Genomic DNA, 113,920 nt, shown 5'->3' on the forward strand with positions numbered 1-113,920 from the left:
GTTCGCTAATGGCTGAGGTGCGCCAAGAAAGCCGCTGCTCTGTACCGGCGCGCCCATGTTGTCACCGCCCTGCAGCGTGCTGTTACTGATGGCTTCTACGTTTTGGGCAGGGGGTTCAGCGTTTGCGGCGCTGCCGCCATTCATCACCGCGCCCCCACTCAGGTCCGGACGGGCAGGCAGTGAGTAGCTCTGTTTGGCTACCACAGTTCCGATGGTGCCTGGGCCAGAGAGCGTACCGTCGGGAGCCACCTTGATATAGTCGACCCGCACCCGTGAATTATTGGAAATGTTCAGTCGGTCACCGGCTGCCCGCGACAGGTCGATAATGCGTCCTGGCGTGTAAGGGCCGCGATCGTTAACGCGCACCACAATCTGACGACCGTTCGCGATATTGGTTACGCGCACATAGCTCGGGAGCGGCAGAGTAGGGTGGGCGGCCGTCAGCGCATCGGGATCGTAGGCTTCGCCGGTAGCGGTGCGGTTGCCCTGCGCCTCTTCGCCGTACCAGGTGGCCAGGCCGACTTCGCTGTAGTTCGACGGATCTTTGATGATGCGATAGTTTTTGCCGTTAACGCTGTAATCCTGGCTGGTGCCCGGATTGATCGGCTCATAACGAGGCTCAACGCCTGGAATCTCTACTACCGGCCCATTGTAAGCCGGTTGCGGCGGCGCCGTATTTTGGGGTTCGGGCGTGGTACAGGCCGCCAGAACCAGTGATGCCAGTGCAACGCCAAGCCATTCCTTACGCATCTGCAGCCTCTTAGACACTTTTAGATAACATTTTTCGGTGAGTGTGGATCGACATCACAATGCCGAATCCCGCCATAAGCACGATAAGCGCGGAGCCGCCATAACTGACCAGCGGCAGCGGCACGCCAACTACCGGTAAGATACCACTAACCATGCCAATGTTAACGAAAACATAAACGAATAAAATCAGCATTAAACCGCCCGCCATGACGCGGCCAAAGGTGGTCTGCGCGCGGGCTGCTACCACCAGTCCCCGCATGATCAGCAGAAGATAGAGGGCCAGCAGCAGCAGTACGCCGACCAGCCCTAACTCTTCGGCCAGAACCGCGAAGATAAAGTCAGTATGACGTTCCGGCAAAAACTCCAGCTGAGACTGGGTGCCCTGCAGCCAGCCCTTGCCGCGCAGTCCGCCCGACCCGATGGCGATTTTCGACTGGATAATGTGATAACCCGCGCCCAGCGGATCCGTTTCCGGGTCGAGCAGCATCATGACGCGGTCACGCTGATAGTCGTGCATCAGGAAGAACCACAGAATCGGGATAAACGCGGCGACCAACAGTACCGCCACGCTAATCAGTTTCCAGCTCATCCCTGAGAGGAACAGCACAAACAGGCCTGAGGCGGCAATCAGAATCGAGGTGCCGAGATCGGGCTGTGCGGCCACCAGCAGGGTAGGCAGGAAGATCAGAATCAGTGCAATACCGGTATTTTTCAGCGTCGGCGGACAGACATCGCGATTAATAAAGCGCGCCACCATCAGTGGCACCGCGATTTTGGCAATCTCAGAAGGCTGAAAGCGAACAAAGCCAAGATCGAGCCAGCGCTGTGCGCCTTTACTGATCTGACCAAAAGCATCCACCGCCACCAGCAGAATGACGCAGACAATATAGAGATAGGGTGCCCAGCCTTCATAAACGCGCGGCGGCACCTGCGCCAGCACAATCATGATGACCAGACCCATCGCGATCTGACCGAGTTTACGCTCCATCATGCCGGGATCCTGTCCGCTGGCACTCCAGATCACCACGGCGCTGTAAGTCAGCAGCGCGAGAATGATCAGCATAAACATCGGATCGATGTGGATGCGCATCCAGATCGATCGTTTCTGCGGACTATCTTGCATCGACATGTTTATTCACCTTCATAACCGGGCGGCACAGGGGCGGCGTCCGGCAGAACTGTATTGTTATCACCCAACATAATGTGATCCAGAATCTGGCGCATCACGGTGCCGACAGCCGGACCGGCGCCACCGTTCTCCAGAATGATGGTCACAGCCACCCGAGGTTTGTCATAAGGGGCAAACGCGGTCATTAATTTATGGTCGCGTAATCGTTCAGCAATTCTATGGGCGTTATAGGTTTCGTTCTCTTTCAGGCCAAAAACCTGTGCCGTACCGGATTTGGCGGCGATTTTATAAGGGGCATCAGCAAAGCTTTTGTGCGCGGTGCCGTTGGGGCGATTCGCCACGCCGTACATGCCATCTTTGGCGATTTCCCAGTAGCCGGAATGGATATCACCAATCGGGGCCCCAGGCGGCTGGCGATAGGGCACCAGAGTTCGGCCTTCGCGGGTGGCGCGCAGCATGTGTGGCACCTTGACGACGCCATCGTTGATCAGAATCATCATCGCTTTGTTCATCTGAAGCGGGGTCGCCGTCCAGTAACCCTGGCCGATTCCCACCGGAATGGTGTCACCCTGATACCACGGCTTTTTAAAGCGCTTCTGCTTCCACTCGCGGGTCGGCATGTTACCGGCGCTCTCCTGCGGTAAGTCAATGCCGGTACGGCTGCCGTAACCAAATTTATTCATCCATTCTGACAGGCGGTCAATACCCATGTCGTAGGCGACCTGATAGAAGAAGGTATCGGCAGACTCCTCCAGCGCTTTGGTAACGTTAAGACGACCATGACCCCACTTTTTCCAGTCGCGGAAGCGCTTCTCTGAACCGGGAAGCTGCCACCAGCCAGGATCAAACAGGCTGGTATTACGGTTAATCACGCCAGCACTCAGCGCAGAAACTGCTACATAGGGTTTAACCGTCGAGGCCGGTGGATAAGCCGCCTGAATTGCACGGTTATAGAGAGGGCGATTTTCATCTTCCAGCAGGCCGCGATAATCCTTGCTGGAAATACCGTCGACAAATAAGTTTGCATCGTAACTGGGTGTGGAGACCATGGCGAGAATTTCGCCGGTGCGCGGATCGCTGACGACAACAGCGGCGCGACTGCCCGCCAGCAGGGTCTCGACATACTGCTGCAGTTTGAGATCGATAGTCAGATAGATATCACGGCCTGCCTGAGGTGACTCCTCATGCAGCTGGCGAATGACACGGCCACGGTTGTTGACCTCAACCTCTTCAAAGCCCGTTTTGCCATGCAGCAGACTTTCGTAATACGCTTCGATGCCCAGCTTGCCGATATCGTGCGTCGCGGCGTAGTTAGGCCATATGCCTTCTTTGTCGAGGCGTGCAACGTCACGATCGTTAATTTTTGAGACGTAACCGACCACATGCGTTAGCGTGGCACCGTAGGGGTAGTAGCGGCGCTGATAACCTTTAACTTCCACGCCGGGAAAGCGGTACTGATTGACCGCAAAGCGTGCCACCTGAACTTCATTCAGACCGGTTTTAACCGGAATGGAGGTAAAGCGACGCGAGCGTTTTCGCTCTTTCTGGAAGTTTTCCAGGTCTTCGTCCGTCAGCTCAAGCACCGGGCGTAAGTTTTCCAGCGTCTGCTGCAGGTTATCGACTTTCTCCGGCACCAGTTCTGCCTGATAGATGGTGCGGTTCAGTGCGAGCGGCGTGCCGGTGCGATCGTAAATAATGCCGCGGCTGGGTGCGACAGGCACCAGTTTAATGCGGTTCTGATTGGAGCGGGTGCTGTAATCATCGAAGCGAAGAATCTGCAGGTGGTATAGGTTAACCACCAGGATTGAAGAGAGCAGTAAGATACCGACGAAGGCGATGAACGCCCGACGGACAAAGAGTTTCTGTTCGGCGCTGTAATCGCGAAAGGCGTTGCTTTGTAATTTCATCCGCTACTTGTCATGTCTGATGTGGGCTGATCGGTCATTCACGATGATAAGGATGATTAGTCGTTATACTCCAGGCCCGATACAGACTTTCGGCCACCAGCACGCGCACCAGCGGATGAGGCAACGTCAATGCTGACAGTGACCAGCTCTGCTCTGCCGCCGCTTTACAGGCGGGGGCCAGGCCTTCAGGCCCGCCGATCAGCAGGCTGACATCGCGACCATCCAGCTTCCAGCGTTCAAGCTGCTGCGCCAGCTGCGGGGTTTCCCACGGTTGACCCGGAATATCCAGCGTGACGATGCGATTGCCTTTGCCGACCGCCGCTAACATCGCTTCACCCTCTTTTTCAAGGATGCGTTTGATATCAGCATTTTTGCCGCGTTTACCTGCGGTCACTTCGGTCAGCTCAAACGGCATATCTTTCGGGAAGCGGCGCAAATACTCCATGAAACCGGTCTGCACCCAGTCGGGCATTTTTGTGCCGACGGCAACAAGTTGCAGTTTCACCGATTAGCTCCAGAGTTTTTCCAGCTCATACAGCTGGCGACTCTCTTCCTGCATCACATGCACGATGACATCACCCAGATCAACCACAACCCAGTCTGCCGCGCTTTTACCTTCAATGCCTAATGGCATCAGGCCTGCTAAACGGGACTCCTGCTCAACGTGTTCTGCGATCGACGTCACATGACGCGTGGAGGTGCCGGTGCAGATGATCATGAAATCGGTGATGCTGGATTTGCCCTGAACGTCGATGGTGACAATGTCCTGGCCTTTGAGATCATCAATCTTATCAATAACGAACTCTTGGAGTGCTTTACCTTGCAAAAGGTTCCCCTTGGAATCTGGTGGTATCGGGCCGGCTGTAAGCCCGGAGAGTGCAGCCAAAAATTTAAGCGGCGCAGTATAGCATGCCCGGATCAGTCGCGATATAAGCCTTCGCGGTCGATATAGTCGATCACCGCCGCAGGCAACAGGTCGTCGCAGGGCTGGTTCTGATGGCGACGGCGGCGAATTTCGGTCGCCGAAATGTCATAGAGTGGGGTTTCCGCCAGCCAGATATGGCCTGCGGGCTGCTGATGCAGCTGCCGGATATCCTGAGCGAGATGCTGATTAAGCCAGTGCTGCATCTCCGGCGAGTCGAACCGGGTCGCATAGCCGGGACGCTGGCATACCAGCAGATGGCAGAGTGACAACAGATCCTGCCAGCGATGCCATTTCGATAAGCTCAGCAGGGAATCCTGACCGATGATAAAAGCCAGCGGCTGCGCTGCACCGCGTTCGGCGCGCCAGGCTTCCAGGGTGGTTACGGTCCAGGAGGGCGTGTCGCGTTCCAGCTCCCGGGTATCAATCTCAAACAGCGGTAAGTCACGGATAGCACAGCGCAGCATAGCAACCCGCTGGGTCGCGCTGGCTTCCGGTTGTGGACGATGCGGTGGCACATTGTTGGGCAGCAGCGTCACACGCTGTAAGCTGGTCTGTTGAGCCAGTGCTTCGACCGGGCGCAGATGGCCAAAATGAATCGGATCGAAGGTGCCACCAAACAGCGCGTGTAACTCAGACATGGGCAAAACTCGTCGGAAAAGCACGACTGCTGAGCAGCAGCGTCAGGGTCTGTAACTGCGGCCATACCGGCTGCCCATAATCCTGCTTCAGGGTGATCTCAATCTGACTGAGCAGATGAATCGCGCGTTGAAGACGCGTGGCGTCCAGGCGTTGCAGTGCGTCAGTGAACAGCGCGCGGCGGTTCTGCCAGATACGCTGTTGATCCATCAGCGTACGCAACGGCTGCTGCGCCTGATGGCGATGCAGATGCAGCAGCGTCAGCAGATCGCGCTGTAGCGTACGCAGCAGAATCACGACTTCGCTCTCTTCTTTCTCCAGCTGATGCAGGATGTGCAGCGCGCGACGGCTCTTACCCGCCAGCAGAGCATCGACCCAGTGGAACGGTGTGAAGTGAGCCGCATCGCTGACCGCCTCTTCAACCCGGGGCAGGGTCAGCTTGCCGTCAGGCCACTGCAGCGAGAGACGCTCCAGCGCCTGGGCCAGCGCCAGCAGATTGCCTTCATAGCAGTAACACAACAGCTGCACGGCCGCGTCATCGACCGAGAGTTTCAGCGCCTGAGCCCGATTCGCGACCCAGCGTGGCAGTTGTGCCTGTTCGGGCGTCTGGCAGGGCACGAAAACTGCGGAGGCGGACAGGGCTTTAAACCATGCACTGTTTTCCTGCGCGCGGGTCAGCTTTGGCATCCGGCAGATCAGCAGAATATCGGCATGCAGCAGCTGCGACAGCTTAACCAACTGCTCGGCCATTGCGGCATTGGGGCCATTCTCGGGGAATTGCAGCGTCATCGTCTGACGCTGGGCAAACAGACTCAGTGACTGGCAACTGACAAACAGGCTCTCCCAGTCGGTCTGGGCGTCCAGCGTAAAACTAAAATGTTCTTCAAATTGCTGCGCGGTTGCGGCGGCACGGATGGCATCCGCACTCTCCTGCAACAGCAGCGGTTCGTTTCCGGCTAACAGATAACAGGCGCGCAGCCCCTCACGGAGCTGCGCGCTGAGTTGCTCAGGATAAATCCTGATCATTGCAGGCTGGTAGCAGAGGAAGAGGGTGCTTCCTGTGAACCCTGACCCGGAACCGGAATCACTGACGCCGGTAAGGTCTCTTTATTGTTGATCTGTGCAGCATGCACGGTCAGCAGCTTACGTACCAGCTGTTCGGCAGCACGCTGACGCATCTCCTGCGTAATCAGATCCTGCTCGGCATCTTTTGCCAGCGCAGCATTCGGGTTATCGAAGAATGAACGATAAACCGTGGTGCTGATTGGGTAGATTCCTTTGCCCGGCAACAGGACCTGCGCCGTCAGCGTCATGACCAGCTGATACTCAGCAGAGGTGCCGCTGATAAAGACCGATGCGGTGTTACGTCCCGACACTTCAGGACCCAGACGCAGCGTCGGAATATCGGTGCGCTTCTGTTTAGTGTCTTCAACAATAGTGACATCGTTGATACGCAGTTGCTGGCGCACAGTACGCGCCAGCGGTCCATAAGGATCGCCGGTTGAAACAATCAGGGTTTTCAGTTCGCTGGGCACCTGTGTGGTGCCGCGCGGATGAAAACCGCAGCCAGCGGTGATAACCACCGCCAGCATGACAAACAGCCTGATAATCGGATGTCGCACAGTTCCTCCTGAACTTAACCTACGACCAGGTTAAGCAGTTTGCCCGGTACATAAATGACTTTACGGATAGTCACGCCGTCCAGATACTTCGCCACCAGATGCTCCTGAGCCGCGCGTGCCTGAACCTGTTCCTGCGTGGCCTCGGCGGGTACGGTAATTTTGCCACGCACTTTACCGTTCACCTGCACCACGACCAGCAGTGAATCTTCAACCATAGCGGCTTCATCAGCCACCGGCCAGCTCGCTTCATCGATGGTGCCTTCGCCACCCAGCGTCTGCCACAGAACATAGCAGGCGTGCGGGGTAAACGGATAGAGAAGACGGACGATAGCCAGCAGTGCTTCCTGCATCAGAGCGCGATCCTGCTCGCTTTCCTGCGGGGCACGCGCCAATTTGTTCATCAGCTCCATAATCGCTGCAATGGCGGTGTTAAAAGTCTGACGACGGCCAATATCATCCGCCACTTTGGCGATGGTTTTGTGCAGGTCACGACGCAGCGATTTCTGCTCGTCATTCAGGCTATCCACATCCAGCGCCACGGTCGCACCCTGTGAGGTGTGCTCGTAGACCAGCTTCCAGACACGCTTCAGGAAGCGGTTCGCTCCTTCAACGCCCGATTCCTGCCACTCCAGCGTCATATCGGCCGGTGAAGCAAACATCATGAACAGACGCACGGTATCCGCGCCGTAACGCTCAACCATCAGCTGTGGGTCGATGCCATTGTTTTTCGACTTCGACATTTTACTCATGCCCGCGTAAATCACCTCGCGGCCCTGCGTATCGGTGGCTTTTACAATGCGGCCTTTCTCATCACGCTCAACCTCAACGTCAACCGGTGAAACCCAGTTACGCTCGCCGTTGTTACCGAGATAGTAGAAGGCATCAGCCAGCACCATGCCCTGGCACAGCAGACGTTTGGCTGGTTCATTCGAGTTGACCAGGCCCGCGTCACGCAGCAGCTTGTGGAAGAAGCGGAAATACATCAGGTGCATGATGGCGTGTTCAATACCCCCCACATACTGATCGACCGGCAGCCAGTAGTTTGCGGCGGCCGGATCCAGCATGCCTTCCTTGTAGCTGGCGCAGGTATAGCGCGCGTAGTACCAGGAGGACTCCATGAAGGTGTCAAAGGTGTCGGTTTCACGCAGAGCAGGCTGGCCATTTACGGTGGTCTTCGCCCACTCCGGATCCGCTTTGATCGGGCTGGTAATGCCATCCATTACCACATCTTCCGGCAGGATCACCGGCAGCTGGTCTTCAGGTGTCGGCATTACGGTGCCATCTTCCAGCGTGACCATTGGGATCGGTGCACCCCAGTAACGCTGACGGGAAACACCCCAGTCGCGCAGACGGTAGTTCACTTTACGAACGCCCACGCCTTTTGCCGCCAGAGAATCTGCAATGGCGGTAAACCCTGCGGCGTGATCCAGACCGTTGAACTCACCTGAATTAAACAGCGCGCCTTTGTCGGTCATTGCCGCAGCGCTGACGTCAGGAATAGAGCCATCCAGGTTGAGTACTACCGGCTTGATCGCCAGATCGTATTTAGTGGCAAATTCCCAGTCGCGCTGGTCGTGCGCCGGGACCGCCATGACGGCACCGGTGCCATATTCCATCAGCACGAAGTTAGCGACCCAGACCGGGAGAAGCTCGCCGGTCAGCGGATGAATAACAGACAGGCCGGTCGCCATGCCTTTCTTCTCCATGGTCGCCATATCGGCTTCGGCCACTTTGGTATTGCGGCATTCAGCGATAAAGTCAGCCAGTGCCGGGTTATTCACCGACGCCTGGGTTGCCAGCGGATGACCCGCCGCAACGGCAACATAGGTTGCGCCGATAAAGGTATCCGGGCGGGTGGTATAGACGGTAACTTTCTCTTCGCTGCCAGCAACGTCGAAAGTGATTTCGACGCCTTCAGAACGGCCAATCCAGTTACGCTGCATGGTTTTGACCTGCTCAGGCCACTCTTCCAGCGTATCCAGATCGTTCAGCAGCTCTTCCGCATAATCGGTGATTTTGATAAACCACTGAGGGATCTCTTTGCGCTCAACTTTGGTGTCACAGCGCCAGCAGCAGCCATCGATCACCTGCTCGTTCGCCAGCACCGTCTGATCGTTCGGACACCAGTTGACGGCAGAGGTCTTTTTATAGACCAGACCTTTTTCATACAGTTTGGTGAAGAACCACTGTTCCCAGCGATAGTACTCTGGCTGGCAGGTCGCCAGTTCACGACTCCAGTCATAGCCAAAGCCCAGCAATTTAAGCTGGTTTTTCATGTAGGCGATGTTGTCGTATGTCCAGGGGGCCGGTGCGGTGTTATTTTTAACCGCAGCGCCTTCCGCAGGCAGGCCGAAAGCATCCCAGCCAATCGGCTGTAGTACGTTTTTGCCGAGCATACGCTGATAACGCGCGATTACGTCGCCGATGGTGTAGTTACGAACGTGGCCCATATGCAGGCGGCCAGAAGGATAGGGCAACATGGAGAGGCAATAGTATTTCTCTTTACCTTCCTGCTCAGTCACTTTAAACGTTTCGTTTTCATCCCAGTGTTGCTGCACACGGGATTCAATCTCTTCCGGGCGGTATTGCTCTTGCATGGCTGCCTGTGGTCCTTTATGAATAACATTTTTCGGGCTCTACGATCCGCATAGCATACCCATAAGGCCGCGTATCAACAACACTTCCCACTTTTGCTGGCACGATTTCTGCTGAAAGCGACAGCCTCTTCACCCTTTTGTAATTCACTGTACAGACGACACGGCAAAAGTCGCATTGCGACTAAACTTAATTCAGCGAGGGTCTGCATAAAGGAGAATAAAATGAATAAAGTAGCTCAGGAATATCGCGAGTCGTTAGCCGTACTGACCGAACGTCTCCGTCAGGGCGATCGGAACCTTGATGAGCTGATTGCCGGGCGACGCAGCCAGTTACGGGTTCGCGATGATATGACGGAAGAAGAGATTGATCAGGCGCTTAGCTCAGTGCGCCGTGATTTAGGCGAATTTGCACGCAGTTATACCGATGTGGAGGAGCCGCTGGCGGATTCACTGTTTATGCGCATTATTCGCGAGAGCGTCTGGAAAGAGCTGGCGGATATCACCGATAAAAGTCAGCTGGAGTGGCGCGAAGTTTTTCAGGATCTGCATCATCACGGTGTATATCAGAGCGGCGAAGTGGTGGGGCTGGGCAATCTGGTATGTGAGAAGTGTCAGTTTACCCGGGCGATCTATACGCCGGAAACCCTGTCGCGCTGTCCGGAATGCGGCAATGACCAGTTTCAGCGTCAGCCTTTTGAACCCTGATAATAAAATCTGTGCGGGCCACTCTGCGTGACCCGCACAGGTTGTTTAGTGCAGAATTTTAGCGAGGAAATCTTTCGCGCGGTCAGACTGTGGATTATTAAAGAAGTCATCTTTGTTGGTGTCTTCGATAATTTTCCCTTCATCCATGAAGATTACACGATTGGCGACTTTACGGGCGAAGCCCATCTCGTGTGTCACCACCATCATCGTCATCCCCTCCTGTGCCAGTTCAACCATCACATCCAGCACTTCGTTGATCATCTCCGGATCCAGCGCGGACGTTGGTTCATCAAACAGCATCGCGATGGGGTCCATGCAGAGCGCACGCGCAATGGCTACACGCTGCTGCTGCCCGCCAGAGAGCTGGCCAGGGAACTTGTCGGCATGGGCTGAGAGACCCACACGCTTCAGCAGCTTCAGTCCTTTATCGCGGGCTGCTGCCTTGTCACGCTTCAGCACTTTCACCTGCGCCAGCACCAGATTGTTGATAATGCTCAGATGCGGGAACAGCTCGAAGTGCTGGAACACCATACCGACCTGACTGCGAAGCTGCGCAAGGTTGGTTTTTTTGTTGTTCACCTCGGTGCCGTTGACCGCAATCACACCCTGCTGAACCGGCTCGAGTCCGTTCACCGTTTTGATCAGCGTTGATTTACCGGAGCCGGACGGCCCGCAGACCACCACTACCTCACCGGTTTTGACCTCGGTTGAGCAGTCGGTCAGCACCTGAAAGTGACCATACCACTTAGAAACATTTTTCAGGCTAATCATTTAAACCGTCCTTTTTCTTTTCAGATAGCTGACCAACAGCGATGCGCTCAGGCTGATAACGAAGTAGACCAGACCTGCAAACAGAACCATTTCAACCTGGGTGCCGTCGCGCTCACCAATGGTGGACGCGGTACGGAAGAAGTCCGCCAGGCTTAAGACATAGACCAGCGAGGTATCCTGGAACAGTACGATACCCTGCGTCAGTAACAGCGGAACCATGGCGCGGAACGCCTGCGGCAGGATGATCAGGCGCATTGCCTGCCACTGTGTCATACCCAGCGCCAGCGCGGCATTGCCCTGTCCACGCGAAATACTGATGATGCCGGCACGAATGATTTCGGAGTAGTAGGCCGCTTCAAACAGCGAAAAGGCAACCATGGCGGAAATCAGCCGGATATCGGTTTTCGGCGACAGGCCCAGGACCTGCTGCAGGAAACTCGGCACCACCAGATAGAACCACAGCAGCACCATGACCAGCGGCACCGAACGGAACAGGTTGACGTAGATTTTGGCGAACCAGCTGACGGGCTTAAAGCTCGACAGACGCATCACCGCCAGCAGGGTTCCCCACAAAATACCGAAAACCACGGCAGTAATGGTGATCTTGAAGGTAATCACTAAGCCGTTAAGCAGGTAGGGCAGGCTGGGTGTAATCGAACTCCAGTCAAAGTCGTACATTACTTGCCTCCCGCATTGCCTGGCAGCCGGACTTTGCGCTCGACCAGACTCATCAACAGCATAATCACCAGGTTAATCGCGACATAGGCCAGCGTAATGGCGGTAAAGGATTCATAGGCGTGAGCAGAATAGTCGAGCAGTTTGCCCGCCTGCGCCGCCATATCGACCAGACCGATGGTGGAGGCGATAGCGGAGTTCTTTACCAGGTTCAGCATTTCCGAGGTCATCGGCGGAACAATCACACGATACGCATTCGGCAGCAGGACATAGCGATAGGTCTGCGGCAGGGTTAATCCCATCGCCAGACCGGCATTTTTCTGTCCTGTCGGCAGTGACTGAATGGCTGCGCGCACCTGCTCGCAGACGCGGGCGGCGGTAAAAAGGCCAAGACAGATCATTGAAGAGAGGAAGAACTGAATGTTGGGGTCCAGCTCAGACTTAAACCACATGCCGAGCTTTTCGCCCACCAGTTCGGGCGCCACCAGATACCAGAAGAAGAACTGGACGATCAGCGGGATGTTACGAAACAGTTCCACATAGCAGGTGCCAATGGTCGACAGCAGGCGATTAGGCACGGTGCGCAGAATGCCGAAAAATGAACCCACGCAGAAGGCGATAATCCAGGCGCAGCAGGAGACGGCTATCGTCACCTGAAAACCGGACCACAGCCAGCCGAGGTAGGTTGTGTTACCGAACGGGGCCTGTTCGAGGAAAATGCCCCAGTTCCAATCGATACCCATAACGAGCTCCGGAAAAAAAGGGTAGCTAAGCTACCCTGAAGATTGATGAACGGCGTTTTATTTCCTGACTCAGGGGAACGACCCGTGTCAGTCTGTCTGTCCATGCCGCGGTTTCAGCAATCGAGAGGGCAGCCAGGCTGCCCTTGTTATACCCGCCGTCTTTCAGGCTGCATTTTTGTTGGCCAGGTTCACTCATCCAAATGACTTACCTGAGTAAGCTCACCGGGATGCATTCTCTTGCCGTCTCAATGCAATCTGAGATCCATTGGGTATTTTTTTGTTAATTCAGTGCTTTGTCATTTGGCGTTTTGAACAGGGCTTTCATGTCATCAGAGAGTTCAAAGTTCATGTTCAGATTCTTTGGCGGAATCGGCTGTTTAAACCAGGTATCGAACCATTTTTCTGCCTGGCCAGAGGTCTGGGCTTTAGCAATAGTTTCATCGACCAGCGCTTTAAACTGTGGATCATCTTTACGCAGCATGCAGCCATAGGCCTCTTTTGACTGCGGCGTACCTAAGATTTCCCAGTTATCTGGCTTTTTAGCTTTGGCGCGTTCGCCAGCCAGCAGAGCATCATCCATCATGAAAGCCACGGCACGACCGGTTTCCAGCGTACGGAAAGAGTCACCGTGATCTTTGGCGCTGATGATGCGCATATCCAGTTTCTGTTCGTCGTTGAGTTTATGAAGCAGCACTTCAGAGGTGGTTCCTGAAGTCACCACCACCGTTTTGCCTTTCAGATCAGCGAAATCTTTGATCGGGCCATCTTTCTTAACCAGCAGACGGGTGCCGATGACAAAAATGGTGTCAGAGAACGCGGCCTGTTTCTGGCGCTCAAGGTTGTTGGTGGTAGAGCCACACTCATAATCGTAGGTGCCGTTTTGCAGCAGCGGAATACGGTTTTGTGAGGTGATCGGGATCATTTTGACCTGCAAATCCGGCTTGTTCAGCTTCGCTTTGATGGCTTCCACGATGGCGTTTGAGTAAGCCTGTGAATAGCCGACGACTTTTTGCTGGTTGTCATAGTAAGAAAAGGGAACTGATGATTCGCGATGCCCGACCACAATGACGCCGTTGTCATTGATCTTCTTCAGGGTGCCGCTGAGATCTTCCGCCTGGGCCGCTCCCGCCGCTGCGCTGATCAGCAGAAGAGATAATGCCACTTTGCGTAGTTGCATGTTCCAACTCCTTCGTATGAAAAAGGCCCAGGCTGATACCTGTGCTGATTATGATGTTGTGTCTGTTTTTTGCTGCGTTTCTGCTCATTCTGCGGGCTAAATGGGCGCAGAAGAGTCACTAACATAGCGGATTGTTAACGCAATGAAACAAAAAAGTTTCTTTTTTGCGAGGCAATCCGCACCAAAAAAAGGCAAATATCTTGCTCTGCGCATTAACGGTGCAGCAGAGGCGACTGTTTTGGTGCAAACGGCCAGGCATCAGCGCCTGTAATCCGCCTGTCGGCGAAAAACAGTGAAACATTCTGCAATCATCGTGCCAGAAAGCGGTGCATGGTGAGAAAGGCAGCAGAGTATGTGGTCAGGGGAGTGAGATATACCGGAGAGCGAGCAAAGAAAAAAGGCGAAGCCTGCGCTTCGCCTTGAAGGATCGGATAGGTTACCGGCGTCGACGCAGCAGAGCTATCATTGCCGCCAGTAGCGTCAGTGACCAGACTGGCCAGATGCCCGCCCGCGCATACGGGGTTTCCCCCTGTGTCGGCGTGACTTTGCTGGTCAGCACGTCGCGGGTAAACTGCGGCAGCATCGCCTCCACATCACCACTGGCATTTACTACTGCCGTCACGCCGTTGTTGGTGCTGCGCAACAGCGGACGTCCCAGCTCCAGCGCCCGCATTCTCGCCATCTGGAAGTGCTGCCACGGTCCGATAGAGTGACCAAACCAGGCATCGTTCGAAACGGTCAGCAGGAAACTGGTGTCGGGATGGAAGTTAGCCCGCACCTGCTCACCGAGCACGATCTCATAACAGATGGCGCTGGTCAGGTTATAGCCTGCGACGCTGAGTTGCGGCTGGAGATAGTTGCCACGGCTGAAAGCCGACATCGGCAGATCAAAGAACGGGGCCAGCGGACGCAGCAGGTCGGCCAGCGGCACAAATTCGCCAAACGGCACCAGATGATTCTTCTGGTAACGATTGCCGCTGAAGTAGTTATAAGGCGTTTTGCCGCCCAGCACGATCACGGTGTTGTAGTCGTGATAACGATTCTGCTCCAGTCGGGAGTCCACGATACCGGTGACCAGTGAGCTGCCACGTTCACGCAGTTCATCATCCAGCGAACGCAGGAACGGCTGCTGATTACTTTCCAGATCGGTAATTGCCGATTCTGGCCAGATAATGATTGGCGCCTTACCCATCAGCGGCTGGCTCAGACCGTTATAGATGCGCAGAGTAGTGAGCAGTTGCTGAGGATCCCACTTCATCGACTGCGGGATGTTTCCCTGAACCAGCGCCACTTCTACGGCACGCTCTGGCATTGGCTGAACCCACTGGATGTAGCGCAGTGGCCACGGCAGGGCCAGCAGCAGCAACGCCGCCACCAGACTTCTGACGTTGCGCTGCTGCAGAGCATAAGCCAGCAGGCCAGCAATGACCATCAGCAGGAAGGTCAGGGTCTCGACACCCGCCAGCGGAGCCAGCCCTTTTAACGGTCCGTCAATCTGGCTGTAACCAAACTGCAGCCACGGGAAGCCAGTCAGCACCCAGCCGCGCAGGAACTCGGTCATCTGCCACAATGCCGGTGCCGCCAGCGCCAGGCGCCATAGCGTCGTGCATGGCCAGAGTCGATTGAGTACACCGGCAAACAGCGCCGGGTAAACCGCCAGATACGCCGCCAGCAGCGCCACGATAAAGACATTGACCGGACCAGGCATGCCGCCAAAGGTGGCAACACTGACATAGACCCAGTTAATACCGCTGCCGAACAGACCTACTCCCCACACAAAGCCGATCGCAGTGGCCTGCGGGCTTGAGCGGTTCAGGGTCAGCAACTGTAAGCCGCACAGCGAGAGCAGAGCGGCAGGCCAGAAATCGTAAGGAGAGAAGGCGAGGGTACCCAGTGCACCCGTTATTAAAGCCAGCAGCAGGCGAACCCGCTGGCGCGGGTAGAGTGAGGCTAAAGCCATAGACTTATTCGTCTTCCAGTTGGGGTTGTGGCGAATTTTCCGGGATAGTCACGTGAACCTGGATGATGCGGCGGCTGTCCGCCATCGCCACCTTGAACTGGTAACCTTCAATCTCAATGCTTTCACCACGTGCGGGGAGATGGCCGAAGCCCTGCATGACCAGACCACCAATGGTATCGACTTCATCATCACTGAACTGCGTGCCAAACACCTCATTGAAATCTTCAATGGCGGTCAGTGCGCGCACCGTGAAGGTGTGGCGATTGAGCTGACGGATATCACGATCTTCTTCATCATCATACTCATCTTCAATCTCACCTACGATCAGCTCAAGAATATCTTCGATTGTGACCAGACCGGAGACACCACCAAACTCATCAATAACAATCGCCATGTGATAACGCTGGGAACGGAACTCTTTCAGCATCCGGTCGACACGCTTACTTTCAGGCACCACCACCGCAGGACGCAGCACTTTCTCGATACTGAACGGCTCTGATTCACTGCTCATAAACGGCAGCAGGTCTTTCGCCATCAGAATCCCTTCCACATGATCTTTGTCTTCGCTGATCACCGGGAAGCGGGAGTGCGCGGAGTCGATAATGACATCCAGACACTCTTCGAGGCTCTGATTACGTTTCAGGGTGATCATTTGCGAGCGCGGGATCATGATGTCACGCACGCGCTGCTCCGCAATATCCAGAACCCCTTCAAGCATGTCGCGGGTGTCCTGGTCAATCAGCTCTTTATTATTCGAGTCGCGGATCAGCTCCAGTAGCTCATCACGGTTTTTAGGTTCACCGTGAAAGAGTTGGTTGATTAACAGGGAGAAAAATCCCTTTTTACTACTGGGTGCATCGCTGTTTTGAGAATGGTCGTCGCTCATGGCGGTTTTTAAAGATCTCTCTGGTGAGGAATAGGTGCTGTCAGCAAACCGTGCTGACAGCCGGATAGCCTGAATTCAGGATTCAGGCGTCTTCTTTCTCCGAAATGTACGGATCAGGATACCCAAGAGCAAGCATTATCTCGGTCTCCAGTCCTTCCATCTCGTCAGCTTCGTCGTCTTCAATATGGTCGTAACCCAGCAGGTGGAGCGTACCGTGTACCACCATGTGTGCCCAGTGGGCTTCAACGCTTTTTCCCTGTTCTGCGGCTTCCTGCTCAACCACCTGACGGCAGATGATCAGATCGCCCAGCAGTGGCAGCTCAATGCCCGGCGGCGCTTCAAACGGGAAGGACAGGACATTCGTCGGCTTATCTTTGCCACGATAAGTCAGATTAAGCTCATGACTTTCCGCTTCGTCAACCAGACGTACTGTGACTTCGCTTTCGGGCTGGAAAGGGGTAACAGCCGCTGAGAGCCAGCGGTGAAACTGGCTTTCATCAGGCAAATCAGCGGTGTTATCACAGGCGACCTGCAGGTCGAGAATCACCTGGCTCATTTGCTCTCCTGCGTGGCATTCTGTGCCGCCAGCGCTTCACGTTTACGCTCTTCAGCCTGCTGGTCACGGCGGGTCTGATCGGCGGCTTCCCAGGCTTCATAAGCGGTGACAATGCGGGCAACGACCGGATGGCGCACCACATCTTCGCTGTGGAAGAAGTTAAAGCTGATTTCTTCCACGTCTGCCAGCACCTCAATGGCATGGCGCAGGCCCGACTTGACGTGACGCGGCAGGTCAATCTGGGTAACGTCACCGGTAATCACCGCTTTGGAGTTGAAGCCAATGCGCGTCAGGAACATCTTCATCTGCTCGATGGTGGTGTTCTGACTCTCATCAAGAATGATAAACGCATCGTTCAGCGTTCGACCGCGCATATAGGCCAGTGGGGCAACCTCAATAACGTTGCGCTCCATCAGCTTTTCAACGCGCTCGAAGCCGAGCATTTCAAACAGCGCATCGTAGAGCGGACGCAGATAAGGGTCGACTTTCTGACTCAGGTCGCCTGGCAGGAAGCCGAGCTTTTCACCCGCTTCGACGGCAGGGCGGGTCAGCATGATGCGGCGAATCTCCTGACGCTCCAATGCATCCACGGCCGCAGCCACCGCCAGATAGGTTTTACCGGTACCGGCCGGGCCGACACCAAAGGTAATGTCGTGGTCGAGCACATTCGCGATGTACTGCGCCTGGTTTGGCGTACGCGGTTTGATGACACCACGCTTGGTCTTGATATTGACCGCTTTACCGTATTCCGGCACGCTTTCGGCGGTTTGCTCCAGTACCCGGCTCTCTTTGATCGCCAGGTGAATCTGGTCTGGCTCGATATCCGGGATCTCGCCACGCATTGGCGCGGTATCGACATACAGGGTCTTCAGAATATCTGCGGCGGCATTGACGCAAAGTGGGCGTCCTGACAGCTTAAAGACGTTGTCGCGACGATTGATCTCAATGCCCAGACGACGCTCAAGCTGTTTTACATTATCGTCGAAAGGCCCACACAGGCTCATCAGACGACGGTTATCAGCCGGTTCAAGGGCGATTTCACGAGTTTCGATATTCAAACGAATCCTTTGGGTCACTCAGGGCCAGTTATGGGATGTGTCTGACGCACCGTCGGGCTTAACCGGATGCACCATAACGAAATTATTTATGCCGTAACGCCTGGGCGCAAGCTTAAGGAGAGATATTTGGGCGACACTTTCAGAAACCAAGTGTCGTGGCGTGAAATTGGCGGCAACGCAATGCGCGCTGCCGCACAATATAGCAGGTATCACGGCTGGAACAGACCCACGCCGATGTCGTTTTCTTTGCGGGTACGGGCAATCACGGATGCCGGGCTTTGCGCCATACGCAGGCCCATCTCTTCTTCAGTACGCACCAGCCTGCCGCGCAGCGAGTTGGTGTAGACATCAACAATTTCAACATCCACAAAGCGGCCAATCATCTCAGGCGTGCCTTCAAAATTGACTACGCGGTTATTTTCGGTGCGGCCAGAGACTTCCATGACGTTCTTGCGGGAGATGCCTTCCACCAGTATACGCTGCACGGTGCCGAGCATGCGGCGACTGATCGCCTGCGCCTGCTGGTTAATGCGGTCCTGCAGGATCCACAGACGCTGCTTTTTCTCCTCTTCACTGACATCATCCGGCAGGTCAGCAGCGGGCGTGCCGGGACGGGCAGAGTAGACAAAGCTGAAGCTGACGTCGAAATTGATGTCTGCGATGAGCTTCATGGTCTGCTCGAAATCCTGCTGGGTTTCACCCGGGAAGCCGATGATGAAGTCAGAGCTGATCTCAATATCCGGGCGCGCCGCGCGCAGCTTGCGGATAATCGCCTTATACTCCAGTGCGGTATGCGCGCGCTTCATCAGCGTCAGAATACGGTCTGCACCACTCTGAACCGGCAGATGCAGGAAACTCACCAGCTCCGGGGTATCGCGATAGACATCAATGATGTCATCAGTGAACTCAATCGGGTGGCTGGTGGTGAATCGAATGCGGTCGATGCCGTCGATAGCGGCGACCAGGCGCAGCAGCTCAGCAAAGGTACAGATCTCACCATCAAAGGTGGCACCACGATAAGCGTTGACGTTCTGACCCAACAGGTTAACTTCACGCACGCCCTGCGCCGCCAGCTGGGCGATCTCCAGCAGAATATCATCGCTGGGACGGCTCACTTCCTCACCACGGGTGTAAGGCACCACGCAGAAAGTACAATATTTGTTGCAGCCTTCCATAATGGAGACAAAGGCTGTCGGACCTTCTGCACGCGGTTCCGGCAGACGGTCAAATTTCTCAATTTCCGGAAAGCTGATGTCGACTACCGGGCTTTTGGTGCCGCGCACGGTGTTGATCATCTCCGGCAGGCGGTGCAGTGTCTGCGGACCAAACACAATATCCACGCAGGGAGCACGCTGACGAATATGATCGCCTTCCTGCGACGCCACACAGCCACCCACGCCGATAATCACATCCGGGTTGCGCTCTTTGAGTTTTCTCCAGCGTCCCAGCAGATGAAACACCTTCTCCTGCGCTTTCTCACGAATGGAGCAGGTGTTAAGCAGCAGAATATCTGCCTCTTCAGGGACCTCGGTCAGCGTATAGCCGTGCGTACTATTCAGCAGATCAGACATCTTGGATGAATCATACTCATTCATCTGACATCCCCAGGTTTTGATATGCAGTTTTTTTGTCATCGCGCTAGCCATTGATTCAGTGCAGTGAAGTGAGGGGCGCGTATTGTAATGCTTTGATGCTGTGGTGACCAGCCTGAGGGCTTTTCTGCCAGCCATCGGGTTTTCCGGTACACTTTGCTCTATTCAGACCCGCAATGCGCAGGCTGGCAGGAATAAGAGAGGGAGTTAAGCAATGCAGGATAATCAGTTTGATGTCGTGATTGTCGGCGGTGGCATGGTCGGTGCTGCGTTGGCCTGTGGACTGACACAGCACCATTTTCGCGTGGCGGTGATTGAGCGTGCCGAACCCGCGCCGTTTGATGCCGACAGCGATCCCGATCTGCGAATTTCAGCAATCGGATCTTCCTCGGTGGCGTTGCTGAAGCAGCTCAATGTCTGGCCGCGGGTCGAAGCGATGCGCAGTGCGCCCTATCGCAGGCTGGAAACCTGGGAGTGGCAGACCGCGCAGGTGAGTTTTGATGCTGCCTCGCTGGGCTTGCCTGAACTGGGCTTTATGGTCGAGAACAGCGTGCTTCAGCGGGCATTATGGGAGGAGATGCAGTCGCTGGGCGTGACCTGCTATTGCCCGGCCACGCTGGAAAACCTGCAGCCAGAAAATGGCGGCTGGCGCGTCGACCTTAACGACGGCATGGCCTTGCATACCCGGCTGGTGATTGGTGCAGATGGCGCAAACTCGCAGGTGCGGCAGATGGCCGGAATCGGGATTCATGGCTGGAGCTATGCGCAGTCCTGCCTGCTGATAAGCGTGACCTGCGAACATCCGGCAGGGGATGCGACCTGGCAGCACTTTACACCTCAGGGACCACGAGCCTTTTTACCGCTGTATGGCAACCGGGCCTCGCTGGTCTGGTATGACGCGCCCGCAAGAGTGCGTCAGCTTCAGGCGATGCCGATTGCCCAGCTGGAAAAAGAGATTGCCAGCCACTTCCCGGCGCGGTTGGGACGGTTTAAAGCCCATGCGGCGGGTGGCTTCCCGCTGGTGCGACGTCATGCTTCACGTTATGTCCTGCCTGGGCTGGCGCTGGTCGGTGATGCGGCGCATACCATTAATCCGCTGGCCGGGCAGGGCGTGAATCTGGGGTATCGCGATAGTGATGCGTTGATAGATGTACTGGTGAGCGCACGCGGTGCTGCGGAGGACTGGGCCTCAGAGCGGGTATTACAGCGCTATCACCGGCAGCGTCGCAAAGACAATCTGCTGATGCAGGGCGGGATGGATCTCTTTTATTTTGCCTTCAGCAATCAGCTGGCACCGCTGCGGTTTGCGCGAAATCTTGGACTGATTGCTGCCGAACATTCTGGCGTACTGAAGCGGCAGGTATTGCGTTACGCGCTGGGGCTATAGCCGCTTACGTGTTCAGGCTCGCCGCAGGGCGGGCCTGTAATCAGGATGGTGGAGAAGGGATAAAAACAACAAAGCCCGCAAAAGCGGGCCTGGTTGTGCAATTTGGCTGGGGTGCAGGGATTCGAACCCCGGAATGCTGGTATCAGAAACCAGTGCCTTACCGCTTGGCGACACCCCAATAATGGGCTTTTCAAATTGTCTTTGTATGGCTGGGGTGCAGGGATTCGAACCCCGGAATGCTGGTATCAGAAACCAGTGCCTTACCGCTTGGCGACACCCCAATTATATGGTGGCTACGACGGGAATCGAACCTGTGACCCCAGCATTATGAGTGCTGTGCTCTAACCAGCTGAGCTACGTAGCCAAATTGTACTGCATTTCAATGATGGCTGGGATACCTGGATTCGAACCAGGGAATGCCGGTATCAAAAACCGGTGCCTTACCGCTTGGCGATATCCCATTCGTCCGTTCTCAGCATACAAGAATCATCGAAATTGGCTGGGATACCTGGATTCGAACCAGGGAATGCCGGTATCAAAAACCGGTGCCTTACCGCTTGGCGATATCCCATCCACGCTGCCGAATAATGAAATGGTGCGGGAGGCGAGACTTGAACTCGCACACCTTGCGGCGCCAGAACCTAAATCTGGTGCGTCTACCAATTTCGCCACTCCCGCAAAAAAAGATGGTGGCTACGACGGGAATCGAACCTGTGACCCCAGCATTATGAGTGCTGTGCTCTAACCAGCTGAGCTACGTAGCCATCTTTTTTTCGCGTTACCTTCATCGGCGTTGCGGGGCGCATTATGCGGAGTTGACCAGACAGCGTCAACAAGTTTTTTACCGTTTTTTGCCAGATAATCGCTGTTTGACTGGCTTATAACCAGCCTGGCGGTTTATTCGGCAATTTTTCAGTGAATACAACGCTCATCGTAAAAAAATGGGCCATAACAGGCCCATTCCGGTGGCTTTCTGTCAGGTTATTTATAGGCTGACTGATGCACACCCACGGCACGTCCGGAAGGATCGTCCATGTTTTTAAACGCTTCATCCCACTCAATCGCTTTGGCGGAAGAACAGGCAACGGATGGACCGCCAGGCACACACTCTGCCGCACTCGCTAACGGGAACAGCTCTTCGAAGATCTCACGATAGAGATAAGCTTCTTTCGAACCCGGCGTGTTGAACGGGAAGCGGAAATGGGCGGTTGCCAGCTGCTGGTCGCTGATTTGCTTCGCGGCCACTTCCTTGAGTGAGTCGATCCAGCTGTAACCCACACCATCAGAGAACTGCTCTTTCTGACGCCACGCTACGCTCTCTGGCAGGTAAGAGGAGAAACATTCACGCAGAATGTGTTTCTCCATTTTACCGTTGCTGCCACACATTTTGTCGGCAGGGTTGATACGCATTGCCACATCCAGGAATTTTTTATCCAGGAAGGGTACGCGGGCTTCAACGCCCCAGGCGGACATCGCTTTGTTGGCACGAGCGCAGTCGAACATATGCAGCGCCTGCAGTTTACGCACGTTTTCTTCGTGGAACTCTTTGGCGTTTGGCGCTTTATGGAAGTAGAGATAGCCGCCAAAGACTTCGTCTGCACCTTCGCCTGACAGCACCATCTTAATGCCCATTGCTTTGATTTTACGCGACATTAAGTACATCGGCGTAGAGGCGCGAATGGTAGTGACGTCATAGGTTTCAATGTGATAAATCACATCGCGAATCGCATCCAGACCTTCCTGCACGGTGAAATGAATTTCGTGGTGCACGGTGCCCAGATGTTCAGCGACAGATTTTGCTGCTTTTAAATCAGGTGAACCTTCCAGCCCGACCGCAAAGGAGTGTAGCTGCGGCCACCACGCATCACTTTTATCCTGATCTTCAACCCGTTTCGCCGCAAAACGCTTGGTCACGGCTGAAATGATGGAGGAGTCCAGACCGCCTGACAGCAGCACGCCATAAGGGACGTCTGACATCAGGTGGCTTTTCACGGACTCTTCAAGCGCATGTTTCAGGCCTGCCGCATCAGTGGTGTTGTGTTCAACGTTTTTGTATTCCATCCAGTCACGCTGCCAGTAACGACGGATTTCGCCATCGGTGCTGGAGAGATAGCTTCCCGGCGGGAACTCTTTGATCGAACGACACGCCGGTACCAGCGCTTTCATTTCTGACGCAACAAACAGGTTGCCGTGTTCATCGTTACCCATATAAAGCGGGATGATGCCGATATGGTCGCGGCCAATCAGATACGATTTCTTAACGCTGTCATAGAGGATAAAGGCGAACATGCCTTCCAGCTCATCAAGGAAATCGACACCTTTCTCCTGATAGAGCGCCAGAATCACTTCACAGTCAGAACCGGTCTGAAATTCATAGCGTTCGCTGAGCTCAGCGCGCAGCGCCTGATGGTTGTAAATTTCGCCGTTAACGGCCAGTACGTGGGTGTGATCGGCGTTGTACAGGGGCTGTGCGCCGTTGTTAACGTCAACAATTGAGAGGCGTTCATGCGCCAGAATAGCCTTGTCATCTGCATAGACGCCTGACCAGTCCGGGCCGCGATGACGCATTAGGCGCGAACATTCCAGCGCTTTCTTGCGCAGCTCAACAGGATCGGTTTTCAGATCCAGCACACCAAAAATTGAACACATAACTGACTCCTGATCTCACCCTACGGCGATGTTATCTTTTGCGTTTGTCCGGCAGCCTGACGCTGCGTGATAGATAAGAAAATGCGCTATTTGGTGCATTCAATGCAAGAGGAATCGTGATTTACTGATAAAAATATTGCTCACATGGCAATAAAATTAAATAAACGATATTTTTAACGTTGTTTTGTTGTTGGATCGGCAATGAAATGGTGTTTGTGAGTAAAAAATAGACAGTGAAAGTAGGCGGGAATATGCAAAAAAAGGGGGGACGCATCACAGATTAACCGGATGCGTCATAAGAAAAATGAATCAGAACAGATCAATATCGGCAACAGAAGGGTAGATCCAGTCCGGACGGAACGGCATGGCATCGATATCACTCAGCGTCGAGACGCCTGACAGCACCAGTACTGTCTCCAGACCTGCCTGGAAACCGGCGAGAATATCGGTTCGCAGGTTATCACCCACAATGACCGTCTCTTCCGAGTGGGCCTGCATTTTATTCAGCGCGGCACGCATGATGTAAGGGCTAGGTTTACCCACCACAAACGGGCTACGACCTGAGATCTTCTCAATACCGGCGCAGAGCGCGCCACAGGCGGGTATAAAGCCGCGCGCGTGCGTATCGGGGTTGGTGGCGATAAAGCGCGCGCCGTTAGCGACGAAGAAGGCCGCTTTGTGCATCATGTCCCAGTTGAACGAACGCGTTTCCCCGACAATGACAAAATCGGGATTCACATCCGTAATGGTAAAGCCCGCTTTATAGAGCTCATGAATCAGCGCGCCTTCACCAATGACATAGGCCTTTTTACCCTCCTGACGACGCAGGAAGTCGGCGGTAGCCATGGCAGAGGTATAGAAAACGGATTCAGGAACCTCAACACCAGCCGAAGCAAAGCGGTTAGCCAGATCCTGCTCGGTCTGCGAGGGATAGTTTGTCAGCACCACCAGCGGCATCTCTTTGGCCAGAATACGCTGTAAAAATTCCTGTGCGCCAGGAACGGCCGTGTTGTCGTGCATCAGCACGCCATCGATATCACAAATTACGCTTTTAATGGTCATAGTCAGATCCGATGTGGCCCGCCACAACAGCGGGTAAGCTTAGTCTTCCAGAAGATGTTGCAGCAGAATGCCGTTAAGCATGGCACGTTTAGCCAGCGCAAACGCACCAATCGCAGAACGGTGATCCAGGGTAGAACGCACCACCGGCAGATTTTTACGAAAGGCCTCTAATGCCTGGGTGTTGATGCAGCCTTCAATCGCGGGCAGCAGCACTTTTTCTGCTTCCGTAATCTCGCCCGCCAGCACCACTTTTTGTGGATTAAACAGGTTAATCGCAATGGCAATCGCTTTGCCCAGATACCGGCCTACCTGTTCGACCACTTCGCAGGCCAGCGCATCACCCTGATTGGCCGCTTTGCAGATGTGGGACATCTGGCACGCCTCCAGCGTCAGTACACTGGGGTAGCCCTGATTCAGCAGATGCCGCACACGATTCTCAATGGCGCCGTTAGCGGCAATGGTTTCAAGGCAGCCAAAGTTACCGCAGTGACAGCGCTCGCCAAGCGGGTCAACCTGGATATGGCCGATTTCGCCGACGTTGCCGTTGCTGCCGAGGAAAATATGGCCGTTAGCAATAATGCCGGCACCCGTGCCGCGGTGTAAGCGCACCAGGATTGAGTCAGCACAGTCGCGGCTTGCACCGAAATAGTGCTCGGCCAGCGCCAGACTGCGAATATCGTGCCCCACAAAGCTGGTGACGTTGAACCGTTTTTTCAGACTGGCGACCAGCGGCCAGTGGCTGACAGAGATGTGCGGCATATAACGAATCACGCCGTTAATCGGGTCAACCAGGCCCGGCAGGATGACGGAAATCGCAATCAGCTCGCGTATTTTACGCTGGTGCTGCTCGATGAAACCGCTGATGGCGTTAAACAGCGCATGTTCCAGCGTCTCCTGAGTGCGTTCAGGCAGCGCATAATCCTCCTGCGCCAGCGATTTACCGCTAAGGTCGAACAGGGTCAGGGTGGCATCGTTGCGGCCGAGGCGAACCCCGATGGTATGGAAGTGGCGGGTTTCAGTGATAATCGAGATAGCGCGGCGACCACCGGTAGACGCCTGCTGGTCTACCTCTTTGATCAGGCCGCGCTCAATCAACTGGCGGGTAATTTTGGTGACGCTGGCGGGGGCGAGCTGGCTGAGTTCGGCAATCTGAATGCGCGATATCGGCCCCTGTTGATCAATCAGCCGGTAAACCGCTGCGCTATTAAGTTGCTTAACAAGATCGACATTTCCTATTTGTGACTGGCCGCCAGTGGTCATTCAGTGCTTACTCGCTCAGGACGTCGTCTCCGTTGACTAACGTCTTAATGATTTTAAAGTCGCGCGTAAACACAGTCAGGTTCGCGATTTTTCCTGCTTCGATCGAGCCCAACTGTCTTTCCACGCCCATCGCCCGTGCCGGGTAGAGTGATGCCATGCGTAACGCTTCGTCCAGTGCGATACCGACATGCTCGACGCTGTTTTGTACCGCTTCAATCATCGTCAGGGCCGAACCACTGAGTGTGCCGTTTTCGTCAACACAGAGGCCGTCACGATAATAGATTGTTTTTCCAGCAAAAATAAACTCGCTGATGTCAGCGCCAGCCGGTGCTGTGGCATCCGTTACCAGCACCAGTTTGTCGCCTTTGATGCGTTTTGCATTGCGCACGTTAGCGTAATGTACATGTAAACCATCCGCAATAATGCCGCAGTATACATCAGGCGAATCAAACAGCGCACCGATAAGCCCGGGTTCACGTCCGGCAAACGCCGGCATAGCATTGTAGAGGTGGGTCGCGAAACTCACGCCCGCAGCAAAGCCCGCTTTCGCCTCTTCATAGGTCGCATTCGAGTGACCTGCTGAGACAATGATTCCGGCATCGGTCAACTGACGAATCACGTCGCTGCCTGCGTTTTCCGGTGCCAGGGTGACTTTGGTAATGACGTCTGCGTTGTCGCAAAGATACTGCACCATCGCCGCATCCGGCAGGCGAATCAGTGCCGGATCGTGTGTGCCTTTTTTCGCTTTGCTCAGCCACGGGCCTTCCAGATGCAGACCCAGCGCCTGATGCTGATGTTTCTGCAGGTAAGCGCGCATGGTTTCAATCGCCCGCTTCATCAGCGCGTCGCTGCTGGTGATAAGCGTCGGTAAAAAGCTGGTGCAGCCAGACTTTTCATTGGCGCGCTGCATCGTTTCCAGCGTCTCAATGCTGAGCGCATCCAGGCTGTCATTGAACTGCACGCCACCGCAGCCATTAAGCTGGAGATCGATAAAGCCCGGCGCAATAATCGCACCCGCCATATCCCGCTGCTCAATATCAGCCGCGAGCGATTCACGCGGGCAGACGCGCGCAATGTGCCCGTCTGCCACCACGACGGCGTGATTATCCAGAATCTCATGGCCGCTGTAGATCCGGCCGTTTACTAATGCGTACATCTCTCTTCTCCCGTCCTGGCCTGCTGTCACTCAGCGTAACAGCAGGGCAAGGCACTATTCTGTTACACGCCTTTCATATTTTCCGCTTCCATTTCGCGGAAATATTTCACGGTTTTCACTTTCAGTTCCATGGTGGCTGGCTCATCACAGACCACAACCGATTTCGCATGCAGCTGCAGACAGCTGATGGTCCACATATGATTCACGTTACCTTCAACTGCTGCCTGCAGTGCCTGCGCTTTGACATGACCGGTAACCAGAATCATGACTTCTTCGGCATCCAGCAGCGTGCCGACGCCGACCGTCAGCGCATATTTAGGTACCTGATCCACGTCCCCGTTAAAGAAGCGCGAGTTCGCCACGCGGGTGTCATGGGTCAGGGTTTTAATACGGGTACGCGAAGCCAGTGACGAAGCCGGTTCGTTAAAGGCGATATGACCGTCGTTGCCAACGCCGCCCATAAACAGGTGAATTTTACCCAGTGCGCGAATTTTCTCTTCGTACTGACGACATTCTGCGTCAATATCAGGCGCATTACCATTCAGCAGGTTGATATTTTCCGGTTGAATATCAACGTGATCGAAGAAGTTGCGATACATAAAGCTGTGATAGCTTTCAGGATGCTCTTTTGGCAGACCGACATATTCATCCATATTGAAAGTCACGACATGTTTAAAACTGACCTGGCCCGCTTTGTGCATATCAATCAGGTGCTTGTACGCCTCCAGTGGCGTGCCGCCGGTTGGCAGACCCAGAACAAAAGGCCTGTCCGCCGTCGGGTTAAACGCATTGATGCGGTTAACAATATGTCGGGCGGCCCATTTACCTACCTGGGTTGGCGTCGCTAATGGAATCAGTCTCATGTTTCACCTCAATTAAAAATGGAAAGGGGATCGCTAAACCGCTGCGTTAGTCATCAGCCAGAGCAGATGATCTATTCTCGCCACGGGCGGAGCACAATTCAATATTTCGGATCATAAAATAAGTTTGTGGTGATAGCCAGATGTTGCCGTGTGACACGATGTTTTTTAGTGATAAAAATCACATTTACCAGGGTTTTAATTTGCGAGGCGAATTAATTTATCATTACACTTCGCTGCGTGATATGAAGTGTATTAACGATCTTTGCAGCTGACATAACAACATTAAGCAGCGCAAAGCGACAAGTCAGGCTCATAGGGGGAAGGGGATATGTTAGGTTACTTACAAAAGGTGGGGCGCGCACTGATGGTGCCGGTAGCAACCCTGCCAGCAGCAGCGATATTAATGGGGGTCGGTTACTGGATTGATCCAGACAGTTGGGGGGCAGGTAATGCGCTGGCGGCATTACTGATCAAGTCGGGTGCGGCAATCATTGAGCACATGTCGGTGCTGTTTGCGATCGGTATTGCCTACGGCATGTCAAAAGATAAAGATGGTGCCGCAGCGCTGACTGGCTATGTCGGCTTTCTGGTGGTCACCACGCTCTGCTCACCCGCTGCAGTGTCGATGATTCAGAAAATTCCTTTGGATCAGGTGCCAGCAGCCTTTGGCAAAATTGAAAACCAGTTTGTCGGCATCCTTGTCGGTATTCTGTCGGCAGAGGTCTATAACCGCTTCAGCCACGTTGAACTGCCTAAGGCACTCTCTTTCTTCAGCGGACGCCGGCTGGTGCCGATTCTCGTGTCGTTCCTGATGATCTTTGTCGCTTTTATCCTGATGTATATCTGGCCCGTGGTGTTTAATGGTCTGGTTAACTTTGGTGAACATATCCAGAAGCTCGGCTCTGCCGGTGCCGGTATCTACGCCTTCTTTAACCGCCTGCTGATTCCGGTCGGTCTGCATCACGCCCTGAACTCCGTGTTCTGGTTTGATGTTGCGGGCATTAATGACATTCCTAAATTCCTGGGCGGTGCACAGTCACTGGCTGATGGGTCGGCAACCGTGGGCATTACCGGTCGTTATCAGGCAGGCTTCTTCCCGATTATGATGTTTGGTCTGCCGGGTGCTGCGTTGGCCATCTATCACTGTGCGCGTCCAGAGAACCGTGTCAAAGTCGGTAGTATCATGCTGGCTGCCGCGTTTGCTGCCTTCTTTACCGGTATCACCGAACCGCTGGAATTCTCCTTCATGTTCGTGGCGCCAGTACTCTATCTGATTCACGCCGTCCTGACCGGCATCTCGGTCTTTATCGCTGCCAGCATGCACTGGATTGCCGGATTTGGTTTCAGCGCCGGGCTGGTGGATATGGTGCTGTCGACCCGTAACCCGCTGGCAACACACTGGTACATGCTGATTCCGCAGGGGCTGGTCTTCTTCGTTATCTACTACGTGGTATTCCGCTTCACCATCAAAAAATTCAACCTGATGACGCCGGGCCGCGAGCTGGCAGTTGCGGGTGATGAAAGTGATGGTTATGACGTCAACGTGGATAAAACTGACAATGGCGAAACGGCCACTGAATCGCTGGCGCGTCGTTATATTGGTGCCGTGGGCGGCTCAGCCAACTTAACCAGCATCGATGCCTGCATTACCCGCCTGCGTCTTAACGTGAATGATTCGGCGCAGGTTAATGAAGGCGTTGCTAAGCATCTGGGCGCATCCGGGGTGATCCGCCTTAATAAGCAGAGCGTGCAGATCATCGTGGGTACCCAAGCCGAAAGCATTGCCTCGGCGATGAAAAAAGTCCTGACCAAGGGGCCGGTCGCGGCCGCGGCTACCAGCAGTGCGCCAGTGGAGCCTGACATTAAACCGCAGGCCGTGCTGAACAGTGAGAAGCGTGTTATTGCGACATTGCTGGCACCGGTATCGGGCGAAGTGGTCGCGCTGGATGATGTGCCGGATGAAGCCTTTGCCAGCAAAGCAGTTGGCGATGGTCTGGCGATCAAACCCAGCGACAAATGGGTCGTGGCACCGATTGACGGTACGCTGGTGAAAATCTTCAACACCAATCACGCCTTCTGTCTGGAAACGGAGAATGGTGTAGAGATAGTGGTGCACATGGGACTGGATACCGTGGCGCTGGAAGGTAAAGGCTTTACCCGTCTGGCTGAAGAGGGGGCCACGGTGGTCGCCGGTCAGCCTGTGCTGGAAATGGACCTTGAATTCCTCAATGCCAATGCCCGCTCAATGGTGAGTCCGGTCGTGGTCAGCAACAGCGATGATTTTGCCGGTCTGACATTACTGGCCCGCGGTCAGGTGGTGGCAGGTGAAACTCCGCTGTATGAAGTGAAAGGCTAATCCCCGCAACATAACCCCACAGGCAGGAAGCGATTCCTGCCTTTTTTGTTTTAAAGGCTTAACAAACGGTTGTTTCCCTCAGACGCTTTGTGGATCATACTCCGTTACTTCGTGGTACAAATCACCCGTTATTCGTATTGAGGATTTTTGAGATGAGTGAGGCTGAAGCCCGCCCAACTAACTTTATTCGTCAGATCATTGACGAAGATTTGGCGAGCGGTAAGCACAGCAGCGTGCATACCCGTTTCCCGCCAGAGCCCAATGGTTATCTGCATATTGGTCATGCGAAATCGATCTGTCTGAATTTTGGCATCGCCCAGGATTATCAGGGGCAATGCAACCTGCGTTTCGACGATACCAATCCGGTTAAAGAGGATATGGAATTTGTTGAATCCATCAAGCGTGACGTCCAGTGGCTGGGTTTTGAGTGGAGCGGTGAGGTCTGTTACTCATCAAACTATTTTGATCAGCTTTATGACTATGCTATCGAGCTGATTTCTAAAGGTCTCGCCTACGTTGATGAGCTGAGTCCGGATCAGATTCGCGAATATCGCGGCACCCTGAAAGAGCCGGGCAAAAACAGCCCTTATCGCGATCGCAGCGTGGAAGAGAACCTGGCGCTGTTTGAGAAGATGCGAAACGGTGAGTTTGCCGAAGGCACTGCCTGTCTGCGCGCGAAAATCGACATGGCCTCTAATTTTATCGTGATGCGTGATCCAGTGCTTTACCGCATCAAGTTCGCGGAACACCACCAGACCGGCAACAAGTGGTGCATCTACCCGATGTATGACTTTACCCACTGCATCTCCGATGCGCTGGAAGGCATTACGCACTCGCTGTGTACGCTGGAGTTCCAGGATAACCGCCGTCTCTATGACTGGGTGCTGGATAACATCACCATTCCGGTTCATCCGCGCCAGTATGAGTTCTCGCGCCTGAATCTGGAGTATGCGGTAATGTCGAAACGCAAACTCACTCAGCTGGTGACCGAGAAGCACGTTGAAGGCTGGGACGATCCGCGCATGCTGACCGTTTCAGGTCTGCGTCGTCGTGGTTACACCGCCGCCTCTATCCGCGAGTTCTGCCGTCGTATCGGCGTGACCAAGCAGGATAACATCGTGGAGATGGCCTCGCTGGAGTCCTGTATCCGTGATGACCTGAATGAGAATGCGCCACGTGCTATGGCTGTGCTGGATCCGTTGAAAGTGGTGATCGAAAACCTGCCAGCTGGCCATAACGAAATCATCACCATGCCAAATCATCCGGGTAAACCGGAGATGGGTACGCGTGAAGTGCCGTTCAGCCGCGAGATCTGGATTGACCGTGCCGATTTCCGCGAAGAGGCGAACAAGCAATATAAGCGCCTGGTGCTGGGCAAAGAAGTCCGCCTGCGCAATGCCTATGTGATTCGTGCTGAGCGCGTCGCTAAAGATGAAGCGGGCAACATCACCTGCATCTACTGCACCAGCGACGTAGACACGCTGAGCAAAGATCCTGCCGATGGCCGTAAGGTCAAAGGGGTCATTCACTGGGTGTCTGCGGATCACGCGCAGCCAGCAGAGTTCCGCCTGTATGATCGTCTGTTCAGTGTGCCAAATCCGGGCGCGGCAGAGGACTTCCTGGCGGTGATCAACCCTGAGTCACTGGCGATCAAACAGGGCTTTGTGGAACCGAGCCTGCGCGATGTGGAACCAACCACTCCGTTCCAGTTTGAACGTGAAGGTTATTTCTGCGCCGACAGCGTTTACTCTACGCCATCGCAACTGGTGTTTAACCGCACCGTCGGTCTTCGTGATACCTGGGCGAAAACTGGCGAATAAATTTTTTTTGAGGCTGACCTCATAAAATGACAAAAGGGCGATTTATCGCCCTTTTTTGTTGCCCTGATTTTACTCATTGCCGACATTTATTCTGATCTAACCGCAACCGATTAAATGCGGCATTGTGAGAGAAATCTGAGTTTAAAAAAATTAATCAATTTCCAGATGTGAATTATCCGCTTTCAGGTAGGCTATGCGCTCTCAGAGGTTGCAAAGCGGGTTACAGAAGGAAAAAAAATGACAGTTCTCGCCCAGGAAGCCAGAAACAGTGTGGTCGTTTTACATCAGCTCATTGAACGTATTTTTAACCAGCCTGCCGGATCTGACGACAGTTTTGAGCTGCTGATGTCCTATTTTCATCCTGAATTCCGCATGGTCACCCCAAAGGGCAGAGAGTGCAATCTGAACGAGGTCGAGGCGCTTTTCCGGCAGTTGCAGGGACAGCGCGAAGGGATGCGCATTGTCACCTGCGAACACGTCATCCTCTCTCATCATGAAAAAGAGATCACCGTACAGTATCGCGAAATGCAGATGATGAATGGCAATAATCAGAGCCGTATCTCGCTGGCGATACTGGACTGCAGCAGCTCTATTCCACGCTGGCGCTATCTGCAGGAGACGCTGGTCGCCTGATACAACAGCCGAAGACAGACGAAAAAAAACCGGTGAATTCACCGGTTTTTTTATTTCAGGTCGCGTTACTGGTCGTGCAGGGTTTCGTCTTCCCGGCAATCACCCAGCGTACAGTGTCCATAGAGATAGAGGCTGTGGTTGGTCAGCTTGATGCCATGACGGGTGGCGATTTCACGCTGACGCGTTTCGATCGACTCATCGCTGAACTCAATAACCTTGCCGCAATCCAGACAGATCAGATGATCGTGGTGATGCTGCTGCGTCAGTTCAAAGACAGATTTACCGCCTTCAAAGTTGTGACGGGTCACGATACCGGCGTCATCAAACTGGTTCAGAACACGGTAAACGGTAGCCAGGCCAATCTCTTCGCCGATGTCGATCAGGCGTTTGTACAAATCTTCCGCACTGACGTGATGGCACTCAGGTTCCTGAAGCACTTCCAGAATTTTCAGTCTGGGCAGCGTCACTTTCAGGCCAGCCTTCTTTAATGCGGTGTTATTGTCAGTCATGCGGATTTTGTCCTGTCACTATATTCACTTTTGTGGCTTATCGCCTTGAATGTCGATCTGCGCTCATTCTCATTTGCGTCTCATTATAGAACTGAAGCGATGAAATGAAAACCAGAGGGCGTGCCTGAATCATCACGGGCTGTGGGGGATAGGTCACCGGGCCGGGGAGGATTCTGGCAGATGTCTGTTGGTACATCGCTTAGTCTTACCGCCTGAAAAAATAAGCGGAAGATCGATGCGGGTATTCTACAGATTAAACGGAGAAAGTTAAAAAAATGTGGCTATTATTTCTATAGGAATTTCCATTGCCTCAATGTGAGCTGGCGCTCACATTGAGGCGGGCAGGATCAGGCTTCAAGGATATCTTTCAGCTGCAGTTCATCAGAAATCTGCTTAACCCACTGCTCTACGCGCTGGTTGGTCAGTTCAGGCTGACGATCTTCATCGATGGCCAGACCCAGGAAGTGGGTATCATCGGCCAGCCCTTTTGAGGCTTCGAAGTGATAGCCTTCTGTTGGCCAGTGGCCCACTATTACGGCACCGTGCGGCTCAATGATGTCACGGATCGTGCCCATCGCATCACAGAAGTACTCCGCGTAATCTTCCTGATCGCCGCAGCCAAACAGCGCAACCAGCTTGCCGTTGAAATCGATCTCTTCCAGCGTCGGGAAAAAATCATCCCAGTCGCACTGCGCTTCACCATAGTACCAGGTCGGAATGCCCAGCAGCAGGATATCAAACGCTTCCAGATCTTCTTTTGTGCTTTTCGCGATGTCATGCACTTCTGCAACGTCTGTACCCAGCTGTTTCTGGATCATTTTTGCAATGTTTTCGGTATTGCCGGTATCGCTGCCAAAGAAGATGCCTACGAGTGCCATGAGTAAAATAACCTCTTAAATCCTGATAATGAGATGTGTGCCGCGGCACATTTCAGCGAATAATAGCAGACGAGAGAAAACCGGTGAACGGTTAAAGCCCCGACATTTGCTCCTGCGTGCGTTTTGCCCGCATTAATCCAGTTGGAGCTGTGCCAGCAGCATCTGTTCAATCAGTTCGCTGCGGCTGAGATTGCGCTGTTCTGCCAGCGTGTTGAGCGCATCGACGGCTTCACTGTTCATTTTCAGTTCGACACGACGAAGTCCGCGTCCTTTGTCACGTTTGAGTTGATTGCGCTTGTTAATGCGCAGCTGTTCATCACGCGAAAGCGGGCTGGTTTTGGGTCGACCAGGGCGGCGCTCATCAGCAAAGAGATCGAGCGTCGTGCGGTCAGTCTGTTCTTTTGCCATGGCTTAGTAAAACTGAATGGGGGCGGGCGCCAGTCACTCACCGCGCAGATTATAAATTATTGGCCATTGCCGCAGCAAAACGGACGCGCGGCAAAATTTTAGCGCGCCATCATACTTCACGCTTACTCCGGACGCCAATCCTAAACCTTTGCCGCCATCTATTTGCTTTTAAAGCGCAAAAAAGCGACGGACACTGCGCAAAACGGCATCGGGTTTCTCTGCATGAACCCAGTGTCCCGCGCCTCCAATGACATGGGCCTGCGCGGCAGGGAACTGCTGCAGTAGCGCATCGCGGTAGCGGTTGTCCAGATAGCTGGAGTCGCCGCCGCGAATAAACAGCGCCGGATGATCCCAGGCCGGAACCGGCTGCCAGCCCGAGATCGTGGTGTAGTTATCCCACAGCACCGGGACGTTAAAGCGCCACTCGCCCGCCTGAAATGACTTCAGCAGGAACTGAATCACCCCTTCTTCATTGATAAGCGTACGCATAATCTTCGCCGCCTCACTGCGTGACGAGACGCCTGCGTCGGTTACAGCTCGAATGCCGGCAAAGATCTCGTCATGGCGGCGGGTCTGGTAGTCGACCGGGGCGATATCGATCATCACCAGCCGCTCAATGCGGTCCGGCACCAGCGCGCTCATGGTCATGGCGATCTTGCCGCCCATTGAGTGACCGATCACCGCGACGCGTTCAATGCCGTGCGCATCCAGCGTATCGACCATGTCCTGCGCCATTACAGCGTAGTTCATCTCGTCAGATCGTGGAGAGAGTCCGTGGTTACGGACATCAACCTGCAGCAGAGGACCGGCATCTTTCAGTCCGCGCGCCAGCACGCCAAGGTTATCCAGACTGCCAAAAAGGCCATGGATAAGCAGGACAGGTAAGGAATCAGCAGGGGATTGTTCAGTTTGCAGACGGGCGTTCAAAATCATAGCAAAGTTCTTAAGTTTGAGACCTGTGCTTAGGTTATCATGGTTTCACCTTTTCAGGCGCGCCGGTTCCGGCGGCATTAGGACATATTCTGACTTTTGCCCGTAAACCGTTTGATTGCTAACAACCCGCCTGAATTTAACTTTATAATCCTGATGTTAGAACCCGCACATCCTTTGAATTGCCTGACTATACTCAGAGCTTTTCAGGAAACAGGTGGTTCTGTCATGAGAAAGAACCGTACGGAATAAGATGAAAACGATCGAAGTTGACGAAGAGCTCTACCGTTATATTGCCAGCCACACGCAACACATTGGTGAAAGCGCATCCGACATTCTGCGTCGTATGCTGAAGTTCACTGCCGGTCAGACTGCACCCGCTTCGCCTGCTCAGCCAGCCTCAAAAGAGGCAGCGAAAGAGTCTCAGCCTGCGTCTGTCGGTTCGCGCCCGCAGGATCGTGTCCGCGCGGTGCGAGAGCTGCTGCTTTCCGATGAATATGCGGAGCAGAAGCGGGCGGTGAATCGCTTTATGCTTATCTTGTCAACGCTCTATCGTCTTGATACTGCAGCTTTTGCTGAAGCTACTGCATCTTTGCAGGGCCGCACCCGCGTCTACTTTGCCGGTGATGAGCATACGCTGTTACAGAATGGCACCCATACTAAGCCGAAGCATGTGCCCGGCACGCCGTACTGGGTGATCACCAACACCAATACCGGTCGTAAATGCAGCATGGTCGAACACATCATGCTCTCGATGCAGTTCCCTGCGGAACTGACCGAGAAAGTTTGCGGCACCATCTAAAACTTAAGCGTCAGGGAGCAGCGCCAATGGCCAATCACCCACGTGCCGGGCAAACCGCCCAGCAGAGCGATTTGATTAACGTTGCACAATTAACGTCACAATATTATGTCCTGCAGCCCGATGTGGCGAACCCGGAACACGCGGTGAAATTTGGCACCTCTGGCCATCGTGGCAGTGCAGGGCGTCAGAGCTTCAACGAGATGCACATTCTGGCTATCGCTCAGGCGATTGCTGAAGAGCGTAAAAAGAACGGTATCACCGGGCCTTGCTACGTTGGTAAAGACACCCATGCGCTATCAGAGCCGGCGATCCTGTCGGTGCTGGAAGTGCTGGCGGCGAACGGCGTTGATGTGATTGTGCAGCAGGACAATGGCTATACGCCGACCCCTGCAATCTCGAACGCGATTCTTGAGCACAACAAAGCGGGTGGACCGCTGGCTGACGGTATCGTCATCACACCATCGCACAACCCACCGGAAGATGGCGGCATCAAGTACAACCCACCTAACGGTGGACCGGCTGATACCAACGTCACCAAAGTGGTGGAAGATCGCGCCAATCAGCTGATCAAAGATGGGCTGAAAGAGGTGAAACGTCTGCCGCTGGAACAGGCGATGGCGAGTGGCCACGTGGTCGAGAAAGATCTCATCCAGCCTTACGTTGAAGGTCTGGCAGAGATTATCGACTTCCCGGCGATCCAGAAAGCGGGTCTGAAGCTGGGTGTTGATCCCCTGGGTGGTTCCGGTATTGCTTACTGGCAGCGTATTGCTGAGCATTATAAGCTGGATCTGACGCTGGTGAACGACGCAGTCGATCAGACCTTCCGCTTTATGCATCTGGATAAAGATGGTGTTGTGCGCATGGACTGCTCGTCTGAAAGCGCAATGGCAGGTCTGCTGGCCTACCGTGACAAGTTTGATCTGGCGTTCGGCAACGATCCCGATTATGACCGTCACGGCATTGTGACCCCGGCGGGTCTGATGAATCCAAACCACTATCTGGCGGTCGCGATCAACTATCTGTTCCAGCATCGTCCACAATGGGGCCAGGATGTTGCCGTGGGTAAAACCCTGGTGTCCAGCGCCATGATTGACCGTGTCGTCAACGACATTGGCCGCAAGCTGGTGGAAGTGCCGGTTGGCTTCAAATGGTTTGTTGATGGTCTGTATGACGGCAGCTTTGGTTTCGGCGGCGAAGAGAGCGCGGGTGCTTCATTCCTGCGTTTCGACGGCACGCCATGGTCAACGGACAAAGATGGCATCATCATGTGTCTGCTGGCGGCTGAAATTACCGCCGTGACCGGTAAAAACCCGCAGCAGCACTATGATGAGCTGGCCGCGCGCTTCGGCGCACCAAGCTACAACCGTCTGCAGGCATCCGCCACTTCGGCGCAGAAAGCTGCGCTGTCGAAGCTGTCACCAGAGATGGTGAGCGCAGATACGCTGGCGGGTGATCCCATCACCGCGCGCCTGACGGCAGCACCAGGTAACGGTGCTTCAATCGGCGGTCTGAAAGTGATGACGGAGAATGGCTGGTTTGCGGCCCGTCCATCAGGCACCGAAGACGCTTATAAAATCTACTGTGAAAGCTTCCTGGGCGCAGAACATCGCGCGCAGATTGAGAAAGAAGCCGTAGAGATTGTTAGTGAAGTGCTGAAAAACGCCTGATTAGTCGGCGCATCGCGCGCCTCAGAGCTGCTGACAAACTCACATCAGGGTAAATCTGACCGCAACGGATTTATTTAACGCGCAGGGAGCAGGGTCAGAAGAGGAAAGCGTCACACGCCATGGACAAAAACGCCGGGAGCGTTTTTGAATAACGCAAAGCGTTAGCCCGGCAACGGTCGCACCTCACGGATGAGGTGCGTAATCGCGTGGGCCGAGCTGGTCATGGATTAGCTTTAGCGTCTTTCCGATCTGACCCTGTTTCCTGAGCAAGCTCGGTCTCACAGCGAACCGGGCCAGAATTTGTTGACAGTCTCAGGCGCCTCTGGCGCCTTTTTTTATGGCATAAAGCGATAGCCGATCCCGGTTTCGGTCAGCAGATGCGCCGGTTGGGTTGGATTCGCTTCCAGCTTCTGGCGCAGATGACCCATATAGATGCGCAGATAATGGCTGTGCTCAACCGCATTGGGTCCCCAGACCTGGCTCAGCAGCTGCCGCTGCGTCAGCACCTTGCCGGCATTATTCAGTAGAATACTCAACAGACGAAACTCAATCGGGGTGAGGTGAATCTCACTGCCGCCGCGCTGTACCCGCCGTGCGGCAAAATCGACACTCACGTCGGCAAAGTGAATCCTGGCATCAGGCTGCTGGCCACTGTGCCGGCGCAGCGCCACCCGCACGCGCGCCAGCAGTTCGCCCACGCCGAACGGTTTGGTCAGATAGTCATCGGCCCCTGCATCCAGTGCGGCGATCTTATCCTGCTCATCACTGCGCGCCGACAGTACAATCACCGGGATAGCGCTCCACTGGCGCAGGTCGCGAATAAAATCGGTGCCATCTCCATCAGGCAGGCCAAGATCGAGGATCACAAGGTCTGGCTTGCGGGTCGCCGCTTCAATTAGTCCGCGCTGCAGCGTATCGGCATCAAACACCTTCAGATCTTCATTTTCCAGCGCCAGCCGGACAAAGCGGCGGATCTCTTTTTCATCTTCAACGATCAAAACCGTGGTCACGCAATACCTGCCTTGAGTGAGGGCCGAAGCGCTACTTTATCAATATTTTATGCTGCCGTCCGCGCACTTCATCTTTCGGATATTCAAACCCTCCTGTAACCTGGCGGTAACTTATCTGTAACTAAATTACAGGTTAATTCTTAAACAGCAAAAATAGCGACAATTAAGTGGTCAGATGAGTAGTAAAATTACACTATCTGGCGTAAAGTTGAACACAGATCACATTCGCACACTTTAACTTACCGGGAGGAGAAACCATGTATCAGGCTTATCCACGTTATAAAATACTCGCACGCCGTACGCTGGTGGTTCTTCTCGGCGTTCTGGCTCTGCCTGTCATGTTGTTCCGACAGGATCGGGCGCGTTTCTACAGCTATCTGCATCGCGTCTGGTGTAAGACCAGTGCAAAGCCGGTCTGGCTGGCGCAGTCTGAAGCCGGTGGTGGCGCATTCTGGTAATGCGTCCTGCCACAGAACAGGCCTGGTCATCTGACCGGGCTTTTTTTTGCGTTTTTTCTGAGAATAAGCGGTCCGGAATCGCGTTTTACCCCTTTATTCCTGGCCATTTTGCGCTACACTTAAACCTCTACAAGATTTTAGAGGTTGTACAAGTATGAGCAAAAAAATCCCCGTTGGAATCAGTGCATGCCTGCTCGGCGATAGCGTGAGGTTTGATGGTGGCCATAAGCGTCTTACTTTTGCGACTGAGGATCTTACGCCATTTGTCCGCTTTGAGCCGATCTGTCCTGAAATGGCGATTGGACTGCCTACGCCGCGTCCGGCATTGCGTCTGGTAAAGCAGGGCGATGATGAGTTGCATCTTTGCTTCAGCAAAGACGGCGGCGAAGAAGTCACTGCTCAGATGCGTAACTGGTCTGCCGAGCGGGTCAAATCGCTGCATCATCTCTCCGGTTATATCCTGTGCGCCAAATCGCCCAGCTGTGGGATGGAGCGCGTGCGGGTCTACGAGCCTGACAACAACAACAACCGAAAAGTGGGCACCGGTATTTTTGCGGAGTTCCTGCAGCGTGAAATGCCCTGGCTGCCGCTGGAAGAAGATGGACGCCTGCACGATCCCGCCCTGCGTGAAAACTTTATTGGTCGTATCTGCGCACTGCACGAATTTAATCAGATGTGGGAAAACGGCCTGACCCGTCAGGGACTGATCGGCTTCCACAGTCGTTACAAACTGATGATGCTGGCGCACTCGCAGGAGAAATATCGCGAACTGGGGCCCTTTGTCGCCTCGATGAGCGAGTGGGACTCGCTGGATGCCTTTGCCTTTGAGTACCGTAATCGCATGATGGAACTGATGTCACGTCCCGCCTCACGTCGCAATCACACCAATGTGCTGATGCATGTGCAGGGCTACTTCCGCACGCATCTGAGTTCACCGCAGCGCCAGGAGCTGGCAACGCTGATTGACCGCTATCGTCAGGGCACACAGCCGCTACTGGTACCGATTACCATTCTTAAGCACTACATGGCCGAGTTCCCACATCCGTGGCTGGCACAGCAGCGCTATTTCGATCCCTATCCCGAAGCCTTGCGCTTACGCTACGGACAGTAATTCAGGAGGCGTATGACCACCCATCTGGTCTGGCTGCGTAATGATTTACGCATCAATGATAACCTGGCGCTCCACGCTGCCTGCAGCGACAGCAAAGCGAAAGTGATGGCGCTCTTCCTCGCTACGCCAGAACAGTGGCAGCAGCATGATATGTCCCCCAGGCAGGCGGCGTTTATTCACGCCAGTCTGTTGCAGGTGCAAAGTGCGCTGGCTGAGCGGGGCATTGAGTTGCACTATCAGGCGTGTCACGCCTTCAGCGACAGTATTGATGTGCTGGCAGAATTCTGTGAGAAGCATCAGGTCGATCAGCTCTTCTACAACTATCAGTATGAGGTTAACGAGCGTCAACGCGATGCAGAGGCGGAAAAGCGTCTTGACGATGCGGGCGTGATTTGTCAGGGCTTTGATGACAGCCTGCTGCTGCCACCAGGCAGTGTACAGAGTGGCGATCGCACGATGTATAAGGTCTTTACTCCCTTCAGCAAAGCCTTTGTCCGCCGTTTGCAGCAGAGTCTGCCGGAGTGCGTGCCTGCACCTAAGCCGCGCGACGGTGCGCCGCTGAAAACCGCCCCAATCCCTGCGTTTGACTATCTGACCGAAGCCTTTGATGAGGACCTGTTTCCCGCAGGCGAAGCGGCCGCCCTGAAGCGGTTGCGTCATTTCGCCACTCAACCCGTTATCGATTATCCCGCGAAGCGCGATCTTCCGGCGCTGGACGCCACCAGCCGTCTGTCGGTCTATCTGTCAACCGGCGTGCTGTCGCCACGTCAGTGCCTGCATCGCGTGCTGCATGAACATCCCGATGCGCTGGACAACAGTCGCGCATTTACCTGGCTGAACGAGCTGATCTGGCGTGAGTTCTACCGTCATCTGCTGGTGGCTTACCCGGCACTGTGTCGTCACAAGCCCTTTATCGACTGGACGCGTCACGTTGAATGGCAGCGTGACGACGCGCATTTCGAAGCCTGGAAAGCGGGAAAAACCGGCTATCCGATCGTCGATGCTGCAATGCGTCAGATGAAGGCGCTGGGCTGGATGCACAACCGTTTACGTATGATCACCGCCAGTTTCCTGGTCAAAGATCTGCTGATCGACTGGCGCGAAGGCGAACGCTATTTCATGCAGCAGCTGATTGATGGTGACCTGGCCGCCAACAATGGTGGCTGGCAGTGGGCGGCTTCCACTGGTACAGACTCAGCACCTTATTTCCGCATTTTTAACCCGACCACGCAGGGTGAGCGCTTTGATGAGCAGGGTGAGTTTATCCGTCACTATCTGCCGGAGCTGGCGGACGTCCCTGACAGCCATATTCACCAGCCTCATCTCTGGGCGGAAAAGAACAACAGGAAACTCGATTATCCGGCACCAATCGTGGATCATAAGGCAGCCCGTAAAAAGACATTAGACGCCTTTGAGCGCGCCAAAAGCGCCGCCTGAGGCCTCGAAGGAGCCTGAATGAATCATTACGAATTAGAGACATTGATCAATAAGCACCTCGATAGCCATAGCTTCAGTGATTATGCCCCCAACGGTTTGCAGGTTGAGGGACGTAACGAAGTCAGAACGATTATTACCGGTGTGACGGCCTGTCAGGCCCTGCTGGATGAGGCAGTCACACGTCAGGCCGATGCAATAATCGTCCATCATGGCTACTTCTGGAAAAGTGAACCGGCCGCGATTAAAGGCATGAAGCGCCGCCGTCTGCGGACGCTGCTGGCTAACGATATAAATCTCTATGGCTGGCACCTGCCGCTTGATGCGCATTCAGAACTGGGCAACAACGCCCAGCTGGCCAGACTGCTGGATATTGACGTACGTGGCGAAATCATGCCGCTGGTGTTCTGGGGTGAGCTGGCTGAGCCGATCTCGGGTGAACAGCTGGCCCGCCGAATCGGCGATAAGCTGGGGCGTGAACCGCTGTATTGTGGTGATAACGCACCCGCGCTGATTCGTCGTATCGCCTGGTGCAGCGGTGGCGGACAGGGCTTTATCGACCAGGCTGCCGCTGCGGGCGTTGATGCCTACATCACAGGTGAAGTCTCTGAACAGACCATTCATAGTGCACGCGAGCAGGGGGTGCATTTCTTTGCCGCAGGCCATCACGCCACCGAGCGTGGCGGCGTAAAAGCGCTGGGTGAGTGGCTGGCACAACACCACAATCTTGACGTGACCTTCATCGATATACCTAATCCTGCCTGATTGTTTCTTCTGTCCTGCGCGCCTGCGCAGGACCTAAATCTGTTGACACATCCCTGCCACTTTCGCATAACTATTTGCTTTAAGTAGATAAGCCATCGGCTGATCGGGGCATCCGGTCAGGTCGGCCAGGCACGATCTCAATCAGGCAGGAGGTAGCTGTTGCAACGAGCACGGTGTTATTTATTGGGTGAACGCGCTGTCGTGCTGGAGCTGGAGCCGCCGGTCTCACTGGAGAGTCAGCAACGTATCTGGGGACTGAACCAGCGACTGCAGTCGTTTGCGGACGTGCTGGAGGTCATTCCCGGCATGAACAACATCACCCTGATCCTGCGTGATCCCCAGCAGAGTGCACTGGATGCGATAGAGCGGCTTCAGCGCTGGTGGGAAGAGAGTGAAGCGCAGTTGCCGGAGTCACGTCTGGTAGAGATCCCGGTGATTTACGGCGGCGAACATGGCCCCGATCTGACTGTGGTGGCGGAACATGCCGCGCTGACGCCCGGTCAGGTAGTTGAGCTGCACAGCAGCAGCGAGTATGTGGTGTTTTTTGTCGGTTTTCAGCCCGGTTTTCCCTATCTGGGCGGCCTGGATCCGCGCCTTCACATACCGCGTCGTGCGGAACCGAGAGTTGCGGTACCCGCCGGATCGGTTGGCATCGGCGGCAGCCAGACGGGCGTCTATCCGCTCGCTTCGCCCGGCGGCTGGCAACTGATCGGCCAGACGCGCACCGCGCTGTTTAATCCCCTGCAGCAGCCGCCCACACTGCTCCGTCCCGGTGACAGGGTTCGCTTTGTGCCGCAACAGGAGGGCATATGTTAAACATTCTGCGAGCCGGGCTGGCCGCCACCATCCAGGATGCAGGCCGCTACGGCTGGCGTCAGTATGGCATCAGCCCCGGCGGCGTGCTGGATCATCCCGCGATGTTCACCGCTAACGTGCTGGTGGGCAATGCGCCTGATAGCGCGGTGCTGGAGCTGGTGCTCGGCCAGTTTAAAGCGGAGTTTACCCGCGACGGCTGGTTCGCGCTGACTGGCGCAGGCTGCCATGCGGAGCTGGATGGTCAGCCGGTCTGGACGGGCTGGCGTACCCCGGTGAAACGCGGGCAGGTCCTGTCGCTGGCGATGCCGCAGCGCGGCATGCGCAGCTATCTGGCAGTGCAGGGCGGTTTTGACATCCCTGAGGTGCTCGGCTCAGCCAGCACCGATCTGAAAGCAAAATTTGGCGGATTTCAGGGGCGTACCTTACGGGATGGCGATCAGATCCCGCTGGGTAAACCGACGCGTCAGTTCGATCGCAAAGTCGGGGTGCGGCAACTGCTGTGGGGCAACCGCATCCGCGCACTGCCTGGCCCGGAGTATCACGAGTTCAGTCCCGACGCGCAGCAGGCGTTCTGGCGTACCGCATGGAAACTCAGCCCGCAAAGTAACCGGATGGGATACCGGCTTGAGGGACGTGAGCTTAAACGTGAAAGTCCGCGTGAGCTGCTGTCACATGGTGTGATGCCGGGTGTGATTCAGGTGCCGCCGAATGGACAGCCTATCGTGCTGATGGCGGATGCCCAGACCACCGGCGGCTATCCGCGTATCGCCTCCGTCATCGAAGCCGATCTCTACCATCTGGCGCAAATCCGCCTCGGTGAGCCGATTCACTTTATTCACTGCACGCTGCCGGAAGCGATGCTGGCACGCCAGCATCAGCAACGCGCGCTGGACCAGATGAAATGGGGACTCCATGAAAATTGATTTAAACGCCGACCTGGGCGAAGGCTGTGCCAGCGATCAGGCGTTGCTGGAGCTGGTGAGTTCCGCCAACATCGCCTGTGGCTTTCACGCAGGGGATGCGCAGACCATGCTGCAGTCGGTGCGCTGGGCGCACGCATGCGGCGTCGCTATCGGCGCGCATCCTGCTTTCCCCGATCGGGAGAACTTTGGCCGCAGTGCCATGCAACTGCCACCTGAAACGGTCTATGCCCAGATGATCTACCAGATTGGCGCGCTGAAAAGCCTGGCAGAGAGCGAAGGTGCGCGGCTGGTTCACGTTAAGCCGCACGGCATGCTCTATAACCAGGCCGCGGCTGATCCGGTGCTGGCAGACGCCATTGCCCGCGCCATCCGTGCTGTCGACAGTCAGCTGATTGTGGTGGGACTGGCGAACAGCGAATCGATACGTGCCGCGTCGCACTACGACTTACGCACGCGGGAAGAGGTCTTTGCCGATCGTGGCTATCTCAGCAGCGGTGCGCTGGTGCCGCGCAGCGAGCCCGGCGCACTGATTGACGATGAGCAGCAGGCTATCGATCAGACGCTGACGATGGTGCAGCAGGGCAAAGTGAAAAGTATCACAGGAGAATGGGTGGCAGTGAATGCGCAGACCGTCTGCTTACATGGCGACGGCGCACACGCCCTGCAGTTTGCCCAGCGGTTGCGTGATGCGTTTGCCAAACAGCAGATCCGTGTCACCAGCGCCTGAAAACAACACTTAGCCCGGCTTATGTCGGGTTTTTTAACTCTGGGGGAAATCCATGGAAAGTGCAGTGAATCTCTGGCCTTTACTGGGCATTGCCGCGATCGTTGTCGGCTTCGTATTACGTTTTAACCCGGTGCTGGTGGTAATTGTCGCCGGATTTGTGACCGGTCTGGCGGCGATGATGCCGCTGGCTGACATTCTGGAAAAGCTTGGCGCGGGGTTTCTTAACACCCGTAACCTGCCGCTGATTCTGCTGCTGCCACTGGCGGTCATTGGGCTGCTGGAGCGTCACGGGCTGAAGGAGCGGGCACAGGCGTGGATTGCTCAGATCAAAACCGCCACCGCCGGACGTCTGCTGATTGTCTACCTGTTTGTGCGTGAAATCACGGCGGCACTGGGGTTAACCAGTCTCGGCGGACATCCGCAGATGGTGCGTCCATTGCTCGCACCGATGGCAGAAGGCGCCACTGAAAACCGCTACGGCGAAATCACACCTGAGCTGCGGCACAAGCTGCGTGCCATGTCAGCAGCCACCGACAACGTCGGCCTGTTCTTTGGTGAGGATATCTTCGTGGCGTTTGGTGCGATTATTTTTATGCACAACTTCATGCAGGAGTCGGCCGGGATTCAGACCGAACCGCTGCACATTGCGTTATGGGGCATTCCGACCGCTGTAGCCGCGTTCCTGATCCACTCGGCACGTCTGGTGCGACTCGATCGTCAGCTGGCGCGTGAGCTGCAACAGCTCAACAGCCAGGCGCTGAAAGCCAAAGGAGGTCAGTAATGTTCCAGCAACAATATCTGATGTGGCTGGCAGGCATTATCTTGCTGGTAGTAGCCATCCTCTCCTGGCGTGACAGCGCTAATCCGCGTCGCTTTACCACCGGACTGTTCTGGGCCTTGTATGGCCTGGTATTCCTGGTGGGTGACTGGACGACGCAGCTGATGAGCAGCCTGATGGGCTCGGACGCGGCGGGCACCCGAATGCTGCACATCACTATCGGTGTCATTGTGGTGATAATGGCGCTGATTGCCGGTCTGGGTGGGGTCCGGCTGGGGCGCTATCATCAGCGCAGCGATGAAGAGAAGCAGGCCAGTGCGCTGCGTCTGCGCAACAAACTGTTTCTGCCTGCGCTGGCCATTCCGGTCGTGACCGTGGTCGGCGTGCTGGCGTTTAATCATATTCCCGGTCTGCAGGATGTGGTGTTCGGTCCCGGGAATCACGCCACGCTGGTGACATTGTTTTCAATGATGGTCGGCTGTGTCATTGGCTGGCTGGTGGCGTTGAAACTGACCCATGAAAAACCGGTGCAGTCGATGCAGGAGACCCGTCGCCTGCTGGATTCGATTGGCTGGGCCTTTATCCTGCCGCAGATCCTCGCCACCCTGGGACTGCTGTTTACCAGTGCGGGCGTGGGCAGTGCCATTTCGCATCTGACCGAAACCTGGCTGGCGGTGGATAATCGCTTTATCGCGGTAACGGTCTATGCCGTCGGAATGGCGCTGTTAACCATGATCATGGGTAACGCGTTTGCGGCGTTTCCGATTATCACCGCAGGCGTTGGCATCCCGATTCTGGTGCTGCAGCACGGCGGAAATCCGGCAGTGATGGCGGCGATTGGTATGTTTTCCGGCTACTGCGGTACGCTGATGACGCCGATGGCGGCCAACTTCAATATTGTCCCGGCGGCGCTGCTGGAGCTGCCCGATCGTAACGCGGTGATCAAAGCTCAGATTCCAACCGGTGTGCTACTGTTAATCGTTAACATTTTCCTGCTCTATTTCCTGATGTTCCTGTGAGGCTGCATGAAAACTGTCCTGATGACCGCCTTTGAACCCTTTGGCGGTGAAACGATTAATCCCTCCTGGGAAGCGGTGCGCGCACTGGAAGGCAAACAGATTGGCGGGGCGATGATAGTGATCCGTCAGCTGCCGGTGGTGTTCAGTGAGGTACTCCACGTGCTGAACCAGGCGCTGGAAGAGGTCAAACCGGATGCGGTGCTGTCGGTCGGGCAAGCGGGCGGCCGCAGCGACATTACCGTTGAACGTATCGGTATCAATGTCGATGACGCCCGCATCCCGGACAACGCTGGTCATCAGCCGGTGGATGAACCGATTGTGGCTGGCGGCCCGGCAGCCTATTTTTCCCGTCTGCCAATCAAAGCGATTGTTGCCGCGGTGCGTAAAGCGGGCATTCCCGCATCGGTTTCGCAGACGGCGGGCACCTTCACTTGTAACCGGGTGATGTATGGCCTGCTGCACTGGCTGGAGCAGCAGAAGAGTCCGGCGCGCGGTGGCTTTATTCATATTCCTTATCTGCCTGAACAGGCGGCGCTCCATCCTGGTGCGCCAAGCATGGCGGTCGCGACCATTATTCAGGCGCTGGAGATTGCGGTAAACGTCACGCTGGAGACCGGCGACGATATCAAACAGGCTGGCGGCGCCACCCATTAAGAGGAAGAACGATGCCTGAAGGACCGGAAATTCGCCGCGTGGCGGATAAGCTTGAAACTGCCATCGTGGGTCAGCCGTTAACCGAAGCGTGGTTTGCATTTCCTCAGCTTAAAACTTACGAACCCTCGCTGATTGGTGAGCAGGTGCAGGCGATTGAGACGCGGGGAAAAGCGCTGCTGACACATTTCAGCAATGGCCTGACGCTTTACAGTCATAACCAGCTTTATGGTGTCTGGCGCATCGTGAAACCCGATACTGAACTGAATACCACACGCCAGTTGCGGGTGCGGCTGGCGACGGCGAGCAAAGCAATTCTGCTTTATAGTGCCTCCGATATTGAACTGCTCAACGCAGATACGCTGGCGGCGCATCCGTTTCTGACCCGCATCGGACCGGATGTGCTGAACAGCCAGCTTAGCGTGGAAGAAGTGAAAGAGCGGCTGCTGTCACCCCGTTTCCGGCGGCGGCAGTTCAGTGGTCTGCTGCTGGATCAGGCTTTTCTGGCCGGGCTGGGAAACTACCTGCGCGCCGAGATTCTCTGGCTGGCGCAGCTGCTGCCCAATCATCGGGCGCAGGATCTCACTGAAGATCAGCTGACTGCTTTCAGCGAGGCGCTGCTGTCGGTGCCGCGTCATGCCTATCGGATGCGTGGAACCATGAAGAAATATCATGAGGAAGCAGCGTTTCAGTTTGAGGTTTTTCATCGTCAGGGCAAAAAATGCCGGCGCTGTGGCACAGTGATTGAGAAGGGCACGCTTTCATCACGGCCTTTTTACTGGTGTCCGGGTTGCCAGAGATAGAGGCGGCCGCATTGGGGAACAAAACAGGAAAAGGTTCTTACTGCAAACAGCTGACAAACCCGAATCCGGGAGAGTCCAGCCGCTACGAAGAAGTCTGACGCGCAGGGAATACGGTCAGAGGAGGAAAGCGTCCCGCCGCCCGGATAAAAACGTCGGGAGCGTTTTTGAACAACGCAATGCGTTGGCCCGGCTACGGGCGCACCTCAGGGATGAGGTGCGTAATCGCGCGGGCCGAGCGTGTCATGGATGACGGCTTTTGCGTCTTTCCAATCTGACCATGTTCTCTACGCAGGCGCGGTATCACAGCCAACCGCCCCGGCTTTAAAGCAACATCAGGCGGAGATCCCTCTCCGCTATCCACTGAGCCTTACTTTTTCAGCTGTGAGCTGAATTCGCGCTCGGTATAACCGGTGTAGAGCTGACGTGGACGGGCAATCTTCATGCCTTCGTCGTGCATCTCTTTCCAGTGGGCAATCCAGCCAACCGTACGGGCCATCGCGAAGATCACCGTAAACATGGACGAAGGAATACCCATCGCTTTCAGAATGATACCGGAGTAGAAATCCACGTTTGGATAAAGTTTACGCTCGATGAAGTACGGGTCGTTCAGCGCAATGTGTTCCAGCTCCATCGCCACTTCCAGCAGATCATCCTTCATACCCAGTTCATTCAGAACCTCATGGCAGGTATCGCGCATCACGGTCGCGCGTGGATCGTAATTTTTGTAAACGCGGTGACCAAAGCCCATCAGACGGAATGAATCATTCTTGTCTTTAGCGCGTTTAACAAATTCCGGGATGTGCTCAACGGTGCTGATCTCTTCCAGCATACGCAGAGTCGCTTCGTTGGCACCGCCGTGCGCCGGTCCCCACAGGGAGGCGATCCCGGCGGCGATACAGGCAAACGGATTCGCGCCGCTTGAACCGGCGGTACGTACGGTAGAGGTTGAAGCGTTCTGCTCATGGTCAGCATGCAGAATCAGGATACGGTCCATAGCGCGTTCCAGCACCGGATTCACTTTGTACTCTTCGCACGGCGTAGCAAACATCATATGCAGGAAGTTACCGGCGTAAGAGAGGTCATTGCGTGGATAGACAAACGGCTGGCCGATTGAATATTTGTAACACATCGCTGCCATGGTCGGCATCTTAGAGAGCAGACGGAATGCCGCGATTTCGCGGTGGCGCTCAATGTTTACATCCAGTGAATCGTGGTAAAACGCAGCCAGTGCGCCGGTCACGCCGCACATTACCGCCATAGGATGCGAGTCACGACGGAAGCCGTGGAACAGACGGGTAATCTGCTCATGAATCATGGTGTGGCGGGTAACCGTGGTTCGGAACTCATCAAACTGTTTCTGGTCCGGCGCTTCGCCATTCAGCAGGATGTAGCAGACTTCCAGGTAGTTAGAGTGGGTCGCCAGCTGAGAAATCGGGAAACCACGGTGCAGCAGGATACCTTCATCACCATCGATAAAAGTGATAGCAGATTCACAGGACGCTGTAGACGTAAAACCGGGATCGAAGGTGAACAGGCCACTTGAACCCAGAGCGCGGACATCAACCACATCCTGACCCAGCGTGCCTTTAAGCACGTCCAGTTCAATAGATGTTCCATCTTGCAGGGTTAGCGTTACTTTTTTATCTGTCATTTTCGTCTCCATAGCGCCTTATGTAGGTAAGGATCTTTAGACACCTGAAACGCGTTCATGTTGCGGTTGGCAAAACTACACAGTATCACTCTGCGGGTATAAAGCGGGTGCAGGGTACAGAGTGAGCGACGCGTTCCCAGCGGGAACCGGTGAGCCATGGACATGCTGCATATCGCGGTTGTTAAAGATCCGGTCAGGATATAACTTCTTGGTAACCAATAACCTGATGCTTTTTAATGCTCATTATCGCAATGTTACATAACTTGCGCTTAGGGGAAAGTGTATCCCCATAACTTTTGTGCATCATAGGAATTTACAGGCTTAGTTTGTAACTGAATTGTTGAACTATTGTCAAATCAGATAATTAAAATTGTATCAATTGTGAAAATCGTGAGTAGGATCACTGTTCCACCTAAAATATACCAAAGAGTTTGTAGGGGAATTGTAATCAGAATGTGATCCTCCTATACTCCTGGCAGGTCTCCGGAACACCCTGACACCAGGAGCCACCCAGCGTTTACTACCGCGTCAATTAACACTGGATGTTGCTTGTTTGGTGACGGTTAAGTCTGCCACACGTTGTGATTAGACTCCGCCTCAGGTCCGGAGGAAGCAAAATAAAAAAGAGCTGTGTGGGCAAAACCGTGAAAAAACAAAGACCTGTCAACTTGGATCTCTCGACGATCCGGTTTCCCGTTACTGCAATATCGTCCATTCTTCACCGCGTCTCCGGCGTAATCACTCTGGTTGCCATTGGCATCCTGCTGTGGCTGCTCGGTCTCTCTCTCTCTTCTCCTGAAGGTTTCCAGCACGCTGCATCCATCATGGATGGCTTCTTCGCGAAGTTCATCATGTGGGGCATCTTAACCGCGCTGGCCTATCACGCGGTGAGCGGGATTCGTCATATGTTGATGGATTTTGGTTATCTGGCTGAAACGCTGCAGGTTGGTAAGCGTTCGGCTCATATGACTTTTGTGATCACTGTCGTGCTGGCAATTCTGGCGGGAGTCCTCGTATGGTAAGCAATGCATCCGCATTGGGTCGCAACGGCATTCAGGACTGGCTGCTGCTGCGGGCAACTGCAATTCTCATTACGCTCTACATCGTCTACATCCTCGGTTTTGTTGTGATGACAGACACGCTGACTTATGACCTGTGGCGTGGCTTCTTCGCTTCCGCATTCACTAAAGTGTTCACGCTGCTGACGCTGTTCTCCATTCTGATTCATGGCTGGATCGGCATGTGGCAGGTGTTAACAGACTACGTCAAATCACTGCCAACGCGCTTGTTGTTGCAGTTTGTGATTGTCGTGGCGCTGCTGTGGTATGCGATTTATGGATTTGTTGTGGTGTGGGGTGTGTAAATGAGTTTGCCAATCAGAGAGTTTGATGCCGTGGTGATCGGCGCAGGTGGCGCAGGTATGCGGGCCGCACTGCAAATCTCCCAGGCCGGTCAGAGCTGTGCCCTGTTATCTAAAGTTTTCCCGACCCGTTCCCACACTGTATCTGCGCAGGGCGGTATTACCGTTGCGCTGGGTAATACCCATGAAGATAACTGGGAATGGCATATGTACGACACCGTCAAAGGTTCCGACTACATCGGTGACCAGGACGCGATTGAATATATGTGTAAAACCGGCCCGGAAGCAATTCTGGAACTGGAACACATGGGCCTGCCGTTCTCGCGTTTGGAAGATGGTCGTGTCTATCAGCGTCCGTTTGGTGGTCAGTCAAAGAACTTCGGCGGCGAGCAGGCGGCACGTACCGCTGCAGCAGCTGACCGTACCGGCCACGCCCTGTTGCATACTCTTTACCAGCAGAACCTGAAAAACAAAACCACCATCTTCTCTGAGTGGTATGCACTGGATCTGGTGAAAAACGCCGAGGGCGCAGTGGTGGGTTGTACCGCTATCTGCATCGAAACCGGCGAAACCGTCTATTTCAAAGCAAAAGCGACCATTCTGGCCACCGGCGGCGCGGGCCGTATCTATCAGTCCACCACCAATGCACACATCAACACCGGCGACGGCGTGGGTATGGCACTGCGTGCGGGCGTGCCGGTGCAGGATATGGAGATGTGGCAGTTCCACCCAACCGGTATTGCTGGTGCGGGCGTGCTGGTCACCGAGGGCTGCCGTGGTGAAGGCGGTTATCTGCTGAACAAACATGGCGAACGCTTCATGGAGCGTTATGCGCCAAACGCTAAAGATCTGGCGGGCCGCGACGTGGTTGCGCGCTCAATGATGATTGAAATCCGTGAAGGTCGCGGCTGTGACGGTCCGTGGGGCCCGCACATCAAACTGAAACTCGATCACCTGGGTAAAGAGGTGCTTGAGTCACGTCTGCCTGGCATCCTCGAGCTGTCACGCACCTTTGCTCACGCCGATCCAGTCAAAGAACCTATCCCGGTCATTCCGACCTGCCACTACATGATGGGCGGTATTCCGACTAAAGTGACCGGTCAGGCACTGCGTGTGAATGAGCAGGGTGAAGATGTGGTAATTCCTGGCCTGTTCGCTGTCGGCGAAATTGCCTGCGTATCGGTACACGGTGCCAACCGTCTGGGCGGTAACTCACTGCTCGACCTGGTGGTCTTTGGCCGCGCAGCGGGTCTGCATCTGCTGGAGAGTATTCAGGAGCAGGGCGAACTGCGTGACGCTACGGAAGATGAGATTGCCGTTGCGATGGCGCGCTTCAACCGCTGGGAAAACAATACCACGGGTGAAGACCCGGTTGAGATTCGTAAAGCGCTGCAACGCTGCATGCAGAATAATTTCTCTGTATTCCGCGAAGGCGACGCGATGGCGCAGGGTCTGGAAGAGCTGAAAGAGATTCGCCAGCGTCTGAAATCAGCGCGTCTGGATGACCGCTCACCGGATTTCAACACCCAGCGTATTGAGTGTCTGGAACTGGATAACCTGATGGAAACGGCCTTTGCCACGGCGGTCGCGGCTAACTACCGCACCGAGAGCCGCGGTGCGCACAGTCGCTTCGACTTCCCGGATCGTGATGATGAAAACTGGCTGTGCCACAGTCTTTATGTCCCGGAAACCGAAAGCATGACGCGCCGTGAGGTGAACATGCAGCCGAAACTGCGCGCGGCGTTCCCGCCGAAAGTGCGTACCTACTAATTTCGGAGACGATCATGAGACTCGAGTTTTCAATTTATCGCTACAATCCGGACGTCGATGACAAGCCGCGCATGCAGGATTACACCCTGGAGTCGGAAGATGGTCGCGACATGATGCTGCTGGACGCGCTGATTCGCCTGAAAGAGAAAGATCCGACGCTGGCGTTTCGTCGCTCCTGTCGTGAAGGCGTCTGCGGCTCGGATGGCCTCAACATGAACGGTAAAAACGGACTGGCCTGCATTACGCCGGTCTCGGCACTGGGCAACGGCAAACAGAAAATCGTTATCCGTCCATTGCCAGGTTTACCGGTTGTGCGTGACCTGGTCGTAGACATGAGCCAGTTTTATGCTCAGTATGAGAAAATTAAGCCTTTCCTGTTGAATAATGGGGAAAATCCGCCAGCACGTGAACATCTGCAGATGCCGGAAGAACGTGAACACCTGGATGGCCTGTACGAGTGTATTCTCTGTGCCTGCTGCTCAACCTCATGCCCATCATTCTGGTGGAACCCTGAGAAGTTCATCGGTCCTGCCGGCCTGCTGGCGGCATACCGTTTCCTGATTGACAGCCGCGACACCGAAACGGATGCGCGTCTCGACAATCTGAATGATGCTTTCAGCGTATTCCGCTGTCACAGTATCATGAACTGTGTGAGCGTGTGTCCGAAAGGACTGAACCCGACGCGCGCCATCGGCCATATCAAGTCGATGCTGCTGCAGCGCGGCGCATAAGCAGTCTTCGCCGGGAACCTCAGGTTCCCGGTGTTTTACGGAAGCCTCTGTAAGCGCGGTGATGACCACGTTTACAAAGGTTCCCTTACGGGCCACGCGCGCTGCGCAGAGTGCTCGTATCGCTGAACTCACTACGGCAAACCGCGAAAGCGGCAACAAATGAAACCTCAAAAAAGCATAGCAATGCTTAAGGGATCACAATGCAGAACAGCGCGATGAAGCCCTGGCTGGACTCTTCCTGGCTGGCCGGCGCGAATCAGTCTTACATAGAGCAGCTCTATGAGGATTTCCTGACCGATCCTGACTCTGTCGATGCAGTGTGGCGCTCGATGTTCCAACAGTTACCGGGCACCGGAATGAAACCTGAGCAGTTTCACTCCACCACACGTGAGTACTTCCGTCGCCTGGCGAAAGACGCATCTCGTTACACCTCATCTGTCTCCGATCCGGAAACCAACTCCAAGCAAGTAAAAGTGCTGCAGCTGATCAACGCGTTTCGTTTTCGCGGTCACCAGCATGCGAATCTCGATCCGCTTGGCCTGTGGAAACAGGATCGGGTGGCCGATCTTGATCCGGCTTTTCATGACCTGACCGAGGCCGATTTTCAGGAAAGCTTTAACGTCGGCTCTTTTGCCATCGGTAAAGAGACCATGAAGCTGGCCGATCTCTTCGACGCGCTGACGCAGACGTACTGTGGCTCAATCGGTGCGGAATATATGCACATTAACAACACGGATGAGAAACGCTGGATCCAGCAGCGTCTTGAGTCTGTAGCGGGCCGTGCAGCGTTCAGCAACGAAGAGAAAAAAGGTTTCCTGAAAGAGCTGACCGCGGCAGAAGGGCTGGAAAAATATCTCGGGGCGAAATTCCCGGGTGCCAAACGCTTCTCGCTGGAAGGCGGCGATGCGCTGGTGCCCATGCTGCGCGAAATGATCCGTCACGCCGGTAAGAGCGGTACCCGTGAAGTCGTGCTGGGTATGGCGCACCGTGGTCGTCTCAACGTGCTGATCAACGTGCTGGGTAAAAAGCCACAGGATCTGTTCGACGAGTTCGCCGGTAAGCATAAAGAGCATCTGGGCACCGGTGACGTGAAGTACCACATGGGCTTCTCTTCTGATGTGGAAACCGAAGGTGGTCTGGTTCACCTGGCGCTAGCGTTTAACCCGTCACACCTGGAGATCGTCAGCCCGGTCGTCATGGGTTCTGTGCGTGCCCGTCTGGACCGTCTGGACGAGCCTGCCAGCAATAAAGTCTTACCGATCACCATTCATGGTGACGCGGCGGTGATTGGCCAGGGTGTGGTTCAGGAAACCCTGAACATGTCACAGGCACGCGGTTATGAAGTGGGCGGTACCGTTCGCATCGTCATCAACAACCAGGTTGGCTTCACCACCTCCAATCCGAAAGATGCGCGTTCGACCCCTTACTGCACCGACATCGGCAAAATGGTGCTGGCACCGATTTTCCACGTGAACGCAGATGATCCGGAAGCGGTCGCCTTTGTGACCCGTCTGGCGCTCGACTATCGCAATACCTTTAAGCGTGATGTGTTTATCGATCTGGTCTGCTATCGCCGTCATGGTCACAACGAGGCGGATGAGCCAAGTGCGACCCAGCCGCTGATGTATCAGAAAATCAAAAAACACCCGACGCCGCGTAAAATCTACGCCGACCGTCTGGAAGGTGAAGCCGTCGCCACGCAGGAAGATGCGACCGAAATGGTCAATCTTTATCGTGATGCGCTGGATGCGGGCGAGTGTGTGGTGCCGGAATGGCGTCCGATGAGCCTGCACTCCTTTACCTGGTCACCTTACCTGAATCATGAGTGGGATGAACCTTACCCGGCTCAGGTCGACATGAAACGTCTGAAGGAACTGGCGCTGCGTATCAGCCAGGTGCCTGAAGAGGTGGAAGTGCAGTCGCGTGTTGCCAAGATTTATAACGACCGTCGCCTGATGGCTGAAGGCGAGAAAGCCTTTGACTGGGGCGGCGCGGAAAACCTGGCCTATGCCACGCTGGTTGATGAAGGCATTCCGGTGCGTCTGTCGGGTGAAGATACCGGTCGCGGAACCTTCTTCCATCGTCACGCGGTAGTCCATAACCAGGCGAACGGCTCAACCTATACCCCTCTGCATCATGTGCACAGCGGCCAGGGCCAGTTCAAAGTCTGGGACTCCGTGCTGTCAGAAGAGGCGGTGCTGGCCTTTGAATATGGTTACGCCACCGCAGAGCCGCGCATCCTGACCATCTGGGAAGCGCAGTTTGGTGACTTCGCCAACGGCGCACAGGTGGTTATCGACCAGTTCATCAGCTCCGGTGAGCAGAAATGGGGCCGGATGTGTGGTCTGGTGATGCTGCTGCCGCACGGCTATGAAGGTCAGGGGCCAGAGCACTCCTCTGCGCGCCTGGAACGTTATCTGCAACTCTGTGCTGAGCAGAACATGCAGGTCTGCGTGCCGTCTACCCCTGCGCAGGTTTACCATATGCTGCGTCGTCAGGCGCTGCGCGGTATGCGCCGTCCGCTGATTGTGATGTCGCCGAAATCACTGCTGCGTCATCCGCTGGCCATCTCCACGCTGGATGAACTGGCTAACGGCAGCTTCCAGCCGGCGATTGGCGAAGTCGATGATCTGGATCCGCAGGGCGTGAAACGCGTCGTGCTGTGCTCCGGTAAAGTCTATTACGACCTGCTGGAGCAGCGTCGTAAAAATGAGCAGACCGATGTGGCTATCGTGCGCATCGAGCAGCTCTATCCGTTCCCGCATCACGCGGTACAGGAAGCATTAAAAGCGTATGCTCACGTGCAGGATTTTGTCTGGTGTCAGGAAGAGCCACTGAATCAGGGCGCCTGGTATTGCAGCCAGCATCATTTCCGTGAAGTTGTGCCGTTTGGTGCCACTTTACGTTATGCAGGCCGCCCGGCATCTGCCTCACCGGCCGTGGGTTACATGTCCGTACACCAACAACAGCAGCAAGACCTGGTTAATGACGCGCTGAACGTTAATTAATTAAAAGGAAAGATAATGAGTAGCGTAGATATTCTCGTTCCCGACCTGCCTGAATCGGTTGCCGATGCCTCTGTGGCAACCTGGCATAAAAAACCAGGCGATGCAGTCACTCGCGATGAAGTGCTGGTCGAAATCGAAACTGACAAAGTTGTACTGGAAGTGCCAGCCTCTGCTGACGGTATCCTGGAAGCGGTTCTGGAAGAAGAGGGCGCCACCGTCACTTCCCGCCAGATCCTGGGTCGTCTGAAAGAGGGCAACAGCGCCGGTAAAGAGAGCAGCGCGAAGTCTGAAAGCAAAGAGTCTACCCCGGCTCAGCGTCAGACTGCGTCACTGGAAGAAGAGAGCAACGATGCGCTCAGCCCGGCTATCCGCCGTCTGATTGCAGAGCACAATCTTGATGCCTCGCAGATCAAAGGCAGCGGTGTGGGTGGTCGTCTGACCCGTGACGATGTTGAAAAACATCTGGCCAACAAACCGCAGGCTGCCAAAGCCGCCGCACCAGCGGCAGAAACTGCAGCCGTGCAGCAACCCGTGGCGAATCGCAGCGAAAAACGCGTGCCGATGACCCGTCTGCGTAAGCGCGTTGCCGAGCGTCTGCTGGAAGCGAAAAACAGCACGGCGATGCTGACGACCTTCAATGAAATTAACATGAAGCCCATCATGGATCTGCGTAAGCAGTATGGTGAGGCCTTCGAGAAGCGTCACGGTGTACGTCTGGGCTTTATGTCCTTCTACATCAAAGCGGTTGTTGAAGCACTGAAACGCTATCCGGAAGTGAATGCCTCCATCGATGGCGAAGATGTGGTTTACCACAACTACTTCGACGTCAGCATCGCGGTCTCTACGCCACGCGGTCTGGTGACCCCCGTTCTGCGTGACGTTGATGCGCTGAGCATGGCGGACATTGAGAAGAAAATCAAAGAGCTGGCAGTGAAAGGCCGTGACGGCAAGCTGACAGTTGACGATCTGACCGGCGGTAACTTCACCATTACCAACGGCGGCGTCTTTGGTTCCCTGATGTCCACCCCAATCATCAACCCACCGCAGAGCGCCATCCTGGGCATGCACGCTATCAAAGATCGCCCTATGGCGGTCAATGGTCAGGTCGTGGTGCTGCCAATGATGTACCTGGCGCTCTCTTATGACCACCGTCTGATCGATGGCCGTGAATCAGTGGGTTATCTGGTTGCAGTGAAAGAGATGCTGGAAGATCCGGCGCGTCTGCTGCTGGATGTCTGATTTTCACCGGGCGCGCCTCGCGCGCCCAACCTCAATACTCTTTTCAGACCTGAATGGATAGAACATCATGAACTTACACGAATACCAGGCGAAACAACTGTTTGCACGGTATGGCATGCCGGCACCAACGGGTTACGCCTGTACTACACCACGTGAAGCGGAAGAAGCAGCCTCTAAAATTGGCGCAGGCCCGTGGGTAGTTAAATGTCAGGTTCATGCCGGTGGCCGCGGTAAAGCGGGCGGTGTGAAAGTGGTTAACAGCAAAGAAGAGATTCGCGCATTTGCTGAAAACTGGCTGGGCAAACGTCTGGTGACCTATCAGACAGACTCAAACGGCCAGCCGGTAAACCAGATTCTGGTTGAAGCGGCAACCGACATCGATCAGGAGCTCTACCTGGGCGCGGTGGTCGATCGCGCAACGCGTCGCGTGATTTTCATGGCCTCTACCGAAGGCGGCGTGGAAATCGAAAAAGTGGCGGAAGAGACCCCGCACCTGATCCACAAAATGGCGCTGGATCCCCTGACCGGCCCGCAGCCTTATCAGGGCCGTGAGCTGGCGTTCAAACTTGGCCTGACCGGCAAGCTGGTAGGACAGTTCACCAAGATCTTCATGGGTCTGGCGACCCTGTTCCTGGAGCGCGATCTGGCGATGGTTGAGATCAACCCGCTGGTCATCACTAAACAGGGCGATCTGATCTGCCTGGATGGCAAACTGGGTGCCGATGGCAATGCCCTGTTCCGTCAGCCAGAGCTGCGCGAAATGCGCGATCCAAGCCAGGAAGATCCACGTGAAGCGCATGCGACACAGTGGGAACTGAACTATGTTGCGCTGGAAGGCAACATCGGTTGTATGGTTAACGGCGCAGGTCTGGCGATGGGCACCATGGACATCGTTAAGCACCATGGCGGTCAGCCAGCCAACTTCCTTGATGTCGGCGGTGGCGCAACGAAAGAGCGCGTGACCGAAGCCTTCAAAATCATCCTGTCTGACGATGCGGTTAAAGCCGTCTTCGTTAACATCTTCGGCGGTATCGTACGCTGTGATCTGATTGCCGATGGCATCATTGGCGCAGTCGCTGAAGTGGGTGTGAACGTGCCAGTGGTGGTACGTCTGGAAGGTAACAACGCCGAGCTGGGCGCACAGAAACTGGCGGACAGCGGTCTGAACATCATTGCAGCAACCAGCCTGACAGACGCCGCACAGCGTGTTGTTGCTGCCGCGGAGGGTAAATAATGTCCATTCTGATCGACAAAAACACCAAAGTCATTTGCCAGGGTTTCACCGGTGGCCAGGGGACTTTCCATTCTGAGCAGGCGCTGGCATACGGCACCCAGCTGGTTGGCGGCGTAACGCCAGGCAAAGGCGGCACGACTCACCTTGGCCTGCCGGTGTTCAACACCGTACGCGAAGCGGTAGAAGCGACCGGCGCAACCGCCACCGTGATCTACGTTCCGGCGCCTTTCTGTAAAGATGGCATCCTGGAAGCGATTGAAGCAGGTATCAAACTGATCATCACCATCACCGAAGGTATCCCGACCCTGGATATGCTGACTGTGAAAGTGAAGCTGGATGAAGCGGGCGTGCGGATGATCGGTCCAAACTGCCCGGGCGTGATCACCCCAGGCGAATGTAAGATCGGCATCATGCCGGGCCACATTCATCAGCCGGGCCGCGTCGGTATCGTTTCCCGTTCAGGCACCCTGACCTATGAAGCGGTTAAGCAGACCACTGACATCGGCTACGGCCAGTCAACCTGCGTCGGCATCGGTGGTGACCCGATCCCTGGCTCTAACTTCATCGACATCCTGAAAATGTTCCAGGACGATCCACAGACTGAAGCGATCGTGATGATTGGTGAAATCGGTGGTAGCGCAGAAGAAGAAGCCGCCGCCTTCATCAAAGAGCACGTGACCAAGCCGGTTGTGGGCTACATTGCTGGCGTAACCGCGCCGAAAGGCAAGCGCATGGGCCATGCTGGCGCCATCATTGCCGGTGGTAAAGGTACAGCAGATGAGAAATTTGCTGCGCTGGAAGCCGCAGGTGTGAAGACCGTTCGCAGCCTGGCTGACATCGGTGACGCGGTTAAAGCCGTATTACCGGCAAATTAAGTCGGCGTCATCTGAGACTAAGCCACCTCCGGGTGGCTTTTTTTATGCCGGTAACGCACAGTCTTAACTCAGACAATTAAAAAGAAGAGGGCAGAGTCAGATAACCATTCAGGTATTGGTTGCGTTAAAAAAAAGTATCAAAGGTAAACTATTTTTTCCCCGCCTTATTTCATTAATGACATCTCATTAACAAGAAACCCACCTGACTTTATCTGGAAACTTATTGCGTTAATCCAGATCAATTAATCACGATTTAAATCCAACTATATCGCTGGCAAAGCGCAACGCTAAGAGCGTAAATTGCGCTGCATCAATCCAGCCTTTTACACAAATTTTCAAACGTCTGCTCAATCCGGGATGACACCCGCTTTTCTCCTGTTAAAGCACGCGTTAATGAAAGCGCGGATTGACAATTTTCAGAGCTGCTTCATTCGCTACTCGCCTGTTCGGGCAGCTCACAGATCTGTTCTGCTGGTAATAAAAAAACTGGAATCAATAAACAGCCGTTCCTGACTCTGATTACGTTCGTTCTGATCGCGCGCGTGACAGAGACAAAGCGAGGAGCAAGGAGTCCTTATGTTAGATATCGTCGAACTGTCGCGGTTACAGTTTGCCTTAACAGCGATGTACCATTTTCTGTTCGTCCCTTTAACGCTGGGTATGGCGTTTTTGCTGGCGATCATGGAGACGGTTTATGTCCTGAGCGGCAAACAAATTTATAAAGATATGACGAAGTTCTGGGGCAAGTTATTTGGTATTAACTTTGCGCTGGGTGTCGCCACAGGCCTGACCATGGAATTTCAGTTCGGGACAAACTGGTCATATTACTCTCACTACGTCGGCGATATCTTCGGCGCGCCGCTCGCCATTGAGGGTCTGATGGCGTTCTTCCTGGAATCGACCTTTGTCGGCCTGTTCTTTTTTGGCTGGGATCGGCTGGGTAAAGTGCAGCACATGGCGGTGACCTGGCTGGTGGCGCTGGGCTCGAATATGTCTGCGCTGTGGATTCTGGTTGCCAACGGCTGGATGCAGAATCCCATCGCCTCGGAATTCAACTTCGAAACTATGCGCATGGAAATGGTCAGCTTCTCTGAGCTGGTACTGAACCCGGTGGCGCAGGTTAAATTTGTTCACACCGTTGCGGCCGGTTACACCACCGGCGCGATGTTCATTCTGGGTATCAGCGCGTGGTACATGCTGAAAGGGCGTGACATTGCTTTTGCTAAACGCTCGTTCGCTATCGCGGCCAGCTTTGGTATGGCGGCGGTGCTCTCCGTGATTCTGCTGGGCGATGAGTCAGGCTACGAAATGGGCGACGTGCAGAAAACCAAGCTGGCCGCTATCGAAGCGGAGTGGGAAACCCAGCCAGCCCCGGCGTCATTTACGCTGTTTGGCCTGCCCGATCAGGCAACGCAGGAGAACCGGTATGCCGTGCAGATCCCGTGGCTGCTGGGCCTTATCGCGACCCGGTCCATCGATAAGCCGGTCACCGGTCTGAAAGATCTGATGGCTCAGCATGAAGTGCGTATCCGTAATGGCATGAAAGCCTACACCCTGCTGAATGAACTGCGCAGCGGCAGTCAGGATCCCGCAGTACGTGACGCGTTCAACAGCCACAAGCAGGATCTCGGTTATGGTCTGCTGCTGAAGCGCTATACCGACAACGTAGCGGATGCGACCGAAGCACAGATCAAACAGGCCACGCAGGACTCTATCCCACGTGTGGCGCCGCTCTACTTCGCCTTCCGCATCATGGTGCTGTGTGGCGTACTGCTGCTGGGTATCATCGCGCTCTCCTTCTGGAGCGTAATACGCAATCGCGTCGGCAAAAACCGCTGGTTACTGAAAGCGGCGCTGTTTGGTATTCCCTTACCCTGGATTGCTGTCGAATCAGGCTGGTTCGTGGCGGAGTATGGTCGTCAGCCCTGGGCTATCGGTGAAATCCTGCCGACAGCAGTGGCCAACTCCTCGCTGACTGTTGGCGATCTGCTGTTCTCGATGATCCTGATCTGCGGACTCTACACGCTGTTTCTGGTGGCAGAGATGTACCTGATGTTCAAATTCGCCCGCCTTGGGCCGAGCAGCCTGAAAACCGGGCGTTATCATCATGAGCAGATCACGGCAACCACTCAGCCGGTTCAGGGATAAGGAGAGCGACCATGTTTGATTATGAAGTTCTGCGCTTTGTCTGGTGGCTGCTGATCGGCGTGCTGCTGATTGGCTTTGCTGTCGCAGATGGTTTTGATATGGGCGTCGGGATGCTGACGCGCATGCTGGGCCGCACTGATACTGAACGTCGCATCATGATTAACAGTATCGCTCCGCACTGGGACGGTAACCAGGTCTGGCTGATCACCGCGGGTGGCGCGCTATTTGCTGCCTGGCCGATGGTTTACGCGGCAGCCTTCTCCGGCTTCTATGTGGCGATGATTCTGGTGCTCGCGTCGCTGTTCTTCCGTCCGGTCGGTTTCGATTACCGCTCGAAGATTGAAGATAACCGCTGGCGCGGTGCCTGGGACTGGGGCATTTTTATTGGCAGCTTCGTGCCGCCGCTGGTGATTGGCGTGGCCTTTGGCAACCTGTTACAGGGCGTGCCATTCCATGCCGATGCGTATCTGCGCCTGTTCTATACCGGCAACTTCTTCCAGCTGCTGAATCCGTTTGGCCTGCTGGCGGGTGTGGTCAGTGTGGCGATGATTCTGGCGCAGGGCGCAACCTACCTGCAGATGCGCACTACTGGCGAACTGCATCTGCGTTCGCGTACCGCTGCACAACTTGCCGCGCTGGTGATGATGGTCTGCTTCATCCTGGCGGGTGTCTGGGTGAAATACGGTATCGATGGTTATGTGGTGACCAGCACAGTGGATCACTTCGCCGCCTCGAATCCACTGGGAAAAACTGTCGTACGCGAAGCGGGTGCCTGGATGGTCAACTTCCAGAACCATCCTGTACTGTGGCTGTTCCCGCTGCTCGGTTCAGTGCTGCCGCTGCTTACCGTACTCTGCTCGCGGGTTGAGAAGGGCGCCTGGGCGTTCCTGTTCTCCTCACTGACCCTGGCCTGCGTCATCATGACCGCCGGCATTGCGATGTTTCCGTTCATTATGCCATCCAGCACCGTGCCGGGAACCAGCCTGACAATGTGGGACGCAACGTCCAGTCTGCTGACGCTGCAAACCATGACCGTGGCCGCCGCTATCTTTGTCCCAATCATTCTGATTTACACCACCTGGTGCTACTGGAAGATGTTTGGCCGTATTACCAAAGAGCAGATTGAAAGCAACAGTCACTCACTCTATTAATAAAGGAGATGTCGCATGTGGTATTTTGCCTGGATTCTCGGCACGTTGCTGGCCTGTGCCTTTGGTATCGTGACCGCTCTGGCGATTGAACACGTTGAAGCGCAGGATGAGACTCACTGATGCGCACGCCAATTCGGATGCTCTATGATCTGATGGATAAGGGCCCGTTACGGGCCCTTTCACTGCTGCTGGCGCTGCTGACGGCGGGCGGCGTGATGTGGGATCCGACCCGTTTTGCTAATCAGGCGGGCCAGCTTCCTGCTCTGCAGGGGCTGGTGCTGATCTGGGCGGTCTGCTGCGGCGTAATTCACGGTGTGGGTTTCCGGCCACGGAAAACCCGATGGCAGGCGCTGTTTACGCCGTTACCGGCTCTGCTGGTGTTATTGATTGCGCTTTACCGTTTTTACCTTTAATCCCCGCCTCACCCGCGCTGTCAGTGAATATTTGTCAGCGCCGGGTCAATAAATCTCTCTGAAATCGTTCCGTTTGTTACGGAGCGATAATTATTTTCGCCTGGCTCTGGCGACCCATTCCCAACCCCAATTCTCTTGCGTATAGTAGCAACGTTTAAAACGAGGCCGGGATGTAGAGTGAGTACAACGCTGTTTCGCTGGCCGGTTCGGGTCTACTACGAAGATACTGATGCCGGTGGTGTGGTTTATCACGCCAGCTATATCGCTTTTTATGAACGAGCACGTACCGAAATGTTGCGACAGCACCATTTCAATCAGCAGACGCTGTTAGAACAGCAGATCGCTTTTGTGGTACGGCGCATATCGGTGGACTATCTGGCGGCGGCGCGTCTTGATGACCTTCTGGAGATCCAGAGTGAGGTCACATCAATGACACGGGCTACCATGACGTTCACGCAGCGTATCGTGAATACTGAAGGCAAAGTGCTCAATGAGGCAGAAGTCCTGATTGCCTGCATTAACCCACACCTGATGAAGCCGATTGCGCTTCCCAAGTCTATTGTCGCGGAGTTCAAGCAGTGACTGACATGAACATTCTTGATTTGTTCCTGAAGGCGAGCCTTCTGGTCAAACTTATCATGTTGATTTTGATCGGCTTTTCTATTGCCTCCTGGGCCATCATTATTCAGCGCACACGTATTCTGAATGCGGCGGGAAGAGAAGCGGAGGCGTTTGAAGACAAATTCTGGTCCGGCATCGAACTCTCGCGCCTGTATCAGGAGAGCCAGGAGCGCCGGGAAGAACTGGGCGGCTCAGAGCAGATTTTCTATTCCGGCTTCAAAGAGTTTGCCCGCCTGCATCGCGCCAATAATCATGCGCCGGAAGCGGTCATTGACGGAGCGAGTCGTGCTATGCGCATCTCAATGAACCGTGAGCTGGAAGCGCTGGAAAACCACATTCCGTTCCTGGGAACGGTCGGCTCTATCAGTCCTTACATCGGGCTGTTCGGTACCGTCTGGGGAATTATGCACGCCTTTATCGCGCTGGGCGCGGTGAAGCAGGCGACGCTGCAGATGGTGGCACCGGGTATTGCTGAAGCACTGATTGCGACCGCAATCGGCCTGTTTGCCGCGATTCCGGCGGTCATGGCGTATAACCGTCTGAACCAGCGCGTAAACAAACTGGAGCAGGGCTACGACAATTTTATGGAAGAGTTCACTGCCATCCTGCATCGCCAGGCTTTCTCCAGCGATAGCGCTAAGTAAATAGAGGTTAATGATGGCCAGAGTACGTGGTCGCAAAAGCCGCGACCTGAAGTCGGAAATCAACATCGTTCCGCTACTGGACGTCCTGCTGGTGCTGTTGCTGATCTTCATGGCGACGGCACCCATTATTACCCAGAGCGTGGAAGTGGATCTGCCGGATGCGACCGATTCTAAAACGGTTTCCAGCGACGATAATCCGCCGGTAATTGTCGAAGTAGCGGGCGTGGGGCAGTACAGCCTGGTCGTGGATCACGATCGTATGGACCAACTCCCCCCTGAGCAGGTCATCAGCGAAGCGCAGCGTCGACTGGAAGCGAATCCTAAGACGGTCTTTTTGATCGGGGGCGCGAAAGAGGTGCCTTACGATGAAATTATTAAAGCGCTCAACCTGCTGCATCAGGCGGGTGTTAAATCTGTCGGTTTGATGACGCAGCCGATTTAAAATCGAACCGTTTTTTGGGAACCGAGTGTGTCGAAGGCAACCGAGCAAAACGAGAAGTTAAAGCGCGCGATAATCATTTCGGTGATTCTGCACATCGTGCTGATCGCGCTGCTGATTTGGAGCTCGTTTAATGAGCATGTTGACCCCAGCAGTGCGGGTGGTGGTGGCAGTGATATTGATGCAGTGATGGTCGATCCTGGTGCCGTCGTAAGTCAATACAATCGTCAGCAGAACCAGCAGAGTGACAGCCAGCGGGCTGAGCAGCAGCGTAAAAAGCAGGCGCAGCAGCAGGCTGAAGAGCTGCAACAGAAACAGGCCGCTGAACAGCAGCGTCTGAAAGCGCTGGAAAAAGAGCGTCTGGCCGCGCAGGAAACGGCGAAAGAAGAGGCTAAACAGCAGGCTGAGCAACAGAAAGCAGCTGAAGAGGCCGCTAAGCAGGCTCAGGAACAGCAGAAAACCGCTGAAGCAGCGGCAGCCAAAGCTAAAGCGGATGCGAAAGCCCAGGCGGATGCACAGGCAAAAGCCGCCGCCGAGCAGGCGAAGCAGGCCGCTGCCGACGCAAAGAAGCAGGCTGATCAGCAGGCGAAAGCCGCGGCGGCGGCCGCGGCAAAAGAGAAAGCCGTTGCGGAAGCCAAAGCAAAGTCTGAAGCGGATGCCAAAGCGGCGGCTGAGGCCAAAGTGAAAGCGGCGGCGGATGCCAAAGCCAAAGCGGCCGAAGAAGCGAAAGAGAAAGCTGCAGAAGCCAAAGAAAAAGCCGCAGAGGCGGCGAAAGAGAAGGCCGCTGAAGCCGCGAAAGAGAAAGCTGAGGCGGCCAAAGAAGCCGCAAAAGAGAAGGCAGAAGCGGCTGCCAAGGCGAAAGCCGATGCCGCGGCAAAAGCCAAAGCCGATGCGGCAGCCAAAGCAAAAGCCGATGCGGCAGCCAAAGCAAAAGCGGATGCCGCTGCTAAAGCCAAAGCAGATGCCAAAGCGAAAGCGGCCGCTGATGCGGCTAACGACAGCGATGTCGATGATTTACTGGGTGGACTCGCTTCCGGCAAAAATGCACCGAAAAGCGGCACCTCAGGTGGCGCAGCAGGGCAGGGCAACCAGAAGAAAGCGGGCGCATCAGGCGCGGAGATCAACTCCTACATGGGTCAGGTTGTGAGCGCGATTCAGAGCCGATTCTACGATGCCGATCTGTATCGCGGAAAAACCTGTGATTTGCGGATTAAACTTGCGCCTGACGGCTTGTTGATTGATGTTAAGTCAGAGGGGGGCGATCCCGCGCTCTGTCAGGCCGCGATTGCTGCCGCCAAACAGGCACGTATTCCGAAGCCGCCTTCGCAGGCGGTCTACGAAGTGTTTAAAAACGCCCCGATGCGTTTTAAACCGCAATAATGCAGTCACGGTCGGCAAGTTGATCTATGTTTAGCTTGCCGTACTTAAGTTGTACTCGTGGTTTCCAGGAACAGTGCCAATTATCGTGGACTGAGGTTCAGATAAGGGAGATAAAATGAAGCAAGCTCTTCGCGTTACGTTAGGCTTTTTTATCCTGCTGTGGGCAGCCATGCTGCATGCAGAAGTTCGAATTGAGATCACCCAGGGTGTTAACACCGCGCGCCCGATTGGTGTGGTGCCGTTTAAATGGGCGGGTGCGGGTGCCGCGCCAGAAGATGTCGGCGGTATCGTGGCGGCTGACCTGCGCAACAGTGGCAAATTTAATCCACTGGATCGCTCGCGTCTGCCACAGCAGCCTGCCAGCGCGCAGGAAGTTCAGCCTGCCGCCTGGAGCGCGCTCGGCATTGATGCCGTTGTCGTCGGTCAGGTTGCTTCTAACCCGGATGGCAGCTATCAGGTTTCTTACCAGTTGGTTGATACCGGCGGTGCGCCAGGTACCGTACTGGCTCAGAACTCGTATAAAGTGACTAAACAGTGGCTGCGTTATGCTGCCCACACGGCCAGTGATGAGACGTTCCAGAAGCTGACCGGCATTAAAGGTGCTTTCCGTACCCGTATCGCCTATGTCGTGCAGACCAACGGCGGTCAGTTCCCGTATGAGCTGCGCGTCGCTGACTACGATGGTTACAATCAGTTTGTGGTACATCGTTCACCACAGCCACTGATGTCGCCAGCCTGGTCTCCGGATGGCAGCAAAGTTGCCTACGTGACCTTTGAAAGCGGCAAATCTGCGCTGGTGGTTCAGACGCTGTCTAACGGTGCTATCCGTCAGGTCGCCTCTTATCCACGTCATAACGGTGCACCGGCGTTTTCGCCAGATGGCTCTAAGCTCGCTTTCGCGCTCTCTAAAACCGGCAGTCTGAACCTCTATGTGATGGATCTGGCGTCAGGTCAGACGCGTCAGGTGACAGATGGCCGCTATAACAGCACTGAACCAACCTGGTTCCCGGACAGCCAGACGCTGGCTTATACCTCGGATCAGGCGGGTGCGCCTCAGATCTATAAAGTCGGCCTTAACGGCGGCACGCCACAGCGTATTACCTGGGAAGGTGGTCAGAACCAGGATGCGGATGTCGCAACAGATGGTAAATCTATGGTGATGATTAGCACCAGCGGTGGTGCTCAACACGTCGCCAAACAGGATCTGGAAACGGGAGCCGTTCAAACGTTAACGGACACGTTCCTGGATGAAACGCCGAGCCTGGCACCAAACGGCACAATGGTAATCTATAGCTCTACTCAGGGGATGGGTTCCGTACTGCAGTTGGTTTCAACCGACGGTCGTTTCAAAGCGCGTCTTCCGGCAACTGATGGACAGGTCAAATTTCCTGCCTGGTCGCCGTATCTGTAATGTCTGACAGTTCAGACATCGCAAACAATAAACAATAATGGGATTTTTGAAATGCAACTGAACAAAGTGCTGAAGGGTTTGATGCTGGCTCTGCCGGTTCTGGCAGTAGCGGCTTGTAGCTCACACAAAAACAACAACAATGACCAGACTGGCATGGGCGCTGATGGCGCTTACGGTGCAAACTCTGGCATGAACGGTAACGGCGGCAACATGTCTTCTGACGAGCAGGCTCGTCTGCAGATGCAGCAGCTGCAGCAGAACAACATCGTGTACTTCGGCCTGGACAAGTATGACGTTCAGTCTGATTACGCACAGATGCTGGATCAGCACGCGACCTTCCTGCGCAGCAACCCATCATACAAAGTGACCATTGAAGGTCACGCGGATGAGCGCGGTACGCCGGAATACAACATCGCCCTGGGCGAACGTCGTGCTAACGCCGTTAAAATGTACCTGCAGGGTAAAGGCGTGTCGGCTGATCAGATGTCTATCGTTTCTTACGGTAAAGAGAAGCCAGCCGTTCTGGGTCATGACGAAGCAGCGTATTCTAAAAACCGTCGTGCCGTACTGGTCTACTAAGAGAATCACATGGTTAGTAACTTCAGACGTCATCTGTTGAGTCTGTCGTTACTGATTGGCGTAGCGGCCCCCTGGGCCGCTAATGCCCAAGCGTCAATCAGTAACGTTGGCTCCGGCTCGGTCGAAGACCGTGTCACCACTCTTGAACGAATCTCTAATGCCCAGGCACAGCTGATGCAGCAACTGCAGCAGCAGATGAGTGATAACCAGCGTGATATTGATGCGCTGCGTGGGCAAATCCAGCAAAACACGTATCAGTTGAATCAGGTGGTTGAGCGGCAGAAGCAGCTCTACCAGCAGATTGACACGCTAAGCAGCGCCAGCAGCAGCGGCGGGCAGCAGGCTGCCGGCAGCGACGCCGCAGCGGATACAGGCGCAGCAGCAACCGCAGGCGCGGCAGCATCCACGGGGAGCGCACCCGCGCAGACCGGCGATGCCAACAGCGATTACAATGCGGCTGTGGCGCTGATTCTGGAGAAGAAACAGTATGACCAGGCGATCAGCGCGCTTCAGGCGTGGGTAAAACGTTACCCTGATTCGACCTATCAGCCGAATGCGAATTACTGGCTGGGTCAGCTGAACTACAACAAAGGCAAAAAGGACGACGCGGCTTATTATTACGCCACGGTGGTGAAGAATTATCCGAAGTCGCCGAAAGCTGCAGAAGCGTTGTTGAAAGTGGGTGTCATCATGCAGGAGAAGAAAGATACGGCGAAAGCCAAAGCGGTCTTCCAGCAGGTGATCAAACTTTATCCAGACACCGAATCTGCTAAACAGGCGCAGAAACGTCTGGCAGGCCTGTAATTTGTCCGGTTCAGACCAGATATCGTGTGATTTCTGGTCTTGCCGTATGAAAGGTAAGCAACTGAAGCATTTAGCAGAAATAAGAGTTGCGCTACCCCGCTAAATCAGTAATATATGCCGCCGTTGCCGGGACACATTGAAAAGTGTCTGGTCAGCCTGAAGATGGGTCGTTAGCTCAGTTGGTAGAGCAGTTGACTTTTAATCAATTGGTCGCAGGTTCGAATCCTGCACGACCCACCATCTCCTTCAGACGCGCTTTTACCGCGCTGTTTTAAGAAGAACACTTCAGCATTGCTTCACAACCTAAGATGGGTCGTTAGCTCAGTTGGTAGAGCAGTTGACTTTTAATCAATTGGTCGCAGGTTCGAATCCTGCACGACCCACCATCTTATCTCAGCTGCCTGGCGCGCTGAACGGTTGTAAGCCCCCAGCGGGTCGTTAGCTCAGTTGGTAGAGCAGTTGACTTTTAATCAATTGGTCGCAGGTTCGAATCCTGCACGACCCACCAATTAAGAAAGAAGCGCCTTTAAGGCGCTTTTTTCGTTTCCGGGGCACGGACTTTATCGTGCAGGGTGAGAACCTGCAGCAGGTTCGACTGAATCGCCCGGCGATTCAGGCTGATGCGTTAGCATCACCCGGAGGGTGAGGCCCTGGAAGGGCCGAGGCAATCCTGCACGACCCACCCATTAAGAAAGAAGCGCCTTTAAGGCGCTTTTTTCGTTTCCGGGGCACGGACTTTATCGTGCAGGGTGAGAACCTGCAGCAGGTTCGACTGAATCGCCCGGCGATTCAGGCTGATGCGTTAGCATCACCCGGAGGGTGAGGCCCTGGAAGGGCCGAGGCAATCCTGCACGACCCACCCATTAAGAAAGAAGCGCCTTTAAGGCGCTTTTTTCGTTTCCGGGGCACGGACTTTATCGTGCAGGGTGAGAACCTGCAGCAGGTTCGACTGAATCGCCCGGCGATTCAGGCTGATGCGTTAGCATCACCCGGAGGGTGAGGCCCTGGAAGGGCCGAGGCAATCCTGCACGACCCACCCATTAAGAAAGAAGCGCCCTCAGGGCGCTTTTTTCGTTTCTGCGGCACTAACTCACTTTGAAGAAGCAAAACACCTCAAGTGCTTGAGGTTGTCGCTGCCCGCTGTTTGATCGAGCCTGCGCAGAGAACAGGATCAGATCGGAAAGACGTAAAAGCCGTCATCCCTGACCTGCTCGGCCCGCGCCGTCCCTGGCGCGGGACGCTTTCCTCTTCTGACCCTGTTCCCTGCGCGTTGAGCATCTGTATTGTTGACAGAGTTGCCCCCAAATCTCGCCCTCACGCCTTTTTCTTCACCTTTGCCACCGCCAGGCTCTCCCAGATATGCATCACCGCATAGCTGCGCCAGGGACGCCAGGATTGCGAGCGCGCTTCCGCTTCTTTGGATGACAGGCCGCCCAGGTTGTTACGGATGGCGATATCCTCTTTGGGAAAAGCATCCGGCCAGCGCAGGGCGCGCATCGCGATATAATGCGCTGTCCAGGGGCCAATGCCCGGCAGGCTGACCAGCTTTTTTATCACCTCGTCAGGCTGCTGAGCGGCGCTAAGACGCAGGTCACCGCTGGCGCAGGCGCTGGCAAAGGCGATGATGGCGCGGGAGCGCGCGGCGCTGACAATGCCCATCGGTGCAACATCGTCCACCGTCAGTCCGGCGATACGTTCAGGAAGCGCGGTATAACGGGTGAGATCGGCAAAAGGCGTCTCGCAGGGCTCACCGAAGGCGGCGGCAAAGCGGCTGCTGACCGTGGTGGCTGCTTTGACCGTTACCTGCTGGCCGATAATGGCGCGCACGCCCAGCTCAAAAGCGTCAAACGCGCCAGGCACGCGCAGACCCGGATGCGCGATCAGGCTGGGCGCCAGCAGCGGATCCTGGGCCAGGCAGGTGGCGATACGCTGCGGCTGCGCGTCAAGATCGAACAGGTCACGCAGACGGCGCAGCAGCAGAGGCAGCACTGGCGTCAGGGACGTTGAGAGCGTCACCTGCAATGCGTTCTTCTGCGGCAGATGGGAAACGCTGACCCAGCCCCGGCAGCGACCCAGCGCTACGGTGCGTCGCCAGCTGCCATCTTCCACTGCTTCGACCTCCTTCATCAGGTGCGTCTGCAAAAACCAGAGCATCGCTGCCCAGTCGTAGGGTGGGCGATAGGCCAGCCGCAGCGTCACGTGGTTGCCGGGCTGCGCACGTTGAGTGCCCGTATCGTCCCGACGCAGCGCGCTCGGCGTCATGCGGTAGCGCGCCTGGAACACATCATTAAAGCGACGCAGGCTGCTGAAACCGCTGGCGTAGGCGACTTCTGTAACCGGCAGTTGTGTTTCGGTCAGCAGCTGTTTTGCCAGCAGCATACGCCGCGTCTGCTTCAGCTCCATCGGCGAGACGCCGAGTTCAAGCTGCACGATACGGCGCAGCTGACGCAGGCTAAGGCCGAATTCAGCGGCAATCGCTTCCAGACCTTCGCGCTCCTCCAGCATGCCTTCCTCAATGCGCTGAATCAGCCGCTCCGCCACACGATGCGGCTGATCAACGGGCGCATTGCCGGGTGCCAGTTCTGGCCGGCAGCGCAGGCAGGGACGGAAGCGCGCTTTTTCCGCTGCCTCGGCGCTGCTGAAGAAAAGGCAATTCTTCTGCATGGGTGCTTTGACCGGGCAGATCGGACGGCAATAGATACCGGTTGACGTCACGCCCACAAAGAAAACGCCGTCAAAGCGGGTATCACGAGAGGTCAGCGCCTGATAAGCAATGTCGGGATCGATCATGGTATTTCTCCGGTAAATAAGCACAGCCTACAATGGTGAATCCCGAGAGACTGGCTGTTTTCGGACAGCACAACAGTTTAGAACCATGACCGAAAACAGCCAGTCAGGCTGATGAAAAGTGCGATAATAGGCGATGAAACCGTGACGGGAGAATCACTATGTACTACTTCAAACCGATAGTTACCCCGGTAGGCGAGCTGAAACTGGTCGCCAGCGACAGTGGCCTGGCGGGCATCTTGTGGGAAAATGATGATCCGAAGCGCACCCGATTTTTGCCCCAGACGCGCGATGACGATCATCCCATCCTGCTTGAAACTGAGCGTCAGCTCAGCGAGTACTTTACCGGTGCGCGTCGCTGCTTTGAGCTGCCGCTCGATTTTGTTGGTACCGAGTTTCAGAAAAAAGTCTGGCAAGCGCTGGTGGCGATTCCGTTTGGTGAAACGCGCAGCTACAGCCAGATTGCCAGAGAGATCGGCCATCCGCTGGCAGTACGGGCGGTCGGCGCGGCCAATGGCCGTAATCCACTCTCCATTGTTGCGCCATGCCACCGCGTGATCGGTGCCAACGGCAAGCTGACCGGCTTTGCCGGCGGGCTGGATATCAAAGCTTTCCTGCTGGCGCTGGAAGCGCCGCAGTCGCTTCCCGACAAAGCGGCTCCAGAGCCGGTCCAGTTAGTGATACAGGCGGACTAAAAATCCCACGACACAGTCTGACTTTTCCGTTATCGTGTTTAGCATATAAAACAAGACGGCGGATTAATCGCCATTATTCGCCTTATCAGGCGATTTTCGTTAATTAGATAAAACGAGAGCTGTGTCATGAGTGTGATGTTTGATCCTGAAAGCGCCGTTTACCCTTTTCCACCTAAACCTGCTCGTCTGAGTGACGACGAGAGGGCGTTTTACCGTGAGAAAATCAAAGCGCTGCTGAAGGCGCGTAACGCGGTGATGGTGGCGCACTACTACACCGATCCGGAAATTCAGGCGCTGGCGGAAGAGACCGGCGGCTGCGTCTCTGACTCGCTGGAGATGGCGCGCTTTGGCAGCAACCATTCTGCCACCACACTGCTGGTGGCAGGCGTACGCTTTATGGGCGAAACCGCCAAAATCCTCAGTCCCGAAAAAACCGTGCTGATGCCGACGCTGCAGGCGGAGTGCTCCCTGGACCTGGGCTGTCCAATCGAAGAGTTTAACGCCTTCTGTGATGCCCATCCCGATCGCACCGTCGTGGTCTATGCCAATACCTCAGCTGCTGTCAAAGCGCGGGCCGACTGGGTAGTGACGTCCAGCATTGCGGTTGAGCTGATTGAGCATCTCGACAGCCTGGGCGAAAAGATCATCTGGGCACCGGATCGTCATCTTGGCCGCTACGTCACCCATAAATCGGGGGCGGATGTGCTCTGCTGGCAGGGTGCCTGCATTGTGCATGACGAGTTTAAAACCCAGGCGCTGCAGCGTATGAAAGCGCTCTATCCCGACGCAGCGGTGTTGGTGCACCCGGAGTCGCCGCAGGCGATTGTCGATCTGGCGGACGCGGTCGGCTCGACCAGCCAGCTGATTCAGGCGGCGAAATCCCTGCCACATCCGCAGATGATTGTCGCCACCGATCGCGGCATCTTCTACAAGATGCAGCAGGCAGTACCGGACAAAGAGCTGCTGGAAGCGCCGACCGCGGGTGAGGGCGCAACCTGCCGCAGTTGTGCTCACTGTCCATGGATGGCAATGAACGGCCTCAAAGCCATCGCAGAGGCGCTGGAGACGGGCGGGGCGGAACATGAGATTCACGTGGATGAGGCGCTGCGTGAGGCGGCGTTACTGCCGCTTAATCGCATGCTATCCTTTGCAGCGGAACTTAAACTCAACGTGAAGGGCAACGCCTAAGCGTTCCCGGACAGGTGCTCAGCATGGATTTCTTCAGCACACATAATATTCTGGTTCATATTCCTCTGGGTGCCGGGGGCTACGATCTCTCATGGATTGAGGCCATCGGCACGCTGGCGGGCTTACTCTGTATCTGGTTTGCCAGCCTGGAAAAAATCATCAACTATCCGTTCGGTTTGATCAACGTTACGCTGTTTGCGGTGATCTTCTTTCAGATCCAGCTCTATGCCAGCCTCCTGCTGCAGCTCTTCTTCTTTGCCGCCAATATCTATGGCTGGTACGCCTGGAGCCGTCAGACCGCCGATCATCAGGTCGAGCTGAAAATCCGCTGGCTGCCACTGCCCAAAGCGCTGGCCTGGGCGGCGGGTTGTGTGATCGCCATTGCGCTGATGACCCTCTATATCGATCCGGTGTTTGCGCTGTTAACCCGTACAGCGGTGACGCTGATGAACGGTCTTGGCCTGTCGGTAGCGATGCCCGCGTTGCAGCCGGATGCCTTCCCGTTCTGGGATTCCTGCCTGATGGTGTTGTCGATTGCGGCGATGGTGCTGATGACGCGCAAATATGTTGAGAACTGGCTGCTGTGGGTCATCATCAACGTGATTAGCGTGATGATTTTCGCCCGTCAGGGCGTGTATGCGATGTCGCTGGAGTATGTGATTCTGACGCTGATTGCGCTGAACGGATCGCGTATGTGGATCCGCAGCGCGCGGCAACAGGGTTCCCGCGCGCTCTCGGCTCAGTGAGTGTGGGCTTCGCCTTTAGCGTGCGCAGGGTCATGATCATGGTCGTGAGAATGACTGTGATCATGGCCGGAGGCAGCAGCGCTGCTTAAGCCGAGTTCACACTCGGCACCGGCACAGGGCTGATACTCCATCTGCACGGTCGCATGCGCAATCTGATAGTGCTGGCGCAGATAGTCGTGGATACGATGCAGCAGCGCATCGTGATCGTAAGGCGGGATCACCTGCGCATGCAGCGTCAGCAGCGGCTTTTCGCCGACCTGCCACAGATGCACATGGTGAACATTGCGCACTTCGGCGATGTTCAGCGTCAGATCCCGTATCAGCCGGTTCACATCCAGCGAATGCGGTGTCCCTTCCAGTAACTCCTGCAGACTTTCACGCAGCAGCGCCCAGGCGCTGCGCAGCACCAGCAGGGAGACCAGCAGTGACAGAATCGGGTCGATAGGCGTCCAGCCGGTCAGCAGAATAATCACCGCCGCCACAATCGCGCCCACCGAACCCAGCAGGTCACCCATGACATGCAGCGCGGCAGCCCGCACGTTGAGGTTCTTTTCTCCACTGCCGTGATGCAGCAGCCAGAATGACAGAATATTGGCCAGCAGGCCGCCAATCGCGATCCCCAGCATCAATCCGCCCGTCACCGGCTGCGGGTCGGCAAAGCGACGCACTGCCTCCCAGACGATAAGCACGGTAATGCCCAGCAGCGCAATCGCGTTAACAAATGCCGCTACCGTGGTCAGACGCAGCAGGCCAAAGGTGTGGCGTGCATTAGGTTTACGGCGTGAGAAATGGACCGCCAGCAAGGCCATCAACAGAGCGGCGGCGTCGGTCAGCATATGCCCGGCGTCCGCCAGCAGCGCCAGTGAACCTGAGAGCCAGCCGCCAATGACTTCAGCAACCATGAAGACGACTGTCACCCCGAAGGCGGCCGCCAGACGCGTGCGATTACTATCCTGCCCGCTATGAGTGTGGGTATGTGCCATAAGATTCCAGTTTTTTCAGTAACCTGTTTGCGAATAATATCAGTAATTGCCACGTCTCAGACGTGTCCTGATGCTGTTTAACCTGCTCCGTCAGCTGCTGGCTGAGTTGCGCGCCATGCTCCAGCCCTGCCAGCAAGCAGCTTCCTTTCATCCGGTGTGCTGCTTCGGCGAACTGCGTCCAGTCTGCGCGTTCGTGTGCCTCACGCATCACAGCCAGGTCCTGTGTCACCGTACTGTGCAACGTCTGGCTCAGACGGCTGAGGAATTTGTCATTCTGCTGCGCCAGCTGCCACAGGTTGTCATCCAGTGTCGCCAGCGGATCGTCCTGCCGCTCCTGCTGCCACTCTGCCAGCAGCGCGCTGAGATCGGCTAACTGCACCGGTTTAATCAGCACACGCTCGCCCGCCTCAGGTGACTGCGACAGCAGCTGCGCGTCAGCCGAGCAGAGCACCCGCATCGCCTGACGTCTGCGCTGGCGGTCACGACGACGCAATATCCGCAACAACAGCGTACCGTCAGGGCGCGGCATCATCTGGTCGATAAACAATAGATCATAAGGCTGCTTTGCGTCGGCCTGCAGCAGTGCGCGTCCCTGTTCGAAGATGTCAGCCTGAATTGCAAAGCGCGCCAGCTGCTGCTGCATCACCAGCAGATTGGCTGGATGGTCATCGACAATCGCCACCCTAAGCTGAGGAAAGCCGGGCAGGGTCGTGTCGTCTGCGTGGTTTACCGGTGCGCAGATCTGCAGCGGCAGCGTCACGGTGACCTGAGTACCGTGCCCAGGTTCAGAGGCGAGCCGGATGTCGCCGCCCATCCGCAGCACCATTTCCCGGCAGATAAACAGCCCCAGGCCGCTGCCCTGCACCGAAACCGATTTACCGGACGGCGCCTGATACCAGGGATCAAACAGCTTCTGCTGCTCCTCTGGCGGAATACCGCTGCCGCTGTCGCTCACTGTCAGAATCAACTGTTGTTGCTGTGCGGCCAGGGTCAGACGAATCGCGCCGTGGCGGGTGAATTTTAGCGCATTGGTCATCAGGTTGTTTACAACCTGCTGCAGGCGGTCGGCATCAATCAATACGGTGTCAGGCAGCGGCGTCAGCGCCTCGACGATCAGACGTGGGCCGTCAGCGCGCATCAACGGATGATAAAAATGCTGCTGTTGATCGAGCCACTGCGCCAGCGCCAGCGGACGAGGTGCCAGGGTAAAACTGTTGCTCTCGATGCGTGCATGATCCTGCAGGTCATTCAGCAGAGTCAGCAGCGATTGTGCGCTGCTGTGCAGTAGCGAAAGGTTCTGGCTGCTGTGCTGCTGCTTCTCCAGCTCCAGCAGACCCAGGATCGCCTGCATTGGGGTACGCAGCTCATGACTGACGGTCGCCAGAAACTGGCTTTTCATTGCATTGGCATGTTCCGCCTGTTCACGCTGCTGACGTTCCCGGCGCTGTTGCCAGTAGCGGCGCGCCAGCAGCAACAGCAGCAGCACAATGGCCGCACCTGCCACCGCCAGCACCATCATCGGCAGCGAACGCATCGCCATCACGCTGCCGGGCTGCGGCGGGGTTGACCAGCTGTCGCGCATCTGGCTCTGTGTGTCAGCCGGGATCTGCTGCAGCGCGCGATCCAGCAGGGTGCGCAGCACCGGCTGCTCAGGCGTGACGCCCAGCGCGATTGGCCAGGCGATATCGCTGGCGGCAAAGGCGAGATGAATACGGGCATCATCCCGGCTGGCGATGCGCCAGCGGGCGGAGAGTACGTTATCGACCAGCACATCGATCTGCCCCTTTGCCAGCGCGTCATAGAGACTATTACGATCGGCAAACGGCTGTGGCTTGAGATCCGCAGGGAGCAGACGCAGCGCCAGGTCATCCTGCAACACGCCGATCCGCTTGCCTTGCAGGTCGCGCCAGTGAGCCAGCGTATCGGACTGGACGCTATAAATGCCCCACAGCGCACGCCACACCGGCAGCGACGTGCTCTGCATCGCATCGCCATTCAGCGGCTGCATCAGCTGCAGCATTGCCTGCTTTTGCTGAATCAGCGTGCTGGCCTGACGGGGATTACTGACCCACACCGGCTCAAACGCTAATCCGGTGCTCTGCGCAATCGCTTTCAGCAAATCCACGCCATAGCCTCGGGCAGTTCCGCTGGCATCGCGATAACTCCAGGGATAGTTGTCCGGTTCGGCGGTATAGGTAATACGCGGATGATCGGCAATCCAGGCGCGCTCAGCGGGGCTGAGCATCAGAGTCTGGGTGTCCTGATAGCGCGGCAGGCTGCTGCTCCAGCGTGCCTGTAGCGTGTTCATCAGTTCTGCAGGCAACTGACGCAGGCTCTGATTTATCCAGCTGATAAGCTGGGGATCGCGCGCCACCGCGCGCAGGTTGAGCTGGCCGGCCTCAATATGGGAGGCGATCTGATAAATCTGGCCCTGTTGCAGCTGGCTCAGCAGAAAACCGGCGCTGGTCTCATCTGCCACCACATAGTCATTTTGCTGATTAAGCAGGGTATAGAGCGCCTGCAGGTCGCTGCTGTAGCGTTGCCAGCTGTGACGGGCCGCCAGCGCAGATGGCAGCTGTGCCAGCGTGCTGTCACTGATAGCAAGCGAGGCATTCTGGCTGTTAAACATCACGGCACGCTGGTTTTGCTGATTGCGGTAAACCCGCAGCGGACTGCTGAACCAGTTTTCGCTGCTCAGGGTGCCGGGTGGCAGTGGGTCGCTCCACATGCCCAGCGCAAAATCGATCTGGCCGCTGGTCAGCGCCTGCATCAGATGTGGTTGATCGCTGTAGAGGTTAAGCGTGAACTGCGCACCGGTCAGCTGTCGCAGCGCGGAAAGATAGTCGGCATTGATGCCATAGAGGTCATTGCCGATGCGCATTGCCCAGGGCGCGTGGTTCTCTTCCAGCAGGCCGACGCGCAGGATCCTGCCCTGCATCGTTTCCGCGTGCGTCACCGGCAGCATCATCGGCAGATTCACGCTGCTCACCGGACGCACCTCAGCCAGTCCGGTGCCGCACCAGAACAGCAGGATCAGCAGAATAACCCTCACTGCTGGGCTTTCCACAGGTCAGCCAGTTCCACTACTGAGCGGGCTCCGGTTTTTTCCAGAATGTTCTTTTTATGAGTACTGACCGTTTTGTTACTGATGTGCAACTGAGCCGCGATTTGCAGATTGGATAGTCCACTGGCCAGCAGTGCCAGAATCTGACGCTCCTTCTGGGTCAGGGGCAGCTCAGGCTCATCATCCATCACCGGAAAGGCCGTCTGACCGCCCAGCACCGCCAGGATGGCGCTGAGTAATTGCGTCATGCGCTGACTCTTTACCACGTAACCGGCCGCACCCAGCGCCTGGGCGCGACGCACATAGTGGCGGGTCTGCTGCGCAGAGTAGATGAGCACCGGGCAATCAGGCCGATGGATCTTCAGACGACGAAGAAACTCCAGGCCATCACTGTCCGGCAGGCCGATATCCAGCACGATAATGTCCAGTGGCTCCTGAAGTAAGGGGCGGGCGGCTTTTTCACTGATGGCAGAGAGGAGTTTAATGGGTATGGGTGACTGGCTCAGGGCAGCTTCCAGTGCCACTTCAACCAGCGGATGATCGTCAATCAGAAGCAAAACGGCCATGAAGGATTTCCTGTAAATTTCACAGGATTAGCATAGCGGAAGAGTGGGGCAGAGGGGAGAAAAACCAGGAGAACGTCAGCTCTCCTGGTTTTAAACAGAATTACTGGGTGGTGCCGTCGGTTTTGGTATCTACGTCGCCGCCGCCCACTTTAGTCTGAACTTTTTTGTTGATGTTCGGACATTTGCCATCTTTACACTGGGCGTTCTGGTCCATTTCGTTAGCAGACATATTACCATGGCTGGTGGTGCTGCCAGACGTTGCAGGATTTGTGTCGGTGCCAGTGTTATTAATTTTGCTGTTATCAACATTATTTGGTGGCAGATTCTCTTTTGCTCCACCCGCCGCTGCACCTGCACTGGCTGCCTGATTCGCTGTACCGTTATTGCTGCTGCTGTCTGCAGCCAGTACCGCGCCGCTGCTCAGTGTCATTGCTGCTGTCAAAAAGATTAAGGCAAACTTTTTCATCATTATGCTCCCGTTAATAAATGAAGAGGCTTTAAGCCCAGAGGTGCAATTTCGGGTAAAAAAATTCCTGACGAAATAAAATTCGCCAGTTGGCTTAAACAGGGTAATTAAATAAGGTAAGCGGGACTTTCCTCAGTGCTTACCATTAAAAAGTCTAGTCGCTAAGCTGATTAATGCAAATATGACCCGCACATTTAACCCGCAGCAGGAATTTACACCCCTGGCGCTACGGGCTACATTGGGTAGGATGTGTCCGGCGGGCGTCGGGCAAGAAATAATATGGAATCAGTATGAATTACCAGAACGATGATTTACGCATCAAAGAGATTAAAGAGCTGTTACCTCCTGTTGCGCTGCTCGAAAAATTCCCGGCGACCGATCGTGCTGCGCAGACCGTTTCACAGGCCCGTCAGGCGATTCATCAGATCCTGCAGGGCAAGGACGATCGTCTGCTGGTGGTGATTGGACCCTGTTCAATTCATGACACCGAAGCGGCGAAAGAGTATGCAGGCCGCCTGCTGGCGTTGCGTGATGAGCTGAAAGGCGAGCTGGAAGTGGTCATGCGGGTCTATTTTGAAAAGCCGCGCACCACGGTGGGTTGGAAAGGGCTGATTAACGACCCCTACATGGATAACAGCTACCAGCTTAACGACGGTCTGCGTCTGGCGCGTAAGCTGCTGCTGGAGATCAACGACAGCGGCTTACCGGCAGCGGGCGAGTTTCTGGATATGATTACCCCGCAGTATGTGGCTGACCTGATGAGCTGGGGCGCGATTGGTGCGCGCACCACGGAATCTCAGGTACACCGCGAGCTGGCATCCGGTCTTTCCTGCCCGGTTGGCTTTAAAAATGGCACCGATGGCACCATCAAGGTCGCGATTGATGCGATTAACGCAGCGGGATCGCCACACTGTTTTCTGTCAGTGACAAAGTATGGTCACTCCGCCATTGTGGAAACCAGCGGCAACGATGACTGCCACATCATTCTGCGCGGCGGCAAAGAGCCGAACTACAGTGCGCAGCATGTTGCAGAGGTCAAAGAGGGCCTGGCAAAAGCGGGTCTGCCACAGCAGGTGATGATCGATTTCAGCCACGCCAACAGCAGCAAGCAGTTCCAGCGTCAGATGATCGTAGCAGACGATGTCTCACAGCAGCTGATTAACGGTGAGCAGGCGATTGTCGGTGTGATGATTGAGAGTCATCTGGTGGAAGGCAACCAGAGTCTGGAGAGCGGCGAGCCGCTGGTCTATGGCAAAAGTGTCACCGACGCCTGTATCGGCTGGAAAGATACGGACAAGGTGCTGCGTCAGCTGGCGGCAGCGGTTAAACAGCGCCGCGGCTGATTGGTTATTCAGACTCATTAACAAAGTCTGGCCGGATTCGCTGTGGAGAGTGAGCCTGCTCAGGGAACACGGTCAGATCGGAAAGACGCTCAAGCCAGTCCCTGGTCGCTCTGCCCGCGCCATCCCTGGCGCGGGACGCTTTCCTCTTCTGACTCTGTTCCCTGCGCGTCGAGCTAGTTTATTGCTGCCAGACTTAGACGGATTTGAATATGTGATTAGTCTGGTACGTACTCACATCCAGGATTTTACTCTGGCAGTTAAACATGACGCGCAGCATTGTCGGGCGCAGCCCAATAAAAAAGGCCAGACTTTCGTCTGGCCTTTTTGCCTTTTCAGCGAAAAATTACTTCGCTTTACCCTGATTCGCAACGGCTGCGGCTTTCGCAGCAATCTCGTCCTGGTCGCCCAGGTAGTAGCGTTTCAGCGGTTTGAAGTTTTCATCGAACTCATACACCAGCGGAACGCCGGTAGGGATATTCAGCTCGAGGATTTCATCTTCGCCGAGGTTATCCAGATATTTCACCAGCGCACGCAGTGAGTTGCCGTGTGCGGCAATAATCACTTTCTCACCGCTTTTGATGCGCGGCAGAATGGTGTCATTCCAGTAAGGGATAACGCGGTCGATGGTCAGCGCCAGGCTTTCGGTGGTTGGCAGCTGCTCCGGAGTCAGTTTCGCGTAACGCGGGTCATGGCCCGGGAAGCGCTCATCTGAACGATCCAGCTCTGGCGGGGTAACGGCAAAGCCGCGACGCCACTGCTTAACCTGCTCGTCGCCATATTTGGCGGCCGTTTCCGCTTTGTCCAGACCCTGCAGCGCACCGTAGTGACGCTCGTTCAGACGCCAGGTTTTCTCAACCGGCAGCCAGGCCTGATCCAGCTCATCCAGCACATTCCACAGCGTGTGAATCGCACGCTTCAGTACGGAGGTGTAAGCGAAATCAAAAACAAAGCCCTCTTTCTTCAGCAGCTGACCTGCTGATTTGGCTTCGCCACGACCTTTCTCAGAAAGGTCAACATCATACCAACCGGTAAAGCGGTTTTCGTTGTTCCACTGGCTTTCGCCGTGTCGCACCAGAACCAGCTTAGTTACAGCCATAGCTTAACTCCTTAATACTGTGATGTTTCTGTGAGATTGGAAACCTGCTGCTGCCCGCATGAAACACGAGCTGATTGCGCCATACCATAACGGAAAAGCGGGCAGCGCGTAAGCCTGTGTGTGACGCACTGCGCGTTTTTCAGCCGGAGGCTCAGCGTGGCGTGAAGCGATACCGCGTCACGGATTCCCAGCGATCTCCCGGCTGCAGCCAGCAATCAGGCTGAGGCCACTCAGCATGATTGGGCGAATCCGGTAAAAATTCACTCTCCAGCGCAATGCCCTGAAATGCATTATAGCTCGCCTGCTCACGGGCACGGGTGCCGGCCAGGTAGTTGCCGGTATAGAACTGCAGTGCCGGTGCCGAGGTAGTCACGCTGAGCTGCAATCTGCCATCTTCCGACCAGAGTTCTGCCGCAGGCTGACTATCGTCGCCTGCGCTGTTGAGCAGAAACGCATGGTCATAGCCCTTCACCGCGCGCTGGTCATCGTCTGCCAGGAAATCCTGCGCCACGACTTTGGCGTTGCGGAAATCAAAGCTGGTATCGGCAACGGCTTTCAGCGGCGCATTCGGAATACCTTCGCTGTCGACCGGCAGATACTGGTCGGCGTGCAGTTGTAAGCGATGCTGGCGTGCGTCGCCATGATGCGCATCAAGGTTAAAGTAGGCATGGTTAGTCAGATTGACCGGGCAGGGCTGATCGCAGCGCGCTTCGTAGCGGATGCTCAGGCAGTTCTGGTCATCCAGTTGATAGCGCACGTCGGCAATCAGATTGCCTGGATAGCCCTGGTCGCCATCCGGCGAGTCGATGCGGTAGTGCACTTCGCTGTCGGACTGGCTGACAATCTGCCAGCGGCGTTTATCGAAGCCCTCCGGCCCGCCATGCAGCTGATGGGCACCCTGGTTTGGCACCAGCTGACGGTTCAGTTTATTCAGTTTTGCCCCGGCGATGCGGTTGGCGTAACGGCCCACCGTGGCACCCAGATAGGCATCCTGGTGCAGGTAGTCAGAGGGCGTGGCGCAGCCAAGCAGCGCTTCACGCACGGTGCCATCCTGCATCGGGACGCGGGCAGAAAGCCAGGTTGCGCCCCAGTCCATAAAGGTCGCCAGCATGCCGTTGGCATTACGCAGCACCGTTATGCGCCACGGCTGACCGTCGGGCGCATGGGAATTGACGTCATTCAGCATTGGCCCGCTCCTTCAGAGGCTTTGCAGACGTAGAAGGTCTCTTTGATGCCGGTCGCGGCTTCATACTGCTCAGCAACGGCAGCTTTCACCTGATCGACCAGATCCAGTGGCATCAGTGCCACGATGCAGCCACCAAAGCCGCCGCCGGTCATGCGCACGCCGCCGCGTTCACCAATCTGCGCTTTCACGATCTCAACCAGCGTATCAATTGGCGGCACGGTGATCTCGAAATCGTCACGCATTGAGGCGTGCGACTCGGCCATCAGCTGACCCATACGTGTCAGGTCGCCCTGAGTCAGCGCATCGGCTGCTTCCAGCGTTCGGGCGTTCTCGGTCAGAACGTGACGCACGCGTTTTGCCACCTGGGGGTCGAGCTGCGCCTGGGCTGCTTCAAACTCGGCCAGTTCAACGTCACGCAGGGCCTTCTTATTGAAGAAACGCGCGCCCGCTTCACACTGCTCGCGACGGGTATTGTATTCGCTGCCGACCAGGGTGCGGCGGAAGTTGGAGTTGATGATCACCACCGCGATATCTTCCGGCATCGACACCGGACGGGTGCCCAGCGTGCGGCAGTCGAGCAGCATCGCGTGATCTTTCCTGCCCAGTGCGGAGATCAGCTGGTCCATGATGCCGCAGTTACAGCCAACGAACTGGTTCTCCGCTTCCTGACCATTCACCGCGATAGCCGCGCCATCCAGCGGCAGGTTATAGAGCTGCTGCACCACGGTACCGACCGCCACTTCCAGCGAGGCGGATGAGCTCAGACCTGCGCCCTGTGGCACGTTGCCGCTGATCACCATATCAATGCCACCGAAATCGGCATGACGCTGCTGCAGATGTTTCACCACGCCGCGCACATAGTTGGCCCACATCGGTTCCTGCACGCTGACGATCTCTTCGTCCAGCGAGAAGGTGTCCTGCGCATTCTCATAATCGGCAGCGACTACGCGAATCTGGCGGTCGTCACGGCGGGCGCAGGCGATGACTGTCTGGTAATCGATGGCACATGGCAGCACAAAGCCGTCGTTATAGTCGGTGTGCTCGCCAATCAGGTTAACGCGGCCCGGCGCCTGAATGGTATGCGTTGCAGCGTAACCGAAGGTGTCAGAGAAAAGCTGCTGCGTGATGGTTTTTAAGCTCATTGTTGTGCCTCACGGAAGTGAACGTCGCTGACAGAACGCAGACGTTCCGCCGCCTGTTCCGCCGTTAAATCGCGTTGGGTTTCGGCCAGCATTTCATAGCCAACCATAAATTTACGTACCGTTGCTGAGCGCAGCAGCGGTGGATAGAAGTGCGCATGCAACTGCCAGTGGTCGTTGGCTTCGCCATTAAACGGCGCGCCGTGCCAGCCCATGGAGTAGGGGAAGGAGCACTGGAACAGGTTGTCGTAGCGGCTGGTCAAAAGCTTAATGGCTTTTGCCAGATCGGCACTCTGCGCTTCACTGAGATCGGTCAGCTGTTTAACGTGCGCTTTCGGCAGCAGCAGAGTTTCAAACGGCCAGGCAGCCCACCACGGCACGACGGCCAGCCAGTGTTCGGTTTCCACCACGGTGCGGCTGCCATCCTGCTGCTCACGTGCCAGATAATCGACCAGCATCGGCGAGCCATGTTTTGCGAAATAGTCGCGCTGATGATCATCTTCGCGCTGCGCTTCATTCGGCAGGAAGCTGTTGGCCCAGATCTGACCATGGGGATGCGGGTTTGAGCAGCCCATCGCCGCGCCTTTGTTCTCAAACACCTGCACCCACGGATAGTGCTGACCCAGATCGGCGGTCTGCGCCTGCCAGGTACGCACCACTTCTTCCAGCGCGCTCAGTGACATCTCCGGCAGAGTTTTGCTGTGATCGGGCGAAAAGCAGATGACCCGACTGGTGCCGCGTGCGCTTTCACAGCGCATCAGGATATCGTCGCTCTCGGGCGCGTCAGGCGTGTCGGTCATCAGCGCAGCAAAGTCATTGGTAAAGACATACGTGCCAGAATAGTCGGGGTTTTTGTCACCGGTAATGCGGGTATTTCCGGCACACAGGAAGCAGTCCGGATCGTGCGACGGTAAGGTATTAACTGCTGGCGTTTCCTGCGCGCCCTGCCACGGACGCTTGGCCCGATGAGGTGAAACTAAAATCCATTGATCAATCAGTGGATTGTAACGGCGATGTGGATGATCGACCGGGTTGAATTTTTCCATGTGAGATCCTGGTAAGCGTCAAAAGCCAGAGAGGCATCGGTAAAAAGTAGCACATCAGCGCGCCCGAAAGCGTGATCAAGTCTGGATAAATGGTATCGTTTACACAAGCTGAATATTCTTATTTCGTGGCATTGTGTGCAGTAATGCGGAATAAAAGGCAGGCCGGAATGGTAGCGATTACACAGGTGTACTTTAAAACGCCGCGATAGCGGCGTTGAGGGGCCGATGTGAACGCGTTAGCGCAACGTTTCCTGCTGAAAAGCGTAGCCGCCTTTATCGGGAACAAAGCTCAGGCGATGCGTGATACAGGCGGGCGCATCTTCGGCATGATGGGAAACAAACAGCAGCTGAGTGCGACCTTCGCCAATCAGCACATCGACGAAGCGCCGCACCAGCTGGCGGTTAATCGGGTCAAGTCCCTGGAGTGGCTCGTCCAGAATCAGCAGCGTCGGATGCTTAACCAGCGCGCGGGCAATCAGCACCAGCCGCTGCTGTCCCCAGGAGAGTGAATGGAACGGCGCATCGCCCAGCCGGTTATCCATTCCCAGCAGTGTCAGCCACTGTTGTGCCAGCGCTTTCTGCCGATCGGATGCCGCCTGATAGAGACCGATGGAGTCGAAGAAGCCCGACAGGATCACCGTCCGCACATTGGTGCTGACGCGATAATCGAGGTGCAGACTGCTGCTGACATAGCCAATATGCTGTTTGATATCCCAGATGGTTTCGCCACTGCCGCGACGACGGCCAAACAGGGTGAGATCATTGCTGTAGCCCTGTGGATGATCGCCGGTTACCAGACTCAGCAGCGTCGATTTCCCGGCGCCGTTCGGGCTAGTGATCTGCCAGTGCTCGCCTGCGTTAACCCGCCAGTTCAGCCCCTGAATGACCGGTCGGTCGTTGTAGGAGACGGTGCCGTTGCGCAGGATAACGCGCGGCGCATCATCTGCCAGTGAGGGCAGCTGATCCGGCACATCCGCTTCGGGCAGCGCCATTCCCATCAGCTGTTCACTGTGTGCCAGCTGTGCCACCAGCGCTTCCGTTAAAATCGTCTGGCGTGGGCCACTGTGAGTAAGAGTGCACTCCGCCAGCACACCCACCTGCTGAACGAAATCGGGAATGTCATCAAAGCGATTGAGCACCAGCACCAGCGTAAACGCCGGGTGCTGCAGGTTGCGCAGCGTATCGGTCAGGCTGGCGCGTGACGCCACATCCAGTCCGTCAAACGGCTCATCCAGAATCAGCAAATCTGGCTGGTTCATCAGGGCCTGACAAAGCAGGGTTTTGCGGGTTTCGCCGGTAGAGAGATATTTGAAGCGGCGTGACAACAGCGGTTCGATACCAAACTGCTGAGCCAGTTGTTCGCAACGTTCTGGCTGCTGCACTTCCGCCTGAATGACCTCTGCCACGGTCAGTCCGGTATCCTCTTCACCTTCGCTGAGCATGTCGGTGTTGTTGCGCTGCCACTCCTGCGCCACCAGCGTCTGTAACTGTTCCAGTGACAGCCGGACCGGCCTTGTGAAATCGCTGCTGACGGAACCCGCAAGCGGGGGCAATTCACCGGAGAGCGCGCGCGCCAGTGAGGATTTACCGCTGCCGTTGGCACCGACAAAGGCCCAGCTTTCGCCGCGCTGCAGTTCCACCTGATTCAGACTCAGTATCCGGGTATCACTGAGATGAAACGTGCCTTGCAAAATATGCAATGAAGCCATGATCTGTTCCATTTTTTGCATCGAGTTACTGAGTTGTAACCATTGCCCGCAGTGAAGTCAACTCAACCGCTAGAGCAGGGTAGCGACGATAGCGTTCTCTGCATTGAAACTGGCGATCACCGCATCGCCGGGCTGCAGCTTCAGCTGCTGTAACTGTGCATTACTCAGAGTGGCACACAGGGTTTCGCCGCTGGCGAGCTGCATCAGCACCTCACTCATCTGCTCACCCGGTTCGATGGCAGTGACGATGGCGGTCAGCTGATTGTCTTCCTCTGCGGCGTCACGACTGATACGGATCCACGGCGCTTTGATCAGCACCAGCACCTCTTTACCCGCCGCCAGCTGCAGACGATCGGCGCTGCGCTGGGTCAGCGCAACATTGAGTTGCGTGACGCCATCAGCCAGCTGAATCATCAGATGCTGAACCACCTGCTGCGCATCGTTGCTCACCACGGTGCCGAACAGCTGGTTGCGGGCGCTGGTCTGCAGTGAAAAGCGGGCGATGGCCGCCAGCAGGCTGTCGAGCGGCAGTGTATCCTGCTGCAGTGCATCAAAGGCTTTCTGCTGGATCTGCTCCATCAGATGAAACAGCTGAATCAGGCGTTCACCGTAGCGGGTCAGCGTTGCACCGCCGCCGCCTTTGCCGCCGGTTGCCCGCGCCACCAGCGTTTCATCCGCCATCTGGTTCATCTCATTAATCGCATCCCAGGCACTTTTGTAACTGATGCCAGCCAGCTTCGCCCCCTGACTGATCGAGCCGGTCTGCTGGACGCGTTTCAGCAGCTCAATACGTCGTGGATCGGCAAACAGTTTCTGTTGTAAACGGATATGAAGGGACAGTTCGGCTTCCATGACAGCTCCGGCAAAGGGTTAAGGCGAAGGCCGATGATAGCGGCGTTTTATGTCCAAAGTAAAAGCACGAAAAGGGCTGCGCAAAATTTTACTGACCCGTTACAATCACTTTTTTGTTAGCAGAGTGAGACTCTCCATGCTGGAATTACTGAAAAGCCTCGCCGTGGCTGTACTCATGGTCCCTGTGGTAATGGCGCTGATGCTGGGTATGATTTATGGCCTGGGTGAAGTGTTTAATATCTTCTCTAAAGTGGGTCATCGCGAAAAATCTTCAGCCCGTTCCCATAATTAATTTCTGTGACGCCCGCCATCCTGGCGAGCGTCATCATTTTTGTCCCGCATTGATTCAACCTTCTCTGACACCTGCCGATAATTTACTGAACCTCCCTGATATTGCGTTATATTATTCGCTACACAACGAATAGCCGGAGAGAATCATGTCATCAAATTACACCCGCTGGGGCGTCGCGGCGCTGGTCACCGTATCGCTGGCCGGACAGGCAGTGGCCGCCGATAACATTACCGTGTTCGCCGCGGCTTCGCTGACCAATGCGATGCAGGATATTGCCAGTCAGTATCAGAAGGAAAAGGGCGTGACAGTCGTCTCTTCGTTCGCCTCATCCTCCACGCTGGCGCGTCAGCTTGAACAGGGTGCGCCTGCCGACCTGTTTATCTCTGCCGATCAGCAGTGGATGAATGATGCGGTGGCGAAGAAAAGCGTGATAACCCGCACCCGCTATACCCTGCTGGGCAACGACCTGGTACTGATTGCGCCACGGAGTGCCGCAGCTAAAGCGGTGACGCTGGATCCGCAGACCGACTGGAAAACATTGCTGCACGGCGAACGTCTGGCGGTGGGCGATCCGGACCACGTTCCGGCGGGTATCTATGCTAAAGAGGCGTTGCAGAAGCTGGGAGCCTGGGATGGCGTTGCGCCCGCGTTAGCGCCCGCTAATAATGTGCGGGCAGCACTGGCGCTGGTCGAGCGTAACGAAACCCCATACGGCATTGTCTACGGATCTGATGCGGTCGCCAGCGATAAAGTGCAGGTGGTCGGGCGTTTTCCGGCAACCAGTCACAAACCGGTGGAATATCCGATGGCGATCGTAAACGATCACGACACGGCCACCGTTCAAGCCTTTTATGATTACCTGAAAGGGCCGCAGGCTGCGGCGATTTTCAAACATTACGGATTCACACCGACGAAATGATACTCAGCGATCCCGAATGGCAGGCAGTGCTGCTTAGCCTTAAAGTCTCTGGCATAGCCGTGCTTGGCAGTCTGCCGTTTGGCATTCTGATGGCCTGGATTCTGGTGCGCTGCCGTTTTCCCGGCAAAGCGCTGCTCGACAGCCTGATCCACCTGCCGCTGGTGCTGCCGCCAGTAGTGGTAGGTTATCTGCTGCTGGTTAGCCTGGGGCGACGCGGCTTCATTGGCGAAAAGCTTTTTGACTGGTTCGGTTTCAGCTTTGCGTTCAGCTGGCGCGGTGCAGCGCTGGCTTCCGCCGTTATCGCCTTTCCCTTGATGGTACGCGCTATCCGGCTGGCGCTGGAAGCGGTGGATAGCCGGCTGGAGCAGGCGGCACGTACGCTGGGTGCCGGACGCTGGCGGGTCTTTTTCACCATCACACTGCCGCTGACGTTGCCAGGCGTGATCGCCGGAACGGTGCTGGCGTTTGCCCGATCGCTGGGCGAATTCGGTGCCACCATTACCTTTGTGTCCAATATTCCCGGTGAAACGCGCACGCTTCCGCTGGCAATGTTTACCCTGATCGAAACCCCTGGTGCAGAGGGTGCGGCGGCGCGGCTCTGTATCATCGCTATCGTACTGGCACTGGCGTCACTGCTGGCGTCGGAAGGGCTGGCACGCGCAGGCCGCAAGCGGATGGGAAGCTGATGCTATCACTCAATTTTATGCAGCAGCAGGGCGCTCACCAACTGGAGATCGACCTGCAGATCCCGGCCAAAGGCATCACCGCCATTTTCGGTGTTTCCGGTGCCGGTAAAACCTCACTGATCAACGCCATCAGCGGACTGACTCAGCCGCAGCGCGGGCGGATTGAGCTTAACGATCGTCTGCTGTTTGATGCGGAGCAGAAGGTTGCGCTGCCGCCGGAAAAACGCCGCATCGGCTATGTGTTTCAGGATGCGCGGCTCTTCCCGCACTATCGGGTCCGGGGCAACCTGCAATATGGTATGGCCCCGGCGATGAAAGCGCAGTTCGACAGCCTGGTTTCGCTGCTGGGGCTGGAGGCGCTGCTGTCGCGCTTTCCGCTGTCGCTGTCGGGCGGTGAAAAGCAGCGGGTTGCGATTGGCCGGGCACTGCTGACCGCACCGGATATGCTGCTGCTTGATGAACCGCTGGCGTCGCTGGATCTGCCGCGCAAACGTGAGCTGATGCCGTATCTGCAAAAACTGGCGAAGCAGGTCGATATTCCTATGCTCTACGTCTCGCACAGTCTGGATGAGATCCTGCATCTGGCTGATAACGTGCTGGTGCTGGATGCGGGCAAGGTCAAAGCCTTTGGTCCGCTGGAGCGGGTCTGGAGCAGCAGCGCGATGCGGCCATGGCTGCCGGTAAGCGAACTGACCAGCGTGCTGCGGGTGCAGGTGCTGGAGCAGCATCCCGACTATCCGATGACCGCGCTCTCGCTGGGCGATCAACACATCTGGGTCAGCAGGGTGAATCAGCCGGTGAAAACGCCGCTGCGTATTCGCATCGCCTCATCAGATGTCTCGCTGGCGCTGCAACCGCCACAGCACACCTCCATTCGCAACATTTTACCGGCACAGGTAGTTGAGCTGCTGGAGGTCGGAGACCAGGTGGAGGTGAAGCTGCGTATCGGCATCAGCGAACTCTGGGCGCGCATCACGCCGTGGGCGCGGGATGAACTGGGCATCCGGCCGGATCAGTGGCTTTATGCCCAGATAAAAAGCGTTTCGGTAACGCCCTGATTACAACACGTACTGACGGAGGGTGTCGGCAATGCCGGGTTCAAGATTGGTGCCGATTACCTTTTTCACCCGCGCTTTGATCGCCTCGTCGGCATTGCCCATCGCCACGCCCAGACCGGCCGTTTCCAGCATGCTGAGGTCGTTGTAGTTATCACCAAACGCGATCACATCGGACATGCTCAGCCCCAGCGATTCAACCCACTGCGCCAGCCGTTTGCCTTTGCTGTTGCCGCCTCTGGCGATATCCACCTGATCGTGCCATGACCATTCGCAGGCCAGCCCCAGCTCCGCTTCCACTGTAGTGGCGAACTGTTGCAGCTCCTGATGGTTGTCGTGCGACAGGGCAAACTTCCAGATCGAACCGGCGTCACGTGCCGCCTGGGCTAAATCAGGCACCTGACAGAACAGCGGACGCTGATGCTCAGGCAGCGATTCGGCCCACTTCAGGGTGCGCATCACATGACCGGTCGGCGTCTGATAGAGCATGGCATCATCCACGTAGAGCAAACCGTGAATCTGCTGCTGATCCAGCCTATCAATCACCTGTAACGCCAGCTGCGGGTCGAGAGGATCGGACGCCAGCACCTTTTTCGCACGGTAATCATACAAATAGGTGCCATTACAGCAGATTGCGGGTGTATCCAGTTGTAGCGCCTGATAAAAAGGGTGGATAGCGCAGTGATGGCGTCCGGTCACGATAGCGACATGAACACCCGCCTGGCGGGCCTGGTTCAGCGCGTCAATTGACTGCGGCAGAATCGTTTTGGCTGGGGTCAGCAGCGTGCCGTCGAGGTCGAGGGCAATTACTCGGTAGCTCATTCATCCTCTCGTTTTTTCAGGTTTGCAGGGGCTGAAGTCTACACCTGTCCACGGTCCGGAGACAAAAAACAGGGCACAAATGATTCCAGCGTAGGGTAATAAAACGCGCTACAGTGATTCACAGATATGATCAGGCAGCAAAAAAAGGAGAATGCATGAAACAGGTTGTCTACACCGCCAGTCCCGAGAGCCAGCAGATTCACGTCTGGCAGATGAATGATGAGGGTGCGCTGACGTTGCTTCAGGTGATCGATGTCGCCGGCCAGGTTCAGCCGATGGTGGTGAGTCCGAAACGCGATTTTCTCTATGTCGGTGTGCGTCCCAATTTTCGCGTGCTGGCGTTCCGGATTGCCGCCGATGGTACGCTGACCGAAGCCGGTCAGGCAACGCTGCCCGGCAGTCCGACCCACATTTCCACCGATCGCGAGGGCCGGTTCCTGTTCTGCGGCTCCTACAATGATGCCTGCGTCAGCGTCAGCCCGATTGGCGATGATGGCATTCCGCAGGCCCCGCTACAGGTAATCAACGGCCTGGATGGCTGTCACTCAGCCAATATCGACACTGACAATAAAACGCTCTACGTCCCGGCACTGAAGCAGGATCGTATCTGTCTGTTTGCGCTGGGCGCAGACGGTCAGCTGACGCCGCGCAAACAGGCGCAGGTCACGACGGTAGAGGGTGCAGGCCCGCGTCATATGCAGTTCCATCCGGGCGGCCAGTATGCTTACTGCGTGAATGAGCTGGACAGTACTGTTGATGTCTGGGCATTAAATACCGGTGAAGGCGAAGCGGAAAGCGTGCAGACGCTGGATATGATGCCGCCGGACTTCAGCGGTACGCGCTGGGCAGCCGATATTCACCTGACGCCGGATGGCCGTTTCCTCTACGCCTGCGACCGCACCAGCAGCACGCTGGCGATTTTCAGCGTCAGCGAACTGGGCGATGAACTGACGCTGGAAGGGTTCCAGCCGACGGAAACGCAGCCGCGCGGGTTCAATATCGATCACAGCGGACGTTTTCTGGTGGCGGCGGGACAGAAATCGCATCACATCGAAGTGTATGCGATTAGCGAACCGAAGGGGCTGTTACAGCCGCTGGGACGTTATGCGGTAGGGCAGGGCCCGATGTGGGTGGTGATTCACCAGTTGCAGGCGTAACGCATCGTGAAAAAGCCTCTCCCGGGTGGGAGAGGCGTGAAATTGTTGACGGCGTTTGCCACTGCCAGCTGTGAGATCGTGCAGACACAGGCAATAGGGTCAGATCGGAAAGACGCAAAAGCCGCCATCCATGGCGTGCTCGACCCGCGCAATTACGCACCTCATTCCTGAGGTGCGTCCGTTGCCGGGCCAACGCGTTGCGTTGTTCAAAAACGCTCCCGGCGTTTTTTTCCGGGCGGCGGGACGCTTTCCTCCTCTGACCCTATTCCCTGCAGTTTAAGCTAATGCGTTGCTGCCAGGTCACTCAGCTTTGGGTTTGTCAGACGGAATGAATTACTGATAATTCACGGTCAGCGAGGCGCTCGCCAGTGCGTGGAAATGCACATTAAAGCCGACCATTGCGCCACTGGCGTCTTCATCCACCTCAATCGTCTCCACATCCAGCGCATGCACGGTGAAAATGTAGCGATGGGTTTCGCCCTGAGGCGGCGCCGCGCCACCATAGCCCGCCTGACCGAAATCGGTACGGGTCTGGATTGCGCCTGCTGGCAGTGACGCTTTGCCGGAACCGGCACCCTGCGGCAGTGACGTGGTGCTGGCCGGAATATTCGCCACGACCCAGTGCCACCAGCCGGAACCCGTCGGCGCATCAGGATCGTAGCAGGTCACCACAAAACTTTTGGTGCCTTCCGGTGCCGCTTCCCAGGCAAGATGGGGAGAAATATTCTCGCCCTGATAACTCATGCCGTTGAAAACATGCTTTTCTGGCATCTTTTCGCCGTCATTAAAGTCCTGACTAAAAACGCGCATCACATCTCCTTAACTGTCGATGAATAGCCTTTCATCATAACCAAAAGCACCACCAGTGCCAGTGGTCAGCCCGCATCAGGCGGCAAAATGTTGCGAATGTTCCAGCGCGCTGCCCATCGCCTGCACCAGCTGACTCAGCGCCTGCGGCGAGATGATGTAGGGCGGCATCAGGTAAATCAGTCGGCCAAACGGCCGGATCCAGACGCCCTGTTCAACAAAGAACTGCTGTAGTGCCGCCATGTTGACCGGCTGATGGGTTTCCACCACGCCAATCGCCCCCAGCACGCGCACATCGGCCACCTGTGGTGAACGGCGCAGCGGCAGCAGCTCAGCCCGCAGCTGCTGTTCGATCGCGGCCACCTGTCGCTGCCAGTCACCTTCCGCCAGCATGCTCAGGCTCTCCGCCGCCACCGCGCAGGCCAGCGGATTCCCCATAAATGTCGGGCCATGCATAAAACAGCCTGCCGCGCTGCGGCTGATGGTATCAGCCACCTCGCGGGTAGTGAGGGTCGCCGCCAGCGTCATCATGCCGCCGGTCAGCGCTTTGCCGACACAAAGAATATCCGCGGTAATACCCGCGTGTTCACAGGCAAAGAGCTTGCCGGTGCGGCCAAATCCGGTGGCGATCTCATCCGCTATCAGCAGCACGCCATAGCGGTCGCACGCTTCCCGGACCTGCTGCAGATAGCGCGGATGATAGAAACGCATCCCGCCCGCACCCTGCACAATCGGCTCCAGGATCACCGCCGCCAGTTGCTGGTGATGCTGTTCGATCAGTCGGGTAAAATCATCGAAGTCGCGCGCGTCCCATTCATCATCAAAGCCGCAGGCCGGAGCCGCCGCAAAGTGGTGCTCAGGCAGATAACCGCGCCACAGGCTGTGCATCGAGTTCTCGGGATCGCAGACCGACATCGCGGCAAAGGTATCGCCGTGATAGCCGCGCTTCAGCGTCAGGAACTGCTGGCGAGTTTCACCCCGGCCCAGCCAGTACTGCAGCGCCATCTTCATCGATACTTCCACTGCTACCGAGCCGGAATCGGCCAGGAAAACGCACTCCAGCGCCTCAGGTGTCATCGCCACCAGCTGACGACAGAGTGCCACTGCTGCCGGATGGGTAATGCCGCCAAACATCACGTGCGACATCTGCGTGACCTGCTCCGTGAGCGCCCGGTTCAGGCGGGGATGGTTGTAACCATGAATTGCCGCCCACCACGATGACATTCCATCCACCAGCTCACGGCCATCGGCCAGCTGCAGCTGAAAACCCTGCGCGGCAACGACCGGATAGCAGGGCAGGGGATCCCGCATCGAGGTGTAAGGATGCCAGATATGCTGGCGGTCAAAACGGGCATCATCCAGGGAGAAAACAGGGGTAGTCATCGGAGTTGTAAACCAAAATAAAAAAATATAGTTTACAAGTATACCCCTGCTTTCTGTCGGGATGACACCCTTTTCTGGAGTACCTAATGGCTCAACGCTGGACAATTGCACAGGCGCAAGCGCTGTTTGATCAACCTTTTCTTGAACTGATGTTTGAAGCGCAGCAGGTGCATCGTCAGCACTTCGACCCGCGCCAGGTGCAGGTCAGTACCCTGCTGTCGATTAAAACCGGCGCCTGTCCGGAAGATTGCAAATATTGCCCGCAGAGCGCGCGCTACAAGACCGGCCTGGAGTCGGAACGTCTGATGGAAGTGGAGGAGGTACTGACCTCCGCGCGTCAGGCCAAAGCCGCGGGTTCAACCCGTTTCTGCATGGGTGCCGCGTGGAAAAACCCTCACGAGCGCGATATGCCTTATCTGGAAAAAATGGTTGAAGGCGTGAAGGCGATGGGAATGGAAACCTGCATGACGCTCGGTACGCTCAGCGATCAACAGGCGCAGCGGCTGGCGGGCGCGGGCCTCGATTACTACAACCATAACCTCGACACCTCACCGGAATTCTACGGCTCTATCATCACGACCCGCAGCTACCAGGAACGTCTCGATACGCTGGGCAAAGTGCGCGACGCCGGGATCAAAGTCTGTTCGGGCGGTATCGTTGGCCTGGGCGAAACCGTGAACGACCGCGCCGGTCTGCTGGTGCAGTTAGCCAATCTGCCGACGCCGCCAGAGAGCGTGCCGATCAACATGCTGGTCAAGGTCAAAGGCACGCCGCTGGCGGACAACGATGACGTAGAGCCTTTCGATTTTATTCGCACCATCGCGGTAGCGCGCATCATGATGCCAACTTCGCATGTGCGTCTCTCCGCGGGCCGCGAGCAGATGAGCGAGCAGACTCAGGCGATGTGCTTTATGGCCGGGGCGAACTCGATTTTCTACGGCTGCAAACTGCTGACCACGCCGAATCCGGAAGAGGATAAAGACCGCGTGCTGTTCCGCAAACTGGGGCTGAACCCGGAGCATACCCACACCCAACATGGCGATCAGCAGCAGGAAGAACAACTCAGCGAGCAGCTGTTCCATGCCGACACTGAACAGTTCTACAACGCGGCACTGTAATGAGCTGGCAGCAACGACTTCAGCAGGGGCTGGCGCAGCGCCGTGCGGCCGATGGCTGGCGGCAGCGTCGAATCATCGATCAGCAAGCCACCCGCACGTTAGAGAGCGGTGGCCGTCGCTATCTGCACTTCTCCAGCAATGACTATCTTGGTTTAACCCGCCATCCGGCGGTGATTGCGGGCTGGCAGCAGGGCGCGGCGCAGGCGGGGGCGGGGGCGGGTGCCTCGGGACACGTCACCGGTTATCACCGTCAGCACGCCGATCTTGAGGCGCAGCTGGCCGACTGGCTCGGCTACGACCGTGCGCTGCTGTTTATCTCCGGATTCGCGGCCAATCAGGCGGTGATTCATCTGCTGGGCGAGAAAAACGATCGCATCCTGGCCGATAAACTCAGCCATGCCTCGCTGCTCGACGCCGCCAGCCACAGCCCGGCGCAGCTGCGGCGTTTCAGTCATAACGATCCGGAGAGCCTGGCAGCACGGCTCGCGTCACCCTGCGAGGGGGAGACGCTGGTGGTGACCGAGGGGATTTTCAGCATGGATGGCGACAGTGCGCCGCTGGCTGCGCTGGCACAACAGACGCAGCAGGCAGAGGGCTGGCTGCTGGTGGATGATGCACACGGCATCGGTGTAGTAGGTGAGCAGGGGCGCGGCAGCTGCTGGCAGCAGGGCGTTAAACCGGAACTGCTGGTGGTCACCTTTGGCAAAGCTTTTGGCGTCAGCGGTGCTGCGCTGCTGTGCGACGCCGATATCGCTGACTATTTCCTGCAGTTCAGCCGGCATCTGATTTACTCCACCGCCATGCCCGCCGCACAAGCCACTGCGCTGCAGGCGGCGCTGCGCGAAATTCAGCAGGGCGATGTGCTGCGCCAGCAGTTGCAGCAGAACATTGCGCATTTCCGGCGTGGCGCGGCCTCGCTGCCGTGGCAATTGATGGACTCTGCCAGCGCGATTCAGCCGCTGCTGATAGGTGAAAACAGCGATGCAATGGCGCTCTCTCAGCGACTGGCGGAGGCAGGCTGCTGGGTCAGTGCGATCCGACCGCCTACCGTGCCGCCGGGAACGGCCCGGCTGCGTATTACCCTGACCGCGGCACATCGCCCTGAAGATATTGACCGGTTACTGGAGGCGCTGCATGACGCTGCGGGTTGATAAGCAGGCGGTGGCGCGCGCCTTTGGCCGCGCGGCCAGCCATTATGATGCGCATGCTGCGCTGCAGCGCCTCAGCGGCAATGCGCTGCTGGCACGTGCACCCGTACAGAGCGGACTGCAGCTGCTGGATGCCGGGTGTGGCACCGGCTGGTACAGCAGGGTATGGCGTGAGCGGGGCAAACAGGTCACGGCGCTGGATCTCTCTCCGCAGATGCTGCAACAGGCGCGGGACAACGACGCGGCGCAGCACTATCTGGCGGGCGACATCGACGCACTGCCGCTGGCGGATAACAGCCTCGACCTGGTGTGGAGTAACCTGGCTGTGCAGTGGAGTGAAAATCTGCCCGGCGCGCTGCGTCAGTTCCGGCGCGTGCTGCGCCCCACTGGCACGCTGCTGTTTTCTACGCTGGGCGATGGCTCGTTGCAGGAGGTGCATGAAGCCTGGTCCCATCTGGATGCGTCGCCGCACGCCAACCGCTTTCTCAGCGAGACGCAGATTGCGGCGGCCTGCTACGCAGAGCAACTGCATTGCAGCGCGGAAAAAGTGACGCTGCATTTTCCCGATGCGCTCAGCGCCATGCGTTCGCTGAAAGGGATCGGCGCGACCCATCTGCATCAGGGCCGCGACGGGCAGCTCCTCACCCGACAACGACTCAACCAGTTAGAGGCGCACTGGCCGCGCGACCGGCACGGCTATCGCCTGAGTTACCATTTAATTTATGGAGTAAGTGCATCATGAAACGGCTGTTTATTACCGGCACCGACACCGAAGTCGGTAAAACCGTCGCCAGCGGCGCACTGTTGCAGGCCGCCGCCGCTGCGGGCTACCGCTGTGCAGGCTATAAGCCGGTTGCTTCAGGCTGTGAGATGACGCCAGAGGGGCTCCGCAACAGTGATGCGCTGGCGCTGCAGCGCTTCAGCAGCGTGCCGTTGAGCTACCAGCAGGTCAATCCGCTGGCGTTTATCGAACCGACCTCGCCGCACATCGTCAGCGCTGAAGAGGGCAGGCCGATCACCCATCTGGCACTGTCAGCAGGTCTGGCAGCGCTGGAGCCGCTGGCGGACTGGATTCTGGTCGAAGGCGCGGGCGGCTGGTATACCCCGTTGTCAGAGACGCACACCTATGCGGACTGGGTGGTCAGCGAACAGCTGCCCGTGATTCTGGTGGTGGGAATTAAGCTCGGCTGCATCAATCACGCCATGCTCACCGCCGAGGCGGTGCGCGCGCGTGGCCTGCTGCTGGTGGGCTGGATCGCTAACACCGTCGAGCCGCCAGGCAAACGCTATCAGGAATATCTCTCCAGCCTGAAGCAACGACTACCTGCCCCCTGCCTGGGCACGATTCCGTATCTCACCGATGCAGCGCAGCAGGCGTCCTGTGGACAGTACCTGACGCTGCCGCAGTGAGGTTCAGGCGACCGTCAGCCACTTATCCACGGTGTGGTCATCGAGCTGCTCCATGCTGCCCTGCGCCACATTACGGCCACGGTGCAGCAGCAGGAAATAGTCCGCCACACGCCGGATCAGCGACAGCCGCTGCTCCAGCAGCAGAATGGTCAGCCCGTAATCAAGGTTAAGCCGGCGGATCAGGTTGCCCATCTCCTCTTCCAGCCACGGCGACATCCCATCAGTCGGCTCATCCAGAATCAGCAGTTTGGGCTGCAGCACCAGCGCGCGCGCCAGTGCCAGCTGTTGCTGCTGATCGATGGGCAGATCGCCGCTGCGTTGCTGGCGCAGCGAGTAGAGCGCCGGGAACAAATCAAATACCATTTCAGGAATAGCACGATGACGGTCGCGCTGGCTGGCACCCGCGAGCAGGGCAATCAGCAGGTTATCTTCCACGCTCATCTGGGTAAAAATATGGCGGCCCTGAGGCACATAGCCAATCCCCATCTGCGCCCGCTGTTCAGCCGGTTGCAGCAGCAAATCTTCCGGCGGCGAGCCATCCTCTTTCCAGGAAATTGTGCCGCTGTTAATCGGCAATCTGCCCATAATGCAGTTGACCAGCGTGGTTTTGCCCATGCCAGGACGGCCCAGAATGCCGGTGCAGGTGCCAGGCGACAGATCCAGGTCCACATCCCACAGAATATGGTTCTGACCGTAAAATTGATTTACCGAACGTAGACTCAGCATCTGACACTCTCCTTCCCGATCATTAGCCTGATTGCTTCCGCTCTCTGTCGTCTGGCAAACAAGTCATCAGCAACGGCAGCCTCACCATTGCAGCACAGTGCGCATAAAGCGCGGTGACGTTACTGACTCCTGCAATTCCCAGGCCAGATCTTAAAATGGCCCTGTTTCCTGCTACAGTGCGCTGTATCAGGGATAAAAGGTGAGAAAAACTTATCAATTACCCATGGTCATCACGCGCCTGCACTTTTACAGTGCCTGCGGGCGCTGTTTGTGGTGCAGACGTGCTGCAGTAACGCAGAATGTCTGATTAAGAATCTTAGTGGAATGATGATAATTTGCGTGCCACGCCAGAAGACAGATTAAAAATGCAGAATAATCCGTCAGCAGCCAACGCGAAATTTAACGCAAAAAAAATTATTTTCACTGAGGCGGGAGGGCAGGGAAAAATTATACACAGCTGATGGCGGCGGGGCTGCCATCACTTATCCACCATTCCTGTGGATAACCTTGTGCATTAGGTAATGAAAACCGGTTAGAAGCGAGGAAATACGCGGCCTGGTAACATAATGACGAGATTCTGGCCTTATGAGCTTAAATCAATAAAATCAGCTGGTTATCAAAAAACAAGCCTGAGAATTCTCTGTCAGGTAACCGAACTGTAATTTTGTGACGTTCTATTGACAAATGTTAAATCTGATCCCGGTCTGGGGATAACATTGCGCAGCTCGCTTTGCGATAACGCCTCCACAATACGGGCAGGCTAAGACTCACCCTGATTGCATTAACTTTGCACGATTACTGTTTTTATATCCAGTATTATTTTCTGGCAAAATCACCATAGCAGAGTAAAATAAGTGCCTGCCCGCCGACTTCTCCAGCAGGAACTGCATTCATGACCAAAGCTTTTAAACTCAATTCCGCCTTTAAACCTTCGGGCGACCAGCCTGAGGCGATCCGTCGCCTGGAAGAGGGGCTGGAGGATGGACTGGCCCATCAGACCTTATTAGGCGTGACCGGCTCAGGTAAAACGTTTACCGTCGCCAACGTCATTGCCGACCTTAACCGCCCGACGATGGTGCTGGCACCGAACAAGACGCTGGCGGCTCAGCTCTATGGCGAGATGAAAGAGTTTTTCCCGGATAACGCCGTCGAGTTTTTCGTCTCTTACTACGACTACTATCAGCCTGAAGCCTATGTGCCGAGCTCCGATACCTTTATCGAAAAGGATGCATCGGTTAACGAACACATCGAACAGATGCGTCTGTCGGCCACCAAGGCGCTGCTTGAACGGCGCGACGTTATCGTGGTGGCGTCGGTTTCGGCGATCTACGGTCTGGGCGATCCCGATCTCTATCTCAAAATGATGTTGCACCTGACCCGCGGCATGATTATCGATCAGCGCAGCATTCTGCGCCGCCTGTCAGAGCTGCAATACACCCGTAACGACCAGGCGTTCCAGCGCGGCACTTTCCGCGTGCGTGGCGAAGTGATCGATATCTTCCCGGCAGAGTCGGACGATATCGCGCTGCGCGTCGAACTGTTTGACGAAGAGGTCGAGCGTCTGTCGCTGTTTGACCCGCTGACCGGTCAGATCGATTCAGTAGTGCCGCGCTTTACCATCTATCCCAAGACGCACTACGTGACGCCGCGTGAGCGTATTCTGCAGGCGATGGAAGATATCAAAGTCGAGCTGGCCGACCGTCGCCGGGTATTGCTGGAGAACAATAAGCTGCTGGAAGAGCAGCGTATTACCCAGCGTACCCAGTTTGACCTTGAGATGATGAGTGAGCTGGGTTACTGCTCCGGTATCGAAAACTACTCGCGCTACCTCTCCGCACGCGGACCGGGCGAAGCGCCGCCGACGCTGTTTGACTATCTGCCCGCCGATGGCCTGCTGGTGGTGGATGAGTCGCATGTGACCATCCCGCAGATTGGCGGCATGTACAAAGGCGACCGGGCGCGTAAAGAGACGCTGGTGGAGTATGGCTTCCGCCTGCCGTCGGCGCTGGACAACCGTCCGATGAAGTTTGAAGAGTTTGAGGCGCTGGCCCCGCAGACCATCTATGTCTCGGCAACGCCGGGCAAATATGAGCTGGAAAAATCGGGCGATGAAGTGGTTGACCAGGTGGTACGTCCTACCGGCCTGCTGGACCCGATCATCGAAGTGCGTCCGGTCGGGACGCAGGTTGACGATCTGCTGTCCGAGATCCGTCAGCGCGTGGCGATCAACGAACGTGTGCTGGTGACGGTGCTGACCAAGCGCATGGCGGAAGATCTTACCGAGTATCTCACGGAGCATGGCGAGAAAGTGCGCTATCTGCACTCCGACATTGACACCGTAGAGCGTATGGAGATTATCCGCGACTTACGTCTGGGTGAGTTTGATGTACTGGTAGGCATCAACTTACTGCGTGAGGGGCTGGATATGCCGGAAGTGTCGCTGGTGGCGATTCTGGATGCGGATAAAGAGGGCTTCCTGCGTTCCGAACGATCGCTGATTCAGACCATTGGCCGTGCGGCGCGTAACATCAACGGCAAGGCGATTCTTTATGGCGATAAAATCACGCCGTCAATGGCGCGCGCCATTGAAGAGACGGAGCGCCGCCGTGAGAAGCAGCAGCTGCACAACGAGCAGAACGGCATTGTGCCGCAGGGCCTGAATAAGAAGATCACCGATATTCTGGAACTGGGCAACAACGTGGTGAAAACCCGTGGTAAAGCGAAACCCGCCCGACCTGGCGAAGCTCAGGCACTGGCCGATTTGCAACTGCTAACGCCGCAGGCGCTGCAGAAGAAGATCCACGAGCTGGAAGGGCAGATGCAGCAGCACGCGCAGAACCTGGAGTTCGAACAGGCAGCCAGCGTGCGCGATCAGCTGCATGAGCTGCGAACGCTGTTTATTGCGGCCTCGTAGCGCCGTCAAAGCCCTGAATGGCGTGTTCCAGCGCCACCCGTAACAGCTGGCGGTCGTGACGATATTTAATGTCAGCGGCCTCCAGCGGTTCACGGACAATCAGCCGGTTCTCAATGCCCTCTGTGGCGACCGCCGGACCGACCACGACCGCATCAATCACCCGCTTGCCGATATAACGTTCCATCATCTGAAGCTTGTCAGCCACCGAAAGACTGGCCGCGGCAGGACTCAGCTCGCGACCCAGATTACCGATAAACACCATAGTGGCAGGCGTGCGACGCAGTGCCTGCGCCATCTCTTCCATCAGCAGAATCGGCATCAGGCTGGTATAGAAACTGCCTGGGCCAATCAGGATCAGATCCGCTTCTGCAACGGCCTGTAGCGCTTCCCGCGTCGGCTGGACGTTGGGGTGCAGCATCAACTCCTGCGGCGGCTGCTTCATCTCGTCAATCGCGGTTTCGCCGTAAACCATATTGCCTTCGGCATCCATCGCCACCAGATCCACTGGCTGCTCTGACATCGGGATTAAAAAGGCGTCGACCTTCAGCAGGTTACGGATGATGTTGATCGCTTCCAGCGGACGAACGCTCAGATGATCCAGCGCGCGCAGCATCAGGTTACCGAGGTTGTGACCGGCCAGTTCGCCGTTACCGGCAAAGCGATACTCGAACATCGCGGAGGCGACGCTCGGTTCTGCAATCAGCTGGTTGAGGCAGTTGCGCATGTCGCCCCAGGCGATACCGCCTTCGGATCGACGAATGCGGCCGGTCGATCCGCCGTTGTCGGTGGTGGTGACGATGCCGGTGAGACGTGAGCCCAGCGGGGAAAGAGCCGACATCACGCGGCCTAAACCGTGTCCGCCGCCCAGTGCCACAACGCGATCAAGATCGGCCAGTGTGCGATTCATACTTCTCCTTACTATCCTTTCGCGTAGCGTGGCTCTAAACGCTAAGCCCGCGCGGATGACTTACGTCAAAATCTGGATCGCATTTTAACGTATCCTGTCGCGAAAATGCGGTGAAAATTCGATATGTATAAGAATATATAGCGAAAAGAGCAAATGGAAGAGTGGCGGAATTCACGCTACCATCATGTTTACCGCGCTGATCAACGGGTCAGCGTACACTCAAGCCTGAATGCCTAAGTCTGCGGATAGGGGGTTCAGGCCGTAGCCATCGAGCTGCCAGGGTGCAGGAAGAAATGACTGCATCTCCCAATCTGGAAAGGTGTTCTGGTGTCACAATTTACTGATGCATACGCGCGTAAGTTCTATTACCTGCGCCTGTCGGTCACGGATGTCTGTAATTTCCGCTGTACCTACTGTCTTCCTGACGGCTACAAACCGCAGGGAATTCGTAACAAAAGCTTTCTCTCTCTGGATGAAATCCGCCGCGTCACGCGGGCCTTCGCCACAGCCGGAACCGAAAAAGTGCGGCTGACCGGCGGTGAGCCGTCGCTGCGCCGTGATTTTACCGACATCATTGCGGCAGTGCGTGAAAACGCCTCTATCCGCCAGATCGCAGTGACCACCAATGGCTACCGGCTGGCCCGCGACGTGAAGCAGTGGCGTGATGCGGGTCTGACCGCACTTAACGTCAGCGTCGACAGCCTGGACGCCCGTCAGTTTCACGCCATCACCGGCCAGGATAAATTCCATCAGGTGATGAGCGGCATCGACGCGGCGCTGGACGCCGGTTTTCGCCAGGTCAAAGTCAACAGCGTGCTGATGCGCGATCTCAATAGCCGTAATCTGGCGACTTTTCTTGACTGGATCCGCACCCGTCCGATTCAGCTGCGCTTTATCGAACTGATGGAGACCGGCGACGGCGGCACGCTGTTCCGCGATCAGCATGTGTCCGGCATGGTGATCCGCGATCAACTCATCGCCCAGGGCTGGCAGCGGCGCGAAAGCGGACGCAGCGACGGCCCGGCGCAGGTTTTTTACCATCCCGATTATGTCGGCGAGATTGGCCTGATCATGCCTTACGCCAAAGATTTCTGTGCCAGCTGCAACCGTCTGCGTGTATCGGCGCAGGGTAATCTGCACCTGTGCCTGTTTGGTGACGGCGGTGTGCCGCTGCGCGACCTGCTGGCATCCGATGCGCAGCAGGCCGAACTGCAGGCGCGCATCGCCAGCAGCCTGGGGCAGAAGAAACAGACGCACTTCCTGCATCAGGGCAACACCGGCATCACACAGAATCTCTCTTACATTGGTGGCTAATTTCAGGAGGAAGTATGGGTAAACCAGCCAGCGAATTTCAGGCCGTGCAGATTGCGGTGATGACGGTGTCAGACCGTCGCGATGCCAGCAACGACACCTCCGGCGACTATCTGCGCGAGGCGGCGGCAGAAGCGGGCCATGACGTCGTCGATCACGCCATCGTGCCGGATAATCTCTACCGCATTCGCGCCACAGTATCGCGCTGGATCGCCAGTGACGATGTACAGGTGGTGATCATTAATGGCGGCACCGGCTTTAACCTGAAAAACAGCACGCCGGAAGCGCTGCTGCCGCTGTTTGACCGCGAAATCGACGGGTTTGGCGAACTGTTCCGGATGATCTCCTATGAAGAGATTGGCGGATCGACGCTGCAGTCGCGCGCCATTGCCGGTCTGGCTAACGGGACGCTGATCCTGGCCGTGCCGGGCTCCACCAGCGCCTGTCGCACCGCCTGGGAGCGCATTATTGCTGACCAGCTTGATGCACGCACCGCGCCCTGTAATTTTGTCTCACATCTGAAAAAACGGTAAGTATGTCTCAACTCACACACATTAACGCCGCGGGCGAAGCGCACATGGTGGATGTCTCCGCTAAGGCTGAAACCGTGCGCGAAGCACGTGCCGAAGTGCTGGTGCTGATGCAGCCGGAAACGCTGCAGATGATTATGGAAGGCAGCCACCACAAAGGGGATGTCTTCGCCACGGCGCGCATCGCCGGGATCCAGGCAGCAAAACGCACCTGGGAGCTGATCCCGCTCTGTCATCCGCTGATGCTGAGCAAAGTGGAAGTGAACCTTGAAGCGGAACAGGACCATAATCGGGTTCGCATCACCTCGCTCTGTCGCCTGACCGGCAAAACCGGCGTCGAGATGGAAGCGCTGACGGCCGCCTCGGTTGCCGCGCTGACCATCTACGACATGTGCAAAGCGGTTCAGAAAGATATTGTCATTGATCAGCTGCGGTTAATCAGCAAGCGCGGCGGCAAAAGCGGTGATTTTCAGGCGGTCGCCCATGATTAAGGTGCTGTTTTTCGCCCAGGTGCGTGAGCTGACCGGCACCGCATCGCTTGAGGTCGGTGCGGAGTATCCGGATGTGGCCGCGCTGCGCGCTGCGCTGGCTGAACGTGACGATCGCTGGGCACTGGCGCTGGAGTCGGGCAAACTGCTGGCGGCTGTCAATCAGACGCTGGTGCCGATGAGTCACCCGCTGCACGCCGGTGATGAAGTGGCCTTTTTCCCGCCCGTGACCGGAGGCTGAGATGGAAACAGAGATTCGCGTCGGTCCCGCACCCTTTGATATGGCGGAAGCGTATCGCTGGCTGGCGGCCTGTGACGAAGATGGTGCCGTAGTGACCTTTACCGGCAAAGTGCGTAATCACAACCTGGGTGCAGACGTGGCGGCGCTGACGCTGGAACACTATCCCGGCATGACCGAGAAAGCGCTGCAGGAGATTGTGGATGCGGCGCGTGAACGCTGGCCGCTGCAGCGCGTTACGGTAATCCACCGCGTTGGCGAGCTGTTTCCGGGCGATGAGATCGTGCTGGTGGGCGTTACCAGCGCCCATCGCGGCAGCGCCTTTTCTGCCGCGGAGTTCATCATGGATTATCTGAAAACCCGCGCGCCGTTCTGGAAGCGCGAAGCGACAGAGCAGGGCGATCGCTGGGTGGATGCCCGCGACAGCGACCATCAGGCGGCCCGGCGCTGGGACTAAGACGACATTATGGCTCAGCGGGCCGGAGGGTTTCTGCCCGCTGAGTTTTCTCTGGACGCCTGCCCGCCCAGGCCTGCACATCCCATCGCTTAAGGTTGCTTCAGCTGCTCTGCCGGGCCAAAGCCGGTCTGACCGTGGCTGTGCTCACCGCCGCCACTGGTACGCTTCAGCTGGATGACCTGACCCTTTTCCCACGCGTTGGCACCAGGTGCCGCCGGATGCGCGACGATATCCGCCCGATCGGCCCGGATCTGTTTGCTGTCCACGCCAAAGCGACGATCGCGATCCGCCAGCAGCCGGGAATCCATCTGACCATCTTCGGTAAAGCCCATCATCAGCGCCGGAATGCCGATCGGCAGCGTTTTGTCGCGGTCGGTGTGCCAGGTGTGCCAGGTTTTGCCATAGGTATTCACGATGCGCGTCATCAGCGCATGGTCGGCAACTTTCGGTAAGCCTGGCGCAATCAGCGTGCCGGACTTCACCTCATACTGATGGCTGTGCCACAGCTTCTTCTCTTCGGGCGGCAGGGTCTTAAACAGCCGTTCACTGATGATGTACTCCACGCCCATCAGCCGCGCGTCGCGCGTGTTGCCGTCGTAAATCACCGCCTGCATCACATCGTCGTTCAGCACGGTGACATAGTGGTGCGCCTCCATCTGACCGTTCTTGTCGCCATTATAAAAATGGAAGCCATCGAGATAGGTATTGATGGCGTCGATGGGCGGACGTGACTGCATCACGCTGGCGCCGGTCTCCAGTACTTTAAGCGAGGAGGAGGTGGGCGCGCCCGGTGACTGCACCTGGGCAGGCGTATTATTAGCGCCGCAGCCGGTTAATAACAGGCTGAATGCCGCAGCAGGCCAGAGTTTAAACATCGTAAGTTCCTTTAACGTTAAAAAAGGTAACCTTAGTTCAGTTCTCTCCTGCCTGTGTAACTCTGGCGATGGTAGAGTAAGATTTTGGTTCATTCTGAGGACAGGCATGTCATCCACCCCGATTCTGCAACGTCTGACACTGGTCGCCGCACTGGTGCTGGCGGGTTGTAGCAGCAAGAAAACTCCGGAGGCGCCCGTACGGCAGCCTGAAGATGTCAAAGCACAGATCCAGCGGCTGCTGCCGTCGCACGTCAGCAATAAAGCGGCCTGGAGCGACGATATCTACACCACCTTCCGCACGCAGCAGATCGAACCCAGCGCCAGTAACCTCTGCGCGGTGATTGCCGTGGCGGATCAGGAGAGCAACTTCAGCGCCGAAGCTGCCGTGCCGGGACTGCCGAAAATCGCCTGGGGTGAGATCAACCGCCGTGCGGCGCAGGTGCATGTGCCGGCCTTCCTGGTTCGCACCGCGCTGCTGATTAAATCGCCGACCGGCGAAAGCTATGCGGCCCGGCTCGATAAAGTGCGCAGTGAAAAAGATCTCAGCGCCATTTTCGATGACCTGATCGATATGGTGCCGATGGGCCAGACGCTGTTCGGCAATCTCAACCCGATCCACACTGGCGGGCCGATGCAGGTCAGCATTGCGTTTGCCGAAGCGCACGCCAAAGGCTACCCGTGGCCGGTAGATGGCACGATCCGGCGCGAAGTCTTTACCCGTCACGGCGGGATCTACTTCGGCACCATGCACCTGCTTGGCTACCCGGCTGACTACAGCCAGCCGCTCTACCGCTTTGCCGACTACAATGCGGGCTGGTACGCCAGCCGCAACGCGGCGTTTCAGGCGGCAGTGTCAAAGGCTACCGGCATGAAGCTGGCGCTGGATGGCGACCTGATCCTCTATGGCTCAGACGCGGCAGGCGGTACCGAACTGGCAGTGCGCACGCTCTCGAAGCAGATCGATATGAGCAACAGCGCCATTCGCCGCGACCTGGAGAAAGGAGAGAAAGAATCGTTCAGCGACAGTGAACTCTGGAAACAGGTCTTTGCCCTGGCGGATAAAATGGCGGGTCGTAAGCTGCCGCGCGAAATGCTGCCGGGCATCAAGCTGGAAAGCCCGAAAATTACCCGTAATCTGACGACGGCGTGGTTTGCGCAGCGCGTCGACAGCCGTTATCAGCAGTGTCTGTCGCGGCGTTAACCGGCATGTTGTGGCACAGTTGAGCTGAGCTGTGCCACACTTAACTCTGGCATGGCTCCCGGCAGGGATCTGTTCATCCGTTCAACAAGAGGTGCATCATGGACCGATATCCACGCAATGATTCCATCGTTCAACCCGCATCTCGCGGTTTACAAGCCTATATGGCGCAGGTCTATGGCTGGATGACCTGCGGTCTGTTACTGACCGCATTTGTCTCCTGGTTCGCGGCGCGCACGCCCGCAGTCATGGAGCTGGTGTTTGCCAATCGCATTACCTTCTTCGGGCTGATTATCGCGCAGCTGGCGCTGGTGTTCTTCCTGTCAGGCATGGTGCATCGTCTGAGCGGGGCCGTAGCCACCGGGCTGTTTATGCTCTATTCAGCGCTGACCGGCATTACCATGGCGAGTATTTTCCTGGTCTACACCTACTCCTCTATCGCCAGCACCTTCTTTGTCACGGCAGGGATGTTTGGCGCGATGAGCTTCTACGGCTATACCACTAAACGCGACCTGAGCCGTTTTGGCAGCCTGCTGTTTATGGCACTGATAGGCATTGTGCTGGCGTCGCTGGTGAACTTCTGGCTGAAAAGTCCGGCGCTGATGTGGGCGATTACCTACATCGGTGTGGTGGTGTTTGTGGGATTAACCGCTTATGACACGCAGAAGCTGAAAAACATCGGTGAGCAGATCGATGCCCGCGACACGGAAAACCTGCGTCGCTACTCGATTATGGGCGCACTGACGCTCTATCTCGACTTCATCAACCTGTTCCTGATGCTGCTGCGGATTTTCGGTAACCGCCGCTAATTTTCGGTGTAAAAGGGGGAGACGCACAGGTTGCGCCTCCCCCTTTTTTATTATGACTTCTGTAACTTCTGCTCGTTCTTCTGACGCAGATGCTTCGCCCGACTCTCCAGCCCCAGATAGAGCACCAGCGCTAACAGCAGCGGCAGGATAAAGTAGAGCACGCGATAGGCCAGCAGCGCTGCGATAATGGTGCCATGCGAAGCGTGCTGACCGCTGAGCAGTGCCAGGAACACCGCTTCCAGAACCCCAATGCCCGCCGGAATATGAATGATTACCCCGGCAATACTGCTGATCAGCAGCACGCCCAGCACCATCGGATAACCGACGTCTCGTCCCAGCAGCAGCCAGATAATCGCCCCCATCACCATCCAGTTGGCGCAGGAAACCGCAAACTGCAGCAGTGCCATGCGCAGCGAAGGCAGCTGCAGCGTCTGGCCTTTAATGGTCCAGCGACGCTGCTTCGAGAAGGCGCAGGCCCAGAGGTAAACCGCCACCAGCACCAGCAGAACCACACCAATCAGCCGCAGCGTGGTTTCACCAATAAACCAGCCGCCGGGGATAGAGACCATTCCAGCGCTGAACACCACGCCCGCCAGCAGAATATAGCCCAGCCAGTTAGTCGCGATGCTTAGTGAGAAGATGCGGGTGATGGTGCCGCTGTCCAGGCCGAGGCGGGAATAGAGCCGGTAGCGCATGGCGACGCCGCCCACCCAGGTACTCAGCGTCAGGTTAAAGGCGTAACAGATAAACGACACCAGCATGACCTGTCGCTTCGCCAGCTTATGACCGCAGTAGGCGCGGCCAATCAGGTCATAGCAGCCGTATACCAGGTAACTCAGCACCACCAGTCCGGCGGCGGTCAGGACGACAAAGCGGTTGTAGTTAACGATGACGTCGTAAACATCTTCCCAGTTCACTTTGCGGGCATAAACCACCAGCAGAACCACCACCGCGACGAAAAACAGCACGGTGAGGATTTTTTTTGCCAGTTGCCAGCGTGGATGTTTTTTTGCCATCAGGATTTTGCTCCCGGGTTGTCTGCTTCTACACGATCCTGCGTCTCCATTTCAGGCTGTACCGGGGCGCTGACCTGAGCCAGCAGCGGTGTGTGCGCCGGAAGCCAGCCCGCGATGGCCGGGAAATGACGCAGGAAATGGAATACCACCACGCTTTTACTCAGTTGCCACCAGTTGCGCGGCGGCAGACGATCCTCCTGCACGCGCTGGCAGTCGTTAGCCAGCAGCGCTTCGAGGTTGTCACGCAGCGTCTGGTTGAACGGCCTGTCGTGGATGATCAGGTTAGCTTCCAGATTCAGAGAGAGGCTCAGCGGATCGAGATTGCTGGAGCCGACAGTGGCCCAGTAATCATCTTTTACGGCAATCTTGCCGTGCAGCGGACGACGGATATATTCGTAGACTTCCACGCCACCATCGACCAGATAGTTGTAGAGCAGCTCCGCGCCCACTTTCACAATCGGCATATCCGGCTCACCCTGCACGATCAGCCGTACCCGGACGCCACGCTGCGCGGCATTGCGCATCTCACGCAGAAGCCGGTAGCCGGGGAAGAAGTAAGCGTTGGCAATAATCACATCGCGCTTCGCCTCGCGCAGCATCTCCAGATAATGCACTTCGATATCGTCACGATGCTCGTCGTTATCACGAAAGACATAGAGGACCTGGGCATCGCCGGGTTTAGCATTCACCGCCGGCCGATGAGAACGCGATCCCCACCAGCGCCGGGTGTGCTGCTCGCTGCCAATCGCCTGTTGCAGATAGCGGGCGATGTCTGCCACGACCGGGCCTTTTACCTGCACGGCGTAATCCTGCTTCGCCTCCGGGCCGTAATCAGTATTGTGCTCGGCCGAGAAGTTGATACCGCCAACAAAGGCGACCACGTCATCCACCACTACCGTTTTACGGTGCAGACGGCGGAAGACGTTGGTACGCATCCCCATCACCAGCGGACGCGGATCGTAGTAGATGAAACGCACGCCCGCGCTGGTCAGGCTGTTCACAAATTTGTCAGAGAGTTCAGCGGAGCCGTAGCCATCGACCATCACTTCGACCCGCACGCCGCGCTGGGCCGCTGCCAGCAACTCACGATGCAGGGCGTTACCGACCTCATCTTCGAACAGAATAAAGGTTTCGATCAGAACTGAGCGTTCTGCCCGCTGGATCGCACCAAAGACGCGCGGGAAAAACGCTTCACCATTTTCCAGCAACAGCAGCCGGTTGCCTTCCTGCCAGTTAAAATTCATAGATGAATCTCCACCGCCAGCGGCGCATGGTCGGAAAGATGGGACCAGGGTTTTCGCGGCAGTGCCCACGGATGACTGACGGTAGCATTGCGCACATAGATGCGGTCAAGCCGCAAGAGCGGGAAGCGCGCCGGGAAGGTGCGCGCCGGGCGTCCGGTTTTCATACTGAATACCTCTTTCAGGCCTGCGCCCTGTTTTAAAATGGCGTTCGCACGTCGCTGCCAGTCATTAAAATCGCCTGCCACGACGACCGGCGCGTCGGGCGGCAGCGAGTTGACCATTTCACAGATCTTCTTCATCTGCGCGTGACGATGCGCCTCTTTGAGACCCAGGTGAACACAAATGACATGCAGCGTGCCGTGCGGCTCGGGCAGGGCGATCTGACAGTGCAGCATGCCGCGATTTTCACTGCCTGCCACCGAGATATCCCGGTTCTCATAGTCGGTTATCGGGAAGCGTGACAGCACCGCGTTGCCGTGATGCCCCTCCGGATAGACCGCATTGCGGCCATAGGCGAAATCGTTCCACATGGTGTCGGCCAGAAACTCATAATGAGGCGATTCAGGCCACTCTTCATGGTTAAGGGAGTGGATGGCATGTGTGCCCATTACCTCCTGGAGAAAGACCACATCCGCCGAGGTTGCGCGAACGGCTTCGCGCAATTCCGGCAGGATGAAGCGGCGATTAAACGGAGCGAACCCCTTGTGTGTATTGATCGTCAGGACTTTTATTGAAAATCCTTGCGCATTTTGTGGCATACTCGCGACGCACTCCTTTTCATCATCAATAGAATCAAAGTGTAGTCTTTGTCACAAATGGGTGGTGAGAGAGCGCGATATTTAGGGCGTTATCCGAAAATTGTTTTACATTGAGGAAACCGTTTCCGGCTTGTGCCGGTAGCACTTGGGCGACCTGTTGGGTCTGCCAGGAGAATTGAATGAAATGGTCTAATCGTATTCAAATCATCACGGGTCAGACGTTGTTGCATATCGCTATGCATCTGCTGGTGATCGCTGCGCTGATCTGGGGCTGGAAACACAAGGCGCTGGTTGATGTCTGCAGCACGCTGGTGGCGATGTACGCACTGGTTTTTGTTGCCATGCTGGTGACACAGCGTATCGCCCGTTTACGTACGCTCGGCGATTATCTTGAAGAAGCGACCACCACTTACTACTTTGGCGCCGCCATGATGACGCTGTTCCTTGTGTCGCGGATTTACCACAACAACCTGCTGCTGGCCTGTCTCGGCGTAGTGATGTTGCTGGGTCCGGCGCTGGTTTCGCTGCTGGCGAAAGAGCCACCGCGGCGCATCGAAAATAAACGTAGTTAAGTTGAAGGCCACCGCGAGGTGGCCTTCCTGTTTCTGCACCGTTAAGTTATGTCAGTAAATGTGAGCTATCTCGCACACTTCATTTAAAGCTGCTACACTCGCCCGCTTACGCATCGTAGTTTGTGCCCTTTTCACGCGTCAGCCCCAGCTGCCGTCACTATCCCTCTGAAAACTACACCGTGAATCACGGCC

At 56.1% G+C, this 113,920-nt stretch carries 109 protein-coding genes, 10 tRNA genes, 3 other RNA genes and 1 riboswitch (1 of these 123 only partly in view); of the genes, 66 read left to right on the forward strand and 56 right to left on the reverse strand.

All coding sequences use genetic code 11. The annotated features are described in order from the left end of the window. From rlpA to leuS, 9 genes are all read right to left on the reverse strand, one after another. A protein-coding gene (gene rlpA, locus NIM72_RS17190) for an endolytic peptidoglycan transglycosylase RlpA (RefSeq protein ID WP_253421294.1) crosses the window boundary here: on the reverse strand, positions 1-750 show its 5' portion. It extends 345 nt beyond the left edge of the window; only the first 750 of its 1,095 coding nucleotides appear in the window; the start codon lies at positions 748-750; its stop codon lies beyond the left edge, outside the window. A 10-nt stretch (positions 751-760) separates the two neighbouring features. Further along, complete coding sequence (gene mrdB, locus NIM72_RS17195; RefSeq protein ID WP_033743010.1) at positions 761-1,873, reverse strand: peptidoglycan glycosyltransferase MrdB; 1,113 nt, start codon at positions 1,871-1,873, stop codon at positions 761-763. An 8-nt stretch (positions 1,874-1,881) separates the two neighbouring features. Continuing rightward, entirely contained in the window at positions 1,882-3,786 is a 1,905-nt protein-coding gene (gene mrdA / locus NIM72_RS17200) for a peptidoglycan DD-transpeptidase MrdA (RefSeq protein ID WP_161732077.1), read from the reverse strand. A 34-nt stretch (positions 3,787-3,820) separates the two neighbouring features. Continuing rightward, complete coding sequence (gene rlmH, locus NIM72_RS17205) at positions 3,821-4,291, reverse strand: 23S rRNA (pseudouridine(1915)-N(3))-methyltransferase RlmH (RefSeq protein ID WP_013357098.1); 471 nt, start codon at positions 4,289-4,291, stop codon at positions 3,821-3,823. A 3-nt stretch (positions 4,292-4,294) separates the two neighbouring features. Then, positions 4,295-4,612 carry a ribosome silencing factor gene (gene rsfS / locus NIM72_RS17210; protein ID WP_111139027.1) on the reverse strand — a complete coding sequence of 106 codons (318 nt, stop codon included), beginning with the start codon at positions 4,610-4,612 and terminating at the stop codon, positions 4,295-4,297. Positions 4,613-4,704: 92 nt separating this feature from the next. After that, entirely contained in the window at positions 4,705-5,349 is a 645-nt protein-coding gene (nadD, locus tag NIM72_RS17215) for a nicotinate-nucleotide adenylyltransferase (RefSeq protein WP_161732079.1), read from the reverse strand. Next, positions 5,342-6,373: a DNA polymerase III subunit delta gene (gene holA / locus NIM72_RS17220; RefSeq protein ID WP_161732081.1), complete on the reverse strand. Its 1,032-nt coding sequence runs from the start codon at positions 6,371-6,373 to the stop codon at positions 5,342-5,344. The genes nadD and holA overlap by 8 nt, the downstream gene beginning before the upstream one ends. Next, a complete protein-coding gene (gene lptE / locus NIM72_RS17225; protein ID WP_161732083.1) occupies positions 6,370-6,969 on the reverse strand; it encodes an LPS assembly lipoprotein LptE in 600 nt (199 codons plus the stop codon). The genes holA and lptE overlap by 4 nt, the downstream gene beginning before the upstream one ends. A 14-nt stretch (positions 6,970-6,983) precedes the next feature. After that, positions 6,984-9,566 carry a leucine--tRNA ligase gene (gene leuS / locus NIM72_RS17230; RefSeq protein ID WP_161732085.1) on the reverse strand — a complete coding sequence of 861 codons (2,583 nt, stop codon included), beginning with the start codon at positions 9,564-9,566 and terminating at the stop codon, positions 6,984-6,986. A 222-nt stretch (positions 9,567-9,788) separates the two neighbouring features. Here leuS and NIM72_RS17235 point away from each other — a divergent pair, with 222 nt between their 5' ends. After that, positions 9,789-10,271, forward strand: a complete 483-nt coding sequence (locus NIM72_RS17235; protein WP_033731844.1) for a zinc ribbon-containing protein — start codon at positions 9,789-9,791, stop codon at positions 10,269-10,271. 45 nt (positions 10,272-10,316) lie between these two features. Here NIM72_RS17235 and NIM72_RS17240 read toward each other — a convergent pair whose 3' ends face one another. The 4 genes from NIM72_RS17240 to NIM72_RS17255 form a co-directional block, all read right to left on the reverse strand. After that, a complete protein-coding gene (locus NIM72_RS17240; protein ID WP_161732087.1) occupies positions 10,317-11,042 on the reverse strand; it encodes an amino acid ABC transporter ATP-binding protein in 726 nt (241 codons plus the stop codon). Beyond that, complete coding sequence (gene gltK, locus NIM72_RS17245; RefSeq protein ID WP_013357106.1) at positions 11,043-11,720, reverse strand: glutamate/aspartate ABC transporter permease GltK; 678 nt, start codon at positions 11,718-11,720, stop codon at positions 11,043-11,045. Further along, the gene (locus tag NIM72_RS17250) at positions 11,720-12,460 is read right to left on the reverse strand and encodes an amino acid ABC transporter permease (protein ID WP_161732091.1); all 741 of its coding nucleotides are present in this window, start codon (positions 12,458-12,460) and stop codon (positions 11,720-11,722) included. The genes gltK and NIM72_RS17250 overlap by 1 nt, the downstream gene beginning before the upstream one ends. Before the next feature lie 280 nt (positions 12,461-12,740). Beyond that, positions 12,741-13,637: an amino acid ABC transporter substrate-binding protein gene (locus NIM72_RS17255; protein WP_013357108.1), complete on the reverse strand. Its 897-nt coding sequence runs from the start codon at positions 13,635-13,637 to the stop codon at positions 12,741-12,743. A gap of 142 nt (positions 13,638-13,779) precedes the next feature. Here NIM72_RS17255 and NIM72_RS21505 point away from each other — a divergent pair, with 142 nt between their 5' ends. Next, the gene (locus NIM72_RS21505; RefSeq protein WP_256497707.1) at positions 13,780-13,908 is read left to right on the forward strand and encodes a hypothetical protein; all 129 of its coding nucleotides are present in this window, start codon (positions 13,780-13,782) and stop codon (positions 13,906-13,908) included. Between the two features lie 165 nt (positions 13,909-14,073). On the opposite strand, the gene lnt is transcribed toward NIM72_RS21505, so the two are convergent. From lnt to miaB, 5 genes are all read right to left on the reverse strand, one after another. Beyond that, positions 14,074-15,597: an apolipoprotein N-acyltransferase gene (gene lnt / locus NIM72_RS17260; RefSeq protein ID WP_222924368.1), complete on the reverse strand. Its 1,524-nt coding sequence runs from the start codon at positions 15,595-15,597 to the stop codon at positions 14,074-14,076. 4 nt (positions 15,598-15,601) lie between these two features. Next, a complete protein-coding gene (gene corC, locus NIM72_RS17265; RefSeq protein WP_013357111.1) occupies positions 15,602-16,483 on the reverse strand; it encodes a CNNM family magnesium/cobalt transport protein CorC in 882 nt (293 codons plus the stop codon). A gap of 82 nt (positions 16,484-16,565) precedes the next feature. After that, positions 16,566-17,039, reverse strand: a complete 474-nt coding sequence (ybeY, locus tag NIM72_RS17270; RefSeq protein WP_222924366.1) for an rRNA maturation RNase YbeY — start codon at positions 17,037-17,039, stop codon at positions 16,566-16,568. After that, positions 17,036-18,097, reverse strand: a complete 1,062-nt coding sequence (locus NIM72_RS17275) for a PhoH family protein (RefSeq protein ID WP_161732097.1) — start codon at positions 18,095-18,097, stop codon at positions 17,036-17,038. Before NIM72_RS17275 ends, ybeY begins: the two co-directional genes overlap by 4 nt. A gap of 209 nt (positions 18,098-18,306) precedes the next feature. Beyond that, complete coding sequence (gene miaB, locus NIM72_RS17280) at positions 18,307-19,731, reverse strand: tRNA (N6-isopentenyl adenosine(37)-C2)-methylthiotransferase MiaB (RefSeq protein ID WP_253421307.1); 1,425 nt, start codon at positions 19,729-19,731, stop codon at positions 18,307-18,309. A 172-nt stretch (positions 19,732-19,903) separates the two neighbouring features. Between miaB and ubiF the strand changes: the two genes are divergently transcribed. Beyond that, complete coding sequence (ubiF, locus tag NIM72_RS17285) at positions 19,904-21,076, forward strand: 3-demethoxyubiquinol 3-hydroxylase (RefSeq protein ID WP_253421319.1); 1,173 nt, start codon at positions 19,904-19,906, stop codon at positions 21,074-21,076. A gap of 103 nt (positions 21,077-21,179) precedes the next feature. Here the strand turns inward: ubiF and NIM72_RS17290 are convergent. The 12 genes from NIM72_RS17290 to nagB form a co-directional block, all read right to left on the reverse strand. Continuing rightward, positions 21,180-21,254 (reverse strand) — tRNA-Gln (locus tag NIM72_RS17290). Positions 21,255-21,282: 28 nt separating this feature from the next. Next, a tRNA-Gln gene (locus tag NIM72_RS17295) sits at positions 21,283-21,357 on the reverse strand. Between the two features lie 6 nt (positions 21,358-21,363). Then, positions 21,364-21,440 (reverse strand) — tRNA-Met (locus NIM72_RS17300). A gap of 22 nt (positions 21,441-21,462) precedes the next feature. Next, a tRNA-Gln gene (locus NIM72_RS17305) sits at positions 21,463-21,537 on the reverse strand. Positions 21,538-21,572: 35 nt separating this feature from the next. Continuing rightward, positions 21,573-21,647: transfer RNA gene (locus NIM72_RS17310), tRNA-Gln, on the reverse strand. 22 nt (positions 21,648-21,669) lie between these two features. Then, positions 21,670-21,754: transfer RNA gene (locus tag NIM72_RS17315), tRNA-Leu, on the reverse strand. Positions 21,755-21,763: 9 nt separating this feature from the next. Next, positions 21,764-21,840 (reverse strand) — tRNA-Met (locus NIM72_RS17320). A gap of 217 nt (positions 21,841-22,057) precedes the next feature. Next, complete coding sequence (gene asnB, locus NIM72_RS17325; protein ID WP_253421321.1) at positions 22,058-23,725, reverse strand: asparagine synthase B; 1,668 nt, start codon at positions 23,723-23,725, stop codon at positions 22,058-22,060. 309 nt (positions 23,726-24,034) lie between these two features. Further along, positions 24,035-24,787 (reverse strand): HAD-IIA family hydrolase, encoded by a 753-nt coding sequence (locus NIM72_RS17330; protein ID WP_013357117.1) that lies wholly within the window; start codon positions 24,785-24,787, stop codon positions 24,035-24,037. Positions 24,788-24,826: 39 nt separating this feature from the next. Further along, positions 24,827-26,047 (reverse strand): N-acetylglucosamine repressor, encoded by a 1,221-nt coding sequence (locus NIM72_RS17335; RefSeq protein ID WP_033731851.1) that lies wholly within the window; start codon positions 26,045-26,047, stop codon positions 24,827-24,829. 7 nt (positions 26,048-26,054) lie between these two features. Next, positions 26,055-27,203 (reverse strand): N-acetylglucosamine-6-phosphate deacetylase, encoded by a 1,149-nt coding sequence (gene nagA / locus NIM72_RS17340; RefSeq protein ID WP_161732106.1) that lies wholly within the window; start codon positions 27,201-27,203, stop codon positions 26,055-26,057. Positions 27,204-27,265: 62 nt separating this feature from the next. Beyond that, positions 27,266-28,066, reverse strand: a complete 801-nt coding sequence (gene nagB / locus NIM72_RS17345; RefSeq protein WP_013357120.1) for a glucosamine-6-phosphate deaminase — start codon at positions 28,064-28,066, stop codon at positions 27,266-27,268. Positions 28,067-28,394: 328 nt separating this feature from the next. Between nagB and nagE the strand changes: the two genes are divergently transcribed. The 3 genes from nagE to NIM72_RS17360 all read left to right on the forward strand — a co-directional run bounded on the left by nagE (position 28,395) and on the right by NIM72_RS17360 (position 32,875). Beyond that, a complete protein-coding gene (gene nagE / locus NIM72_RS17350; RefSeq protein WP_161732108.1) occupies positions 28,395-30,422 on the forward strand; it encodes an N-acetylglucosamine-specific PTS transporter subunit IIBC in 2,028 nt (675 codons plus the stop codon). Positions 30,423-30,574: 152 nt separating this feature from the next. Next, positions 30,575-32,242, forward strand: coding sequence for a glutamine--tRNA ligase (gene glnS / locus NIM72_RS17355; RefSeq protein ID WP_253421323.1), 1,668 nt, complete (start codon positions 30,575-30,577; stop codon positions 32,240-32,242). A gap of 237 nt (positions 32,243-32,479) precedes the next feature. Then, on the forward strand, positions 32,480-32,875 hold the full coding sequence (locus tag NIM72_RS17360) for a hypothetical protein (protein WP_150037227.1): 396 nt from the start codon (positions 32,480-32,482) through the stop codon (positions 32,873-32,875). 65 nt (positions 32,876-32,940) lie between these two features. Here the strand turns inward: NIM72_RS17360 and fur are convergent, their stop codons facing one another. The 4 genes from fur to ybfF form a co-directional block, all read right to left on the reverse strand. Beyond that, positions 32,941-33,384 carry a ferric iron uptake transcriptional regulator gene (gene fur / locus NIM72_RS17365; protein WP_009091454.1) on the reverse strand — a complete coding sequence of 148 codons (444 nt, stop codon included), beginning with the start codon at positions 33,382-33,384 and terminating at the stop codon, positions 32,941-32,943. Positions 33,385-33,731: 347 nt separating this feature from the next. Then, complete coding sequence (fldA, locus tag NIM72_RS17370; protein ID WP_013357124.1) at positions 33,732-34,262, reverse strand: flavodoxin FldA; 531 nt, start codon at positions 34,260-34,262, stop codon at positions 33,732-33,734. 132 nt (positions 34,263-34,394) lie between these two features. Beyond that, on the reverse strand, positions 34,395-34,670 hold the full coding sequence (ybfE, locus tag NIM72_RS17375; protein ID WP_161732113.1) for a LexA regulated protein: 276 nt from the start codon (positions 34,668-34,670) through the stop codon (positions 34,395-34,397). Positions 34,671-34,838: 168 nt separating this feature from the next. After that, on the reverse strand, positions 34,839-35,603 hold the full coding sequence (gene ybfF / locus NIM72_RS17380) for an esterase (RefSeq protein WP_253421324.1): 765 nt from the start codon (positions 35,601-35,603) through the stop codon (positions 34,839-34,841). Between the two features lie 250 nt (positions 35,604-35,853). Between ybfF and seqA the strand changes: the two genes are divergently transcribed. Continuing rightward, positions 35,854-36,402, forward strand: a complete 549-nt coding sequence (gene seqA / locus NIM72_RS17385) for a replication initiation negative regulator SeqA (RefSeq protein ID WP_013357126.1) — start codon at positions 35,854-35,856, stop codon at positions 36,400-36,402. A gap of 26 nt (positions 36,403-36,428) precedes the next feature. After that, positions 36,429-38,069, forward strand: coding sequence for a phosphoglucomutase (alpha-D-glucose-1,6-bisphosphate-dependent) (gene pgm, locus NIM72_RS17390; RefSeq protein WP_253421327.1), 1,641 nt, complete (start codon positions 36,429-36,431; stop codon positions 38,067-38,069). Between the two features lie 335 nt (positions 38,070-38,404). On the opposite strand, the gene kdpE is transcribed toward pgm, so the two are convergent. Next, positions 38,405-39,079, reverse strand: coding sequence for a two-component system response regulator KdpE (gene kdpE, locus NIM72_RS17395; RefSeq protein WP_222924359.1), 675 nt, complete (start codon positions 39,077-39,079; stop codon positions 38,405-38,407). 257 nt (positions 39,080-39,336) lie between these two features. Here kdpE and NIM72_RS17400 point away from each other — a divergent pair, with 257 nt between their 5' ends. The 11 genes from NIM72_RS17400 to nei all read left to right on the forward strand — a co-directional run bounded on the left by NIM72_RS17400 (position 39,337) and on the right by nei (position 48,564). Further along, positions 39,337-39,537: a DUF2517 family protein gene (locus NIM72_RS17400; protein ID WP_013357130.1), complete on the forward strand. Its 201-nt coding sequence runs from the start codon at positions 39,337-39,339 to the stop codon at positions 39,535-39,537. Between the two features lie 154 nt (positions 39,538-39,691). Further along, positions 39,692-40,648 (forward strand): 2-thiouracil desulfurase family protein, encoded by a 957-nt coding sequence (locus NIM72_RS17405; protein WP_161732118.1) that lies wholly within the window; start codon positions 39,692-39,694, stop codon positions 40,646-40,648. 12 nt (positions 40,649-40,660) lie between these two features. Then, positions 40,661-42,085 (forward strand): deoxyribodipyrimidine photo-lyase, encoded by a 1,425-nt coding sequence (phrB, locus tag NIM72_RS17410; RefSeq protein WP_161732120.1) that lies wholly within the window; start codon positions 40,661-40,663, stop codon positions 42,083-42,085. An 18-nt stretch (positions 42,086-42,103) separates the two neighbouring features. Beyond that, entirely contained in the window at positions 42,104-42,847 is a 744-nt protein-coding gene (locus NIM72_RS17415; protein ID WP_161732122.1) for a type 2 GTP cyclohydrolase I, read from the forward strand. 159 nt (positions 42,848-43,006) lie between these two features. Next, positions 43,007-43,663 (forward strand): 5-oxoprolinase subunit PxpB, encoded by a 657-nt coding sequence (gene pxpB / locus NIM72_RS17420; RefSeq protein ID WP_161732124.1) that lies wholly within the window; start codon positions 43,007-43,009, stop codon positions 43,661-43,663. Beyond that, positions 43,657-44,586, forward strand: a complete 930-nt coding sequence (gene pxpC, locus NIM72_RS17425) for a 5-oxoprolinase subunit PxpC (RefSeq protein WP_161732126.1) — start codon at positions 43,657-43,659, stop codon at positions 44,584-44,586. The genes pxpB and pxpC overlap by 7 nt, the downstream gene beginning before the upstream one ends. After that, on the forward strand, positions 44,576-45,313 hold the full coding sequence (gene pxpA / locus NIM72_RS17430) for a 5-oxoprolinase subunit PxpA (RefSeq protein ID WP_161732129.1): 738 nt from the start codon (positions 44,576-44,578) through the stop codon (positions 45,311-45,313). The genes pxpC and pxpA overlap by 11 nt, the downstream gene beginning before the upstream one ends. Positions 45,314-45,365: 52 nt before the next feature. After that, complete coding sequence (locus NIM72_RS17435; protein ID WP_161732131.1) at positions 45,366-46,094, forward strand: DUF969 domain-containing protein; 729 nt, start codon at positions 45,366-45,368, stop codon at positions 46,092-46,094. Continuing rightward, positions 46,094-47,110 (forward strand): DUF979 domain-containing protein, encoded by a 1,017-nt coding sequence (locus tag NIM72_RS17440; RefSeq protein WP_161732133.1) that lies wholly within the window; start codon positions 46,094-46,096, stop codon positions 47,108-47,110. The genes NIM72_RS17435 and NIM72_RS17440 overlap by 1 nt, the downstream gene beginning before the upstream one ends. A 6-nt stretch (positions 47,111-47,116) precedes the next feature. Next, positions 47,117-47,764, forward strand: a complete 648-nt coding sequence (gene pcp / locus NIM72_RS17445; RefSeq protein ID WP_161732135.1) for a pyroglutamyl-peptidase I — start codon at positions 47,117-47,119, stop codon at positions 47,762-47,764. Positions 47,765-47,775: 11 nt separating this feature from the next. Next, entirely contained in the window at positions 47,776-48,564 is a 789-nt protein-coding gene (gene nei / locus NIM72_RS17450) for an endonuclease VIII (RefSeq protein ID WP_161732137.1), read from the forward strand. Between the two features lie 367 nt (positions 48,565-48,931). Here the strand turns inward: nei and NIM72_RS17455 are convergent, their stop codons facing one another. After that, the gene (locus tag NIM72_RS17455) at positions 48,932-50,215 is read right to left on the reverse strand and encodes a citrate synthase (protein WP_033731874.1); all 1,284 of its coding nucleotides are present in this window, start codon (positions 50,213-50,215) and stop codon (positions 48,932-48,934) included. Between the two features lie 632 nt (positions 50,216-50,847). On the opposite strand from NIM72_RS17455, the gene sdhC reads away from it, so the two are divergent. From sdhC to NIM72_RS17580, 25 genes are all read left to right on the forward strand, one after another. Then, a complete protein-coding gene (sdhC, locus tag NIM72_RS17460) occupies positions 50,848-51,237 on the forward strand; it encodes a succinate dehydrogenase cytochrome b556 subunit (protein ID WP_029519433.1) in 390 nt (129 codons plus the stop codon). Next, positions 51,231-51,578 carry a succinate dehydrogenase membrane anchor subunit gene (sdhD, locus tag NIM72_RS17465; protein ID WP_009091417.1) on the forward strand — a complete coding sequence of 116 codons (348 nt, stop codon included), beginning with the start codon at positions 51,231-51,233 and terminating at the stop codon, positions 51,576-51,578. Before sdhC ends, sdhD begins: the two co-directional genes overlap by 7 nt. Then, positions 51,579-53,345, forward strand: a complete 1,767-nt coding sequence (gene sdhA / locus NIM72_RS17470; RefSeq protein WP_161732139.1) for a succinate dehydrogenase flavoprotein subunit — start codon at positions 51,579-51,581, stop codon at positions 53,343-53,345. It begins immediately after the preceding gene. A gap of 14 nt (positions 53,346-53,359) precedes the next feature. Next, positions 53,360-54,076 (forward strand): succinate dehydrogenase iron-sulfur subunit, encoded by a 717-nt coding sequence (locus NIM72_RS17475; protein ID WP_090962958.1) that lies wholly within the window; start codon positions 53,360-53,362, stop codon positions 54,074-54,076. Between the two features lie 200 nt (positions 54,077-54,276). Continuing rightward, positions 54,277-57,084, forward strand: coding sequence for a 2-oxoglutarate dehydrogenase E1 component (gene sucA / locus NIM72_RS17480; protein ID WP_161732141.1), 2,808 nt, complete (start codon positions 54,277-54,279; stop codon positions 57,082-57,084). 15 nt (positions 57,085-57,099) lie between these two features. Beyond that, positions 57,100-58,323 (forward strand): 2-oxoglutarate dehydrogenase complex dihydrolipoyllysine-residue succinyltransferase, encoded by a 1,224-nt coding sequence (gene odhB, locus NIM72_RS17485; RefSeq protein WP_253421329.1) that lies wholly within the window; start codon positions 57,100-57,102, stop codon positions 58,321-58,323. Between the two features lie 67 nt (positions 58,324-58,390). Further along, positions 58,391-59,557 carry an ADP-forming succinate--CoA ligase subunit beta gene (gene sucC / locus NIM72_RS17490; protein ID WP_253421331.1) on the forward strand — a complete coding sequence of 389 codons (1,167 nt, stop codon included), beginning with the start codon at positions 58,391-58,393 and terminating at the stop codon, positions 59,555-59,557. After that, positions 59,557-60,432, forward strand: coding sequence for a succinate--CoA ligase subunit alpha (gene sucD, locus NIM72_RS17495; RefSeq protein WP_161732145.1), 876 nt, complete (start codon positions 59,557-59,559; stop codon positions 60,430-60,432). Before sucC ends, sucD begins: the two co-directional genes overlap by 1 nt. Before the next feature lie 576 nt (positions 60,433-61,008). Then, positions 61,009-62,580, forward strand: a complete 1,572-nt coding sequence (gene cydA / locus NIM72_RS17500; RefSeq protein ID WP_161732147.1) for a cytochrome ubiquinol oxidase subunit I — start codon at positions 61,009-61,011, stop codon at positions 62,578-62,580. Between the two features lie 11 nt (positions 62,581-62,591). Further along, complete coding sequence (cydB, locus tag NIM72_RS17505; protein WP_161732149.1) at positions 62,592-63,731, forward strand: cytochrome d ubiquinol oxidase subunit II; 1,140 nt, start codon at positions 62,592-62,594, stop codon at positions 63,729-63,731. A gap of 15 nt (positions 63,732-63,746) precedes the next feature. Further along, positions 63,747-63,851, forward strand: coding sequence for a cytochrome bd-I oxidase subunit CydX (gene cydX, locus NIM72_RS17510; RefSeq protein ID WP_013357150.1), 105 nt, complete (start codon positions 63,747-63,749; stop codon positions 63,849-63,851). After that, positions 63,851-64,144 (forward strand): cyd operon protein YbgE, encoded by a 294-nt coding sequence (gene ybgE / locus NIM72_RS17515; protein WP_161732151.1) that lies wholly within the window; start codon positions 63,851-63,853, stop codon positions 64,142-64,144. Before cydX ends, ybgE begins: the two co-directional genes overlap by 1 nt. A 177-nt stretch (positions 64,145-64,321) precedes the next feature. Continuing rightward, entirely contained in the window at positions 64,322-64,726 is a 405-nt protein-coding gene (gene ybgC / locus NIM72_RS17520; protein WP_010260759.1) for a tol-pal system-associated acyl-CoA thioesterase, read from the forward strand. Next, entirely contained in the window at positions 64,723-65,409 is a 687-nt protein-coding gene (tolQ, locus tag NIM72_RS17525) for a Tol-Pal system protein TolQ (RefSeq protein ID WP_003853142.1), read from the forward strand. The genes ybgC and tolQ overlap by 4 nt, the downstream gene beginning before the upstream one ends. Before the next feature lie 13 nt (positions 65,410-65,422). After that, positions 65,423-65,851: a colicin uptake protein TolR gene (gene tolR / locus NIM72_RS17530; protein ID WP_013357153.1), complete on the forward strand. Its 429-nt coding sequence runs from the start codon at positions 65,423-65,425 to the stop codon at positions 65,849-65,851. Between the two features lie 27 nt (positions 65,852-65,878). Next, positions 65,879-67,228 carry a cell envelope integrity protein TolA gene (gene tolA / locus NIM72_RS17535; protein ID WP_253421341.1) on the forward strand — a complete coding sequence of 450 codons (1,350 nt, stop codon included), beginning with the start codon at positions 65,879-65,881 and terminating at the stop codon, positions 67,226-67,228. A 115-nt stretch (positions 67,229-67,343) separates the two neighbouring features. Further along, positions 67,344-68,639 carry a Tol-Pal system beta propeller repeat protein TolB gene (gene tolB, locus NIM72_RS17540; protein ID WP_013357155.1) on the forward strand — a complete coding sequence of 432 codons (1,296 nt, stop codon included), beginning with the start codon at positions 67,344-67,346 and terminating at the stop codon, positions 68,637-68,639. A gap of 51 nt (positions 68,640-68,690) precedes the next feature. After that, positions 68,691-69,218, forward strand: coding sequence for a peptidoglycan-associated lipoprotein Pal (pal, locus tag NIM72_RS17545; protein ID WP_003853135.1), 528 nt, complete (start codon positions 68,691-68,693; stop codon positions 69,216-69,218). Between the two features lie 9 nt (positions 69,219-69,227). Beyond that, complete coding sequence (gene cpoB, locus NIM72_RS17550; RefSeq protein WP_161732155.1) at positions 69,228-70,022, forward strand: cell division protein CpoB; 795 nt, start codon at positions 69,228-69,230, stop codon at positions 70,020-70,022. 164 nt (positions 70,023-70,186) lie between these two features. After that, positions 70,187-70,262, forward strand: a tRNA-Lys gene (locus tag NIM72_RS17555). Positions 70,263-70,332: 70 nt separating this feature from the next. Then, a tRNA-Lys gene (locus tag NIM72_RS17560) sits at positions 70,333-70,408 on the forward strand. Positions 70,409-70,454: 46 nt separating this feature from the next. Beyond that, a tRNA-Lys gene (locus tag NIM72_RS17565) sits at positions 70,455-70,530 on the forward strand. Positions 70,531-70,573: 43 nt separating this feature from the next. Further along, positions 70,574-70,707: non-coding RNA, RtT sRNA (locus NIM72_RS17570), on the forward strand. Between the two features lie 43 nt (positions 70,708-70,750). Beyond that, positions 70,751-70,884: non-coding RNA, RtT sRNA (locus NIM72_RS17575), on the forward strand. Positions 70,885-70,927: 43 nt separating this feature from the next. Continuing rightward, positions 70,928-71,061, forward strand: a non-coding RNA gene (locus NIM72_RS17580) — RtT sRNA. A 275-nt stretch (positions 71,062-71,336) separates the two neighbouring features. Here NIM72_RS17580 and NIM72_RS17585 read toward each other — a convergent pair. Next, positions 71,337-72,812: an AlkA N-terminal domain-containing protein gene (locus NIM72_RS17585; protein ID WP_253421344.1), complete on the reverse strand. Its 1,476-nt coding sequence runs from the start codon at positions 72,810-72,812 to the stop codon at positions 71,337-71,339. Between the two features lie 158 nt (positions 72,813-72,970). Here NIM72_RS17585 and NIM72_RS17590 point away from each other — a divergent pair, with 158 nt between their 5' ends. The 3 genes from NIM72_RS17590 (at position 72,971) to pnuC (ending at position 75,438) form a co-directional block, all read left to right on the forward strand. Continuing rightward, entirely contained in the window at positions 72,971-73,504 is a 534-nt protein-coding gene (locus tag NIM72_RS17590; RefSeq protein WP_222924342.1) for a methylated-DNA--[protein]-cysteine S-methyltransferase, read from the forward strand. Between the two features lie 126 nt (positions 73,505-73,630). Then, entirely contained in the window at positions 73,631-74,692 is a 1,062-nt protein-coding gene (nadA, locus tag NIM72_RS17595; RefSeq protein WP_253421347.1) for a quinolinate synthase NadA, read from the forward strand. Between the two features lie 23 nt (positions 74,693-74,715). Further along, positions 74,716-75,438, forward strand: coding sequence for a nicotinamide riboside transporter PnuC (gene pnuC / locus NIM72_RS17600; RefSeq protein WP_161736263.1), 723 nt, complete (start codon positions 74,716-74,718; stop codon positions 75,436-75,438). Here the strand turns inward: pnuC and zitB are convergent. The 4 genes from zitB to NIM72_RS17620 form a co-directional block, all read right to left on the reverse strand. Next, complete coding sequence (zitB, locus tag NIM72_RS17605) at positions 75,432-76,421, reverse strand: CDF family zinc transporter ZitB (protein WP_161736264.1); 990 nt, start codon at positions 76,419-76,421, stop codon at positions 75,432-75,434. The genes pnuC and zitB overlap by 7 nt on opposite strands. Continuing rightward, complete coding sequence (locus NIM72_RS17610) at positions 76,399-79,488, reverse strand: ATP-binding protein (protein ID WP_253421350.1); 3,090 nt, start codon at positions 79,486-79,488, stop codon at positions 76,399-76,401. The genes zitB and NIM72_RS17610 overlap by 23 nt, the downstream gene beginning before the upstream one ends. Continuing rightward, positions 79,470-80,051, reverse strand: a complete 582-nt coding sequence (locus NIM72_RS17615) for a response regulator transcription factor (RefSeq protein WP_161736266.1) — start codon at positions 80,049-80,051, stop codon at positions 79,470-79,472. The genes NIM72_RS17610 and NIM72_RS17615 overlap by 19 nt, the downstream gene beginning before the upstream one ends. A 100-nt stretch (positions 80,052-80,151) precedes the next feature. Further along, positions 80,152-80,520: a YbgS-like family protein gene (locus NIM72_RS17620; protein WP_202605056.1), complete on the reverse strand. Its 369-nt coding sequence runs from the start codon at positions 80,518-80,520 to the stop codon at positions 80,152-80,154. 287 nt (positions 80,521-80,807) lie between these two features. Between NIM72_RS17620 and aroG the strand changes: the two genes are divergently transcribed. Next, complete coding sequence (gene aroG, locus NIM72_RS17625; protein WP_253421353.1) at positions 80,808-81,860, forward strand: 3-deoxy-7-phosphoheptulonate synthase AroG; 1,053 nt, start codon at positions 80,808-80,810, stop codon at positions 81,858-81,860. A 343-nt stretch (positions 81,861-82,203) separates the two neighbouring features. Here aroG and gpmA read toward each other — a convergent pair whose 3' ends face one another. The 6 genes from gpmA to modE form a co-directional block, all read right to left on the reverse strand. Continuing rightward, complete coding sequence (gpmA, locus tag NIM72_RS17630) at positions 82,204-82,956, reverse strand: 2,3-diphosphoglycerate-dependent phosphoglycerate mutase (protein ID WP_161736268.1); 753 nt, start codon at positions 82,954-82,956, stop codon at positions 82,204-82,206. A gap of 151 nt (positions 82,957-83,107) precedes the next feature. Further along, positions 83,108-84,142, reverse strand: coding sequence for a galactose-1-epimerase (gene galM / locus NIM72_RS17635; RefSeq protein WP_253421356.1), 1,035 nt, complete (start codon positions 84,140-84,142; stop codon positions 83,108-83,110). Next, on the reverse strand, positions 84,136-85,284 hold the full coding sequence (gene galK, locus NIM72_RS17640) for a galactokinase (RefSeq protein WP_115758781.1): 1,149 nt from the start codon (positions 85,282-85,284) through the stop codon (positions 84,136-84,138). The genes galM and galK overlap by 7 nt, the downstream gene beginning before the upstream one ends. Continuing rightward, entirely contained in the window at positions 85,281-86,327 is a 1,047-nt protein-coding gene (gene galT / locus NIM72_RS17645; protein WP_161736270.1) for a galactose-1-phosphate uridylyltransferase, read from the reverse strand. The genes galK and galT overlap by 4 nt, the downstream gene beginning before the upstream one ends. A 236-nt stretch (positions 86,328-86,563) precedes the next feature. Beyond that, positions 86,564-88,036, reverse strand: coding sequence for a molybdate ABC transporter ATP-binding protein ModF (modF, locus tag NIM72_RS17650; protein WP_253421359.1), 1,473 nt, complete (start codon positions 88,034-88,036; stop codon positions 86,564-86,566). 69 nt (positions 88,037-88,105) lie between these two features. Then, entirely contained in the window at positions 88,106-88,888 is a 783-nt protein-coding gene (gene modE / locus NIM72_RS17655; RefSeq protein WP_222924333.1) for a molybdenum-dependent transcriptional regulator, read from the reverse strand. A gap of 136 nt (positions 88,889-89,024) precedes the next feature. Here modE and NIM72_RS17660 point away from each other — a divergent pair, with 136 nt between their 5' ends. The 4 genes from NIM72_RS17660 (at position 89,025) to modC (ending at position 91,843) form a co-directional block, all read left to right on the forward strand. Continuing rightward, a complete protein-coding gene (locus tag NIM72_RS17660) occupies positions 89,025-89,180 on the forward strand; it encodes an AcrZ family multidrug efflux pump-associated protein (protein WP_033731900.1) in 156 nt (51 codons plus the stop codon). Positions 89,181-89,325: 145 nt separating this feature from the next. Beyond that, a complete protein-coding gene (modA, locus tag NIM72_RS17665; RefSeq protein ID WP_161736273.1) occupies positions 89,326-90,099 on the forward strand; it encodes a molybdate ABC transporter substrate-binding protein in 774 nt (257 codons plus the stop codon). Further along, the gene (modB, locus tag NIM72_RS17670) at positions 90,096-90,785 is read left to right on the forward strand and encodes a molybdate ABC transporter permease subunit (RefSeq protein ID WP_161736274.1); all 690 of its coding nucleotides are present in this window, start codon (positions 90,096-90,098) and stop codon (positions 90,783-90,785) included. Before modA ends, modB begins: the two co-directional genes overlap by 4 nt. After that, the gene (modC, locus tag NIM72_RS17675; RefSeq protein WP_222924332.1) at positions 90,785-91,843 is read left to right on the forward strand and encodes a molybdenum ABC transporter ATP-binding protein ModC; all 1,059 of its coding nucleotides are present in this window, start codon (positions 90,785-90,787) and stop codon (positions 91,841-91,843) included. Before modB ends, modC begins: the two co-directional genes overlap by 1 nt. On the opposite strand, the gene NIM72_RS17680 is transcribed toward modC, so the two are convergent. Continuing rightward, complete coding sequence (locus tag NIM72_RS17680) at positions 91,844-92,662, reverse strand: pyridoxal phosphatase (protein ID WP_253421362.1); 819 nt, start codon at positions 92,660-92,662, stop codon at positions 91,844-91,846. Between the two features lie 155 nt (positions 92,663-92,817). On the opposite strand from NIM72_RS17680, the gene pgl reads away from it, so the two are divergent. Further along, positions 92,818-93,819, forward strand: a complete 1,002-nt coding sequence (gene pgl, locus NIM72_RS17685; RefSeq protein ID WP_161736277.1) for a 6-phosphogluconolactonase — start codon at positions 92,818-92,820, stop codon at positions 93,817-93,819. Positions 93,820-94,152: 333 nt separating this feature from the next. Here the strand turns inward: pgl and NIM72_RS17690 are convergent, their stop codons facing one another. Further along, the gene (locus NIM72_RS17690; RefSeq protein WP_253421365.1) at positions 94,153-94,629 is read right to left on the reverse strand and encodes a kinase inhibitor; all 477 of its coding nucleotides are present in this window, start codon (positions 94,627-94,629) and stop codon (positions 94,153-94,155) included. Positions 94,630-94,704: 75 nt separating this feature from the next. Further along, positions 94,705-96,009, reverse strand: a complete 1,305-nt coding sequence (gene bioA, locus NIM72_RS17695; RefSeq protein ID WP_253421368.1) for an adenosylmethionine--8-amino-7-oxononanoate transaminase — start codon at positions 96,007-96,009, stop codon at positions 94,705-94,707. A gap of 86 nt (positions 96,010-96,095) precedes the next feature. Here bioA and bioB point away from each other — a divergent pair, with 86 nt between their 5' ends. The 4 genes from bioB to bioD are packed head-to-tail and all read left to right on the forward strand — an operon-like array spanning position 96,096 to position 99,685. Next, positions 96,096-97,127, forward strand: coding sequence for a biotin synthase BioB (gene bioB, locus NIM72_RS17700; RefSeq protein WP_222924327.1), 1,032 nt, complete (start codon positions 96,096-96,098; stop codon positions 97,125-97,127). Further along, complete coding sequence (gene bioF / locus NIM72_RS17705) at positions 97,127-98,278, forward strand: 8-amino-7-oxononanoate synthase (RefSeq protein ID WP_253421369.1); 1,152 nt, start codon at positions 97,127-97,129, stop codon at positions 98,276-98,278. Before bioB ends, bioF begins: the two co-directional genes overlap by 1 nt. Continuing rightward, positions 98,262-99,017 carry a malonyl-ACP O-methyltransferase BioC gene (gene bioC / locus NIM72_RS17710; RefSeq protein WP_161736235.1) on the forward strand — a complete coding sequence of 252 codons (756 nt, stop codon included), beginning with the start codon at positions 98,262-98,264 and terminating at the stop codon, positions 99,015-99,017. The genes bioF and bioC overlap by 17 nt, the downstream gene beginning before the upstream one ends. Then, the gene (bioD, locus tag NIM72_RS17715; RefSeq protein WP_222924324.1) at positions 99,014-99,685 is read left to right on the forward strand and encodes a dethiobiotin synthase; all 672 of its coding nucleotides are present in this window, start codon (positions 99,014-99,016) and stop codon (positions 99,683-99,685) included. The genes bioC and bioD overlap by 4 nt, the downstream gene beginning before the upstream one ends. Before the next feature lie 3 nt (positions 99,686-99,688). On the opposite strand, the gene NIM72_RS17720 is transcribed toward bioD, so the two are convergent. Next, a complete protein-coding gene (locus tag NIM72_RS17720) occupies positions 99,689-100,411 on the reverse strand; it encodes an ABC transporter ATP-binding protein (protein ID WP_013357183.1) in 723 nt (240 codons plus the stop codon). An 892-nt stretch (positions 100,412-101,303) separates the two neighbouring features. On the opposite strand from NIM72_RS17720, the gene uvrB reads away from it, so the two are divergent. Then, positions 101,304-103,325: an excinuclease ABC subunit UvrB gene (gene uvrB / locus NIM72_RS17725; RefSeq protein WP_161736233.1), complete on the forward strand. Its 2,022-nt coding sequence runs from the start codon at positions 101,304-101,306 to the stop codon at positions 103,323-103,325. Here uvrB and yvcK read toward each other — a convergent pair. Next, positions 103,309-104,232 (reverse strand): uridine diphosphate-N-acetylglucosamine-binding protein YvcK, encoded by a 924-nt coding sequence (gene yvcK / locus NIM72_RS17730; protein ID WP_161736232.1) that lies wholly within the window; start codon positions 104,230-104,232, stop codon positions 103,309-103,311. The genes uvrB and yvcK overlap by 17 nt on opposite strands. A 204-nt stretch (positions 104,233-104,436) precedes the next feature. Then, positions 104,437-104,570, forward strand: a riboswitch (molybdenum cofactor riboswitch). On the opposite strand from yvcK, the gene moaA reads away from it, so the two are divergent. The 5 genes from moaA to moaE all read left to right on the forward strand — a co-directional run bounded on the left by moaA (position 104,560) and on the right by moaE (position 107,256). Continuing rightward, positions 104,560-105,546, forward strand: coding sequence for a GTP 3',8-cyclase MoaA (gene moaA, locus NIM72_RS17735; protein ID WP_253421372.1), 987 nt, complete (start codon positions 104,560-104,562; stop codon positions 105,544-105,546). It overlaps the preceding riboswitch by 11 nt. Positions 105,547-105,560: 14 nt before the next feature. Next, on the forward strand, positions 105,561-106,076 hold the full coding sequence (gene moaB, locus NIM72_RS17740; protein WP_161736230.1) for a molybdenum cofactor biosynthesis protein B: 516 nt from the start codon (positions 105,561-105,563) through the stop codon (positions 106,074-106,076). A gap of 2 nt (positions 106,077-106,078) precedes the next feature. After that, positions 106,079-106,564 carry a cyclic pyranopterin monophosphate synthase MoaC gene (gene moaC, locus NIM72_RS17745; RefSeq protein WP_161736229.1) on the forward strand — a complete coding sequence of 162 codons (486 nt, stop codon included), beginning with the start codon at positions 106,079-106,081 and terminating at the stop codon, positions 106,562-106,564. Beyond that, positions 106,557-106,802: a molybdopterin synthase sulfur carrier subunit gene (moaD, locus tag NIM72_RS17750; protein WP_161736228.1), complete on the forward strand. Its 246-nt coding sequence runs from the start codon at positions 106,557-106,559 to the stop codon at positions 106,800-106,802. The genes moaC and moaD overlap by 8 nt, the downstream gene beginning before the upstream one ends. 1 nt (position 106,803) lies before the next feature. Then, the gene (gene moaE / locus NIM72_RS17755) at positions 106,804-107,256 is read left to right on the forward strand and encodes a molybdopterin synthase catalytic subunit MoaE (RefSeq protein WP_161736227.1); all 453 of its coding nucleotides are present in this window, start codon (positions 106,804-106,806) and stop codon (positions 107,254-107,256) included. A gap of 89 nt (positions 107,257-107,345) precedes the next feature. On the opposite strand, the gene NIM72_RS17760 is transcribed toward moaE, so the two are convergent. Next, positions 107,346-108,131, reverse strand: a complete 786-nt coding sequence (locus NIM72_RS17760; RefSeq protein ID WP_161736226.1) for an OBAP family protein — start codon at positions 108,129-108,131, stop codon at positions 107,346-107,348. A gap of 106 nt (positions 108,132-108,237) precedes the next feature. On the opposite strand from NIM72_RS17760, the gene NIM72_RS17765 reads away from it, so the two are divergent. Together NIM72_RS17765 and NIM72_RS17770 are read left to right on the forward strand one after the other, a co-directional pair. Next, positions 108,238-109,332, forward strand: coding sequence for a DUF1615 domain-containing protein (locus NIM72_RS17765; protein WP_161736225.1), 1,095 nt, complete (start codon positions 108,238-108,240; stop codon positions 109,330-109,332). 98 nt (positions 109,333-109,430) lie between these two features. After that, positions 109,431-110,138, forward strand: coding sequence for a Bax inhibitor-1/YccA family protein (locus NIM72_RS17770; protein ID WP_061061965.1), 708 nt, complete (start codon positions 109,431-109,433; stop codon positions 110,136-110,138). Positions 110,139-110,188: 50 nt separating this feature from the next. Here the strand turns inward: NIM72_RS17770 and NIM72_RS17775 are convergent, their stop codons facing one another. The 3 genes from NIM72_RS17775 to NIM72_RS17785 are packed head-to-tail and all read right to left on the reverse strand — an operon-like array spanning position 110,189 to position 113,156. Next, complete coding sequence (locus NIM72_RS17775) at positions 110,189-111,154, reverse strand: YbhN family protein (RefSeq protein ID WP_222924320.1); 966 nt, start codon at positions 111,152-111,154, stop codon at positions 110,189-110,191. Then, positions 111,154-112,398, reverse strand: coding sequence for a cardiolipin synthase ClsB (gene clsB / locus NIM72_RS17780; protein WP_161736223.1), 1,245 nt, complete (start codon positions 112,396-112,398; stop codon positions 111,154-111,156). Before clsB ends, NIM72_RS17775 begins: the two co-directional genes overlap by 1 nt. Further along, positions 112,395-113,156 carry an endonuclease/exonuclease/phosphatase family protein gene (locus NIM72_RS17785; RefSeq protein ID WP_013357197.1) on the reverse strand — a complete coding sequence of 254 codons (762 nt, stop codon included), beginning with the start codon at positions 113,154-113,156 and terminating at the stop codon, positions 112,395-112,397. The genes clsB and NIM72_RS17785 overlap by 4 nt, the downstream gene beginning before the upstream one ends. A 179-nt stretch (positions 113,157-113,335) precedes the next feature. Here NIM72_RS17785 and NIM72_RS17790 point away from each other — a divergent pair, with 179 nt between their 5' ends. Further along, complete coding sequence (locus NIM72_RS17790) at positions 113,336-113,728, forward strand: YbhQ family protein (RefSeq protein ID WP_031594396.1); 393 nt, start codon at positions 113,336-113,338, stop codon at positions 113,726-113,728. Positions 113,729-113,920: the final 192 nt, after the last annotated feature.

This window comes from Pantoea sp. B550 (assembly GCF_024158165.1).
GTDB classification, from domain to species: Bacteria; Pseudomonadota; Gammaproteobacteria; order Enterobacterales; family Enterobacteriaceae; genus Pantoea; species Pantoea alfalfae.

Coding starts and splice junctions, on each gene's coding strand:
- holA (WP_161732081.1), bottom strand. CDS start 6,373: ATGATCAGGATTTATCCTGAGCAACTCAGCGCGCAGCTCCGTGAGGGG.
- NIM72_RS17240 (WP_161732087.1), bottom strand. CDS start 11,042: ATGATTAGCCTGAAAAATGTTTCTAAGTGGTATGGTCACTTTCAGGTG.
- NIM72_RS17770 (WP_061061965.1), top strand. CDS start 109,431: ATGGACCGATATCCACGCAATGATTCCATCGTTCAACCCGCATCTCGC.
- moaC (WP_161736229.1), top strand. CDS start 106,079: ATGTCTCAACTCACACACATTAACGCCGCGGGCGAAGCGCACATGGTG.
- NIM72_RS17440 (WP_161732133.1), top strand. CDS start 46,094: ATGTTCCAGCAACAATATCTGATGTGGCTGGCAGGCATTATCTTGCTG.
- galT (WP_161736270.1), bottom strand. CDS start 86,327: ATGGAAAAATTCAACCCGGTCGATCATCCACATCGCCGTTACAATCCA.
- tolB (WP_013357155.1), top strand. CDS start 67,344: ATGAAGCAAGCTCTTCGCGTTACGTTAGGCTTTTTTATCCTGCTGTGG.
- sdhD (WP_009091417.1), top strand. CDS start 51,231: ATGGTAAGCAATGCATCCGCATTGGGTCGCAACGGCATTCAGGACTGG.
- tolR (WP_013357153.1), top strand. CDS start 65,423: ATGGCCAGAGTACGTGGTCGCAAAAGCCGCGACCTGAAGTCGGAAATC.
- NIM72_RS17455 (WP_033731874.1), bottom strand. CDS start 50,215: ATGACAGATAAAAAAGTAACGCTAACCCTGCAAGATGGAACATCTATT.
- bioD (WP_222924324.1), top strand. CDS start 99,014: ATGAAACGGCTGTTTATTACCGGCACCGACACCGAAGTCGGTAAAACC.
- pgl (WP_161736277.1), top strand. CDS start 92,818: ATGAAACAGGTTGTCTACACCGCCAGTCCCGAGAGCCAGCAGATTCAC.
- odhB (WP_253421329.1), top strand. CDS start 57,100: ATGAGTAGCGTAGATATTCTCGTTCCCGACCTGCCTGAATCGGTTGCC.
- mrdA (WP_161732077.1), bottom strand. CDS start 3,786: ATGAAATTACAAAGCAACGCCTTTCGCGATTACAGCGCCGAACAGAAA.
- cydB (WP_161732149.1), top strand. CDS start 62,592: ATGTTTGATTATGAAGTTCTGCGCTTTGTCTGGTGGCTGCTGATCGGC.
- fldA (WP_013357124.1), bottom strand. CDS start 34,262: ATGGCACTCGTAGGCATCTTCTTTGGCAGCGATACCGGCAATACCGAA.
- mrdB (WP_033743010.1), bottom strand. CDS start 1,873: ATGCAAGATAGTCCGCAGAAACGATCGATCTGGATGCGCATCCACATC.
- fur (WP_009091454.1), bottom strand. CDS start 33,384: ATGACTGACAATAACACCGCATTAAAGAAGGCTGGCCTGAAAGTGACG.
- sucC (WP_253421331.1), top strand. CDS start 58,391: ATGAACTTACACGAATACCAGGCGAAACAACTGTTTGCACGGTATGGC.
- NIM72_RS17785 (WP_013357197.1), bottom strand. CDS start 113,156: ATGCCACAAAATGCGCAAGGATTTTCAATAAAAGTCCTGACGATCAAT.
- sucA (WP_161732141.1), top strand. CDS start 54,277: ATGCAGAACAGCGCGATGAAGCCCTGGCTGGACTCTTCCTGGCTGGCC.
- bioF (WP_253421369.1), top strand. CDS start 97,127: ATGAGCTGGCAGCAACGACTTCAGCAGGGGCTGGCGCAGCGCCGTGCG.
- zitB (WP_161736264.1), bottom strand. CDS start 76,421: ATGGCACATACCCACACTCATAGCGGGCAGGATAGTAATCGCACGCGT.
- gpmA (WP_161736268.1), bottom strand. CDS start 82,956: ATGGCTGTAACTAAGCTGGTTCTGGTGCGACACGGCGAAAGCCAGTGG.
- sucD (WP_161732145.1), top strand. CDS start 59,557: ATGTCCATTCTGATCGACAAAAACACCAAAGTCATTTGCCAGGGTTTC.
- asnB (WP_253421321.1), bottom strand. CDS start 23,725: ATGTGTTCAATTTTTGGTGTGCTGGATCTGAAAACCGATCCTGTTGAG.
- NIM72_RS21505 (WP_256497707.1), top strand. CDS start 13,780: ATGAAACAAAAAAGTTTCTTTTTTGCGAGGCAATCCGCACCAAAAAAA.
- pnuC (WP_161736263.1), top strand. CDS start 74,716: ATGGATTTCTTCAGCACACATAATATTCTGGTTCATATTCCTCTGGGT.
- pcp (WP_161732135.1), top strand. CDS start 47,117: ATGAAAACTGTCCTGATGACCGCCTTTGAACCCTTTGGCGGTGAAACG.
- modE (WP_222924333.1), bottom strand. CDS start 88,888: ATGGAAGCCGAACTGTCCCTTCATATCCGTTTACAACAGAAACTGTTT.
- lnt (WP_222924368.1), bottom strand. CDS start 15,597: ATGGCTTTAGCCTCACTCTACCCGCGCCAGCGGGTTCGCCTGCTGCTG.
- nadA (WP_253421347.1), top strand. CDS start 73,631: ATGAGTGTGATGTTTGATCCTGAAAGCGCCGTTTACCCTTTTCCACCT.
- NIM72_RS17335 (WP_033731851.1), bottom strand. CDS start 26,047: ATGACCACTGGCGGCCAGTCACAAATAGGAAATGTCGATCTTGTTAAG.
- galM (WP_253421356.1), bottom strand. CDS start 84,142: ATGCTGAATGACGTCAATTCCCATGCGCCCGACGGTCAGCCGTGGCGC.
- aroG (WP_253421353.1), top strand. CDS start 80,808: ATGAATTACCAGAACGATGATTTACGCATCAAAGAGATTAAAGAGCTG.
- pal (WP_003853135.1), top strand. CDS start 68,691: ATGCAACTGAACAAAGTGCTGAAGGGTTTGATGCTGGCTCTGCCGGTT.
- clsB (WP_161736223.1), bottom strand. CDS start 112,398: ATGAATTTTAACTGGCAGGAAGGCAACCGGCTGCTGTTGCTGGAAAAT.
- ybfE (WP_161732113.1), bottom strand. CDS start 34,670: ATGGCAAAAGAACAGACTGACCGCACGACGCTCGATCTCTTTGCTGAT.
- nagB (WP_013357120.1), bottom strand. CDS start 28,066: ATGAGACTGATTCCATTAGCGACGCCAACCCAGGTAGGTAAATGGGCC.
- phrB (WP_161732120.1), top strand. CDS start 40,661: ATGACCACCCATCTGGTCTGGCTGCGTAATGATTTACGCATCAATGAT.
- NIM72_RS17475 (WP_090962958.1), top strand. CDS start 53,360: ATGAGACTCGAGTTTTCAATTTATCGCTACAATCCGGACGTCGATGAC.
- modB (WP_161736274.1), top strand. CDS start 90,096: ATGATACTCAGCGATCCCGAATGGCAGGCAGTGCTGCTTAGCCTTAAA.
- uvrB (WP_161736233.1), top strand. CDS start 101,304: ATGACCAAAGCTTTTAAACTCAATTCCGCCTTTAAACCTTCGGGCGAC.
- nagE (WP_161732108.1), top strand. CDS start 28,395: ATGTTAGGTTACTTACAAAAGGTGGGGCGCGCACTGATGGTGCCGGTA.
- NIM72_RS17660 (WP_033731900.1), top strand. CDS start 89,025: ATGCTGGAATTACTGAAAAGCCTCGCCGTGGCTGTACTCATGGTCCCT.
- NIM72_RS17360 (WP_150037227.1), top strand. CDS start 32,480: ATGACAGTTCTCGCCCAGGAAGCCAGAAACAGTGTGGTCGTTTTACAT.
- pxpC (WP_161732126.1), top strand. CDS start 43,657: ATGTTAAACATTCTGCGAGCCGGGCTGGCCGCCACCATCCAGGATGCA.
- NIM72_RS17790 (WP_031594396.1), top strand. CDS start 113,336: ATGAAATGGTCTAATCGTATTCAAATCATCACGGGTCAGACGTTGTTG.
- NIM72_RS17585 (WP_253421344.1), bottom strand. CDS start 72,812: ATGATCGATCCCGACATTGCTTATCAGGCGCTGACCTCTCGTGATACC.
- bioB (WP_222924327.1), top strand. CDS start 96,096: ATGGCTCAACGCTGGACAATTGCACAGGCGCAAGCGCTGTTTGATCAA.
- nadD (WP_161732079.1), bottom strand. CDS start 5,349: ATGTCTGAGTTACACGCGCTGTTTGGTGGCACCTTCGATCCGATTCAT.
- NIM72_RS17435 (WP_161732131.1), top strand. CDS start 45,366: ATGGAAAGTGCAGTGAATCTCTGGCCTTTACTGGGCATTGCCGCGATC.
- NIM72_RS17690 (WP_253421365.1), bottom strand. CDS start 94,629: ATGCGCGTTTTTAGTCAGGACTTTAATGACGGCGAAAAGATGCCAGAA.
- glnS (WP_253421323.1), top strand. CDS start 30,575: ATGAGTGAGGCTGAAGCCCGCCCAACTAACTTTATTCGTCAGATCATT.
- cydA (WP_161732147.1), top strand. CDS start 61,009: ATGTTAGATATCGTCGAACTGTCGCGGTTACAGTTTGCCTTAACAGCG.
- pxpA (WP_161732129.1), top strand. CDS start 44,576: ATGAAAATTGATTTAAACGCCGACCTGGGCGAAGGCTGTGCCAGCGAT.
- cydX (WP_013357150.1), top strand. CDS start 63,747: ATGTGGTATTTTGCCTGGATTCTCGGCACGTTGCTGGCCTGTGCCTTT.
- ubiF (WP_253421319.1), top strand. CDS start 19,904: ATGCAGGATAATCAGTTTGATGTCGTGATTGTCGGCGGTGGCATGGTC.
- sdhA (WP_161732139.1), top strand. CDS start 51,579: ATGAGTTTGCCAATCAGAGAGTTTGATGCCGTGGTGATCGGCGCAGGT.
- galK (WP_115758781.1), bottom strand. CDS start 85,284: ATGAGCTTAAAAACCATCACGCAGCAGCTTTTCTCTGACACCTTCGGT.
- nei (WP_161732137.1), top strand. CDS start 47,776: ATGCCTGAAGGACCGGAAATTCGCCGCGTGGCGGATAAGCTTGAAACT.
- NIM72_RS17615 (WP_161736266.1), bottom strand. CDS start 80,051: ATGGCCGTTTTGCTTCTGATTGACGATCATCCGCTGGTTGAAGTGGCA.
- moaE (WP_161736227.1), top strand. CDS start 106,804: ATGGAAACAGAGATTCGCGTCGGTCCCGCACCCTTTGATATGGCGGAA.
- gltK (WP_013357106.1), bottom strand. CDS start 11,720: ATGTACGACTTTGACTGGAGTTCGATTACACCCAGCCTGCCCTACCTG.
- corC (WP_013357111.1), bottom strand. CDS start 16,483: ATGAGCGACGACCATTCTCAAAACAGCGATGCACCCAGTAGTAAAAAG.
- NIM72_RS17255 (WP_013357108.1), bottom strand. CDS start 13,637: ATGCAACTACGCAAAGTGGCATTATCTCTTCTGCTGATCAGCGCAGCG.
- NIM72_RS17415 (WP_161732122.1), top strand. CDS start 42,104: ATGAATCATTACGAATTAGAGACATTGATCAATAAGCACCTCGATAGC.
- bioC (WP_161736235.1), top strand. CDS start 98,262: ATGACGCTGCGGGTTGATAAGCAGGCGGTGGCGCGCGCCTTTGGCCGC.
- NIM72_RS17400 (WP_013357130.1), top strand. CDS start 39,337: ATGTATCAGGCTTATCCACGTTATAAAATACTCGCACGCCGTACGCTG.
- NIM72_RS17405 (WP_161732118.1), top strand. CDS start 39,692: ATGAGCAAAAAAATCCCCGTTGGAATCAGTGCATGCCTGCTCGGCGAT.
- NIM72_RS17590 (WP_222924342.1), top strand. CDS start 72,971: ATGTACTACTTCAAACCGATAGTTACCCCGGTAGGCGAGCTGAAACTG.
- leuS (WP_161732085.1), bottom strand. CDS start 9,566: ATGCAAGAGCAATACCGCCCGGAAGAGATTGAATCCCGTGTGCAGCAA.
- moaD (WP_161736228.1), top strand. CDS start 106,557: ATGATTAAGGTGCTGTTTTTCGCCCAGGTGCGTGAGCTGACCGGCACC.
- NIM72_RS17250 (WP_161732091.1), bottom strand. CDS start 12,460: ATGGGTATCGATTGGAACTGGGGCATTTTCCTCGAACAGGCCCCGTTC.
- miaB (WP_253421307.1), bottom strand. CDS start 19,731: ATGACAAAAAAACTGCATATCAAAACCTGGGGATGTCAGATGAATGAG.
- nagA (WP_161732106.1), bottom strand. CDS start 27,203: ATGTACGCATTAGTAAACGGCCGGATCTACAGCGGCCATGAGATTCTG.
- seqA (WP_013357126.1), top strand. CDS start 35,854: ATGAAAACGATCGAAGTTGACGAAGAGCTCTACCGTTATATTGCCAGC.
- cpoB (WP_161732155.1), top strand. CDS start 69,228: ATGGTTAGTAACTTCAGACGTCATCTGTTGAGTCTGTCGTTACTGATT.
- modA (WP_161736273.1), top strand. CDS start 89,326: ATGTCATCAAATTACACCCGCTGGGGCGTCGCGGCGCTGGTCACCGTA.
- ybfF (WP_253421324.1), bottom strand. CDS start 35,603: ATGATTTTGAACGCCCGTCTGCAAACTGAACAATCCCCTGCTGATTCC.
- NIM72_RS17720 (WP_013357183.1), bottom strand. CDS start 100,411: ATGCTGAGTCTACGTTCGGTAAATCAATTTTACGGTCAGAACCATATT.
- NIM72_RS17760 (WP_161736226.1), bottom strand. CDS start 108,131: ATGTTTAAACTCTGGCCTGCTGCGGCATTCAGCCTGTTATTAACCGGC.
- NIM72_RS17775 (WP_222924320.1), bottom strand. CDS start 111,154: ATGGCAAAAAAACATCCACGCTGGCAACTGGCAAAAAAAATCCTCACC.
- ybgE (WP_161732151.1), top strand. CDS start 63,851: ATGCGCACGCCAATTCGGATGCTCTATGATCTGATGGATAAGGGCCCG.
- NIM72_RS17765 (WP_161736225.1), top strand. CDS start 108,238: ATGTCATCCACCCCGATTCTGCAACGTCTGACACTGGTCGCCGCACTG.
- NIM72_RS17330 (WP_013357117.1), bottom strand. CDS start 24,787: ATGACCATTAAAAGCGTAATTTGTGATATCGATGGCGTGCTGATGCAC.
- pgm (WP_253421327.1), top strand. CDS start 36,429: ATGGCCAATCACCCACGTGCCGGGCAAACCGCCCAGCAGAGCGATTTG.
- modF (WP_253421359.1), bottom strand. CDS start 88,036: ATGGCTTCATTGCATATTTTGCAAGGCACGTTTCATCTCAGTGATACC.
- yvcK (WP_161736232.1), bottom strand. CDS start 104,232: ATGAATCGCACACTGGCCGATCTTGATCGCGTTGTGGCACTGGGCGGC.
- bioA (WP_253421368.1), bottom strand. CDS start 96,009: ATGACTACCCCTGTTTTCTCCCTGGATGATGCCCGTTTTGACCGCCAG.
- moaB (WP_161736230.1), top strand. CDS start 105,561: ATGGGTAAACCAGCCAGCGAATTTCAGGCCGTGCAGATTGCGGTGATG.
- NIM72_RS17235 (WP_033731844.1), top strand. CDS start 9,789: ATGAATAAAGTAGCTCAGGAATATCGCGAGTCGTTAGCCGTACTGACC.
- NIM72_RS17680 (WP_253421362.1), bottom strand. CDS start 92,662: ATGAGCTACCGAGTAATTGCCCTCGACCTCGACGGCACGCTGCTGACC.
- modC (WP_222924332.1), top strand. CDS start 90,785: ATGCTATCACTCAATTTTATGCAGCAGCAGGGCGCTCACCAACTGGAG.
- NIM72_RS17620 (WP_202605056.1), bottom strand. CDS start 80,520: ATGATGAAAAAGTTTGCCTTAATCTTTTTGACAGCAGCAATGACACTG.
- ybeY (WP_222924366.1), bottom strand. CDS start 17,039: ATGAGCCAGGTGATTCTCGACCTGCAGGTCGCCTGTGATAACACCGCT.